At 65.7% G+C, this 112,494-nt stretch carries 106 protein-coding genes, 1 tRNA gene, 2 pseudogenes and 1 riboswitch (1 of these 110 running past the window's edge); of the genes and pseudogenes, 46 read left to right on the top strand and 63 right to left on the bottom strand.

Annotated elements, in window-relative coordinates:
- The 3 genes in view from QX128_RS22650 to QX128_RS22640 are tightly spaced (at most 50 nt apart) and all read right to left on the bottom strand, a layout consistent with a single transcriptional unit that may run on beyond the window.
- A protein-coding gene (locus tag QX128_RS22650) for a heme biosynthesis protein HemY (RefSeq protein ID WP_316238571.1) crosses the window boundary here: on the bottom strand, positions 1-1,057 show its 5' portion. It extends 842 nt beyond the left edge of the window; 1,057 of the gene's 1,899 nt are visible here — the first part of the coding sequence; it begins with the start codon at positions 1,055-1,057; its stop codon lies off the left edge, out of view.
- Between the two features lie 17 nt (positions 1,058-1,074).
- On the bottom strand, positions 1,075-2,385 hold the full coding sequence (locus QX128_RS22645; RefSeq protein WP_316238570.1) for a hypothetical protein: 1,311 nt from the start codon (positions 2,383-2,385) through the stop codon (positions 1,075-1,077).
- Between the two features lie 50 nt (positions 2,386-2,435).
- Positions 2,436-3,164 carry a uroporphyrinogen-III synthase gene (locus QX128_RS22640; RefSeq protein WP_315800788.1) on the bottom strand — a complete coding sequence of 243 codons (729 nt, stop codon included), beginning with the start codon at positions 3,162-3,164 and terminating at the stop codon, positions 2,436-2,438.
- A 140-nt stretch (positions 3,165-3,304) separates the two neighbouring features.
- Here QX128_RS22640 and tsaD point away from each other — a divergent pair, with 140 nt between their 5' ends.
- From tsaD to QX128_RS22620, 4 genes are all read left to right on the top strand, one after another.
- Positions 3,305-4,372 (top strand): tRNA (adenosine(37)-N6)-threonylcarbamoyltransferase complex transferase subunit TsaD, encoded by a 1,068-nt coding sequence (gene tsaD / locus QX128_RS22635; protein WP_316238569.1) that lies wholly within the window; start codon positions 3,305-3,307, stop codon positions 4,370-4,372.
- A gap of 241 nt (positions 4,373-4,613) precedes the next feature.
- Positions 4,614-5,594, top strand: coding sequence for an NAD(P)H-dependent glycerol-3-phosphate dehydrogenase (locus tag QX128_RS22630; RefSeq protein WP_315800786.1), 981 nt, complete (start codon positions 4,614-4,616; stop codon positions 5,592-5,594).
- 184 nt (positions 5,595-5,778) lie between these two features.
- On the top strand, positions 5,779-6,192 hold the full coding sequence (locus QX128_RS22625) for an EVE domain-containing protein (RefSeq protein WP_316238568.1): 414 nt from the start codon (positions 5,779-5,781) through the stop codon (positions 6,190-6,192).
- Between the two features lie 325 nt (positions 6,193-6,517).
- Positions 6,518-6,733 carry a dodecin family protein gene (locus QX128_RS22620; protein WP_315800784.1) on the top strand — a complete coding sequence of 72 codons (216 nt, stop codon included), beginning with the start codon at positions 6,518-6,520 and terminating at the stop codon, positions 6,731-6,733.
- Between the two features lie 857 nt (positions 6,734-7,590).
- Here the strand turns inward: QX128_RS22620 and QX128_RS22615 are convergent.
- From QX128_RS22615 to QX128_RS22600, 4 genes are all read right to left on the bottom strand, one after another.
- Entirely contained in the window at positions 7,591-9,093 is a 1,503-nt protein-coding gene (locus tag QX128_RS22615) for an ammonium transporter (protein WP_315800783.1), read from the bottom strand.
- A gap of 39 nt (positions 9,094-9,132) precedes the next feature.
- Complete coding sequence (locus QX128_RS22610; protein ID WP_006611147.1) at positions 9,133-9,471, bottom strand: P-II family nitrogen regulator; 339 nt, start codon at positions 9,469-9,471, stop codon at positions 9,133-9,135.
- 332 nt (positions 9,472-9,803) lie between these two features.
- Entirely contained in the window at positions 9,804-11,114 is a 1,311-nt protein-coding gene (locus QX128_RS22605) for an ammonium transporter (RefSeq protein WP_316238567.1), read from the bottom strand.
- Between the two features lie 93 nt (positions 11,115-11,207).
- On the bottom strand, positions 11,208-11,546 hold the full coding sequence (locus tag QX128_RS22600) for a P-II family nitrogen regulator (protein WP_315800781.1): 339 nt from the start codon (positions 11,544-11,546) through the stop codon (positions 11,208-11,210).
- A gap of 208 nt (positions 11,547-11,754) precedes the next feature.
- Here QX128_RS22600 and QX128_RS22595 point away from each other — a divergent pair, with 208 nt between their 5' ends.
- On the top strand, positions 11,755-12,630 hold the full coding sequence (locus QX128_RS22595; protein ID WP_316238566.1) for a DUF4339 domain-containing protein: 876 nt from the start codon (positions 11,755-11,757) through the stop codon (positions 12,628-12,630).
- A 5-nt stretch (positions 12,631-12,635) separates the two neighbouring features.
- Here the strand turns inward: QX128_RS22595 and tesB are convergent, their stop codons facing one another.
- Positions 12,636-13,511, bottom strand: a complete 876-nt coding sequence (gene tesB, locus QX128_RS22590) for an acyl-CoA thioesterase II (RefSeq protein WP_315800779.1) — start codon at positions 13,509-13,511, stop codon at positions 12,636-12,638.
- 152 nt (positions 13,512-13,663) lie between these two features.
- On the opposite strand from tesB, the pseudogene QX128_RS22585 reads away from it, so the two are divergent.
- Positions 13,664-14,887 (top strand): annotated as a pseudogene (locus QX128_RS22585) (ubiquinone biosynthesis hydroxylase); the annotation flags it as partial.
- Positions 14,888-14,945: 58 nt separating this feature from the next.
- Here QX128_RS22585 and QX128_RS22580 read toward each other — a convergent pair.
- The 3 genes from QX128_RS22580 to QX128_RS22570 are packed head-to-tail and all read right to left on the bottom strand — an operon-like array spanning position 14,946 to position 16,675.
- A complete protein-coding gene (locus QX128_RS22580) occupies positions 14,946-15,875 on the bottom strand; it encodes an alpha/beta hydrolase (protein WP_316238565.1) in 930 nt (309 codons plus the stop codon).
- A gap of 3 nt (positions 15,876-15,878) precedes the next feature.
- Entirely contained in the window at positions 15,879-16,076 is a 198-nt protein-coding gene (locus QX128_RS22575) for a Trm112 family protein (RefSeq protein ID WP_006613415.1), read from the bottom strand.
- A 56-nt stretch (positions 16,077-16,132) separates the two neighbouring features.
- Positions 16,133-16,675 carry a TetR/AcrR family transcriptional regulator gene (locus QX128_RS22570; protein WP_315800777.1) on the bottom strand — a complete coding sequence of 181 codons (543 nt, stop codon included), beginning with the start codon at positions 16,673-16,675 and terminating at the stop codon, positions 16,133-16,135.
- 90 nt (positions 16,676-16,765) lie between these two features.
- Here QX128_RS22570 and QX128_RS22565 point away from each other — a divergent pair, with 90 nt between their 5' ends.
- From QX128_RS22565 to QX128_RS22555, 3 genes are all read left to right on the top strand, one after another.
- Positions 16,766-17,116 carry a hypothetical protein gene (locus QX128_RS22565; protein ID WP_315800776.1) on the top strand — a complete coding sequence of 117 codons (351 nt, stop codon included), beginning with the start codon at positions 16,766-16,768 and terminating at the stop codon, positions 17,114-17,116.
- Positions 17,117-17,414: 298 nt separating this feature from the next.
- The gene (locus QX128_RS22560) at positions 17,415-17,762 is read left to right on the top strand and encodes a cupredoxin domain-containing protein (protein ID WP_316238564.1); all 348 of its coding nucleotides are present in this window, start codon (positions 17,415-17,417) and stop codon (positions 17,760-17,762) included.
- Between the two features lie 11 nt (positions 17,763-17,773).
- Complete coding sequence (locus QX128_RS22555; RefSeq protein ID WP_315800774.1) at positions 17,774-18,604, top strand: FTR1 family protein; 831 nt, start codon at positions 17,774-17,776, stop codon at positions 18,602-18,604.
- On the opposite strand, the gene QX128_RS22550 is transcribed toward QX128_RS22555, so the two are convergent.
- Positions 18,605-19,279, bottom strand: a complete 675-nt coding sequence (locus tag QX128_RS22550; protein WP_315715855.1) for an LON peptidase substrate-binding domain-containing protein — start codon at positions 19,277-19,279, stop codon at positions 18,605-18,607. It abuts the gene before it with no gap.
- A gap of 48 nt (positions 19,280-19,327) precedes the next feature.
- Positions 19,328-20,248 carry a thioredoxin gene (trxA, locus tag QX128_RS22545; RefSeq protein ID WP_315800773.1) on the bottom strand — a complete coding sequence of 307 codons (921 nt, stop codon included), beginning with the start codon at positions 20,246-20,248 and terminating at the stop codon, positions 19,328-19,330.
- A 289-nt stretch (positions 20,249-20,537) separates the two neighbouring features.
- Between trxA and QX128_RS22540 the strand changes: the two genes are divergently transcribed.
- From QX128_RS22540 to QX128_RS33240, 3 genes are all read left to right on the top strand, one after another.
- Positions 20,538-20,612, top strand: a tRNA-Gly gene (locus QX128_RS22540).
- A 178-nt stretch (positions 20,613-20,790) separates the two neighbouring features.
- Positions 20,791-21,855: a DNA cytosine methyltransferase gene (locus QX128_RS22535; protein WP_316238563.1), complete on the top strand. Its 1,065-nt coding sequence runs from the start codon at positions 20,791-20,793 to the stop codon at positions 21,853-21,855.
- A 46-nt stretch (positions 21,856-21,901) separates the two neighbouring features.
- Positions 21,902-22,282, top strand: a complete 381-nt coding sequence (locus QX128_RS33240) for a very short patch repair endonuclease (RefSeq protein ID WP_410053171.1) — start codon at positions 21,902-21,904, stop codon at positions 22,280-22,282.
- Between the two features lie 15 nt (positions 22,283-22,297).
- Here the strand turns inward: QX128_RS33240 and QX128_RS22525 are convergent, their stop codons facing one another.
- The 6 genes from QX128_RS22525 to QX128_RS22500 all read right to left on the bottom strand — a co-directional run bounded on the left by QX128_RS22525 (position 22,298) and on the right by QX128_RS22500 (position 30,844).
- Positions 22,298-24,853 (bottom strand): RAD55 family ATPase, encoded by a 2,556-nt coding sequence (locus tag QX128_RS22525; protein WP_316238561.1) that lies wholly within the window; start codon positions 24,851-24,853, stop codon positions 22,298-22,300.
- The gene (locus QX128_RS22520) at positions 24,853-25,596 is read right to left on the bottom strand and encodes a hypothetical protein (protein WP_316193737.1); all 744 of its coding nucleotides are present in this window, start codon (positions 25,594-25,596) and stop codon (positions 24,853-24,855) included. The genes QX128_RS22525 and QX128_RS22520 overlap by 1 nt, the downstream gene beginning before the upstream one ends.
- On the bottom strand, positions 25,596-26,351 hold the full coding sequence (locus QX128_RS22515; protein ID WP_316238560.1) for a hypothetical protein: 756 nt from the start codon (positions 26,349-26,351) through the stop codon (positions 25,596-25,598). The genes QX128_RS22520 and QX128_RS22515 overlap by 1 nt, the downstream gene beginning before the upstream one ends.
- Positions 26,352-26,531: 180 nt before the next feature.
- Entirely contained in the window at positions 26,532-27,980 is a 1,449-nt protein-coding gene (locus QX128_RS22510) for a caspase domain-containing protein (protein ID WP_316238559.1), read from the bottom strand.
- 116 nt (positions 27,981-28,096) lie between these two features.
- The gene (gene pncB / locus QX128_RS22505) at positions 28,097-29,401 is read right to left on the bottom strand and encodes a nicotinate phosphoribosyltransferase (RefSeq protein ID WP_316238558.1); all 1,305 of its coding nucleotides are present in this window, start codon (positions 29,399-29,401) and stop codon (positions 28,097-28,099) included.
- Positions 29,402-29,497: 96 nt separating this feature from the next.
- Positions 29,498-30,844 (bottom strand): amidase, encoded by a 1,347-nt coding sequence (locus QX128_RS22500; RefSeq protein ID WP_316238557.1) that lies wholly within the window; start codon positions 30,842-30,844, stop codon positions 29,498-29,500.
- A 401-nt stretch (positions 30,845-31,245) separates the two neighbouring features.
- On the opposite strand from QX128_RS22500, the gene QX128_RS22495 reads away from it, so the two are divergent.
- A complete protein-coding gene (locus QX128_RS22495) occupies positions 31,246-32,523 on the top strand; it encodes a PQQ-dependent sugar dehydrogenase (protein ID WP_315800769.1) in 1,278 nt (425 codons plus the stop codon).
- A gap of 131 nt (positions 32,524-32,654) precedes the next feature.
- Complete coding sequence (locus QX128_RS22490) at positions 32,655-33,242, top strand: c-type cytochrome (protein ID WP_315800768.1); 588 nt, start codon at positions 32,655-32,657, stop codon at positions 33,240-33,242.
- 250 nt (positions 33,243-33,492) lie between these two features.
- Here QX128_RS22490 and panE read toward each other — a convergent pair whose 3' ends face one another.
- The 5 genes from panE to QX128_RS22465 all read right to left on the bottom strand — a co-directional run bounded on the left by panE (position 33,493) and on the right by QX128_RS22465 (position 38,130).
- Positions 33,493-34,416 (bottom strand): 2-dehydropantoate 2-reductase, encoded by a 924-nt coding sequence (gene panE / locus QX128_RS22485; RefSeq protein ID WP_316238556.1) that lies wholly within the window; start codon positions 34,414-34,416, stop codon positions 33,493-33,495.
- 114 nt (positions 34,417-34,530) lie between these two features.
- Entirely contained in the window at positions 34,531-35,268 is a 738-nt protein-coding gene (locus QX128_RS22480; protein ID WP_316180249.1) for an SDR family oxidoreductase, read from the bottom strand.
- A gap of 112 nt (positions 35,269-35,380) precedes the next feature.
- Complete coding sequence (locus tag QX128_RS22475) at positions 35,381-35,989, bottom strand: 2-hydroxychromene-2-carboxylate isomerase (RefSeq protein WP_315800765.1); 609 nt, start codon at positions 35,987-35,989, stop codon at positions 35,381-35,383.
- Positions 35,990-36,092: 103 nt separating this feature from the next.
- On the bottom strand, positions 36,093-37,406 hold the full coding sequence (locus QX128_RS22470; RefSeq protein ID WP_316238617.1) for an MATE family efflux transporter: 1,314 nt from the start codon (positions 37,404-37,406) through the stop codon (positions 36,093-36,095).
- A gap of 151 nt (positions 37,407-37,557) precedes the next feature.
- Positions 37,558-38,130, bottom strand: coding sequence for a DUF2239 family protein (locus tag QX128_RS22465; protein WP_316238555.1), 573 nt, complete (start codon positions 38,128-38,130; stop codon positions 37,558-37,560).
- 163 nt (positions 38,131-38,293) lie between these two features.
- On the opposite strand from QX128_RS22465, the gene QX128_RS22460 reads away from it, so the two are divergent.
- Positions 38,294-38,959: a glutathione S-transferase gene (locus QX128_RS22460; RefSeq protein ID WP_315740652.1), complete on the top strand. Its 666-nt coding sequence runs from the start codon at positions 38,294-38,296 to the stop codon at positions 38,957-38,959.
- A 9-nt stretch (positions 38,960-38,968) separates the two neighbouring features.
- Here the strand turns inward: QX128_RS22460 and QX128_RS22455 are convergent, their stop codons facing one another.
- Both QX128_RS22455 and ggt read right to left on the bottom strand, forming a co-directional pair.
- Positions 38,969-40,375 (bottom strand): serine hydrolase, encoded by a 1,407-nt coding sequence (locus tag QX128_RS22455; protein ID WP_316238554.1) that lies wholly within the window; start codon positions 40,373-40,375, stop codon positions 38,969-38,971.
- A 168-nt stretch (positions 40,376-40,543) separates the two neighbouring features.
- Positions 40,544-42,250, bottom strand: coding sequence for a gamma-glutamyltransferase (gene ggt / locus QX128_RS22450; protein WP_316238553.1), 1,707 nt, complete (start codon positions 42,248-42,250; stop codon positions 40,544-40,546).
- 169 nt (positions 42,251-42,419) lie between these two features.
- Here ggt and QX128_RS22445 point away from each other — a divergent pair, with 169 nt between their 5' ends.
- On the top strand, positions 42,420-43,829 hold the full coding sequence (locus QX128_RS22445; RefSeq protein WP_316215488.1) for an MFS transporter: 1,410 nt from the start codon (positions 42,420-42,422) through the stop codon (positions 43,827-43,829).
- Between the two features lie 112 nt (positions 43,830-43,941).
- Here the strand turns inward: QX128_RS22445 and purH are convergent, their stop codons facing one another.
- The 3 genes from purH to QX128_RS22430 all read right to left on the bottom strand — a co-directional run bounded on the left by purH (position 43,942) and on the right by QX128_RS22430 (position 49,268).
- Positions 43,942-45,534: a bifunctional phosphoribosylaminoimidazolecarboxamide formyltransferase/IMP cyclohydrolase gene (gene purH / locus QX128_RS22440; protein ID WP_316215489.1), complete on the bottom strand. Its 1,593-nt coding sequence runs from the start codon at positions 45,532-45,534 to the stop codon at positions 43,942-43,944.
- 24 nt (positions 45,535-45,558) lie between these two features.
- A riboswitch (ZMP/ZTP riboswitch) is annotated at positions 45,559-45,639 on the bottom strand.
- A 315-nt stretch (positions 45,640-45,954) separates the two neighbouring features.
- Complete coding sequence (locus QX128_RS22435; protein ID WP_316215490.1) at positions 45,955-47,670, bottom strand: heparinase II/III family protein; 1,716 nt, start codon at positions 47,668-47,670, stop codon at positions 45,955-45,957.
- A 245-nt stretch (positions 47,671-47,915) separates the two neighbouring features.
- Positions 47,916-49,268, bottom strand: coding sequence for an RsmB/NOP family class I SAM-dependent RNA methyltransferase (locus QX128_RS22430; protein WP_316238552.1), 1,353 nt, complete (start codon positions 49,266-49,268; stop codon positions 47,916-47,918).
- 195 nt (positions 49,269-49,463) lie between these two features.
- On the opposite strand from QX128_RS22430, the gene QX128_RS22425 reads away from it, so the two are divergent.
- A complete protein-coding gene (locus tag QX128_RS22425; RefSeq protein ID WP_316180265.1) occupies positions 49,464-49,700 on the top strand; it encodes a DUF1674 domain-containing protein in 237 nt (78 codons plus the stop codon).
- A gap of 74 nt (positions 49,701-49,774) precedes the next feature.
- Here the strand turns inward: QX128_RS22425 and QX128_RS22420 are convergent, their stop codons facing one another.
- The 3 genes from QX128_RS22420 to acs form a co-directional block, all read right to left on the bottom strand.
- Entirely contained in the window at positions 49,775-50,269 is a 495-nt protein-coding gene (locus tag QX128_RS22420) for a L,D-transpeptidase (RefSeq protein ID WP_315800926.1), read from the bottom strand.
- A gap of 221 nt (positions 50,270-50,490) precedes the next feature.
- Entirely contained in the window at positions 50,491-51,210 is a 720-nt protein-coding gene (locus QX128_RS22415; protein WP_316238551.1) for a hypothetical protein, read from the bottom strand.
- Positions 51,211-51,315: 105 nt separating this feature from the next.
- Positions 51,316-53,268: an acetate--CoA ligase gene (gene acs / locus QX128_RS22410; protein WP_316238550.1), complete on the bottom strand. Its 1,953-nt coding sequence runs from the start codon at positions 53,266-53,268 to the stop codon at positions 51,316-51,318.
- A 377-nt stretch (positions 53,269-53,645) separates the two neighbouring features.
- On the opposite strand from acs, the gene QX128_RS22405 reads away from it, so the two are divergent.
- Positions 53,646-54,833, top strand: coding sequence for a DNA topoisomerase IB (locus QX128_RS22405; RefSeq protein WP_316238549.1), 1,188 nt, complete (start codon positions 53,646-53,648; stop codon positions 54,831-54,833).
- A gap of 12 nt (positions 54,834-54,845) precedes the next feature.
- On the opposite strand, the gene QX128_RS22400 is transcribed toward QX128_RS22405, so the two are convergent.
- Complete coding sequence (locus QX128_RS22400; RefSeq protein WP_316215494.1) at positions 54,846-55,211, bottom strand: hypothetical protein; 366 nt, start codon at positions 55,209-55,211, stop codon at positions 54,846-54,848.
- A 481-nt stretch (positions 55,212-55,692) separates the two neighbouring features.
- On the opposite strand from QX128_RS22400, the gene QX128_RS22395 reads away from it, so the two are divergent.
- From QX128_RS22395 to QX128_RS22385, 3 genes are all read left to right on the top strand, one after another.
- Positions 55,693-56,247: a fasciclin domain-containing protein gene (locus QX128_RS22395; protein WP_316238548.1), complete on the top strand. Its 555-nt coding sequence runs from the start codon at positions 55,693-55,695 to the stop codon at positions 56,245-56,247.
- Positions 56,248-56,447: 200 nt separating this feature from the next.
- Entirely contained in the window at positions 56,448-57,101 is a 654-nt protein-coding gene (locus QX128_RS22390; protein WP_316180275.1) for a cytochrome b/b6 domain-containing protein, read from the top strand.
- 14 nt (positions 57,102-57,115) lie between these two features.
- Positions 57,116-57,898 (top strand): molybdopterin-dependent oxidoreductase, encoded by a 783-nt coding sequence (locus QX128_RS22385; RefSeq protein WP_316215495.1) that lies wholly within the window; start codon positions 57,116-57,118, stop codon positions 57,896-57,898.
- A gap of 166 nt (positions 57,899-58,064) precedes the next feature.
- On the opposite strand, the gene QX128_RS22380 is transcribed toward QX128_RS22385, so the two are convergent.
- The gene (locus QX128_RS22380; protein ID WP_315800748.1) at positions 58,065-59,261 is read right to left on the bottom strand and encodes a YbfB/YjiJ family MFS transporter; all 1,197 of its coding nucleotides are present in this window, start codon (positions 59,259-59,261) and stop codon (positions 58,065-58,067) included.
- Between the two features lie 276 nt (positions 59,262-59,537).
- Here QX128_RS22380 and leuB point away from each other — a divergent pair, with 276 nt between their 5' ends.
- Positions 59,538-60,650 (top strand): 3-isopropylmalate dehydrogenase, encoded by a 1,113-nt coding sequence (gene leuB, locus QX128_RS22375; protein ID WP_316238547.1) that lies wholly within the window; start codon positions 59,538-59,540, stop codon positions 60,648-60,650.
- Positions 60,651-61,932: 1,282 nt separating this feature from the next.
- Here the strand turns inward: leuB and QX128_RS22370 are convergent.
- Positions 61,933-62,316 carry a hypothetical protein gene (locus tag QX128_RS22370; protein WP_316180278.1) on the bottom strand — a complete coding sequence of 128 codons (384 nt, stop codon included), beginning with the start codon at positions 62,314-62,316 and terminating at the stop codon, positions 61,933-61,935.
- 228 nt (positions 62,317-62,544) lie between these two features.
- Complete coding sequence (locus QX128_RS22365; RefSeq protein WP_316238546.1) at positions 62,545-63,345, bottom strand: hypothetical protein; 801 nt, start codon at positions 63,343-63,345, stop codon at positions 62,545-62,547.
- A 114-nt stretch (positions 63,346-63,459) separates the two neighbouring features.
- Between QX128_RS22365 and QX128_RS22360 the strand changes: the two genes are divergently transcribed.
- Complete coding sequence (locus tag QX128_RS22360) at positions 63,460-64,494, top strand: aspartate-semialdehyde dehydrogenase (protein WP_316238545.1); 1,035 nt, start codon at positions 63,460-63,462, stop codon at positions 64,492-64,494.
- A 246-nt stretch (positions 64,495-64,740) separates the two neighbouring features.
- Entirely contained in the window at positions 64,741-65,307 is a 567-nt protein-coding gene (locus QX128_RS22355) for a TIGR00645 family protein (RefSeq protein ID WP_316238544.1), read from the top strand.
- 66 nt (positions 65,308-65,373) lie between these two features.
- On the opposite strand, the gene QX128_RS22350 is transcribed toward QX128_RS22355, so the two are convergent.
- Positions 65,374-66,018, bottom strand: coding sequence for a carbonic anhydrase (locus tag QX128_RS22350; RefSeq protein ID WP_316238543.1), 645 nt, complete (start codon positions 66,016-66,018; stop codon positions 65,374-65,376).
- Positions 66,019-66,119: 101 nt separating this feature from the next.
- On the opposite strand from QX128_RS22350, the gene QX128_RS22345 reads away from it, so the two are divergent.
- A complete protein-coding gene (locus QX128_RS22345) occupies positions 66,120-66,998 on the top strand; it encodes a CoA ester lyase (protein ID WP_316238542.1) in 879 nt (292 codons plus the stop codon).
- Positions 66,999-67,002: 4 nt separating this feature from the next.
- Here QX128_RS22345 and QX128_RS22340 read toward each other — a convergent pair whose 3' ends face one another.
- The 5 genes from QX128_RS22340 to QX128_RS22320 all read right to left on the bottom strand — a co-directional run bounded on the left by QX128_RS22340 (position 67,003) and on the right by QX128_RS22320 (position 69,910).
- Positions 67,003-67,374: a cytochrome c gene (locus tag QX128_RS22340; protein ID WP_315800740.1), complete on the bottom strand. Its 372-nt coding sequence runs from the start codon at positions 67,372-67,374 to the stop codon at positions 67,003-67,005.
- Positions 67,375-67,408: 34 nt separating this feature from the next.
- Positions 67,409-67,825, bottom strand: a complete 417-nt coding sequence (locus tag QX128_RS22335; protein WP_316238541.1) for a DUF6455 family protein — start codon at positions 67,823-67,825, stop codon at positions 67,409-67,411.
- 111 nt (positions 67,826-67,936) lie between these two features.
- Positions 67,937-68,737, bottom strand: a complete 801-nt coding sequence (locus QX128_RS22330; RefSeq protein WP_316238540.1) for a hypothetical protein — start codon at positions 68,735-68,737, stop codon at positions 67,937-67,939.
- An 81-nt stretch (positions 68,738-68,818) separates the two neighbouring features.
- Positions 68,819-69,421, bottom strand: a complete 603-nt coding sequence (gene leuD / locus QX128_RS22325; protein WP_316238539.1) for a 3-isopropylmalate dehydratase small subunit — start codon at positions 69,419-69,421, stop codon at positions 68,819-68,821.
- Positions 69,422-69,511: 90 nt separating this feature from the next.
- Positions 69,512-69,910, bottom strand: coding sequence for a metallopeptidase family protein (locus QX128_RS22320; RefSeq protein ID WP_315800736.1), 399 nt, complete (start codon positions 69,908-69,910; stop codon positions 69,512-69,514).
- A gap of 142 nt (positions 69,911-70,052) precedes the next feature.
- Here QX128_RS22320 and QX128_RS22315 point away from each other — a divergent pair, with 142 nt between their 5' ends.
- The 4 genes from QX128_RS22315 (at position 70,053) to QX128_RS22300 (ending at position 72,288) form a co-directional block, all read left to right on the top strand.
- Positions 70,053-70,361: a hypothetical protein gene (locus tag QX128_RS22315; protein ID WP_316238616.1), complete on the top strand. Its 309-nt coding sequence runs from the start codon at positions 70,053-70,055 to the stop codon at positions 70,359-70,361.
- A gap of 291 nt (positions 70,362-70,652) precedes the next feature.
- Positions 70,653-70,922 carry a hypothetical protein gene (locus QX128_RS22310; RefSeq protein WP_316238538.1) on the top strand — a complete coding sequence of 90 codons (270 nt, stop codon included), beginning with the start codon at positions 70,653-70,655 and terminating at the stop codon, positions 70,920-70,922.
- A 94-nt stretch (positions 70,923-71,016) separates the two neighbouring features.
- Positions 71,017-71,292, top strand: a complete 276-nt coding sequence (locus tag QX128_RS22305; protein ID WP_316238537.1) for a hypothetical protein — start codon at positions 71,017-71,019, stop codon at positions 71,290-71,292.
- A 303-nt stretch (positions 71,293-71,595) separates the two neighbouring features.
- Positions 71,596-72,288, top strand: a complete 693-nt coding sequence (locus tag QX128_RS22300; protein ID WP_316238536.1) for a hypothetical protein — start codon at positions 71,596-71,598, stop codon at positions 72,286-72,288.
- Between the two features lie 83 nt (positions 72,289-72,371).
- Here the strand turns inward: QX128_RS22300 and QX128_RS22295 are convergent, their stop codons facing one another.
- From QX128_RS22295 to ffh, 9 genes are all read right to left on the bottom strand, one after another.
- On the bottom strand, positions 72,372-72,587 hold the full coding sequence (locus QX128_RS22295; protein ID WP_315800731.1) for a hypothetical protein: 216 nt from the start codon (positions 72,585-72,587) through the stop codon (positions 72,372-72,374).
- A gap of 180 nt (positions 72,588-72,767) precedes the next feature.
- Positions 72,768-72,980 carry a hypothetical protein gene (locus tag QX128_RS22290; RefSeq protein ID WP_316180291.1) on the bottom strand — a complete coding sequence of 71 codons (213 nt, stop codon included), beginning with the start codon at positions 72,978-72,980 and terminating at the stop codon, positions 72,768-72,770.
- Positions 72,973-73,299, bottom strand: coding sequence for a hypothetical protein (locus tag QX128_RS22285; RefSeq protein ID WP_315800729.1), 327 nt, complete (start codon positions 73,297-73,299; stop codon positions 72,973-72,975). Before QX128_RS22285 ends, QX128_RS22290 begins: the two co-directional genes overlap by 8 nt.
- Before the next feature lie 258 nt (positions 73,300-73,557).
- Positions 73,558-74,964: a 3-isopropylmalate dehydratase large subunit gene (leuC, locus tag QX128_RS22280; RefSeq protein WP_316238535.1), complete on the bottom strand. Its 1,407-nt coding sequence runs from the start codon at positions 74,962-74,964 to the stop codon at positions 73,558-73,560.
- 407 nt (positions 74,965-75,371) lie between these two features.
- Complete coding sequence (gene rplS, locus QX128_RS22275; protein ID WP_315800727.1) at positions 75,372-75,755, bottom strand: 50S ribosomal protein L19; 384 nt, start codon at positions 75,753-75,755, stop codon at positions 75,372-75,374.
- Positions 75,756-75,864: 109 nt separating this feature from the next.
- Complete coding sequence (trmD, locus tag QX128_RS22270) at positions 75,865-76,638, bottom strand: tRNA (guanosine(37)-N1)-methyltransferase TrmD (protein WP_316238534.1); 774 nt, start codon at positions 76,636-76,638, stop codon at positions 75,865-75,867.
- Between the two features lie 210 nt (positions 76,639-76,848).
- On the bottom strand, positions 76,849-77,445 hold the full coding sequence (gene rimM / locus QX128_RS22265) for a ribosome maturation factor RimM (RefSeq protein WP_316238533.1): 597 nt from the start codon (positions 77,443-77,445) through the stop codon (positions 76,849-76,851).
- A gap of 127 nt (positions 77,446-77,572) precedes the next feature.
- The gene (gene rpsP / locus QX128_RS22260; protein WP_008964221.1) at positions 77,573-77,905 is read right to left on the bottom strand and encodes a 30S ribosomal protein S16; all 333 of its coding nucleotides are present in this window, start codon (positions 77,903-77,905) and stop codon (positions 77,573-77,575) included.
- A 138-nt stretch (positions 77,906-78,043) separates the two neighbouring features.
- The gene (ffh, locus tag QX128_RS22255; RefSeq protein ID WP_315800724.1) at positions 78,044-79,591 is read right to left on the bottom strand and encodes a signal recognition particle protein; all 1,548 of its coding nucleotides are present in this window, start codon (positions 79,589-79,591) and stop codon (positions 78,044-78,046) included.
- 337 nt (positions 79,592-79,928) lie between these two features.
- Between ffh and QX128_RS22250 the strand changes: the two genes are divergently transcribed.
- Positions 79,929-80,921 (top strand): MBL fold metallo-hydrolase, encoded by a 993-nt coding sequence (locus tag QX128_RS22250; RefSeq protein WP_316238532.1) that lies wholly within the window; start codon positions 79,929-79,931, stop codon positions 80,919-80,921.
- Positions 80,922-81,118: 197 nt separating this feature from the next.
- Here QX128_RS22250 and QX128_RS22245 read toward each other — a convergent pair whose 3' ends face one another.
- Both QX128_RS22245 and QX128_RS22240 read right to left on the bottom strand, forming a co-directional pair.
- A complete protein-coding gene (locus QX128_RS22245) occupies positions 81,119-81,829 on the bottom strand; it encodes an SIMPL domain-containing protein (RefSeq protein ID WP_315800722.1) in 711 nt (236 codons plus the stop codon).
- 5 nt (positions 81,830-81,834) lie between these two features.
- Positions 81,835-82,605 carry a GyrI-like domain-containing protein gene (locus tag QX128_RS22240; protein ID WP_315800721.1) on the bottom strand — a complete coding sequence of 257 codons (771 nt, stop codon included), beginning with the start codon at positions 82,603-82,605 and terminating at the stop codon, positions 81,835-81,837.
- A gap of 170 nt (positions 82,606-82,775) precedes the next feature.
- On the opposite strand from QX128_RS22240, the gene dapF reads away from it, so the two are divergent.
- The gene (gene dapF / locus QX128_RS22235) at positions 82,776-83,642 is read left to right on the top strand and encodes a diaminopimelate epimerase (RefSeq protein WP_316238531.1); all 867 of its coding nucleotides are present in this window, start codon (positions 82,776-82,778) and stop codon (positions 83,640-83,642) included.
- Positions 83,639-84,928 (top strand): annotated as a pseudogene (gene mtaB / locus QX128_RS22230) (tRNA (N(6)-L-threonylcarbamoyladenosine(37)-C(2))-methylthiotransferase MtaB); the annotation flags it as partial. The gene dapF and the pseudogene mtaB, both read left to right, overlap by 4 nt.
- A 125-nt stretch (positions 84,929-85,053) precedes the next feature.
- Here mtaB and QX128_RS22225 read toward each other — a convergent pair.
- Positions 85,054-85,950, bottom strand: a complete 897-nt coding sequence (locus QX128_RS22225; RefSeq protein ID WP_316180306.1) for an RNA pseudouridine synthase — start codon at positions 85,948-85,950, stop codon at positions 85,054-85,056.
- A gap of 59 nt (positions 85,951-86,009) precedes the next feature.
- Here QX128_RS22225 and ftsY point away from each other — a divergent pair, with 59 nt between their 5' ends.
- Positions 86,010-86,957: a signal recognition particle-docking protein FtsY gene (gene ftsY / locus QX128_RS22220; RefSeq protein ID WP_316238530.1), complete on the top strand. Its 948-nt coding sequence runs from the start codon at positions 86,010-86,012 to the stop codon at positions 86,955-86,957.
- Positions 86,958-87,042: 85 nt separating this feature from the next.
- On the top strand, positions 87,043-87,645 hold the full coding sequence (locus QX128_RS22215) for a septation protein A (protein WP_315800716.1): 603 nt from the start codon (positions 87,043-87,045) through the stop codon (positions 87,643-87,645).
- Between the two features lie 215 nt (positions 87,646-87,860).
- Here the strand turns inward: QX128_RS22215 and QX128_RS22210 are convergent, their stop codons facing one another.
- The 5 genes from QX128_RS22210 to ccmA all read right to left on the bottom strand — a co-directional run bounded on the left by QX128_RS22210 (position 87,861) and on the right by ccmA (position 91,110).
- Positions 87,861-88,451, bottom strand: a complete 591-nt coding sequence (locus QX128_RS22210; protein WP_315800715.1) for a DsbE family thiol:disulfide interchange protein — start codon at positions 88,449-88,451, stop codon at positions 87,861-87,863.
- The gene (gene ccmD / locus QX128_RS22205) at positions 88,448-88,627 is read right to left on the bottom strand and encodes a heme exporter protein CcmD (protein WP_315715913.1); all 180 of its coding nucleotides are present in this window, start codon (positions 88,625-88,627) and stop codon (positions 88,448-88,450) included. The genes QX128_RS22210 and ccmD overlap by 4 nt, the downstream gene beginning before the upstream one ends.
- Position 88,628: 1 nt before the next feature.
- On the bottom strand, positions 88,629-89,405 hold the full coding sequence (locus tag QX128_RS22200) for a heme ABC transporter permease (protein WP_315800714.1): 777 nt from the start codon (positions 89,403-89,405) through the stop codon (positions 88,629-88,631).
- 93 nt (positions 89,406-89,498) lie between these two features.
- The gene (ccmB, locus tag QX128_RS22195; RefSeq protein WP_315740697.1) at positions 89,499-90,167 is read right to left on the bottom strand and encodes a heme exporter protein CcmB; all 669 of its coding nucleotides are present in this window, start codon (positions 90,165-90,167) and stop codon (positions 89,499-89,501) included.
- A 313-nt stretch (positions 90,168-90,480) separates the two neighbouring features.
- The gene (ccmA, locus tag QX128_RS22190) at positions 90,481-91,110 is read right to left on the bottom strand and encodes a heme ABC exporter ATP-binding protein CcmA (RefSeq protein WP_316180309.1); all 630 of its coding nucleotides are present in this window, start codon (positions 91,108-91,110) and stop codon (positions 90,481-90,483) included.
- A 223-nt stretch (positions 91,111-91,333) separates the two neighbouring features.
- On the opposite strand from ccmA, the gene acnA reads away from it, so the two are divergent.
- From acnA to QX128_RS22175, 3 genes are all read left to right on the top strand, one after another.
- Positions 91,334-94,054: an aconitate hydratase AcnA gene (acnA, locus tag QX128_RS22185; RefSeq protein WP_316238529.1), complete on the top strand. Its 2,721-nt coding sequence runs from the start codon at positions 91,334-91,336 to the stop codon at positions 94,052-94,054.
- A gap of 188 nt (positions 94,055-94,242) precedes the next feature.
- On the top strand, positions 94,243-95,025 hold the full coding sequence (locus tag QX128_RS22180) for a DUF1223 domain-containing protein (protein WP_315800925.1): 783 nt from the start codon (positions 94,243-94,245) through the stop codon (positions 95,023-95,025).
- A gap of 418 nt (positions 95,026-95,443) precedes the next feature.
- The gene (locus QX128_RS22175; RefSeq protein ID WP_315800711.1) at positions 95,444-95,809 is read left to right on the top strand and encodes a DUF2794 domain-containing protein; all 366 of its coding nucleotides are present in this window, start codon (positions 95,444-95,446) and stop codon (positions 95,807-95,809) included.
- Between the two features lie 43 nt (positions 95,810-95,852).
- Here QX128_RS22175 and QX128_RS22170 read toward each other — a convergent pair whose 3' ends face one another.
- The 4 genes from QX128_RS22170 to QX128_RS22155 form a co-directional block, all read right to left on the bottom strand.
- Positions 95,853-96,380 (bottom strand): GNAT family N-acetyltransferase, encoded by a 528-nt coding sequence (locus QX128_RS22170; protein WP_315800710.1) that lies wholly within the window; start codon positions 96,378-96,380, stop codon positions 95,853-95,855.
- Positions 96,381-96,535: 155 nt separating this feature from the next.
- Positions 96,536-97,327, bottom strand: coding sequence for a Bax inhibitor-1/YccA family protein (locus QX128_RS22165; protein WP_315800709.1), 792 nt, complete (start codon positions 97,325-97,327; stop codon positions 96,536-96,538).
- A gap of 276 nt (positions 97,328-97,603) precedes the next feature.
- On the bottom strand, positions 97,604-100,174 hold the full coding sequence (locus QX128_RS22160; protein WP_316238528.1) for an ABC transporter permease: 2,571 nt from the start codon (positions 100,172-100,174) through the stop codon (positions 97,604-97,606).
- Positions 100,171-100,908 carry an ABC transporter ATP-binding protein gene (locus QX128_RS22155; RefSeq protein ID WP_315800707.1) on the bottom strand — a complete coding sequence of 246 codons (738 nt, stop codon included), beginning with the start codon at positions 100,906-100,908 and terminating at the stop codon, positions 100,171-100,173. Before QX128_RS22155 ends, QX128_RS22160 begins: the two co-directional genes overlap by 4 nt.
- A gap of 55 nt (positions 100,909-100,963) precedes the next feature.
- Here QX128_RS22155 and QX128_RS22150 point away from each other — a divergent pair, with 55 nt between their 5' ends.
- From QX128_RS22150 to QX128_RS22110, 9 genes are all read left to right on the top strand, one after another.
- Positions 100,964-101,596, top strand: a complete 633-nt coding sequence (locus tag QX128_RS22150) for an arylesterase (protein ID WP_315800706.1) — start codon at positions 100,964-100,966, stop codon at positions 101,594-101,596.
- A 205-nt stretch (positions 101,597-101,801) separates the two neighbouring features.
- Positions 101,802-102,341, top strand: coding sequence for an RNA 2',3'-cyclic phosphodiesterase (gene thpR, locus QX128_RS22145; RefSeq protein WP_316238527.1), 540 nt, complete (start codon positions 101,802-101,804; stop codon positions 102,339-102,341).
- 191 nt (positions 102,342-102,532) lie between these two features.
- On the top strand, positions 102,533-103,714 hold the full coding sequence (zapE, locus tag QX128_RS22140) for a cell division protein ZapE (RefSeq protein WP_316215518.1): 1,182 nt from the start codon (positions 102,533-102,535) through the stop codon (positions 103,712-103,714).
- Positions 103,715-103,941: 227 nt separating this feature from the next.
- Positions 103,942-104,910, top strand: a complete 969-nt coding sequence (gene mdh / locus QX128_RS22135) for a malate dehydrogenase (RefSeq protein ID WP_315800703.1) — start codon at positions 103,942-103,944, stop codon at positions 104,908-104,910.
- Positions 104,911-105,037: 127 nt separating this feature from the next.
- Positions 105,038-106,234, top strand: a complete 1,197-nt coding sequence (gene sucC, locus QX128_RS22130; protein WP_315800702.1) for an ADP-forming succinate--CoA ligase subunit beta — start codon at positions 105,038-105,040, stop codon at positions 106,232-106,234.
- Positions 106,235-106,289: 55 nt separating this feature from the next.
- A complete protein-coding gene (sucD, locus tag QX128_RS22125; RefSeq protein ID WP_172112915.1) occupies positions 106,290-107,174 on the top strand; it encodes a succinate--CoA ligase subunit alpha in 885 nt (294 codons plus the stop codon).
- A gap of 139 nt (positions 107,175-107,313) precedes the next feature.
- Entirely contained in the window at positions 107,314-110,271 is a 2,958-nt protein-coding gene (locus QX128_RS22120) for a 2-oxoglutarate dehydrogenase E1 component (protein WP_316238526.1), read from the top strand.
- Positions 110,272-110,407: 136 nt separating this feature from the next.
- Positions 110,408-111,649, top strand: a complete 1,242-nt coding sequence (gene odhB / locus QX128_RS22115) for a 2-oxoglutarate dehydrogenase complex dihydrolipoyllysine-residue succinyltransferase (protein WP_315800700.1) — start codon at positions 110,408-110,410, stop codon at positions 111,647-111,649.
- A 66-nt stretch (positions 111,650-111,715) separates the two neighbouring features.
- Positions 111,716-112,462: an SDR family oxidoreductase gene (locus QX128_RS22110; protein WP_316238525.1), complete on the top strand. Its 747-nt coding sequence runs from the start codon at positions 111,716-111,718 to the stop codon at positions 112,460-112,462.
- Positions 112,463-112,494: the final 32 nt, after the last annotated feature.

Genomic DNA, 112,494 nt, shown 5'->3' with positions numbered 1-112,494 from the left:
ACGGAGCCAGCGCCGCGCGGGCGCGGCCGTACTCGGCGGCGTCGATCGCCGCGCGCGCCACGGCCAGCGCGCCCTCGACATGGCCGGGCGTGCGCGCGGCGAGGTTCTCCACCCGCGCCAGCCGCTGGGTTGCGGAATCGCCGAGCCGGACATGGGCGTAGGCGTCGGCGAGCTCCGGATGCGGGCCGGCCGCCCAGGCGGCCTCGATGATCTTCATCGCGCGCCGCACCTGATGCGCCTCGCTCTCGAACTTCGCCGCCAGCACCGCGGCCGGCACCAGGGTCGGCGCCACCTTCACCGCCTCCATCGCGCTGCTGCGCGACAGGTCGCGATCCGCGGTCTCCAGCGCCAGCGCACGCGCCGTCAGCAGCACGCCGCGCTGGCGGCGGTAGGTCGGCTTGTCGATCATGCCGGCGGTGTAGTTGCTGTCGAGGATCGCCAGCGCACCGTCCCAGTCGGCCTCGGCGCAACGGAAGCCGAGCACGGCATGCGAGGCCCAGGTGGCGTTGGGCGCCAGCTTGAGCGCCTCGTCGGCGATCATGACCGCGGCGTAGGCGTCGTCGGCGCGCTGCGCCTCGATGAACAGGCCGCGCAGGCCGAGCAGCCTGGTGTCGTGACGCTCGGCCATGGCGCGGAAGGCGCGCCGGGCGCCGTCGCGGTCGCCTTCGAGCTGCGCCGCCTGGGCGTGCAGGAGAAGCGTCAGCGGATCGTCGCCGGCGAGCCGCCTGGCGGTGTCGGCGTGCTGGCGCGCCGCGGTCGAATCGCCATGGCCGATCGCGAGCAGGCCGTGGGTGATGGCGTGCCGGCCGCGCTGATGCCGGCGGGCGCGATGCGCCTTGCGGATCCGGCCGGGCGCCCGCAGCAGCGCGCTGATCAGGTTCCAGACCAGCACGCAGGCGGCGATGGTCAGGCCGAGCGCAAGCACGAACACCGGCAAGGTCATGGCGATCCGCCACGGACCCCAATTCAAGACGACGTCGCCGGTCTGCTCGGCGACCCAGGCCGAGCCCGCCGCGGCGAGCCCGACCAGGATGAGGAAAATGACGATCCGGAACATGTGCGTCCTTGGGCGTCCTATTGCGCGGGTTTGGCGAGCGCGGTCATCGCGTCGTCGGCGAATTTGCGGGCGGTCGACAGCGCGGCGTCGCGGGCGTCGGCACGTGCGAGCCAGTCATTGGCGGGGGCGCGATCCTCCGGCGAGAGACCCTTCAGCTCGCGGCGCGCCTCGGCGAAGTCGTTGCGCAGCGCCGCCGCGGTGATCCGTGCCACCACCGCGCCGCGATCGGTGCCGGCGCCGTCGGTGCGCTCGACCTTGACCAGGCTCGAGGCGCCGGCCGAGAGCTTGCTGAGGATCGAGGTTCCCGTGGTGCTCTCCGGTGCCGGCGGCGAGAGCTTCGGCACGATGGTGAGCAACTCGCGGCTCAGCGCCGCGGGGCTCGGCACGCCGCTGGTGGCGAAGACCTCCAGCGGCTTCAGCGCGGCCGGATCGGCCGCCAGCGACTTCGCCGTCGACAGCGCCGGCCCGTAGGGATCGCCGTGACGCACGGCGACGTCGAGCAGGGTCGCGGCGACCACACGGCGCAGCGGCGCGTCGTCGGTGGGCTTGGCAGCCGCGGCCTCGGTGATCTTGCGGCTCTCCTGCGCCAGCGCCGCGCTCTGGCTCTTGCTCGCCTGCTCCAGCGCATCGATGCGGGCGGTCAGGCCGGAGAGATCGACCGGCTCGGGTGCGGGCGCCGGCGCGGCGCCGTCGCGCGGCTGCGCCCTGACATCGTTGAGCGCGGCCACCGTCTTGTCAGCCTGCGCGCGCAGGCCGGCGATATCGTTGCGCAGCGCTGCAATCGCCTTGTCGGCGGCATCGAGCCGCCCGGTCACGGCGCCATCCGGCTTGCCGATGCGCTGCTCCAGCCCGGCGACGCGGGTGGCGAGCGCGTCGACGGCGGACGCCTGCGGTGAGACGGCCGACGGCGGTACGACCTGCGGCCAGCCCAGCATCCAGCCGACGCCGATCACCAGCGCGGCCGCGGCCGCGCCGGAGAATGGCGCGATGATCCAGGGCGAGACCGGGCGGGGCGGCGGGAGCGGAGGAAGCTCGGCGCGCGGCGGCTCGGCCGCGGCGACGGTCTCCTCGGGCGTCTCGCTGGCAGCAGATTCCGGTTCGGTGTCACCGGCGGCATGCGGATGCGACTGGCTCGCCGCGCCCGACGACCCCTCGGCCAAGGCTTCGGCCGGCGCGGACCATGGCGAGGCAGTCGGCCGCTCGGCCGCGCTCTCGCTGGCCGACGGGCGCTCCTCGCGCGAGGTCGGCTCCAGGTCGATGGTCGGCGGTGGCCGTTTCGGCCGCCCGGTGTCGGAGGCCGGTGCAGCGGTGTCGGGTTCATCGACCATGGTGGAAGTTCCCTGGCTGAGGCAAGATTGAGCAGGCCCTCTTACGCCATTCACGACCGTAGCGCACGGGTCAGGCCCTCCAGCATGTCGTTTTCATCCGGATGCGCCGCGATTGTGACCTGGGTCGCGCCAGCCTCTCGAAGAACCTCGGCGACATTGGCCGACAGGCAGGCATGCGGCACCGCCAGCGCCGAGATTTCGACGCCGTCGGCCCGGATGGCCGCCACGAACGCCGCCGCGCTCCGCCGCGAATAATGCAGCACCGCGCGAATCGCGTTTGCCGCGAACGCGTCGCAGACCTCGCGTGGCAGGCTGGTCACCTGTGCCATCCGGTAGACGGTCTGCGTGACCACGTCGTAGCCGCGTGCGGCGAGCTCGGAGGCGAGATCGCGCGAGATGTCGGCGCCCGCAAGATAGAGCAGGGTGGCCCCGGCGTCGACGACGCCGCCATTGGCGATCAGGTCGCGCAACGCCGTCGCATCGCCCGCGGCCGAGATCACCTGCGTGAAGCCGGCGTCGCGTGCGGCCGCCGCGGTCTGGTCGCCGACCGCGAACAGCGGCAGGCGCAGCAAGGCGGACGCTCCGAGCTGCGGCGCGGCCGCGCGCAGCGCGTTCGATGACGTCACGATCAGTCCGGCGGCGTCGCGGCCGGCGTCAGGCGGCAGCGCGACCGGCTCGAAGCGCAGCATCGGCGCCAGCAGCACGTCGAAGCCGCGCGCGCGCAAAGCCGCGGCGGTGCGTTCATTGTCGGGGGCGGGACGGGTCACCAGCACGGCCATGTGCTATGCTCCCGTCGAATACGGATCGGCCGGGCTGCAACGGACGGGTGATTGCACCTGGCGACCTCGTGGTGTTAGGCGGTTCTGCGCACTCATAATGACCAAAAGGGTTGAGATTGGGTAACGAATCGCAAACGCTCGTGCTGGGCATCGAAACCACCTGCGACGAGACCGCCGCCGCCGTGGTGGCGCGTGATTCGGACGGCAAGGGGCAGATCCTGTCCAACGTCGTGCGCTCGCAGACCGACGAGCACGCCATCTATGGCGGCGTGGTTCCCGAGATCGCGGCGCGCGCCCATGTCGACATGCTCGACCATCTCATCGACGCAGCGATGCGCGAAGCCGGCATCGACTATGCCGCGCTCGGTGGCGTCGCCGCGGCGGCCGGCCCAGGACTGATCGGCGGCGTCATCGTCGGCCTCACCACCGCCAAGGCGATTGCTCTCGTCCACGATACCCCGCTGATCGCGGTCAACCATCTCGAGGCGCATGCGCTGACGCCGCGCCTCACCGATGCAATCGACTTCCCCTATTGCCTCTTCCTGGCCTCCGGCGGCCACACCCAGATCGTCGCGGTCGCCGGCGTCGGCGACTACATCAGGCTCGGCACCACCGTCGACGACGCCATGGGCGAGGCGTTCGACAAGGTCGCCAAGATGCTGGGCCTGCCCTATCCCGGCGGACCTGAAGTCGAGCAGGCCGCGCGCAACGGCGACGCCAAGCGCTTCGCGTTTCCGCGTCCGATGCTAGGCCGCAGCGATGCGAATTTCTCGCTGTCGGGATTGAAGACCGCGGTGCGCAACGAGATCGGCCGACTGGAGAGCATCACCGACCAGGATGTCGCCGACCTCTGCGCCAGCTTCCAGGCGGCGGTGCTGGAGTCGACCGCCGACCGTCTGCGCGTCGGCCTCGATCTGTTCAAGCAGCGCTTCGGTGCGCCAACCGCGCTGGTCGCCGCCGGCGGCGTCGCCGCCAACCAGGCGATCCGCGGCGCGCTCGACGATGTCGCGCAAGCCGGCGGCACCCGCCTGATCATGCCGCCGCCGGCGCTGTGTACCGACAACGGTGCGATGATTGCCTGGGCCGGACTGGAGCGGCTCGCGCTCGGCATGGTCGACGGCATGGACGCCGCCCCGCGCGCCCGCTGGCTGCTGGATGCCAATGCCAGCGTGCCGGGCAAGTTCGCGAATACGCGCGCGGGGTTTTGACCGTGGCAGAGTTGCTGGCTGCGCCGAGCACGCGCCATCCATTGGCTCGTTCTCTTGTACGCCATAGCGCAAGCTGGCGCGGCAAACTCGGTGCGCCCCCCTCCCCCCGCGCGAAGCGGAGCTTCGCTAGGCGGGGAGGGGTCGGGGGTGGGGGTAGCCCCACGAACGCTCTCGCCCGTGGCACTCCCCTCCCCAGCCCTCCCCCACAAGGGGAGAGGGAGCGCAGCGGCGGTTGCCGCGCATGATCAGTTTCCAAACCATCAGCATCATCGGCGCCGGGGCGTGGGGCACCGCGCTCGCCGCCGTCGCGGCACGCGCCGGCCGTGACGTCACGCTGTACGCCCGCGATGCCGACCACGCCGCGCGCATAGCCAGCGCGCGCGAGAATCCGCGCCTGCCCGGCATTCCGCTCGCCGACAGCATCTCCGTCACCGCCGATCTCGCCCGGGCCGCCCGCGCCGACGCCGTTCTCATCGTCGTTCCCGCGCAGCACCTGCGCGGCGCGGTCATGCACCTCGCGCCGCTGCTTCGGCCTGGCACACCGCTCATCGCCTGCGCCAAGGGCATCGAGCACGGCACCCACAAATTCATGACCGAGGTCATCGCCGAGGCGGCGCCGAATGCGATCCCCGCCATCCTGTCCGGCCCGAGCTTCGCCGACGATGTCGCGCGCGGCCTGCCCACGGCGGTGACGCTCGCCGCCCGCGACGAGCCGCTTGCGGCGGCGCTGGTGCAGGCACTGGGCTCGCCGACCTTCCGGCCCTATCACGCGACCGACGTGCGCGGCGTCGAGATCGGCGGCGCCGCCAAGAACGTGCTGGCGATCGCCGCCGGCATCGTCGCCGGACGGCAGCTCGGCGCCTCGGCCCTGGCGGCGCTGACCACGCGCGGTTTCGCCGAGCTGGTCCGGCTCGGCCGCGCCTATGGCGCGCGCAGCGAGACCTTGACCGGCCTGTCCGGCCTCGGCGACCTCATCCTCACCTGCGCCGGCCCGCAGTCGCGCAACTTCGCCGCCGGCCTCGCGCTCGGCCGCGGCGAGCCGCTGCCGGCGGGCAAGCTCGCCGAGGGACAATACACCGCGCCCGTGCTGGTCGAGCTCGCCACCTCGCGCGGCGTCGAGATGCCGGTCGCGCTGGCCGTGGCCGCCATTCTCGCCGGCAGCGTCACGATCGACGCTGCGATCGAGGCGCTGATGCTGCGCCCGTTCAAGGCGGAGGAGTGAGCGGTGTAGGCGCGGCGCTACCGGTCGCGCAGCCACCTCCGCCGTCATGCCCGCGCTTGTCGCGGGCATCCACGTCTAAGATAATAGAGCTGGCGGTGAGACGTGGATGGCCGGGGCCTTTGACAGACGTGCTTCGCACTTTTGCCCGGCCACGATGAATGGAAAGAGAAAAGAGAACTGCATCATGAACTACTGGCTGGTGAAATCCGAACCCTCGGTATGGTCGTGGGACCAGCAGGTGGAGAAGGGCGCGAAGGGGGAGGCCTGGACCGGCGTGCGCAACTACACGGCGCGGCAGAACCTGGTGGCGATGAAGAAGGGCGACCTCGCCTTCTACTATCATTCCAACGAGGGGAAGGAGATCGTCGGCATCGCCGAGATCATCAAGGAAGCCTATCCCGACCCGACCGACAAGACCGGCAAATTCGTCTGCGTCGACATCAAGGCGCACAAGGCGTTCAAGACCCCGGTGACGCTCGCCGCGATCAAGACCGACACGACGCTCAGTGAGATGGCCCTGGTCAAGCAGTCGCGCCTGTCGGTGCAGCCGGTGACGCCGGAGGAATGGAAGCACATCTGCAAGTTGGGCGGAGTATAACCGATCGAACGGCGTAAGATGCCGGCTCAGCAGCGCCCGGCCCTGGCGCGGCTCAGAGATCCAGACCTTTCTTGCGCGGCTCGTCGACCATCTGGTTGCGATCTCTTCGCCGAGCGCCTGCCCATGGCCCTCAGGTCGTCAGTCGAGAAGTTCCCGGCGTAGAGGGCCGCGATCGCATCTGAGAATAGGAAATCCTGCCCTGAAAGGCTGGGTGAACTTCGGGATCAATACTCTGCCGAGCGCTTCCCGTGTTGATGTCGTGATGCTACGCTCGGTTGTGGCAGGAAGCTCCTGCTTCCTGCTTCATACCGAACAGGAGAACGACATGTCTGACAGCGTCTACAAAGTCATCGAGCTGATCGGTACCAGCGGTGAATCCTGGGAAAAGGCGGCCGCGAATGCGGTCGAACAGGCGGCGAAAACACTCCGAGACCTCCGCGTCGCGGAAGTCGTCAAGCTGGACATGCAGCTCGACGCGAAGGGGAAAGTGGAAGCCTATCGGGCCAAGCTCAACGTGTCGTTCAAGTTCGAAGGTGCATGAGCCGTCCATCGGCTTGCATTGCTCGCAGCGCCCATCGGCCAGAGCAACGGCGGACGTGCTATTCGGCGTCACGCCCGTCATCAGGGCGCGGTGATCGCGAACTAACTACTCCGTCATGCCCGGGCTTGTCCCGGGCATCCACGTCTTCCTTTTGAGCAAACAAGGACGGGGATGGCCGGGCTCACCGTAAAGCCGAGCGGGATGGACGTGACCGCAAGCCTGCCATGGGCAAACTGCCCGTCGTTTTAGTTTGCCGCAGCATTTCCCCTTGCAACGTCGGGCAAATAACATTTCCGCGCGCCCTGCTGCCGCATGAGGGGCGTTTCGCGACCGTCACGGATCGTTGGCAGTGGGATGCGACGGGCGTGGGTCAACGCAGCGTGACTTAGTTGCGCGGACGAACGATCGATGCACGCACGGTCAAGTCGCGCGGTCCTGATATCCCGACGCTGATATCAAGCGGGTGGCGATGCCCTGGCGTGTCGCGCTCGTGATGGTGGCCAGACGGCCCGGCGCACCAGGGAGAACGCGAAGCAGCCGTTAAAATCGTTGCGCAGGGAGGGCCGGGTGTGTTCGGCCAGACCTGTGGTACCTGCCGCCTGCCCCTTACAAAGTTCACGCGGTATGGGTCCGCGTTCGCGGGGACGACACCGGCGGTGTGGCACGCGATCGGCCTCTACGACCTGTCCGCAGCGTTGCGGCTGCCCATCTCGGACAAAAGACAAGCCCAGTCGAAAGGCCAAAAAAGAAAGGGGCCCCAGCTTGCGCTGGAGCCCCTCAACGGTCAGGGCATTGCCGGGTATTTGCCCGAACCGAAGTTGCGGACCTGGTCGCTTACGACCAAGTCCCGGGAGAACTCAGTAGTTGTAGGCGCGCTCGCCGTGGTCGGTGATGTCCAGACCCTCGCGCTCCTGCTCGACGGTCGGGCGCAGGCCGATGATCACGTCGACGACCTTGTAGAGGATCGCCGAGCCGACACCCGACCACACCAGCGTGGCGACGACAGCCTTGATCTGCGCCAGCATCTGCGTGGCGAAGTCGTAGGTGCCGGCGTTGTTGCCGGTGATGTTGGTGTAGTCGGTGATGCCGACGCCGCCCAGCGCCGGGTTGACCAGGATGCCGGTGGCGAGAGCGCCGACGATGCCGCCGATGCAGTGCACGCCGAACACGTCGAGGGCGTCGTCATAACCCAGCGCGTTCTTCACGGTGGAGACGAAGAACAGGCAGATCGGGGAGACGATCAGGCCGAGCACCAGCGCGCCGATCGGGCCGGCGAAGCCGGAGGCCGGCGTGACGGCGACGAGGCCGGCGACCGCGCCCGAGCAGATGCCGAGCAGCGAGGGCTTGCCCTTGACGGCCCATTCGCACAGCAGCCAGGACAGCGCCGCACCGGCGGTGGCGACCATGGTGTTGACGAAGGCCAGCGCGGTGACGCCGTTCGACTCCAGGTTCGAGCCGGCATTGAAGCCGAACCAGCCGACCCACAGCAGCGCGGCGCCGATCATGGTCATGGTCAGCGAGTGCGGAGCCATCAGCTCCTTGCCGTAGCCGGTGCGCTTGCCGATCAGGACCGCGCCCACCAGGCCGGCGATGCCGGCGTTGATGTGAACGACCGTGCCGCCTGCGAAGTCGAGAGCGCCGGCGCCGGCGAGCCAGCCGACCGCGCCGGTGACTTCGTCGAGCTTGGCCTGGGCGGCCGTCTTGGCAGCAGCGTCGCCAGCGGCAGCGAGAGCCTTGGCAGCGGCAGCGACGTCATCGGGAGCGGCGATGTACCAGACCCAGTGCGCGATCGGGAAGTAGATGAAGGTCACCCAGAGCAGGATGAACAGCATCACGGCCGAGAACTTGATGCGTTCGGCGAAGGCGCCGACGATCAGGGCCGGGGTGATCATCGCGAAGGTCATCTGGAACACGAAGTAGGCGAGCTCCGGGATCACCACGCCGTTCGAGAAGGTCGGAACGGTCGAGTTGGCGTCGACGCCGTGCAGGAAGGCCTTGGAGAAGCCGCCGACCCACGAGGTCATGCTGCCGCCGTCGGTGAAGGCCATCGAGTAGCCGTAGAGCGTCCAGATCACGCCGACCATGGCGACGATCGCGAACACCTGGGTGAGGACCGACGCCATGTTCTTGGTGCGGACGAGACCGCCATAGAACAGCGCGAGGCCGGGGATGGACATCATCAGCACGAGGGCGCTGGACACGAGCATCCAGGCGACGTCGCCCTTGTTGGGAACGGGGGCGGCTGCGGCAGCGGCGGCCGGCGCGTCCTCGGCGAACGCCACGTCGGCGAGGCCTGCGACGCAGAGCCCGGCGATGGCGAGCGTGATCCATCCCGCGCTGGTTGGACGTTTGAACGTCATTTTATTCTACTCCGTAAGTGTTCTGGTTTGAGCGCGAAATCAAAGGGCCGCAGCGTCCGCTTCGCCGGTGCGGATGCGCACGGCGTGGTCGAGGCTGATGACGAAGATCTTGCCGTCGCCGATCTGGCCGGTCTTGGCGGCCGAGCTGATCGCATCGATGGTCTTGTCGACCTGGTCGGAGGGGATCGCGACCTCGATCTTGATCTTGGGCAGGAAGCTCACCGCGTATTCGGCGCCGCGGTAGATTTCCGTATGACCTTTCTGACGGCCGTACCCCTTCACTTCCGTCACCGTGAGACCATGAACGCCGATGGCGGTCAGGGCGTCCCGGACTTCTTCGAGCTTGAATGGCTTAATGATCGCCATAACAATTTTCATGGGTCCAATCCCCGCTTGGGCCCGGTACGGACGTTACCGAGCGCTTCCTGTCGACTGAGGTTCACCACGCGGAGAAATCTTCACGACGCGGGCACAGCCGGGGGCCATAGAATCAAATGCCGTGCCAGACGGCTGGTCAGGGCTAACGAGCGGTGAATCCTGACCTTTTCAGCCCTCAGGGGGGGCATCAGGGGCTGCGCCATTCCGCCGCGCTCAAGGAATGGGCAGGCATGCGCAAAAGTTGCGCATGTCAGGCTCAAGACACAATGCTGCCCACGGCGCGGGCAGAATCCCGCGACGCCGAACAGGTCAATTGGCGCCGTTTGCTGCAGCTATTGCAGCGCCTCGCCATGCTGGGAGATGTCGAGCCCTTCCAGCTCGTGCTCGCGCGACACCCGCAGCGGCACGAAGGCGCTGACCAGCTTCAGGAGACCCCAGGTCACGCCGCCCGACCACACCAGTGTGACGGCGACGCCGTAGAGCTGGGCCGCAAGCTGCTTTGGGTTGCCCTCGATCAGCCCGGTGGTGCCGCCGATCGCGGCCGTCGCGAACACGCCGGCCAGCAGGGTCCCGGTCAGGCCGCCGATGCCGTGGACGCCGAACACGTCGAGCGAATCGTCATAGTTGAAGCGGTGCTTCAGCGAGGTGCAGGCCCAGTAGCAGATGATACCGGCGAGCGCGCCGATCACCAGGCCGTGCCACGGCGCGACGAAGCCGGACGCGGGCGTGATGGTGCCGAGGCCGGCGACCGCGCCGGAGATCATGCCGAGCACCGAGGGCTTGCGCCGGGTCGACCATTCCAGCGCGCCCCAGGTGACGGCGCCGGCGCAGGCGGCGAGATGCGTGGTCAGGATCGCCATCACCGCATGCGCATTGGCCCCGAGCGCAGAGCCGCCATTGAAGCCGAACCAGCCGACCCAGAGCAGGCCGGTGCCGACCACCGCGAGCGACAGGTCGAACGGCGAGAGGTTCTCGCTGCCATAGCCCTGGCGCCGTCCCATCACCAGCGCGGCGACCAGCCCGGCGGTGCCGGCGGAGAGATGCACGACGAGGCCGCCGGCGAAATCGACCACGCCGGCCTGCGCAAGGAAGCCGCCGCCCCAGATCCAATGCGCCAGCGGGACATAGACGAAGATGAACCAGGCGATGCCGAACAGCAGATAGGCCGAGAACCGCATGCGGTCGGCGACCGAGCCCGCCACCAGCGCCACCGTGATGATCGCAAACGTCATCTGGTACAGCATGAACAGCGACTCGGGGATGGTCTTGGCGCCAGGATGGACGCTGTCCATGCCCATGCCGGCGAGGAACGCGCGGTCGAGCGAGCCGATCCAGGTGCCGTCGCCGACGAACGCCAGCGAATAGCCGAACGCGACCCACAGGATCGAGATCAGCATCACCGCCGCGAGGCTCTGCGCCATGGTCGCCAGCACGTTCTTCTTGCGCACCATGCCCGAGTAGAACAGCGCCAGCCCTGGGATCGTCATCATCAGCACCAGCGCGGTGGCGACGATCATCCAGGCGGTGTCGGCCGGATCGATCGTGGACGGCGCTGCCGCCCGTGCGGGTGTAACGAAGATGATCGCGGCCGCCGCAGCCAAAGCAGCAGGCGCGCGCAGGCAACGAGACGCGCAGGTCCCCATGACAGTCCCCCCGGCATGTCGGATCAGGTTGAGAATGTTCGCTCCGCCGCGCCGTTGCGGCGGGCGTGCAGCCGTCGCGGCTGCTTGAACGGTTTACAGAGCGTCGGTGTCGGTCTCGCCGGTGCGGATGCGGCGGGCATGATCGATCGGCGTCACGAAGATCTTGCCGTCGCCGATCTGGCCGGTGCGCGCATGCGTGGTGATCACCTCGACCGCCTTGTCGGCCATCTCGGAGTTGACCGCGATCTCGATGCGCAGCTTGGGCAGGAAGTTCACGATATATTCGGCGCCCCGGTAGATCTCCGTGTGGCCCTTCTGGCGGCCGTAGCCCTTGACCTCGGTCACGGTCATGCCGTGGACGCCGATCGCGGTGAGGGCCTGGCGCACCTCGTCGAGCTTGAAGGGTTTGATGATCGCGACGACGAGCTTCATGGGCGGGCCTTGGTTTCCTCGGAGCGAAGCAGCCTGTTTCGGAGGCAGGCTTGGGACGGCCGTTTTGGCCTGTTCCTAGGCAAATGGCACAAAATCAGCGCAGCGTTAAGCGAAAACGTCAAGGAGTGACGGATATCACTGAACGGAACGCGACATCGCCCGACAGACTGAAGACGTGTTCCTGCCATCCTCTATTCAAGGACATCCCATGTCGAATCGTTCCTGGTATTACGCGGCGCAAGGCCAGCAACAGGGTCCCATTTCGGAAGACGAACTGCGCGACCTGATCGCCCGGGGCGTCGTGACCGCCGAGACGCTGCTGTGGAGCGACGGCATGGCCGGCTGGGAGAAGGCCGGGCGCATTCCCGGCCTGATGTCGGGCGTGCCGAGCATGTCGCCGGCCACGCCGCCCGCGTTCGACGCCGGCACCGCCGCGTCGGGCGGCGCGCTCTCGGTCAAGCTCGACATCTGGTCCTATCTCGGCTGGACGCTGCTGTATGTCGTCGGCCAGTTCCTGATCGTCATCACGCCCTGGACCGCTGTCTATCTCTACCGCTACGTGATCGAGCGGATGAGGGTGCCCGGCCGGCCGAACCTCACCTTCACCGGCCAGCCGCTCGACATCTGGTACGTCTTCGTCGCGATGGGCGTGCTGGCCTATGTCGGCCTCAGCGACCGGCCGATCCTCAACCTCATCTCGCTGGTTGCCCCGGCGTTCCTGGGCTGGATGGTGCTGCGCTGGCTGCTGAGCAACCTCGCCTCGAATGGCGAGCGGTTGCCGATCCATTTCGAAGGCAGCCCCGTCGTCTATGCCGGCTGGTACCTGCTGATGATCGTGTCGGGCATCACCGTCATCGGCTGGGCCTGGGTGCTGACCGCCTGGATGCGCTGGGTGTGCCGCAACATCCAGGGGACGCGGCGCGAGGTCGTGTTCACCGGCTCGGGCCTGCAGGTGCTGTGGCGCACCTTCGCGTTCGTGCTCGGCAGCTCGGTGATCATTCCGATCCCGTGGCTGCTGCGCTGGTACAGCGCCTGGTACGTGTCGCAATTCGCGGTCGTGCCGCGCACCGCGCAGCCGATGTGATGCGGCTAGGCCCGGCGCTCGCGGATCGATCCCTCCTGCGCGACGGAGGCGACCAGCGTGCCGTCGGGCTTGAAGATCGAGCCGCGGGTGAGCCCGCGGCCGCCCTGCGCGCTCGGCGAATCCTGCGCATAGAGCAGCCATTCGTCGGCGCGGAACGGGCGGTGAAACCACATCGCATGATCCAGCGAGGCCGGCATCATGCGCTTGTCGAACAAGGTGCGGCCGTAGCGCGCCATCACGGCGTCAAGCAGCGAGAAGTCCGACGCATAGGCCAGCGCGCACATGTGCAGCGCCGGATCATCGGGCAGCTTCGCCGCCGTCCTGATCCAGACATGGATGCGCCCGTCGTCGATCTTCTGGCCGAAATAGCGGCTGAGCTCGACCGGGCGCAATTCGATCGGACGATCGGATTCGTAATAGCGGCGGATGAAGTCCGGCATCCGCTGGAAGACCTCCTGGAACATCGGCTGCTTGGAGATCTCCTCGGCCGTCAGCTTCTCCGGCGGCGGCACGTCCGGCATCCTGTCCTGATGGTTGAACGCGCTCTCCTCGTCGCTGTGGAACGAGACCATGATGGAGAAGATAGCGTTGCCGTGCTGGATCGCGGTGACGCGGCGCGTCGCGTAGCTCTTGCCGTCGCGGAGGCGCTCCACCTGGTAGATGATCGGCACCTGCGGGTCGCCCGGCAGGATGAAATAGCAGTGCAGCGAATGCGGCAGCCGGCCCTCGACGGTGCGGCACGCCGCCATCATCGCCTGGCCGATCACCTGGCCGCCGAACACGCGCTGCCAGCTGGTCTTCGGGCTGTTGCCGCGGAACAGGTTCACCTCGATCGGCTCGAGATCGAGGATCGAGATCAGGTCGATCAGTCCCTTGGACATGGCGTGTTGCTTTCGCTGGCTCGGCCGTCCGCTCCGGCCCCGTTCGGGCGGGATCAGGCATCCGGAAATGACGGCCTGGGGTGGCAGCCCTTGGTTCACGCCCCTGTTTCGCCCAGCTATAATCGCCCCGCAAGAGTAACCGTGAGCAGGGTGCCATGACGACACAGCGAAGCATTGTCATTTGTGGCGGCGCCTTTGCCGGCCTGGCGCTTGCGCTGGCGCTCCGGCAGGGGCTCGGCCCCGAGGTGCCCGTCATCGTGGCCGATCCGGCGCTCGCCAACCGGCCAAGCCGCGATCCACGCGCCAGCGCCATCGTCGCGGCCTGCCGCAAGCTGTTCGACGCGATCGGCGTCTGGGCGGACGTGGCGCCGCAGGCGCAGCCGATCCTCGACATGGTCATCACCGATTCCAAGCTCGAGGATGCGACGCGGCCGTCGTTCCTGACCTTTGCGGGCCAGGTCGAGGCCGGCGAGCCGTTCGCGCACATGGTCGAGAACCGGCACCTGATCGACGCGCTGGTCAAGCATGCGGAGGCGGCGGGCGTCGAGCTCAAGGCGATGCCGGTGACCGGTTTTGAGACGCGCGGCGACAGCGTTGCAGTGACCCTGGGCGATGGCAGCCGCTGCGAAGCCAGCCTGCTGGTGGCCGCCGACGGCGCGCGTTCGAAGCTGCGCGAGCGTGCGGGCATCCAAACCCATGGCTGGGACTATGATCAGTCCGGCATCGTCGTCACCATCGGTCATGAGCGCGACCATGGCGGCCGCGCCGAAGAGCATTTCCTGCCGCCCGGCCCATTCGCGATCCTGCCGCTGACCGGCAAGCGCTCCTCGCTGGTGTGGACCGAGCGGCGCAAGGAAGCGAAGCGCCTTGTGGAGCTGGGCGCGGAGGAATTCCACGCCGAGCTGGAGAAGCGCGCCGGCCTGCATCTCGGCGAGCTCAAGGTGCTCGACCAGCCCCGGGCGTTTCCGCTGTCCTATTTCGTTGCCCGCTCCTTCATCGCGCCGCGGCTGGCGCTGGTCGGCGACGCCGCCCATGTGATCCATCCGATCGCGGGGCAGGGCCTCAACATGGGGCTGAAGGACGTCGCCGCGCTGGCCGAGGTCGTGGTCGATGCTGCGCGCATGGGGATCGATCCGGGGCAGGTCGATGTGCTCGAGCGCTACCAGCGCTGGCGCCGCTTCGACACGATGGCGATGGGCGTCGCCACCAACTCGCTGAACTTCCTGTTCTCGAACAAGTCGACCTTGCTGCGCGCCGTGCGCGACATCGGCCTTGGGATCGTCGATCGCGCGCCGCCGCTGAAGGAGTTGTTCATCAAGCAGGCCGCGGGCCTCACCGGGGAGATGCCGCGGCTGTTGAAGGGGGAAGCGTTATAAAGCATGATCCGGAAAAGTGGGGACCGGTTTTCCGAAAAGATCATGCTCAAACAAAGAGCTAGCGCGGGCCTGCGGCCGTGATGAAACCGGCGACGGCCTCGACCATGTCGGGGTCGAGCGGACGCTCCGTGTCGTTGTAGGAGGCGAGGTTCTCGTCCTCGTTGGCGACGTCGACCAGGACGTGGTTCATCTCCGGCAGCCACAGCGACTTGGCGGCCGGTGCGGCGGCGGCGAGCGCGACCATGTCGAGGCGTGCGATCTGGTGATCGCGGGCGCCGCCGACGATCAGGATCGGGATCGTGAGCTGCTTCAGCGGATCGATCGGGTCCTCGGCGAAGGCGGAGCCGATGCTGGGCTGCATGCTCGGCGCGACCGGCAGCTCGGGCGGTGGCGGGTCCACGACCTGCCCGGCCATGATGGCGTCGATCGCCTTGGCGACCGGCTCCATCTTCGCCGCCGGCAGCTTCTTCTCGAGCTGCGCCTTGAGCAGATCGCCCTGCCGCCGCGCCGCCGTCGTGAGCAGCACGAGGCGGTCGACCGGGGTGCGGCGGGCGGTGAGGATGGCGACCAGGCCGCCCTCGCTGTGGCCGACGAGAACGATGCGGGCGAACTTGCCGCGCAGGAAGTCGACCAGCGAAGCGGCGTCGTCGACATAGTCCTTGAAGCGGAAGTCCTCAGGCTTGCCGAATTCCGCCTTCCAGCCGCGCGCGCCGCGCTTGTCGTAGCGCAGGCTGGCAATGCCCTGGAGGGCGAGCTGCTCGGCGAGCTTCTTCAAGGTCGCCGGCTTGAGCTGCGGCCCGTTGCCGTCCCGGTCCGTCGACCCCGAGCCGGCGATCAACAGCGCCACCGGCGGGCGCGCGACACCCGCTGGCGTCGTCAAGACGGCGTCGAGTGGGCCAATGCGGACGGCGCTCTCCTCGGCCGAGACCGCCGAAGCGAGGGCCATCAGCGCCAAAGCGAGCGCGCAGCGGATCACGACGGACCGCATCGGTCAGTCGATCTTCCGCGCTTCCTCGGGCAGCATGATCGGGATGCCGTCGCGGATCGGGTAGGCGAGCTTCGCCGACCGGGAGACCAGCTCCTGCTTCGCCGCGTCGTATTCCAGCGGGCCCTTGGTCATCGGACAGACCAGGATCTCGAGCAGCTTGGGATCGACGGAATTGGCGGGGCGTTCGAGCGGGGCGTTCATGGCAAGGGTCTCCGGCGGGCGCCTCTGTAGCATATCGCGCGCCTGCTTGTCGTCCATCAAGGCCTGTGCAGGGCGATCCGGATCAGTTCGTCGATGACCGTGTCCAGTTGCTGGGCCGGCAACGGCCGATCCGACAGCGCATGGCCGAGAAAAGCCCAGTACAGCACCTGGGCGCGTGCGTGTGCGATCGCCGGCGTCAGTCCCTCGGCTGCAAGCAGGCTCTCGACATAGCCCAGCCGGCGCCTGTCGATGGCCTGCACCGCCTGGCGCGCGGCGGGGTCGGATCCGGCCCAGTTGCGCACGGCGCGCTCCAGGACGAGCTTGACCGTGAATGTGCGCCGGAGGAGCACGGCAATCGCCGGCTGGTCGCCGGCGCTCGCCTCCACCCCGGTGATGATCTGCTCGGCCGCAATCTCCCGCCACCTCTTGAGGAGGGCGGCGTGAAACGCAGCCACGTCGGCGAAATGCCAGTAGAAGCTGCCGCGTGACACGCCCAGGGCTTTCGCCAGCGGTTCCGCCTTCAGCGCGGTGAAGCCTTGGCTGGCCAGCACCTTCAATCCCTGGTCCAGCCAATCGTCGGCCGAGAGCTGATCGGTCATGTCGTCTCCATGAGACGACCATACACAACTGTATTGACGGCCGCCAGGACGTCGTGCATCCTCCATACAGAACTGTATGGAGGATGTGCCATGCGTGATGTGCTGCTGGTATGCGCGGGGCTGCTGGCGATCACCGTCGCCGTGATCCATGGCGTGCTCGGCGAGACGATGGTCTTCGCGCGTGCCGCCATCTCGCCGGAGCGGCTGCGAACCCTGCTGCGGCTGGTCTGGCAGACTGGCACGGTGGCGTGGATCGGCTGTGGCGTGCTGCTCGCCGTCGCCCCGCAAATGGCGTCGGAGCCGGCGCGGCATTGGACGGTGGCCACGGTCATCGTCGTGTTCGCTTTCGCTGCAGGCGCCAATGCGCTGGCGACGCGCGGGCGGCATTTCGGCTGGGTCATGCTCGCCGGCGTGGTCGGTCTCGCCATCGCCGGCTACTGATGCGGGGAATTCCGGTCGACCGCAGCGCCGCCACGTACCCGGCGAGAGGAAGGCACCGTGACGCTCCGTCACCGCCGCGTCGCCTCAACTGCCGTTCGGCCGCACTCCGCTCACCGCGAGGCCACTGCCGCGACACATTCGCCAAGAATGGTTCCAACTTAGAAGGAGTCTCTTTGCAGACACGGCGACGAGCCGCTTAGTTGTTCGTCGTCGCGAACGGGTGCCCGGTGTCGACATCGATCCGGGGCGCGCAACCGTTCTCCGATTTGCTTGTCTGGATAGGAGAGGGGACGGATCGATGTTGGTCGACGTGGTGCGGAAGTTGGTCGTCGTGGGTGGAAGCGTCGGCATGCTCGTGATGGCAGCGCAGGCGCACGCCGGGGGATCGAACGAGATCTGCCTCACCTATGCCAATGGTCAATTCGAGCCCAAGGAGCCGACCGTTCCTGCGGACGCGCCGCTGACCATCCGCGTCAGGAACATGGAGGGCAAGGCGATCGAGTTCGAGAGCGAGACCCTGAAGGTCGAGAAGGTGATCGCGGCCAACAGCGAGGCGGTTCTCAACGTCCGCGCGATGAAGTCCGGGCGCTACGAGTTCTATAACGACTTCAACGAAAAGGCCCGCGGCTTCGTCAACGTCCAATAGGTCCAGATCCCATGCTCGCCGCCCTGATCATCGTCTTCCGCGAAGTGTTCGAAGCCGGCCTGATCGTCGGCATCGTACTTGCCGTCACCAGCGCGGTCCCGCATCGCCTGCGCTGGATCGGCGCGGGGCTGTTTGCCGGCCTGGTCGGCGCATGCATCGTCGCGGCGTTCGCGGGAACGCTGACTCAGCTCTTTGAAGGCATGGGACAGGAATTGTTCAATGCGGGGATCCTGTCGGCTGCCGTGATCATGCTGACCTGGCACAATGTCTGGATGGCCCGGCACGGCCGCGAGATGAGCAACGAGCTGCGGACGATGGGCCAGGCGGTGGCCGAAGGCGCCAAGCCGCTGGTCGCGCTGGCGACCGTGATCGCCATCGCCGTGTTGCGCGAGGGCAGTGAGGTCGCGCTGTTTCTCTATGGCGTGGCGGCCTCCGGCGACGGCGGCGGGCGGGCGCTGCTCGGTGGCGGCGTTCTTGGCCTGCTGCTCGGCGTCGCCGTCTGTCTCGCGACCTATCTCGGTCTGATGCGCATCCCGCCGCGCGCGCTGTTCAAGACCACCACCGTGCTGATCACCCTGTTGTCGGCGGGAATGGCCGCGCAGGCGGTGTTCTTTCTCGCCCGCGCCAACTGGCTGACGTCATTCGACCAGGTGGTGTGGGATTCGAGCGCGGTTCTGCCCGAGCGTGGCGTCGCCGGGCGGACGCTCAAGGCTCTGATCGGCTATACTGATCAGCCTACCGCGATGCAGCTCGCAGTCTACATCGGGGTGATCGTCGCCACCATCGCGCTGATGCGTCTGACGGCGGCTCCGCCAGCGCCGCGTGCGGCTCCCGCCGAATGATCATTGCAGCGGCGGATCGCCCGAGGTCCGCTTCTTGGCGAGATCCATCTCGGTCACGGCGATGAGGATTTCGGCGCGGGTCTTCAGGTCCGGCGCCTCGAGCATCGCCTGCTTCTCCGCCGGTCCGTAGGGCGACATCATCGCCAGCGCGTTCACGAGCGCCTCGTTCGGCGCCGCTTCGATGCCGGCCCAATCGACCTTCAGATTATTGGCCTTGAGGAAGTCGGTGAGCACCGCGAGCAGCGCCTCGCGGTCGACCGCGTCCTCACCCTTGCGCGCCGTGAAATCATCGACGAACGGGAAATAATCGACCTTGCACTGCCGATAGGGCGTCAGCACCGTCATTTCCTCGACCACCTTGAAGCGGGACACGCCGGTGAGCTCGAGGATGTAGCGGCCATCGCCGGACTCGGCGAGCTGCGTGATCCGGCCGACGCAGCCGACCTTGAACAGCACCGGGCGCTCCTCGCTGGAGGAATGGGTGACGTCGGGCTGGATCATGCCGATGAGCCGATGGCCGTCGCGAAGCGCATCGTCGACCATCGCGAGATAACGCGGCTCGAAGATGTTGAGCGGCATTTGGCCGCGCGGCAGCAGCAAGGCTCCCGCCAACGGAAACACCGGAACGATCTCCGGCAGCTCGGCGGGACCGCGATATTCGGCATTGATCGGCATGCGATACCTCGTGTCCGCTGGAACGAGCGCGCGTCCCGCCCAGCCGGGTTACGAAAACAGGATCGTCGACAGCCGCTTGCGGCCCTCGATGGTGGCCTCGTCGGCGCCGCCCCAGGCTTCGAAGAACTGCACGAGCTGCTTGCGCGCGCCGTCCTCGTTCCATTTGCGGTCACGCTTCACGATCTCGAGCAACTGGTCGGTGGCTTCCTTCCGCTTGCCCGCGGCGTTCAGCGCGGTCGCCAGGTCGAAACGCGCCTGGTGGTCGAGCGGATTGGCGGCGACCTTCTGTTCGAGCTCGCCGACCGGCCCGAGCGACTGGGCCTGCTCGGCCAGATCGATCGCGGCCTGCACGGCGGAGACCGCCGAATCGCTGCGCTTGGAGTCCGGGACCATCGCCAGCGTCTGCTTGGCCTCGTCGATCGCGCCGAGCTCGACCTGGCACTTTGCAAGCCCGGCGATCGCCGGGATGTTGGCGGCGTCGACCGCGAGCACCTCGGCATAGATCTCGGCCGCGCCGGCCGCATCGCCCTCGGCCAGCACGGCTTCGGCTTCCTTGAGGATCTCGGCGATGTCGGGCTCGCCGGCGCCGGGAACGCCCTTGGTGATCTTTTCGATGAAGGCGGCGACCTGGCTCTCGGGCACGGCACCCATGAAGCCATCGGCGGGCCGTCCGCCGACGAACGCGATCACGGCCGGAATCGACTGGATGCCCATCTGGCCCGGGATGGCCGGATGCTCGTCGATGTTCATCTTGACCAGCTTGACCTTGCCCTTGGCGGCCTTGACGGCCTTTTCCAGGATGGGCGTCAGCTGCTTGCACGGTCCGCACCACGGCGCCCAGAAGTCGATGAGGACCGGCTGCCGCTTCGATTCCTCGATGACGTCCTTCACGAAGCTCTGCGTCGTGGTGTCCTTGATCAGATCCGGCACCTGCGGCGCCGCTCCGCCGCCCTGTTCAACAATGGTCACGGGGTCCCTCGTCCGAAAAAATTCCGATGGACGGCGACCGGGAACCGGCCGCCGCCGCGCCTCAATACACGTTTTCTTTCACTTTAAGTGGCGGTCCAGCCGGAAATTTCAATCAGCGCCCTTCGGGGTCCGGTGATGGGCAGGTTTTGGCCCGGTTCGGCCGGTCCCGACCGCTAAAATTTGAACGTCGCCGGCGTACGAAACCTGTCGCAGACCTGTTGCATTCGTCCGCGGCATTTGGCATAGGTCTGCCCGTCGCTGGCGGCCACGCCGCCAAGGCGTCACGGATGCGGGTGTAGCTCAGTGGTAGAGCACGACCTTGCCAAGGTCGGGGTCGAGGGTTCGAACCCCTTCGCCCGCTCCAAAACGTCGCATGAACCGTGTCCGACAGATGTCGGTTATGGGCAGGGCAAAATTTCCGCCGCTAGTTCGAGCGCCATCGTTCCACAGATTTGCAACCAGCGGGTCTAAGTGTAAGATCCGTTCCCTGGTTAATTTCAATGGTCCTACTTTAGGACGACGTCGTCCGGATCTCGCTGCCGATGGTTCTTTCTTCGAGGAGGAGGACGGAAGGGCTGTCGAAAAAGCCAAAGGCGATTGATCTATTCAGTGGCTGCGGCGGCCTTACGCTTGGGCTACGACAAGCTGGCTTCTCGGTTATCGGGGCTATAGAGGCCGATGCGGTTGCTGCTCATACCTATAGGCAAAATCACCGTAACTCGCGCCTGTGGCAAGCCGACATTGTAAGCGTCTCGCCAGCCCAAATGCGCAAAATCCTAAAGTTAAAGGTAGGAGAATTGGATCTCCTGGCCGGGTGCCCGCCCTGCCAAGGCTTCTCGTCCCTTCGAACACGGAACGGAGCACAACGAAACCGAGATCTGCGAAATGGACTCGTAAGCCAAATGGTGCGTTTTGCCCGGGTCTTACGACCAAAATTCATAATGATGGAAAATGTTCCGAATCTCGCCTCGCGTGAGCCGTTCAGACAACTATGCCGAGATCTGAAACGAATCGGATATCGCGTGGAGTACGCAGTGAAGGATGCTTCGCGCTACGGCGTTCCTCAGCGCCGTAAGAGATTGATCTTGCTGGCTAGCATAGACTCCGCAATTGTTTTTGCGCCCGAGGAGGCTGAGTTTCTCACAGTGCGGGACGCGATAGGAACAATTCCATCAGCGGGGAGCGGCGCAGATCCACTGCACGATATGCCGGAATTTCCTCGGTCTGCCCGAATCAACGAGTTGATTCGAGATATTCCCAAGGATGGTGGAAGTCGACGTGATCTACCGGCCAAGAGACAACTAGATTGTCACCGTAAGACCACCGGCTTCAGCGATATCTATGGTCGTATGGCGTGGGATCAGGTCGCGCCGACCATTACGACCGGTTGCTTCAATCCCTCGAAGGGCCGGTTTCTTCATCCGGAAGAAGATCGTGCGATCACCATGAGAGAAGCCGCTCTTCTGCAGGGTTTTCCTGCTACTTACAGGTTTGATCCCCGGCTGGGGAAAATTGCCATCGCTAAGATGATAGGAAATGCATTGCCTCCCGAATTCATCAGGAGACATGCGATCCTGATTCGATCTGCGCTACAGCTGGCAGACTGAGGGCGAGAAAGTGGATATATTCGCACCGGCCCGACGCTCGGAGATAATGTCAAGAATCAAAAGTAAAGGAAACTTGGCGACCGAGGTTAAGCTGATCGAGCTGTTTCGTGAGAGCCACATAGTAGGTTGGAGGAGGAATTCCCGCCTCTTCGGCAAACCAGATTTCGTTTTTGCGAGTTGCAGAATAGCCGTATTTGTTGATGGATGCTTCTGGCATGGGTGCGCCCTTCACTCCCGTCTTCCTAAAACGAATCGTAGTTTTTGGGCCAAAAAACTTGAACGAAATCTTGCGCGGGATCTCGCTGTAAACAGTCATCTGCGGCTGAGAGGCTGGCGGGTCCTGCGCATCTGGCAACACGAGCTAAAAGACCGTGCGTCACTCGTCAGAAAAATCAAACGAAGTTTATCGATGAGGCAAACTTGTTAACGAGGGGCGTCAATTCTAGATTTTGGTACTAATTGTTAGAGATGATCTATCCCAAACCATGTGGGGCGGAATAGTCTGCTCCGAAGCGTTTACTGTTTCGATCCGGAACTCATTTCGATCATCCCCGCTGGCCGATACATCAAAATAGAAGTCTGCCGCATTCACCAGTGCCTGTAGGACCGGGCCTGCTCGCTCTCTTGCAACTGTTAGATCCAACGCCATGTGCTCACTATAGGAGCTGCCTGGCATATCGATGTGGGTATGAGTAGTAATAACGGTCATGGTATACCGTCTAAGCATCTCATAAAGAATCGGCCAAAGAACGGTACTTTCTTGAAGTCGTGGAAATTGCATAAATACATTGTGTAATCCATCGACGATAATCGCGTCGTATACAAGTCCATCGAGATAGCTCGCTTCAATGCGGCTGATAATCCTCCGAAGAAAGTCTTCTGGCCTCAGGTGTCCGGGATAGAAGAACTCTACGTCAACCATCAAATCGGGCGACGAACTGGGTGCAACTTTTCGCCGGCGGAGGTTTCTTAGGAGTCCCTGATAATATGCATCTTGATACAAGAAAGAAACCACGAGTATCCGTCGTTTAGAGTCGGGCATATTTAGTGCGTTAAGCAGAGATTGAGTGCTGTCGGACTCTGAAGGAGGTTCTGTGCCCGCCTCGAATAGGTCACCGGTCTTTTGCTGTCGCTGACTCGAATCGTCGACAATGCCGCCTGCAACGAGCCGCAGTGCGAGGGAGGCCTTCCCGCTGCTTCCTTTTCCCGTGATCAAGATTTGGGAATGATCGTACAGCTTGAGCGCGAAAGTTTCTCGTTTGCTTGAACTTCGGAAAACATCGAGCCATCGGCCTGTGTTTCGATTGTTCCAGGCATAGTCGCGGTGCATATCACGTTGCGCGGCGATCTGTGGAGTAAGGCCTACGCCGACGCGTGGCGAAAGATTCAGGAGATGTGCTCCCATTCGTGCAAATTGCCGCCGAGTCTTCCTTAGAATGAACTTTCGAACAAGAGGTTGCGAGACATCGTCGTTCTTCTCCAATGAGAGATCGACGACCAGGTCGACTACGTAGTCTAGATCCTGCACTGCCGGATCGTCGTAGTCTGCTGACATGATGATTACGAGCGCGCCAGCTCGACGCAAATTTTCGACAAGCCCACGAAGACGTCTAGTTTCCTGTCCTTTGGAGACTGTGCGTCTGTCGGTTTCTAACAATTCATGTATTCCATCCAAAACAATAAGGAGGGGAATAATTCCAGGTGGTCGAGATGAGACGTCAATGCTGCCGTTTGGACGCAGATCAACGAGATCGTCAATCAGTTGATTTATGGAGTTCAAATCGGTATCAGCATCTTCTTTGAGGTGCTTGGCCTCGAACCAAAGGTTGTCCTTGTTGAACGTACGTGTTCTACGGATAAATTCCGGAACGATAGTGCTAATGCGACGTTGCAAATCGTCCGGGTTTTCCTCGCAGGAAAGATATATTGTGTCGATACCAAGAGGGGCCAGAGCGGTAGCGAAGCCGAGGGCGAGCGACGTCTTTCCGCTTCCCGAAGGCCCGGTGATTCGCATGATGGTCCCTTCCGAAGCCGTAAATCGTAATCCTCGGGCAAAGACGATGTCGGCATTGGGAATGGCTATCGGAAGTCCGTCAATTTCATTGACTAGTTCAGAGGCTGGAGGAAGTGCCTCAACGTTATTGGCTATTACGAACTCGTATATTCCGTCTTCACCTAATAGAGAGCCGCGACCAAGAAATGAGCTTCGTAGCTCTTGTTTTTCGGTGCGCCGCTTTCGAGGGGTCATTTCGCTTTGAAAGGTTGGGAACGATAGATGCATCATGCCGCGGGACGCGAGCATGTGCATCACAATGAAGTCGGTCGGGTTCGTCGGATAGTTGATGTCTCTAATCTTCCAGTGCCGATCTATAGATCTAACTGAATCGACGATTCCCTCGAAGCCAATGAAATGACGAACGATCTCGATCGGGTCATCTCGTTGCGGGAAACCGTGAGGGGCAGACTTAAGCAGTTGCCCTCGTAGAGACTTGTCGGAGTTCAGCTTTCGATAATATCTAACGGCGCCAGCGAAGATAATGGCGCGAACTACTGCGTGAGCATAAGCGTCGCTCGCGGGGAATTCCGGTGACGTCAAGTACATTCGTAGGAAATAAAGTGGAGAAGGTAGTAAGTGCCTTGGTTGTTGTGATGGATTGCGAATGTTCAGGGTGCGTCGAGCTTGCTCGGTTAGGACGCTTTTGAATATGTGTTTTAATATTAAAAAGACGCGAGTTGGATCGGAGTTCGGCTGGTCTGAATACTTTCGAAGGTTCGCTGTTATTCCCTCGCTTAGATGCGGATCCCAGCGGTTCCACATTCCGATGAAGCTGTCATTGTATAGTTTGTTCACTGGTTCCGCCAGATGATCCCACCGAGCGGGATCACTGTTTAAGAAAAGTCCTGCGACCTCATAAAACTTTTCGTAGAAGAGGCGCCCCGCTGTTCCGAAGGGGAGGTCATAGAGAAACGCCTCAGCATCTTCATAGTCGACGGCCATTATCTTTGTCCAAGCCGTTGCTTCATTCCATCGTTCAGCGTCGGGAAAATAGCGACCACTTTGAACGACGGATCAGCGGCTCGCGTCGTCACATTCGTCGGCCGCAGTGCCGAGTGCGCTGATAGCACGAGAGAGTGAAGGTCACACCGATAATCTTCGTCGATCATCTTGGCTAATTCGTCGGCCTCTTTGAATGGCATAATCAAGCACAGAGCCGTTAGATTATCCAGGAAGCTCCCTGCGTACTTAGCCCTTAGTTTATCAAGCGAGAAAGAAAAGTCTTTCGCCTTGAGGCCGCTGGCTGCCTGCATGTAGTAAGAATGAAGACTTGGTCCTGTAGCTTCGTCATACGCCAACGATAGCCAGTCGGCAGGGCGTGTTGTACGTAGCTCATTATCTTCGAGAAGCTCAGCCATTGGGGGCGGCGCGCCCAGATCTTTCCTAGAGAGATAGGCGTAAAATCGCGCCCGTGCATCCTTCGGCAAACCGTTCTCGGTTAGAACTGCTAATTCGTTGGAAATAGAAGGCTCGGCTATCTTGAGTCTGCGTACGATTTGGCGAAATGCTCGCCACTGCTTCCATTCGTCTCCGTCGAGCTGACGGACTGCCGCAAGAAGTTGAGGCGCAACACTGGGCCCATCTGCCAAGTGTGACTCTATCCATGTATCGAGCTCAGTCTTCCCCGACTTGTCGGCCAAATCGGCCGCGTCTTGCTTGATTAGATCGATCAGGAGTTCGGCCATTATGTTACACTCGCGGAGACGCATCGACCGAGCGAAAATGTTCGCTGTTCATAGGTGACGCTGGTGGCGACGACTTCCTTCAGACCGGATAGCGCGCCGCAACTTTTGGGATAAACCTTCGGGGGGAGTGTCTTTCCGCCGTGGTTCCAGATGTCAAGTTGGTCGAATCCGGTATCGTTACAGTTCGGCGTACGACAGATGTCCTGGACAGACGTTCGAGGGAACGCAAAATGAATGAATTCTCCTTCTGGACGGGGAAGGGCGAGACTCCATGGAAGGCAAGCGTCGATGCTATCGAGTATTGCTGTTGGGTCTTTCACAAGGCTCGGATTTCGGTAAAGCCAGATTGGTGATTTCGCCCTTATAGGATGTCCATGCATCGCGCGTTCAAGCTTTCGAAGTGCTTTTTTGCGCTCTCGTCGCGGGAGCGCCTCGTTCTTTATCACGTTGAAAGTCTCTTCGACATCGCCTTCATCTCCAGAACCGACTAACTCAGCAACCCGCTTGTAAAAACCTCCGGAAAAATACAGATGACCCAGCATCGCGTCGCCCCGGAGATTTTGAGGCTTAGGCGCCAGTGTAACTTTTGCGAAATACGCCAAAAAAGCCGCTTTGCCGTCCGAGGCACTCGTACAAGCGCTCAACGCCTTTAATACCCCCAGACGGTATCTCTTGGGGGTCGCTTTGTCGTTGAGTATGTTGGAATATGCGACTTCAGAAAGCCAATCGGGACGCGGGGGGGGCGAAGCAGACATTTTTTATCAATCTGAGGCTGAATATCCATTGGAGTCATCTAGAGGTCGATAAAACGCTTGTCTATTACCTTTTTCTCACAGGCCGCTGCTTCAATATGAGAAAGGCCCGCTTCCGGGCGCTTAGTCGGGACAGCCAGGGTATTCGATCCTATTGTCGTCCCAGGCTGCCACCCTGTCCATTCACCTTCGTAAGCTACCGCTTCCCACTGCGGTCTTCTCCCAATTCGCTATCGTGTCGGCGAAGACGCGATCTCCACTGGGACCTTTGCCGATCGCGAGGATGCCCCGGCGCTGGTTCGCATAGACGACCGGGATGTCGAACCATTCGCGCCGCGCGAGAAGCTCCTCATTGCGTGCGCGATCGGCCTCGACGTTGGACAAGCCGACCAGGAACGAGCCTTCGGTGATCTTGACGGAGAGCCCGGCGAGCGGCGTCCCGCGCGACTTCTCATCCGTCTTCATCAGCATTCCCGGCACGTTGCTGACGCCGCCACCGACGAAATCGGCGGCGGGCCTGAAGGTGAGCTCGGCGACATGGCTGGCCGGCAGGCTGGGATCGTCGTTGCGGCGCAACTGAAGGCTGACCTTCAGCTTGCGCTCGGGAATGTCGATCTCGCCACGGATCACCGGCGTCGGCCGTCCTGATTGTGCATTCTTGACCGTCTCGGTCCGCCAGGTCACCGAGCCGGAATACCGCTTGCCGTTGGGGTTGGAGAGATCCTCGTCATACAGCACCGCGAGTCCGGGCGTCCGCGCATCCGGCGCGTCGGAGGATGCGGCCGGGCTGGGAAGGGGAGCGCTGCTACGTCCGGCGCCCAGGCCAGCGGGCTGCGCCGGCTTCGCCGCAGCGGCGCTCAGTTGGGCGCTGCCGTCGATCGACGTGAACATCACGAGCGGGCGCTGCGCTCCGCCGGTGGCGCGCTCCACCGCCGCGTTGGTCTGGTTGAAGGTCTCGATCAGGCGTTGGCCAGGCTGCTGGAGCGCTTCTGCAAGGGCGGCGGCGAACACGCCGTGACCGTCCGGACCGCGCTGTCCCGCCGTCCCGGCCTGTGCGGCAAAGGAGATCACGGTCTGTGCGGAAACGTCGACCGGGACGAGGCCGGCGGCAAGACCGGCGATGCCGCGCCCGGCGAACGGATTGGAGCGGAAGGCGTCGAGAATGATCACGTTTTGCCGGGAGCTCGATCCGCTCAGCTCGCGCAGAATGCCAGTCAGGTCGCGCAGCTCGGTGGTCAGGTCCGCGGGCGTCGCCGGCGCCGCGTCGACCGGGACGAGATAATCGGCGCCGCCCAGGTTGAGTCCGTAGCCGGCGTAATAGACCAGCGCGACGTCGGCGTCGGCGATCCGGCCCTTGAACTCGGCCAGCGCGCGATCGAAGCCGCGTCGGTCGAGGTCGATCTGCGCAGCACCACCGCTCAGGGTGAAGCCGAGCCGCGACAGGCTGTCGGCGATCAGCCGGGCGTCCGCCGCCGGCTCGTCCAGCAGCGGCGCGCGCTCGTGGATGGAGTTGCCGATCACCAACGCCACCCGCTTGTCAGCGGCAGCCGGCCCCGTGGTGATCAGGATCGCGCCGACCCAAAGGATGATTGCAGACAGCAGCTGCCCAACTCGGCCGATCACCCGACGCATGCCAACGATCTCCTGCCATCCGATCCGAACGCTCGCGGTGGTAATACCGCAAGTCGAACAAAACCGGAACAAGAATCGTGGCAGAAAAGAGAAAATTGTCGCCGGGTGTTGGCCGCCTAGACGACCACCGGCGTGCGCACCCGCCCGGCGTCGCCGAACACCCGCAGGTAACGCGCGATCTCGGTGGGGTCGCCGGTCGCCTTCTCCGGGTTGTCGGACAGCTTCACGGCGGGATGGCCGTCCGCCGACGTCACCTTGCAGACCAGCGAGATCGGATCGAGGTCGACCGAGCCGTCCGGCGAGCAGCCGACGAAATCGTTGGTCAGGTTGGTGCCCCAGCCGAACGACAGCCGCACCTGGTCGGAGAAGCGATGATGGATCTGCTCGATGGATTCGACGTCCATCGCGTCGGAGAACACCAGGAGCTTCTGCTTGGGATCGCGTCCCTTCGATTTCCACCAGGCGATGATCTCCTCGCCGGCCTGGATCGGCGGCGCGCTGTCGGGCCGGAAGCCGGTCCAGTCGGCGACCCAATCGGGTGCGTCGCGCAGGAAGGCCTTGGTGCCGAATGCGTCGGGCAGCGCGATCAGGAGGTTGCCGGCATAGGTCTGCCGCCACTGGTCGAGAATGCGATAGGGCGCGAAGCGAAGCTCGTCATCGTCCTTGGCAAGCGCCGCCGCGACCATCGGCAGCTCATGCGCGTTGGTGCCGATGGCTTCGAGATCATTGTCCATCGCCAGCAGCACGTTGGAAGTGCCGGTGAACGACGAGCCGAGACCTTCCTTCACGGCCTCGACGCACCAGCGCTGCCACAGGAAGCCGTGACGGCGGCGGGTGCCGAAATCCGACAGCCGCAGGCCGTCCAGCTTGCGCAGCCGCTCCACCTTGGCCCACAGCTTGGCCTTGGCGCGAGCGAACAGTACGTCGAGCGCGAACCGGCCCTGGCCCTTCATCGCCTGGCGCGAGCGCAGCTCGTTGACGATGGCGAGCGCCGGGATCTCCCACATCGTGGTGTGCGTCCATGGCCCGTGGAAATGCAGCTCGTACTGGCCCTCGGACTTGCGCAGCTCGTATTCGGGCAGGCGGAAATTGGCGAGCCAGGCGATGAACTCCGGCGAGAACATGTGGGTCTTGCCGTAGAACGTGTTGCCGGCAAGCCAGATCAGCTCCTTCTTGGAGAAGCGGATGGTGCGGGCGTGATCGAGCTGGGCGCGCAACTCGCCTTCGTCGATGACGTCTGCCAGGCGTACACGCTTCGTCCGGTTGATGACCGAGAACGTCACCTGCTGATTCGGGTAGAATTCCCGAATCATCTGCAGCATCAACAGCTTGTAAAAATCGGTATCGAGCAGGCTGCGCACGATCGGATCGAGGCGCCAACCGTGATTATAGGTTCTGCTCGCGATGTCTGTGACTGTCATATGATCGTTCTACAGCGCCGGCCGCAAACCCGCCACTGGGCTTGTCGCAGGTGAACCTTGTGGCGCGGCGGCATCCTCGCTCGCACTTTTTGAGGGCTATTCGCGCGCCAGCAGCGGTACGCCGGGATCGAACGCCAGCACAGCTTCGGCCCATTTCGCGACGCGGAGCACGTGGAGGTCGTTGCGATAGGGGCCGGTGATCTGCACGCCGAGTGGAAGGCCGTCATGGCCGAACCCCGCCGGCAGGGAGATTGCAGGCGCTCCGACGAAGGTCCAGGGCGCGCAATATTCGGCATCGCCGGTCCAATCCAGGCCGCGCGGCGCTTCGCCGAAGGCCGGCAAGGTGAGCACCGCATCGAACCCGTCGAGCTCGGTTGCGAGCGCCCTCTGCCGGTGGGCCTGGGCCGCCTTGGCGGCGAGATATTCCATGGCGGTCTTGCTGCGGCCGCTCTCGACATGGTCCTTCATGACCGCGCTGACGCGATCCGGATAGCGCGCGATCAGGTCGGAGAAGATCGTGGTCGCCTCGCTGAGCATGATGGTGGTGACCGCCTTCCCGTTCACCGTATCGAGCTCTCTCAGTTCGATCTCGGTGATCGCTGCGCCGGCGCTGCGCAACGTGTCGACGACCGACTCGAACACCGCCTTCTGGTCCGCCTCCGCGCGCTCCCATTTGGCGAAGCGTACCACCGCGAGCCGCGGCCTGGAGAGCGGCGCGACGCCCTGCGCAACATCCACCGTGAAGCCCGGCAGCGGCCGGCCGTGGCGATCGTCGGCGCTGCTGCCGGCCAGCAGCGAGAGGGCGAAGGCGACGTCGTCGACGCGGCGGGCGAAAAAGCCGACATGGTCGAGCGACGGGCTGAGCGGATGCACGCCGACGCGGGGAATGGCGCCGAAGCTCGGCTTGAAGCCGACGACGCCGTTGAACGCCGCCGGCCGGATCACCGAGCCGAGCGTCTGCGTGCCCAGCGCCAGCGGCACCAGGCCGGCCGCAACCGCCGCGGCTGATCCGGACGATGAGCCGCCCGGCGTGTGCTCGGGGTTCCATGGGTTGACGGTCGGGCCTGGATGACGCCACGCGAACTCGGTCGAGACCGTCTTGCCGAAGATCGTCGCGCCAAGATTGCGCAGCCGCTCGACCACCCAGGCGTCCGCCTCCGGGACGTGATCGCGATAGATCTGCGAGCCGTTGGTGGTCGGCATGTCCGAGGTGGCGATGATGTCCTTGATGGCGACGGGAATTCCGCCCAGCGGTCCGGCCTTCGCCGTGACGTCGCGCGGCAGATATTCGAACGCCTTCAACTGCGGCTCGATCGCCCGTGTCCTCGTCAGACATTCTTCACCATAGCCCGCCGCCGCGGCCGGGTCGGCGGCGAACCGGCGCAGCAGCTCGAGAACACCTGCACCGGCCTTCGGCGTCTGAAGTTCGGACTGTCGCGACATCGGGCATCCTGTTTGGCACGAGTTTTGTTCGGCACGAGTCTTGGAGGTTCTCGCACGGCCCGCGCCCGCTCGTGCTGCCGCAGAGTAGCGACTGGCGATGCGGCCGCCAGTCGCGCCTGCGATCAGTGCGTATGAATACAGCGCATGGCCGTTCTTGCCGTCAGCGCAAAAGCGATCGATGGGTTGCAAGAGCGCGCACATCAAGCGCGCATTTGGCATGCTTTGAGTGCAGAGGCGGCTCGTGAGTGCCGCGCAAACTTCGCCGCAATCCGCTTCTCACCCGCTCAGGATGTGCTACCATTTTCGCGCAGGACCACTCGACGTGGCCGGCCAAAGGACGTCCTCAGATACGTTCCGAAAAGTAGACGCAGCCAGACGAGCTGCCTCATGGGAGTGAAGCGATGACATCGGCTTTCCACCGAAGCATTCTTGCGCTTGCAACAATCGGTCTTCTCGCCGGCACCAGCATTGCCGGCGCGCAGCAGAAATCCGACGCGGGTAAGCCGCTCAAGAAGTACGAATCGGGCACCAAGGAATTCTGGACGCATCCGCCGGACGACTGGTTCCTCGGCGACGAGACCGAGGCGCAGAAGGGGTTGGCGCCGCCATCGGGCCCGCCGACCGGCGCCTCCGATGCCGAGCTCGCCAAGATCGTCAAGCAGGTGAAGCTGCCCGACGGCTTCAAGATGGAAGTCTGGGCCTCGGGCGTGCTTGCCGCGCGGCAGATGGCCTGGGGCGACAAGGGCACGCTGTTCGTCGGCTCGTTCGGGCTCGGCAACGTCTATGCGATCAGCGACAAGGGCGGCAAGCGCGAGGTCAAGACGGTCCTCAAGGGCCTGAACATGCCGACCGGCCTCGCCTTCCAGGACGGCAATCTGTACGTCATCGCCGTCGACAAGCTGATCAAATATGAGAATGCCGAGGCCAATCTCGACAATCTCGGCCAGGGCAAGGTCGTCTATGACGACATGCCGTCCTATGCGGCGCATGGCTGGAAATACATCGCGGTCGACAAGGACGGCTGGTTCTATATTCCCTTCGGACCGCCCTTCAACATCGGCATTCCGCCGACGTCCGTGTCGCAGATCCGCCGCGTCGATCCGCGCACCGGCAATGCCGAGATCTATGCGCTCGGCGTGCGCAACAGCGTCGGCGGCGACGTCGATCCGCGCACCGGCAAATACTGGTTCACGGAGAATGCGCGCGACTGGGTCAGCGACGATCTGCCGAGCGACAAACTCAACATGATCTCGAAGCTCGGCGAGCATTTCGGCTATCCCTATTGCCACCAGGGCGACCTGCCGGATCCGAAGTTCGCGATGGGCCACAAATGCTCGGAGTTCACGCCTCCGGTGCTGAACCTCGGGGCTCACGTCGCGCCCCTGGGCATGAAGTTCTATACCGGCGACCAGTTCCCGGCGGAGTACAAGAACAACATCCTGATCGCCGAGCACGGCTCCTGGAACCGGCACAAGTACCAGGGCGCCCGGATCATGCGCGTCATCGTCGGTCCCGACGGCAAGGACGCCAAGCAAGAGGTGTTCGCTTCCGGCTTCATCGAGGGCGACCAGGGCTACCTCGGCCGTCCCGACGACATCATCCTCGCCAAGGACGGTTCGATCTTGGTGGCGGACGACTGGGCCGGCGCGATCTATCGCATCAGCTACGAGAAGAAGTGATCTCGTCGTGAAAGCGGGGCTGCGCGCTGCCTTATGGCGGCCGCAGCCCCAACTATTTTCGGGGCTGCGCGTTGATCTGAGCGTGGCGATCCCGGCCGCGCAGGCGAAGCCGGGCATTCGGAGGATTTGACATGCGTCATGGAGTTGCCGCTGCGGCATGCGTGCTGGCGCTGGTGTTGATGAGCCCCTCCGCGCAGGCGGCTGATGTCGAAGCCGGCAAGGCAAAGGCCGAGCTCTGCGTCGGCTGCCATGGCGAGAACGGCATCTCGCAGACCGAGAACATTCCTTCGCTGGCCGGCCAGCAGGACCAGTTCATCCAGTGGCAGCTGGTGTTCTTCCGGGCCGGCACCCGCAAGAACGAGGCGATGAAGCCGATCATCGATCAGCTGAACAACGAGGACATCCGCAACCTCGGCGCCTATTTCGCTTCGCTGCAGCCGGCGAAGTCACCGCCCGACGATAATCCGGAGCTGTCGAAGAAGGGCGCCGAAGCCGCCGCCGGTCGCCGCTGTGCCTCATGCCATCTCGACAGCTATGCCGGCACCAAGGGCGTGGCGCGGCTCGCCGGCCAGCGCGAGGAATATCTCGTCAAGGCGCTGCACGACTACAAGAGCGGACAGCGCGTCGGCGGCAGCCAGGCCGCGATGACGGATGTTGCCTATCCGCTGAGCGCGGAGGAGATCACGGCGCTCGCGCATTATCTCGCGCATGTGCAGTGACGGGTGATCGACTGGAGGCCTCGCGCCACCCACAGCCGTCGTCCCGGACAAGCCCGCCGACGCGAAGCGTCGGTGGGTGCCGATCCGGGACCCATACCGCGGAGTCTATCGAGGAAGTTCGCTGGCAGTCGCCTGCCTCACCACGGCCGCGGCGTATGGGTCCCGGCTCAAGGCCGGGACGACGGCGGAGTGTGTGGTGGCGCCGGAGCTGACTTACGCGTCCGCCCTTGAGGCCACGCAACGTCAGGGACTACTTGCCCCGCTGCGCCTCGTACACCTTCAGCTGAGTATATGAAATCCGCAGCCGCGGCACCGGGACCTTGGCGGCATCGGCGCGGGCGACGAGATCGCCGATGACGTGATCGGCCTCGACCGGCAGGCCGGCGCGCAGATCGCGGAACATCGAGGCGGTCATGGGGGAACCCTCCGCCGTGAGCATGCCGGAAACGCGCTGGAAGAAGGCGCCGGCCGGCGCGTAGCCTGCAGCCGCAGCGGTGGCGCTGCATTCGTCGAGCATGCCGAGCAGGAAATCCTTGCCGCCCGGCGCGGTCAGGATCACGCCGACCGGCCCGCGCATCAAGGTGGTCGACGCCGCGAGCGAGGACAGGAAAACCCACTTCTCCCACATGTCCTGCATGATGTTCTCGCTGGCCGACGCATTGAAATTGCCGCGCTGGAAAATCTCGAAGATCGCGCGGACGCGCTCCGACGATCCGCCGTCGCGTTCGCCGAAGCTCAGCGACTGCATCGGCTGCAGCTGCACCACCTCGCGGCTCTCGTTCAAGGTCGCGGCGATGGCGCAGAGCCCGCCGAGCACGCGCGCGCGACCGAACCTGGCGTCGAGCACGTCGAGGTGCCTCATGCCGTTCAGCATCGGAATGATCGCGGTGTCAGGTCCCACCGCGGGTGCAAACGAGTCGATCGCGTCGTCGAGATCAAACGCCTTGCAGCTCAGCAGTACGACGTCGAAGTGCTGCTTCAAACCGTCCGCCTGCACCGTCTTCGGATTGGGCAAGGTGACGTCACCGGTCGGACTGCGGATCACGAGGCCGGCACTGGCGAGCTCAGCCGCGCGGCGCGGGCGGACCAGGAAGGTGACATCGGCACCGGACTGCCGCAGCCGGCCGCCGAAATAGCCGCCGATGGCACCGGCGCCGACGACGAGAATACGCATGGGTGGATCCCTCTGTGAGCGGGCCGCATCATGCAGAAGCGAGTGACGAATGGCGAGCAGCGAATGGGAATAGGCTCCATTCCCTATTCGCTACTCCCTATTCGCCATTCGCCTCTACCATTTCTCGCCGAACGGCCGGATCTCCATTTCGAAGGTCCAGGCGCTCTTCGGCTGCTGGTAGAGCTGCCAATAGGCACCGGCGACCGACGCCGGCGGCATCAGCAGGTCCGGATTGTCCAGCGCCTCCTGACCCCAGAGCTGGGCGCGGCGCTCGCGGACCCAGGCGGTATCGACGCCGGAATCGATGATGAGATGGGCGACATGGATGTTCTGCGGCATCAGTTCGCGCGCCATCGCCTGCGCCACGGCGCGCAGTCCGAACTTGGCCGAAGCGAAGGCGGCATAGCCGGAGCCGCCGCGCAGCGACGCGGTCGCGCCGGTGAAGAAGATCTTGCCGCCGCCGCGGGGCAGCATCAGCCGGGCGGCCTCGCGCCCGGTGACGAAGCCGGCCCAGCACGCCATCTCCCAGACCTTGCGGAACACCCGGTCCGTCGTCTCTAGGATCGGGAAGTTCACGTTGGCGCCGACGTTGAAGATCACGACCTCGAGCGGCGCATGCCTGTCGGCGTCGTTGAGGAAGGCGGTGGTCTCGTCCTCCTTGCGGGCATCGAGCGAGCGCGCCACGATCCGCCCGCCGGCGGCCTCGACCTCCGCGACCAGCGGCGCGAGCTTGTCGCCATTGCGGCGGCCGGCGAACACCGTGAAGCCTTCCGACGCGAACTTCTTGACGATCTCGGCGCCGATGTAGTCGCCGGCCCCGACGACCGCGACGGTGGCGTTGCGCTGTTGCATGCTTTGTCTCCCGATCTCACTTCAGCGTCATTGCGAGGAGCCCCGGGTCTCGCCTATGGCGAGCCCGTCGGGCCGTGCTTCGCGCGGACCCGTCGGCTCGCGATGATGGCGATCACTTGCCCAGGATATATTCCTCGACGTCGCGCAACTGCTCCTTGCCGAAGAACATCTCGTTGCCGACGAAGAAGGTGGGCGAACCGAATGCGCCGCGCTCGACGGCGGCTTGCGTGTTCTCCACGAGCTTCGCCTTGACCTCGGGCTCCTGGGCGCGCGCGAACAGCTTGGCCCCGTCGAGCCCGGAGGATGTGATCGCAGCGATCGCGATCTCGGGATCGTCCATCTTCTTCGGCTCGCGCCACATGTGGTGGAACGCCGCGTCGACATAGGCCTCGAACACGCCTTCGAGCTGGGCGGCGATGGCCGCGCGCATCAGGTTCAGCGTATTCACCGGGAAGTATGGATTCCAGACCCAGGGCTGCACGTGGTAGCGCTTGAGGAAACGCTGCGTCTCGACCTCGTGGAACTCACGCTTGTTCCTGACGCCGGCGAGCGACTCGGCGGGCGACTTGTTGTTGGTCGCCTTGAAGATGCCGCCGAGCAGCACCGGGACATAGTAGAACTGGACGCCGATCCGCTGCACGATCGCCGGGATCGCCTCGTGGCTCAGATAGGCGTTGGGACTGCCGAAGTCGAACATGAATTCTGGCGCTGGACGGCTCATGGGCGGTCTCCTCGGTTTTTCACATTGTGGTCCAGCGCAGCAGCCCCGTCCAGGGTTTTATGACGGTCATCATATTCCAGCGGCCGGGAGGCATCGGAGTGCATCAGATCATCCTGTGCACCGTCCGCTTGCGCCAGACCACGAGATAATAGCTCATCTGCAGCAGCATCATCGCGGCGAATGTGATGGGATAGGCGAGCCAGACGCCGTCGAGTCCGATGCTGTGGCTAAGCCAGGTGGCAGCCGGCACCTCGATCGCGGCGATCGCAAACGCCGAGATCGCCAGCGGCATCCACACCGTTCCGGACGCGCGCATCGCCGACGAGAACGTGATGGACATGCCGAACAGCACCGAGCTCCACAGCACGATGTGCAGCGAATGCTGCGCCACCTCGATGACGGCTGGGTCGGTGATGAAGAAGCCCATCAGCACCCGTGAGAACAGATAGCCGATCGCGACGAGGCCGCCGGTCAGCACGACATTCATCTCGATGCCGGTCCGCACGATGTCGCCGATCTGCCCGGCCTGGCCGCGGCCGATCGCCTGGGCGCCGAAGATCGAGACCGAGATCGCGATGGACAGCGCCGGAAACTGCACATAGCCGAGCACCTGGTTGACCGCGCCATAGGCCGCCGTCGCGTCCGAGCCGAAGCCGTTGACGAGGCCGATCAGCACCATCTCTGCCAAGGACATCACGATCATGCCGATCGCGGCGGGGATGCCGAGCCGCAGCACCGCCCGCAGCAGCTTCGCATCCGGCAGCATGCCGCGCAGGAAAGCCGCGTCGATCGCCAGCGGGTGCTTGCGCCGGCGCAGATGGAGATGGAGCCAGGCCAGCGTCGTCAGGGTCGAGATCGCCGAGGCCCAGGCCGCGCTGGCGACGCCGAGCACGGGCGCACCGAGCCATCCGCGGATGAACACCGGCGTCAGCACCAGGCCGAGCGTGGTCGATGCGGCGAGCGAGGCCAGCGGCGTCACGGTGTCGCCGACGCCGCGCATCTGCGAGGACAGCAGGATGTAGGCGAAGGTCAGCGGCATTGTGATCATCATGATGCGGGCATAGCCCGCGGCCGCATCCAGGATGTTGGCGGGCGTGGCGAGGGCGGTGAGCAGTTCGCGGCTGAAGACGCCACCCAGCACCGCGATCAGGCCGCCGAGCAGCAGCGCGATGCTCAGCGTCGTGCCGGCGATCTGCTTCACCTTGGCCGGCTCGCCGGCGCCCCAGGCCTGTCCGATCAGGACGCCGGCGCCCGAGCCGAGGCCCATGACGAAGGAGACGAAGAAGAACATCGCCGGGAAGAACACCGAGACGGCGGCGAGCGCGTCGACGCCGATCATCTGGCCGAGATAGACATTGTTGATGGTGCCGAACAGCGATTGCAGGATATTGCTCAGCATCATCGGGACGACGAACATCAGGAACGGCTTGCGCAGCGAGGCGGTTGGCGGCGACACGGCATGGTTCTCCGTCGACCGCCCTTCGTTCGAGGCACGGCCGTGTTGCGAGGAATGGAAGCGAGAGCCGTCGCGAGCGGCCGCTCTCGTTGACTGTCGAAATCAGCCGATCTCACTCGGCCCTGTGGCGATGCGCGAGCGCCACTGCATGGTCGCGGATGTCGGCCGGCCAGTCCGCAATCAGCGCGGCGAAGCGGCCGAGATCGCCGGCGAACAGCGCCCGGGAGGCCTCCTCGAACTGCGGCAGGTTGCTGCCGATCCCCGACATGAAGTGATAGGCCGCGTCGCGCGCCTCGCGGGCGCGGTCGCTGTCGCCGTTGGCGCGGCGGGCTTCGTGGACCAGCTTGCGCAGGGCGACCGAGGCGCCGCCCGGCTGCGCATTGAGCCATTCCCAGTGCTGCGGCAGCAACGTGACCTCGCGGGCCACGACCCCGAGCTTTGGCCGGCCGCGGCCGCGCGGCCCGGTCGGCGGCTGGTCTGCGACCACGCCGGCGTCGACCGGCAGGCGCGCCAGGATCTCCCGGTCGCTGCCGCGCAGATCGATGTCGATCGGCTGCCCGGTGCGGTCGTTGAAGATCACGATCGGCTCGGTGTTCGGCGCGGCGTGTTTCAGCACCAGCGCCACCTTGGGCAGGGGCCCGGCGGCGATCCGGGTCTGGCCGGCAAATGCGGTGAAAGTGTCCATGGCTTGGTCCCTTTGATGCGCTTAATAAGACCCGGGCGAAATTAAAGTCAATATTACCCGGATAATTATTGTGGCCCTCCTCCAGTGCCGAGGACGCCTCGCCGAACCCGTCCTGTCCTGCTACGGAACGCCGCCCGCCACTCGATCCGTCCCTGGGAACCCCATGCTCACCGTTCACCACCTCAACAATTCCCGCTCGCAACGCGTGCTCTGGCTGCTCGAGGAGCTCGGCGTCCCCTACGAGATCATCCGCTACGAGCGCCAGCCCGACATGCGCGCGCCCAAGGAGCTGCGCGCCATTCATCCGCTCGGCAAGTCGCCCGTGATCACCGACAACGGCAACACGGTCGCGGAGTCCGGCGCGATCGTCGAATATCTGATCGAGACCTATGGCAATGGCCGCCTGATCCCGCCGCCGAAGACGCCGGAGCGGCTGCGCTATTCGTACTGGCTGCACTATGCAGAGGGCTCGGCGATGCCGCTGCTGCTGCTGAAGCTGCTGTTCAACATCATGCCGAAGCGCGCGCCGGCGCTGCTGCGTCCGATCGTGCGCAAGGTGTCGAACCAGGCGTTGAGCACGCTGGTCAATCCGCAATTGAAGCAGCACATGGCGTTCTGGGAAAGCGAGCTGCAGAAGAGCGAGTGGTTTGCGGGCGATTCGTTCACCGCGGCCGACATCCAGATGAGCTTCCCGCTGCAGGCGGCGGCATCGCGCGGCGGTCTGGAGCAGGGCCATCCGCGGGCGATGGATTTCCTCGCCCGCATCGAGGCACGGCCGGCCTACAAGATCGCGCTGGAGAAGGGCGGGCCCTACGAGGTCGGCCGCTGAAGCCGGCGTCTATTTCGATTGCGCGGCGGTGGCTTCCGTCGCCGCGATCACCTCGCGCACCAGGCGCGCGACGCCCTTGATGTCGCCGTCGGGGTCGATGGAATCACCGAGCCTGGCCACCACCATGCGCTGGCTCGGCATGATCACGAGCCGCTGGCCGAGCAGGCCAAAGGCGAAGAATGCATCCGCCGGAATGCCGGCGCCCGCCCGTCCCTGCGCGTGAACGTGCTGGCTGCGGTTGGTCCACAATCCCGCGCCATAGTCGGTGTCCGGCGTCGCGGTCGCCGACATCGCCACCCAGCCCTCGGGCAGGATGCGCTTGTCCCCGGCGACGCCGTCGCCGAGATAGAGCAGCCCCAGCTTCGCCCAGTCCCGCGCGCTCGCCAGCATGTTGCCGTAACCTTGCAGCGTGCCGGTGCCGTCGAACTGCAGCGTCGCGCTGCGCATGCCGAGCGGATGGAACAGCTCGCGCCACGCGAATTCGATCGCCTGCTCGGGACCGCCGGCGGCGTCGCGGATGATGCGCGCCAGGATCTGGGTGCTCGCGCTCGAATAGGCCCAGCGCTGTCCCGGCGGCGCAATCAGCGGCGCATGCACCGCGAACGCCGCCATGTCGCGGTGGATGTCCATCTGGCTCGACGGATCGAAGCCGGAATTGGTTTCGTCCAGCGCCAGGCCTGACGTCATGCGCATCAACTGCTCGATGGTGATGTCGTGGCGCGGATCCCTCGGCTCGCGCCATTCCGCGACCGGCGCCGGGATCGACGGGCTCAGTCTGCCCTGCCGGGTGAGGATGCCCAGCAGCGCATTGGTGACCGTCTTGGTCATCGAGAACCCCATGAGCGGGGTATCGACGCCGATGTTCGGCGCATAGCGTTCCGCGATCAGGCGACCGTCCTTGACGACGACGATCGCCTTGGTGCGGCGGAATGGCGGGCTGGCCGGCTCCTCGAAGGCGTGATCGAGCGCCGCCTTCAGCGCGGGATCGCTGGGCTCCACCGCAGCGTCTTCGGCGAAGTCGGGCAAGGCGGGAGCAGGCGCGGCGGCGCGCAGCGCAGCGACGTCGGTGTGGGGCACGTAAGGCGGCTTCTGACCCTGAAGCGTCACGCAACCGAGACCGTCGTGATACGAGGCCCGGGTGGCGTGCAGGCCGAGCAGCGACACCTCCACCATGCGCATGTCGGGCTCCACCCGGTAGCGCATCACGGCCCGCAACCGGCGCAGACCGGGCCGTTCCATGGTCTCCGCAAACACCGTCTGCGGATCGAGGCCGGAGACGTAGGTCTTGGCGCAGATCATCTCGGCGACCACGGTGGTCGCGACGCGCAGCGCCCGGTCAGGCCGATAGGTGAGCCATCCCGCCACCAGCAGGGCCGCAAACACCAACAGACCGACCACGAATCTTCGCAAATGCACCAGAACGTCCGACGCCGTCTCGCGGGCGAGCCTCGCTGCGCCCTGGTATGCTTCTAACGCGCCTCGGTCACCACGCCAACGGAGGGAAGCTGGTGCAGGGCCCCGCCGGGCGGCGGCAAATCGTCATCCGGGCCACGATCTCCTCCTATCGGCCAGGAACCGGGCGCCTCAGCGCCCGGCTGCGGTGGCGCCCTTGCTGCGCGGATCCGGCGCTCCGACGAATCCATCCGGCGTCACCAGGATGGAGTTGGCCGAGGTCCGTCCCATCGGCTCCTCGATCTTGTGGCCGCGGGCGCGCAGACCGGCGAGCACGTCATCGGCAAAGCCTTTCTCGATTCTAACCTCGTCGGGCATCCATTGGTGATGCAGGCGAGGCGCGGTGACGGCCTGGCGGACGTCCATCCGATAGTCGAGCACGTTGACGATCACCTGCAGCACGGTCGAGATGATGCGGCTGCCGCCGGGCGAGCCGGTGACGAGCACGGGCTTGCCGTCCTTCAGCACGATGGTCGGCGACATCGACGACAGCGGCCGCTTGCCGGGGCCCGGCAGATTGGCCTCGAAGCCGACCAGTCCGAAGGCGTTGGAGGCGCCGGGCGCGGCGGTGAAATCGTCGAGCTCGTTGTTGAGCAGCACGCCGGTGCCGTCGGCGACGAGGCCGACGCCATAGGGGAAGTTCAGCGTGTAGGTGTTGCTGACGGCGTTTCCGTCATTGTCGACCACCGAAAAATGCGTGGTGTTGCTGCCCTCGCGCAGCGGCTTGGTGTTGAGCACGTCGCCGGCGCTGGTGGCGTGCGCGGGATCGATGCCAGCGCGCTGGCGCGCGGCATAGTCCTTCGACAGCATCGCGCGCACCGGCGCGTCGACGAAGGCGGGGTCGCCGAGATAGCGCGCACGGTCGGCATAGGCGCGCTTCATCGCCTCGATCAGCAGATGCAGCGATTCGGGCGAGCCCTGCTTCAGCTCAGCGAGCGGAAAGCCCTCGAGGATGTTCAGCATCTCGACCAGCACGGTGCCGCCCGAGGACGGCAGCGGCATCGACACGATGTCATAGCCGCGATAGGTGCCGCGCACCGGCGTGCGCAGCACCGGCTGGTAGGATTTGAGATCGTCCGCCGTCATGATGCCGCCGGCATCCTGGATCGCCTTGGCGAGCTGGTCGGCGACCGGCCCTTCATAAAATCCGCGCGGTCCCTGCTCGGCGATGGCGGTGAGCGTCGCCGCCAGATCGCTCTGGATCAGCCGGTCTCCATCCTTCAGCACGGTGCCATCGGGCCGCATGAAGATCGCGGCCGATGATTTCCATTTCGCCAGCCGCGGCGCCATCATCGGCAGCGTCACGGCGACGTCGTCGGCGACGGGGATGCCGTCGCGTGCCAGCACGATCGCCGGCTGCAGCACCTGCGCCAGCGTGAATTTGCCCGAGCCGTATTTCTCCAGCGCCAGCGCGAGACCCGCCACCGATCCGGGGACGCCGATCGACAGCGCCGAATCGCGCGACTTGGCGTTGTCGGGCTTGCCGTCGGCGCCGAGGAAGATGTCGCGCGTGATCGCGGCGGGACCGGTCTCTCGATAGTCGATCGCGATATCCTCGTTGGACTTGGCGATGTGGATGACCATGAAGCCGCCGCCGCCGATGTTGCCGGCAACCGGATAGGTGACGGCCATCGCAAAGCCGGTGGCAACGGCGGCATCGACCGCGTTGCCGCCGAGCGCGAGAATGCGCTGGCCGACTTCGGCTGCGATCCTCTCCTGTGCCACCACCATGCCATGGGCGGGCGGCTGCGCCGGCGCGCTGATACCGGGTGGCTGCGGGATATCGAAGGTTTGCGAATCCAGCGCCCGCGCGGGCAGGCAGCCGGCCAGCAACAGCATGAAACCCGCAAGGAGCCGTCGTCGATCAATCGTGAACGTGGTCATCGCAATTCTGCCGTTGCTGACATCCGCCTGGGATCGTCAGATGTTATAGGGCCGGGTCGCCGGCGTAAAACGCGACGCTGGGATCGTCGCGAGACGCGACGCTGGGATTGCAGAGGATTTTCGAATGGCCGTCATCACGATCGAGACCTCTGGCACTGCCGACGGCCGAATCTATCCCGGGCGCGCGGCCGTCGTCAGCTGGATCTTGTTCGATTGGGCGGCGCAGCCCTATTTCACGCTGATCACGACCTTCGTCTTCGCGCCCTATTTCGCGGCGCATGTCGCGCCGGACGCGGCGAGCGGCCAGGCGCTGTGGGGCTTTGCGACCGCCGCGGCCGGCATCGTCATCGCGCTGCTGTCACCGGTGTTCGGCGCCATCGCCGATGCCACCGGGCGCCGCAAGCCGTGGATCGCGGCGTTCGGCGCGCTGCTCGCGATCGGCGCCTCGCTGATGTGGATCGGGCGCCCCGGCGCGCCCGAGCTGATCCCGCCGCTGCTCGCGGCCTATGTGATCGCCACCATCGGCGTCGAGTTCGCCACCGTGTTCAACAACGCGATGATGCCGACCCTGGTGCCGCCGGAACGCATCGGCCGGCTATCCGGCACCGGATGGGCCACCGGTTATGTCGGCGGCATCCTCTCGCTCATCATCGTGCTCGGCTTTCTCGCCGCCAATCCCGACAGCGGCCGCACGCTGTTTGGATTCAAGCCGCTGTTCGGGCTCGATCCCGTGAGCCATGAAGGCGACCGCATCTCCGGTCCGCTCACGGGGCTCTGGTTCATCGTGTTCGTGCTGCCGATGTTCCTGTTCACACCGGACTTTCCGGCACGGCACCGGCTGGGCGCGGCCGTGCGCGAGGGGCTCGGTCAACTGAAGCAGACGCTGCGCAGCCTGCCGCAGCAGCGTGACGTTGCACTCTTTCTCCTCGCCAACATGATCTACACCGATGGGCTGGTGTCGCTGTTCGCTTTCGGCGGCATCTATGCCGCCGGCACATTCGGCTGGAACACGATCCAGATCGGCACCTTCGGCATCATCCTCGCCGCCGCCGGCACGTTCGGTGGCTGGCTCGGCGGCAAGCTGGATGATTTTCTCGGGCCGAAGCGTGTGATCGCCGGCAGCATGACGCTGCTGCTGCTCGCGATCGTCGCGATTCTCATGGTGAGCCGTGATTCGGTTCTGTTCATTCCGGTGACGCCGGCCGTGCCGGGCGGCCCGCTATTCGCCTCGCTGCCGGAGCGCGCCTATCTCCTGCTCGGCTGCGTCATCGGCGCCTGCGGCGCGCCGCTGCAGGCGGCCTCGCGCTCGCTGCTGATCCGCATGGTGCCGAAGGAGCGCGTCGCGCAGTATTTCGGCCTGTTCGCGCTCACCGGCAAGGTGACGTCGTTCATCGGGCCATTGCTGATCGGCACCATCACCGCGGTCACTGCGAGTCAGAAGGCCGGCATGGCGGTGCTGGTGCTGTTCTTCGCGACCGGATTGCTGTTGCTGGCGCGCGTGAGTTCAGATCGTCCTGCGGAGCGGGCTGCCTGAACTCTCTCCGGGGACATTCCGGGGCGTCGCGCAGCACGAACCCGGAATCTCGCGCCTCAGCTCCGGATTCCGGGGTCGCGCTGCGCGCGCCCCGGAACGACGGTGAAGGCGCTCAGTGCCGGAAGTGCCGGACGCCGGTGAGCACCATGGCGATGCCGTGCTCGTCGGCGGCCTTGATGACCTCTTCGTCGCGCACCGATCCGCCCGGCTGGATCACGGCGGTGGCACCGGCCTCGATGCAGGCGAGCATGCCGTCGGCGAACGGGAAGAACGCGTCGGAGGCGACCACCGAGCCCTTGGTCAGCGGCTCGGCGAGCTTGAGCGCGCTGGCCGCATCCAGCGCCTTGCGTGCGGCGATGCGCGCCGAATCCACCCGGCTCATCTGTCCGGCGCCGATGCCGACGGTCGCGGAATCCTTGGCGTAGACGATCGTGTTCGACTTGACATGCTTGGCGACGCGGAAGGCGAAGCGCAGGTCGCGCAGCTCGGCGTCGGTGGGGGCGCGCTTGGTCACCACCTTCAGCTCCATGTCATCGACGACGGCATTGTCGCGGCTCTGCACCAGCAGGCCGCCGGCCACGGTCTTGGCGGTGAGGCCGGCTTCGCGCGGATCGGGCAGGGCGCCGGCGAGCAGCAGCCGCAGGTTCTTGCGCGCTGCGATGATCGAGATCGCCTCGTCGGTGGCGTCGGGCGCGATGATCACCTCGGTGAAGATGCCGGTGATGGCGCGCGCGGTGGCGGCGTCGAGCTTGCGGTTCATCGCGATGATGCCGCCGAACGCCGAGGTCGAGTCGCAGGCCAGCGCCTTCTGATAGGCGGTGACGAGATCGGGGCCTTCGGCGACGCCGCAGGGATTGGCGTGCTTGACGATGACGCAGGCCGCGGTGCGCGCCGGGTCGAACTCGGCGATGCACTCATAGGCCGCATCGGTGTCGTTGATGTTGTTGTAGGACAGCTCCTTACCCTGCAGTTGGCGCGCGGTGGCGACGCCGGGACGGCGGCCGGGCAGCGCGTAGAACGCCGCATGCTGGTGCGGGTTCTCGCCATAGCGCAGCGACTGGATCAGCTTGCCGCCGAAGGCCCGGTAGTCGGGCGCGTCGTTCTGGATGGTGGCGGCGAACCAGTTGGAGATCGCAGCATCATAGGCGGCGGTGCGCGCATAGGCCTTGGCGGCAAGCCGGCGGCGCAGCAGCAAGGTGGTCGAGCCCTCGTGGCGCGCGAGGTCCTCGAGCACGGCCTCGTAGTCGTTGACGTCGACGACGACCGCGACATCCTCGTGGTTCTTCGAGGCCGCGCGGATCATCGCCGGGCCGCCGATATCGATGTTCTCGATGCAGTCGCTGAACGACGCGCCGCGCTCGGCGGTGGCCTCGAACGGATAGAGATTGACGACGAGGAGATCGATCGGCGCGATGTTGTGCGCCTTCATCGCCTCGGTGTGCTCGTCATTGCCGCGGATGGCGAGCAGGCCGCCATGCACCTTGGGATGCAGCGTCTTGACGCGACCGTCCATCATCTCGGGAAAGCCGGTGAGGTCGGAGACGTCCTTCACCTTCAGGCCGGCCTCGGCAATGGCCTTGGCGGTGCCGCCGGTGGAGATCAGTTCGACGCCGCGCGCAGCGAGCGCCAGCGCGAAGTCGGCGAGGCGGGTCTTGTCGGAAACGGAGAGCAGAGCACGGCGAACGCGACGAAGCTGGTTTGTCATGGCAAAGAGTCCTGTTGCAGGAGTTCAATTTGCCCAGGCGCACGGCGGTCGATCCCGCGCTCCCCGATGGTGCTCCATCCAAAGTCGCCAGTCGCGCGAGAGCCGGCCTCATATCAGCTTTTGCCGATGGCGACAACGGGGAGGTGTGTGTGCTCGGGATCGATTGAGCGCTCATGTTGGCTCGAACGCGCGTCGCAGGCGGTGCCCTTACCTCGCCCCGCTTGCGGGGAGAGGTCGGATTGCATCGCCAGATGCAATCCGGGTGAAGGGGTACAGGTCTCGCCACGTGCACTTCCCGTGCGTCTGCCCCTCACCCGACCCTCTCCCCGTAAGTAAGGGGAGAGGGAGCCTACTGTCCGTGCAGATATAGCGTGCATCTCGCAGCACGATTCGTCGGCTCATTCCTTGGCGCCGTACCGCTCACAGCGGCAGCTCAGGCTCTCTCCGCCCGTTGCGGCGTCCGTTGGTCTCGGTCGGCGACGCCGACGAGCGGACGAAGCTCCAGCGGATCGACGGGGCCTGCTGCGCGTCCTGCCGGATCACCAGTTGCGTCGTGCGGCGCGGACCGTCATTGCCGGCGAGGAACACGCTGTCCTCGAGGTCGACGCGATCGTCGAACGTCTCGAACGTCCAGACCTCGCGATTGGGCAGCACCAGCATGGCGCCGCGGCCGTCGCTGAGCCGGCTGGCCTTGACGGCCGGATGCAGGTGGAAGCGCAGCGCGTAGTCCGAGCCGCCGCCGCGAAGACGTGCGCCCTGCGCCGGCGTCACGGTGTCCTCGCCGTCGAGCCGCGAGCCGTCCTCGGCGGCCACCAGCACGCGGCGATGGATCAGCCCGAATTTCGCCGCGTAGCCATTGTGCGAGGTCGACAGTACGGTGCCGTCGGGCACGATCTCGCGAAAATTCTCGACCCGCGTCGGACCCGATACGATCGGCGCGCCGTGCAGCAGGCGCTTCATCGCCGACATCTCGACGAAGGTGCAGGACGAGGTGTTGTGATAGGTCAGCGTCGAATGCGCCACCGTGCTGCGCGCAAAGGCGCGCCAATTGTCGCGGCCGGTCGACGGCATGCCGCAATTGATCACGATGCGGCACGGTCCGGAGGACATCTCGAAGGCGAGGCAGCCGGCATGGGCCTCGTGGCTCAGATGCGGTGGCGGCGGCGCACCGGTGTCGACGATCACCGTCATCGGTCCGGCGTCGAGCCGCTGGAAACCGGAATGCGGCATGCTCGCCATCGGCGTGCCGTGGGTATCGTCATAGGCGAGCAGGGTCGCCAGCAGATCGGACGGGGTGCCGCCCATGCCGTTGAACAGCGCCATGTTGCCGTCGCCGTGGCGGAAGAAGCGCAGCATCGGCATCATGCGGTCGATGGCGTTGAGCAGCGCCGGCGGCGGGGCGATGTTGCGGGCCGCAAACGTCTGACGCAGCGGCAGCAGGTCGATCAGCAATTCGATCAGCGCGCCCGGATTGCGCGAGACGTGGCCGCCATCGGGCAGGATCTGCCGCTGCAATTCGTCGGAGAGTTTCCGGGTCGCGCTGCGGATGTGCTTGGCCTGGTTGGCGAGGCACAGCGCGGCGTAACACAGTGCGATCAGCACCTGCAGCCGCGGCGCGCCATCCGGGATGTCGATCGTCGAATAGCGCAGATAGCGGATCTCGCGGGTCAGCCCGCGCAGATAGCGGCGGTAGAACTTGCCGTCGGAATCGGCCAGCACCAGTGGCGCCTGCGACAACAGCGAAATTACCCGTCGCGCCAGCACGTCGGCGCGCCGGCTCAGCGGATGGCGGCCGATCTGGTTGGTGATCCAGTCGTCGACCAAAGCGCGGGCGTTGGCGCGGGTCAGCGCGGTATCGGCTGCGCGCAGATGTCGCAGCCAGCCGAAGCCGAGCAGGGCCACCTCCCAGTCCTCGGACGGCGGCTCCAGGTCGAAGATCGAACGGCCGTGGCAGGTCACGATCTTGCCGGCGAAGACGAAGCGTCCGGCATAGATCTCGGCCGCCCGCGTCGCGTCCGACGTGCGCAGGTCATGCGGCGCAATGATGAGCCGGTCCGCGCGTCCTGGCCACAGCCCGGACACGGATACCGATACACCGCTGACGTTGGACATCAGGCTGCGCGCAAAGCGGCCCATCACCAGCGTCGATATGCGTCTGCGTTGAGCGGCGGACACGCCAAGCCTTGGATTCAGAGGGGGATTCGGTTGCGCATCCTTCATAGATCGCAACTGCCGCCGATACACCATTTTTGGCCCCGGTGCAGCACCATCGCGGGACCAGAATCTGGTGCAAAATCAGGATATAAACGGACTAACGCAACGCCGACGCCCTCAAAGCGCGGCCGACGCAGGGCCGGCGCAGAGCGCACACGATGACACGCTCACGGCCGCCGCTCCAGTCTCGCCGCATAAAAACCGTCGAGACCGCCAAGCCGGGGGTCCTGGTGCGGCAAATGACAGGGCAGGGTGCGCAGGTCGCCGGCCGGCGTGACCAGCTCGGCCAGTCCCGCCACCTCGCCGGAGGTCACGGGGATGCGGCGCAGCTCGGTGGTTTCGGCGAGCACGCGCTCGACCACCTGCTCGCCCTCCTCGGGCTCCAGCGAACAGGTGCAGTAGACCAGGGTTCCGCCCGGCTTGAGCAGGCTGGCCGCCCTGGTCAGCAGCCGCGTCTGCAGGCCCGACAATGCGGTGATGTCGGCCTCGCTGCGCAACCAGCCGACGTCGGGATGGCGCCGGATCGTGCCGGTCGAGGTGCAGGGCGCATCGAGCAGCAGGCCGTCGAAGCCGCCGCTCTCGGCCGGCTGCCATTCGACGGCGTCGGCCACGACCGTCTCGGCCGTGAGCTGCAGCCGGGTCATGTTGTCCTTCAGCCGGTTCATCCGGGCCGGCGACCGGTCGACCGCGGTGACGCGGGCGCCGGCATGGGCGAGCTGGGCGGTCTTGCCGCCCGGCGCCGCGCAGAGGTCGGCGACGGCCTTGCCGCTGACATCGCCGAGCAGGCGCGCCGGCAGGGCGGCAGCGGCGTCCTGGACCCACCATTGTCCCTCGGCAAAGCCCGGCAGCACCGTCACCGAGCCATGCAGCACGGTGCGCACGGTGCCGGTCGGCAGCACCTCGCCGTGCAGCCGCGACGCCCATTGCGCCGGGTCCGACTTCACCGTGAGGTCGAGCGACGGCTCCTGGCCGAGCGCCGCGGCGATGTCCCTGGCGGTCGCTTCGCCGTAATGATCGATCCAGCGCTTGAGCAGCCAGGGCGCGATATCAAGCGGCTGACCGGTGGCATCGTCGAGCAGGCTGGCGCCCTCGCGGGCGCAGCGCCGCAGCACCGCGTTGACGAGTCCGGCATATTTCGCCGCGCGGCGGTCGGCCTGCACCAGGCGGACGGAAAGGTCGACGGCGGCGTGGTCGGGAACGTCCATCCAGAGGATCTGGGCGGCGCCGATCAGCAGCGCGCTCTGTGCCCGCGGCGCGTCGGTCGGCACGCCACGATCCAGCAGCCGCGACAGCACGTGGCCGAGCGTTCCGAGCCGCCGCAAGGTCGTGGCGACCAGCCGGCGCATCAGCGCGCGGTCGCGGTCGGCGAGATGCTTCAGTCCGGGATGCGCGCCGGTTCCGTCGAGCTGATCGTCGAGGGTGCGATGCTTGTGCAGCACGCCGTCGACCACGTCGGCGGCGATGCGTCGTGCCGCCAGGCCTGGGACTTCGGAAGGGGTCGCAAAACGCGGCGGAGGCATGCCTGGGAATTACTCGCGAAAGAAGAAAGGCAGTTCCGCGACCATCGGGTGCATGCCATCAGCTTGCGGGTCCTCTGTCACCGGAATATGCCAAATGTAAGAATCGGCTCCGCTTTTTTTAGACCTGTTTTCCCCGGCGTGCTCACACGATCTGATGATGTCGGGAAGGATCCGGTGCAACGGTGGAATGGTACGATGAGCAACGAACCCAACAACGAGCGCAAGCCCGCATTGTCGGTGGTCGCCAGCAACGACAATCCGCGCAAGCCGCTCACTCCGGCCGCGCAGCGTGCGCTGGCCGAGGCGGAGGAGCGGCGTCGTCTCGCGGCCGAGCAGGCGACGCCGATGCCGAGGGAGCTGCAGGGTCCGAAGGGACCGGAGCCGACCCGCTACGGCGACTGGGAGAAAAAGGGAATCATCTCGGACTTCTGATACATCCGCCGGGCGCGCGCCGTCAGGCATGGTGATGGCGCGGGGGACGGAGAATCAGTTCGGCCGCTTCGGCTTCAGCGGGTCACGACCACCGTGGTGCCGATCGACACGCGCTCGTAGAGGTCGGTGATGTCGCTGTTCAGCATGCGGATGCAGCCGTAGGAGACGTAGCCGCCGACCGAGTTCGGCACATTGGTGCCGTGGATGGCATATTCGCCGCCCGCGAGCGTCATGGCGGCGACGCCCATCGGATTCTGCGGCGAGCCGCCGGGGATCACGTCGGGGATGTTGGGCTTGTCGCGCTTGACGTCGGCCGGCGGCGCCCAGGCCGGATTCCTGTACTTGCCGTCGATCTTGGTGGTGCCGGCCCATTGCCGGCCGGCCTTGCCGACGCCGACCGTGTAGCGCATGGCGTGGCTGCCATCGAGCACGAGGTAGAGCTTGCGCTCGCCGGTCTTCACCACGATCGTGCCGGGCGAATAGTCGCCGGCGATGCTGACCAGCTCGGGACGGGCGGACGCAGAGTCGGCCGTCGTGACCATGGCTCCGACCACCGACGCGGCCATCATCGCCGCCTTCACGGCCGGCCCGATCGCTCCAATCGGCCTCGCCATTCCTCTTCGCCCCATCGCTGCGACCTCCGCTCTTGCGGGAGCACTCGGATGGCTGGAGGAAATGAAAACTTCCTCTGCAAGTAAATGACCTGAAAACAACACTCGGCCGGAATCCGGCCCGCAACACGGATTCGCCGGCGGGGCCAGCGGAGCGAACCCGGCCGGGCACGTGCAATCTATTTGAGGCGGGTGATCGCCGACAGCGCCCGGACGGCGAATGTGCGCGGATGATCGTGGATGTAGTCGGACGTCGCCTGGCGGACGTAGTCGTGCTGGCGCACGTTCGATCCGATGGCCCACAGGGCTGCGGCCGCAACCACCATCCGGCCGCGCTGGGCCGCGTCGTAGCGCTGCTCCAGCGTGTCGTAGATGTCCTTCGGACCGCCGACCATGGCCACCGTGAGACGGGCGGTGTCGAGCGCGATGAGCTCGGACTGATTGGTGATGGAGGCGAAGAAGTCGAGGATCATGCGCACATAGCGGCCGTCGCCTTCAGCGAACGAGGCGCCCCACAGCAGGTCCAGGTCGGTCGGGGTCCTGATCGTGATGTCCTCGAGCCGGGCGGGAGCGCTGCCGAACTGATCCTCCAGCGTGGCGTCGAGGGCGCTGGCGCCGAAACGGCCGCGAAACCTGCCAGCCTCAGCGGCATGTCCCGAGAGCCGGACCGCGGCCAGGAAGGCCGAAGCCGCCTTGCCGTCTACCTCGGGCGGCGCCAGCCGATCGATCCAGTCGGGATGCAGCGCGAAGGACCGCGCCAACAGCCCGGTCACCGGCGGGTAGGCGGTCCAATCCCGCCCTTCCGACTTCAGGGTCGCGAACACGTGGACCAGGCCCTCGATGCGCGGATCCCGGTAGAAGAACGCGACCGAGGTCTTCAGTTCCGGCGACTGCGGCATGAGCTGCGCCGTCGAAGGACCGATCCCGCCCGCCAAAGCGAGGAGAACGCAGCCCAGCCGGGCCGCGTTCTCCAACCGTCTCCTGAGAGGTCCAGCGGACATGCGCTAGGCCTGCTTCTCCTTGCGGTTCTGCCGGTGCTGGACGAGATCATCGACCACGCCGGGATCGGCAAGGGTCGAGGTGTCGCCGAGCGCGCCCGGCTCGTCCTCGGCGATCTTGCGCAGGATGCGGCGCATGATCTTGCCGGAGCGGGTCTTGGGCAGGCCGGGGGCGAACTGGATCTGGTCGGGCGAGGCGATCGGGCCGATCTCCTTGCGCACCCAGGCGACGAGCTCCTTGCGCAGCTCCTCGCTCGGCTGCTCACCGGCCATCAGGGTGACATAGGCGTAGATGCCCTGGCCCTTGATGTCGTGCGGATAGCCGACCACGGCCGCTTCCGAGACCTTGGCGTGCGCGACCAGCGCGCTCTCCACCTCGGCGGTGCCCATGCGGTGGCCGGAGACGTTGATGACGTCATCGACGCGGCCGGTGATCCAGTAATAGCCGTCGGCGTCGCGGCGGCAGCCGTCGCCGGTGAAGTACTTGCCCTTGTAGGTCGAGAAGTAGGTCATCTCGAATCGGGCATGGTCGCCGTAGACCGTGCGCATCTGGCCGGGCCAGGAGCGGGTGAGGCAGAGATTGCCCTCGGTCGCGCCTTCCAGCGTCTTGCCGTCGGCATCGACGATCTCGGGCACGACGCCGAAGAACGGCCGCGTCGCCGAGCCCGGCTTGAGCTTGGTCGCGCCCGGCAGCGGCGTGATCAGGATGCCGCCGGTCTCGGTCTGCCACCAGGTGTCGACGATCGGGCAGCGGTCGTCGCCGACGACGCGGTGATACCACTCCCAGGCTTCCGGATTGATCGGCTCGCCGACCGAGCCGAGCAGGCGCAGAGACGCGCGCGAGGTCTTCTTCACCGGCCCGTCGCCACCCTGCATCAGCGCGCGGATCGCGGTCGGCGCGGTGTAGAAGATGTTGACCTTGTGCTTGTCGATGACGTTCCAGAACCGCGAATTGTCCGGATAGTTCGGCACGCCTTCGAACATCAGCGAGATGGCGCCGTTGGCCAGCGGTCCATAGAGAATGTAGCTGTGGCCGGTGACCCAGCCGACGTCGGCGGTGCACCAGTAGACGTCGCCCTCGTGATAGTCGAACACGTATTGGTGCGTCATCGCGGCGTAGACGAGATAGCCGCCGGTGGTGTGCAGCACGCCCTTGGGCTGGCCGGTCGAGCCCGAGGTGTAGAGGATGAACAGCGGATCCTCCGCATGCATCGGCTCGCACGGGCATTCGGTCGTCACCATCTCCGCGGCCTCGTGGTACCAGAGGTCGCGGCTCGGATTCATCTCGATCTTGCCGCCGGTGCGCTTGACCACGACGACCCAGTCGACATTGTCGACCTTGTTCAGCGCCGCGTCGACATTGGCCTTGAGCGGCACCTTGCGGCCGCCGCGCAGGCCCTCGTCGGCGGTGATGATGATCTTGGAATCGCAGTCCTTGATGCGCTGGGCGAGCGAGTCCGGCGAGAAGCCGGCGAACACCACCGAATGGATGGCGCCGATGCGGGCGCAGGCCAGCATCGCGTAAGCCGCCTCCGGGATCATCGGCAGATAGATGGTGACGCGGTCGCCCTTCTTGACGTTGCGGTTGCGCAGGATGTTGGCCATCCGGCACACCTCGTCGTGCAGCTCGCGATAGGTGATGTGCTTGGACTGCGAGGGGTCGTCGCCCTCCCAGATGATCGCGGTCTGGTCGCCGCGGGTTGCGAGATGGCGGTCGACGCAGTTGTAGGCGGCGTTGAGGACGCCGTCCTCGAACCATTTGATCGAGATGTTGCCGGGGGCGTAGGAGGCGTTCTCGATCTTCGTCGGTGCCTTGACCCAGTCGACGCGCCTGGCCTGCTCGGCCCAGAAGCCGTTGGGGTCCTTGATCGAGCGCGCGTACATCTCCTGGTACTTCGCGTCGTCGACAAAGGCGCGTTTCGCCCATTCGGCCGGAACGTCGTAGATCTTCTCGGACATTTCACACCCTCCACATGCGGCCCGCCGTGGTCCGGCGCAGGCCATCGTTGTTCCCACTATGCGTCCGCGTAACCGGCGGCGACAAGGCAAGACAAGTAGGACCTTCGGCGGGGAGGCGGTCTGCGCAGGATCAAAGAATTGTGCGCGGAGGTTGAGCGCGCCGGTCACACTTCGGAGGTCGCTACAGTCTGCAGCATCAAGGTTACCCGGAATCCGGGCGCGCACCGGTATTTTGCAACCGTTCTGCTCAAAATTAGGGACTCGCTATCCGGCCCGTCACGCCCTAAATCGCCTTGAAGCTGTGGATAACCCGGCCGGAACCAAACCGGACTCCGGGGCATTGAGCGGATGAAAACGACGGCAGGGCGTCTAAAGCAATGATGGACCAGCAGAATTTCGAGAGCCCGCGGGTCGGCCCGGCCGATGCCGATGTCGCGCTCGCGAAGGCGCTGGGCCAGTGGCCGCCCAAGCCGCCGCGCCGCAAGCTGACCTTGAAGGATCTCGCCCACGCCAAGACCGCCGACGCGCAAGGCAACGCCAAGACCTCGGTCGAGGAACTCGCCAGGCGCATCGGGCTGAAGCTCGGCGACCAGACCGCGCTGACCATCCGCCGCATCAGGCGGGGCAAGAGCTATACCTTCATCCGCGCCAACGGCACCCCGATCCGCCACGCCGGCACCATTCGCCGCCTGCATGCGATGGCGGTGCCGCCGGCCTATCGCGAGGTGCGCTACGCCCCCGATCCGAACCTCCATCTGCAGGCGGTGGGTGTCGACGCCGCCGGCCGGCTGCAATATCGCTATCACGCCGATTGGGAGAAGGTGCGCGAGCATCGCAAGGCGCATCGTCTCGCCAAGCTGGTCGGCGCGCTGCCGCGCATCCGCCGCGCGGTGTCGAAACATCTCGCCGGCGACGAGCCGACGCGCGAGTTCGCGCTGGCGGCCGTGATCGAGCTGATCGCGCGCACCGCGATCCGTCCCGGCAACGAATCCTATGCGCGGCTCAACGGCACGCGCGGCGCCACCACATTGTTGAAGTCGAACGTCACGCTCGAGGATGACTCCCTGGTGCTGACCTTCAAGGCCAAGGGCGGCAAGGCGGTGCGCAAGGAATGCGACGCCGCCAAGCTGGTGCGGGCCGTCGGCATCCTGCGCGGCGTCCCCGGCCGCCGCATGTTCCAATACCGCGACGCCCAGGGCGTGGTGCGCGCGGTCTCGACCACGCAGGTCAACGCGTTCCTGCGCGAGATCGCCGGCATCAAGATCTCGCTGAAGGATTTCCGCACGCTGATGGCCTCGGCCGTCGCCCTGGAGACCTTGTCGCGAATCACGCCCGCGGCGAGCGCGCGCGGCCGCAAGAAGCAGATCCTGGAAGCGATCCGCGCCGCCGCCGACGAGCTCACCAACACGCCGGCGATCTGCCGCAAGAGCTACGTGCACGACACCATCGTCACGGCGTTCGAGGACGGCATCCTCGAACGCTTCGCCGCCACCATGAAGGGCCAGCGCTCGCAGACGCGGCGCGAGCAGTTGCTGGCGCAAGTGGTGACGGCGGTCTCCGCCTGACGCCTCAAACGATCAAGCCTGGCACCGCGGCCCGATCTTCGCCGAGGCGAGGAAGCGCGCGATCGGGTCGAGTTGCTTGCACGACGCCGCCGACGTCTTCACGGGCTGCGGATTGCGCTTGGCCGGCCGCAGCACAGCGGCTTTGCCGGACGCCTTCGCCCGGCGCGCCGGCGACCCGCTACGCCCTTCCGCCCGCACGGCCCGCGAGACCAGTGGCAGATAGACGTCCTCGTTGTACTCGATCGGCTGTGTCGCGAAGCTGCGATCCGTCTCGCTCAGCGTATCAACGCCCGGAATGGGCTCGCGGATCAGCGACGAGGTCGTGTCGCTCATGTCGCCGGGCGTCGCCGCGGCGAGCACCATCTTCGTTGCAAGCAAGCAGCAGATTATCACGAGGCAGAACCCCGCAATCCAGATCGTTCTGTTCACTGTAGGAAACCCCCGCCGATCGCGCCGGACAGTGCGGGACATCCCCTTCCCGCAGCCGGCGCCGTGCCGACCAATCAACCTTAAGAAAGTCTTACTCGCAATATTTTCGGCAGGTTCGGCCGGGCTCGGCTCGCATTGTAGTTAATGGCGGCGATGATCGGTCATCGGCCTCGGCCAATGACCGACAGAGAGCTGATCAGTTCGCAGCAGGCTGCGACATTGCGGCGCAGATCTCGTTCAATGAGTCGGCGAGACGATCTCGATCGCCGCAGGTTTCACGGATCACGTTAAATTATGCGCCGAAACTCGCTTCCGGACGCGGCGTAGCTCGGCCCGACACGACGCGAGAGCAACAGCGCTCTCCAACGCATCGATGTCGCAGTCGAACTCATCGTGCGGCGCTGCCGCCGTCTTCATTAGGGAGCTACCCATGTCCAAGCGCATTGCCTTCCTCGCTGCCGCCGCCTTCAGCGCGCTGTCGCTGACCTCGATCGTCGTCGCACCCGCGCACGCCGAGGAGAAGACCGTGATGGTCGGGGGCGCGGCGATGTATCCGTCGAAGAACATCATGCAGAACGCGGTCAACTCGAAGGATCATACGACGCTGGTCGCCGCGGTGAAGGCCGCCGGCCTCGTGCAGACGCTGGAAGGCAAGGGACCGTTCACGGTGTTCGCGCCGACCAACACCGCGTTCGGCAAGCTGCCGGCCGGCACCGTCGACAGCCTCGTCAAGCCGGAGAACAAGGCGACGCTGACCAAGATCCTCACCTATCACGTCGTGCCCGGCAAGCTCGAGGCGTCCGACCTGAAGGACGGCCAGATGCTGAAGACGGTCGAGGGCGAGCAGCTCACCGTCAAGCGCGAGGGCAAGAACGTCATGATCGTCGACGCCAAGGGCGGCACCTCGATGGTGACGATCCCGAACGTCAACCAGTCGAACGGCGTCATCCACGTGGTCGACACCGTGCTGATGCCGGCGTCCTGAGGCCCGGCGTGACACCGGACACATCCGTTTCTTCCTCCTCCTCGCGGATGTGACCAGGAGCGAGCCGGGCCCACCCCGGCTCGCTTTTTTGTGAACGCCATAGTTTTCACGTATCGATTTGATCGGTGCCGGAGCGTAACGGGGCCCGCCGAGCCGGCGTATAATGACCGTGACGAATGCAAGCGACGGAGCCGACCGCCATGACGAGCGCCACCACCAGCGCCCCCTCGACCCTCGCGGCGACCGGGGGACCTGCAACTGGAGTCGCGACCAAGGTCATTCAGCCGGCCTGGGTGCGCGTCATGCATTGGATCAACGCCGTCGCGATGATCATGATGATCATGTCGGGCTGGCAGATCTACAACGCCTCTCCGCTGTTCGACTTCCGCTTCGACCGCAGCTTCACGCTCGGCGGCTGGCTCGGCGGCGCGCTGCTGTGGCACTTCGCGGCGATGTGGCTGCTGATGCTGAACGGGCTCGCTTATCTCGTCACCGGTCTCGCCACCGGCCGGTTCCGCCGCAAGCTGCTGCCGGTCTCGCCGGCGTCCGTCATCGCCGACCTCAAGGCCGCGCTGACCTTCAAGCTCGCCCATGACGACCTCACCGCCTACAACGCGGTGCAGAAGCTGCTCTATCTCGGCATCATCGGCGTCGGCATCGTCGTCGTGCTCACCGGCCTGTCGATGTGGAAGCCGGTCCAGCTGCACTGGCTGGTCAGCCTGTTCGGCGACTATCCGGCCGCGCGCTACGTCCATTTCGTCTGCATGGCGCTGATCTGCGCCTTCCTGGTGATCCACATCCTGCTCGCGCTGCTGGTGCCGAAGAGCCTGCGCGCGATGATCATCGGTCGCTGAGAGGAGAGAGTATCATGGCCAAGCGTCCGTTCCTCATTCCCGGCGTCGACAAGCGGCTCCTGATCAAGGACTCGTTGAAGGTGATGCCCGACCTCACCCGGCGCCGCTTCCTCACCGGCGGCGCCAGCCTGGGCGCGCTGACCCTGCTCACCGGCTGCGACGTCGTCGACGGCGACACGGCGGAGGAGCTGCTCAAGAAGGTGTCGAAGTTCAACGACGCCGTGCAGGCCTGGATGTTCAATCCGGACGCGCTGGCGCCGACCTTTCCGGAGAGCGCGATCACCAAGCCGTTCCCGTTCAATGCCTACTACACGCTCGACGAGGCGCCGGAGATCGATGCCGCTGACTGGAAGCTCGAGGTGCGCGGCCTCGTCGACAACAAGAAGTCGTGGACGCTGGACGAGCTGCATGCGCTGCCGCAGGTGACGCAGATCACGCGTCATATCTGCGTCGAGGGCTGGAGCGCGATCGGCTCCTGGACCGGCACGCCCTTGCGCGACTTCCTCAAGCTGATCGGCGCGGATATCAGCGCGAAATATGTCTGGTTCAACTGCGCCGACAAGGACGGCTACAATTCGCCCTTGGACATGCGCACCGCGCTGCATCCGCAGACCCAGATGACCTTCAAGTTCGCCGACCAGATCCTGCCGCGCGCCTACGGCTACCCGATGAAGATCCGCGTCCCCACCAAGCTCGGCTTCAAGAACCCGAAATACGTCGTCGCGATGGAAATCACCAACGACTACAAGGGCGGCTATTGGGAGGATCAGGGGTACAATTCGTTCAGCGGGAGCTGATCGTCGGTCCGCTTGAGGCCGAGCTGCGCGCGACACACTCCGCTGTCGTCCCGGCGAACGCCGGGACCCATAACCACAGGGGGGTATGAGGCAGGCAACTGGCAGCCGCATCCCTCGATAGCTTCCGCGGTATGGGTCCCGGCGTTCGCCGGGACGACACCGTGAGCTAGGTGCGGTCGGAGCGCTTCAACTTGCCTTGCATCGCCGCCATCACCGCTCCCAGCAGCAACAAGGCCGCCGATACGTTCAGCGCATAGGTCAAACTCCCCATCGCATCGGTGATCGCGCCGACGGCGAAGGGTCCGAGCGTCTGGCCGACGCCGAACGAGATGGTCAGCGCGGCGATCGCGCCCGGCCAGGCGCTCTGCGGCAGGTTGAAGCGCACGAAGGCGGTGGTGGCCGTGGTCACGGTCGAAAAGGCGATGCCGAACACAGCGGCCGACAGCGTCAGCATGACAGGCGAATGGCTGAGCGAGGGCAGGGCGGCGCCGATCGCGTTGATGGTGAGGATGAGGGCGGTGGGCCAGCCGCCGCGGTCGAGCGCCAGCACGCGCCGCCACACCCAGGGCGTGGTGAAGCCGGCGAGGCCAATGAGACACCAGAAGCCTGATTGCGCCGCGGCGCCGCCGCCGAGATCGCGCACATACGCGATCATGAAGGTGAGATAGGCGATATAGCCGGCGCCGTAGAGGAAGTAGCCGAACAGATAGATCGCCATCGGCCGCAGCGAGACGCGGTCGGTGCGGGTCTCCGCCGTGGCGGCGTTCGCCGGGAGCCGCATCGCGAGCAGCGGCCCGATCAGCACCGCGCCGACCGCGGCGAGCACGGCCCATACGATCCACCATGAGCCGGGCCCGAAGGCCTGCAGCACGAAGGGGGCGATCAGGCCGGAGATGACGATGCCGAGCGGCGGCCCGGCATAGAACAGGCTCAGCACGAAGCTCGCCTGCGCCGGCCGCGCCAGGGCGACCCGCGCCGCCAGCGCGCCGCCGGCCACCAGCGCGACGCCGGCGCCGATGCCGGTCACGAGCCGCGCCAGGCTGAGCGCGATGAAGTCACCGGTCATGGCGCACACCACGAGCGAGGCCAGCGCCGCCAGCGTTCCGCCGCGCACTGCGGCCAGGCCGCCGTAGCGCCGGGCCAGCTGCGCGGCGATCAGCGCGCCGATGAGATAGCCGGCGGCGTTGACCGTGTTCATGAAGCCGGCCGCCGAGTATGACCAATGCAGGCTGTCCCGCATGTCCGGCAGCACCAGCGCGTAGGCGAAGCGGCCGATGCCGAGACCGATGATCGGACCCAGCGACAGCGTGAGGTTGGTCAACGCCGGGTGGGCCGGTGTCGGGTCGGATGGGGAGGCTGGCAAGACATGCTCCGGCGCGGCGATCGGCCGGCAATTCATGCTATTCGGCCGCGATTTTCGCGCACATTACCGCCCGCCTCGCCGCGACAGAAGTGGTGCGCCGGCAATGGTGGCTTGCCAACGGCGCAGGAGGGCTTTAGCACTCCGCCGTTTTGAGAGATCCCGTCATTGCCGGGCGCCTGCTTTCGATCCGCTCGAGGCAGACCGGCAATCCAGCCATCCCAAGGATGGATGCCCGCGCAATGCCCCGGCATGACAAGCCCCGTGAGGACAACGACCATGGCGACCCAGAAGCTCCTTTTGCTGCCCGGCGACGGCATCGGCCCCGAAGTGATGGCCGAGGTGAAGCGCCTGATCGGCTGGCTCAACGCCAAGGGACTGGCCTCGTTCGAGACCGAGGACGGCCTGGTCGGCGGCGCCGCCTATGACGCTCATGGCGCCTCGATCTCGGAAGCCGACATGGACAAGGCCAAGGCGGCCGACGCCATCATCTTCGGCGCCGTCGGCGGTCCGAAATGGGATGGCGTTCCCTACGAGGTGCGTCCCGAGGCGGGCCTGCTCCGCCTGCGCAAGGATCTCGGCCTGTTCGCCAATCTGCGTCCCGCCGTGTGCTATCCGGCGCTCGCCGATGCCTCCAGCCTGAAGCGCGAGATCGTCGAGGGCCTCGACATCATGATCGTGCGCGAGCTCACCGGCGGCGTGTATTTCGGCGAGCCAAAGACCATCACCGATCTCGGCAACGGTCAGAAGCGCGCGATCGATACCCAGGTCTACGACACCTATGAGATCGAGCGCATCGCCCGCGTCGCCTTCGACCTCGCGCGTAAGCGCAAGAACAAGGTGACGTCGATGGAGAAGCGCAACGTCATGAAGTCGGGCGTGCTCTGGAACGAGGTCGTCACCGCGGTCCACAATCGCGAGTACAAGGACGTCACGCTCGAGCACCAGCTCGCCGATTCCGGCGGCATGAACCTGGTGAAATACCCGAAGATGTTCGACGTCATCGTCACCGACAATCTGTTCGGCGACATGCTGTCGGACATCGCGGCGATGCTGACCGGATCGCTCGGCATGCTGCCGTCCGCCTCGCTCGGCGAGGTCGACGCCAAGACCCACAAGCGCCGCGCGCTGTACGAGCCGGTGCACGGCTCGGCGCCGGATATCGCCGGCAAGGGTCTCGCCAACCCGATCGCGATGCTGACCTCGTTCGGCATGGCGCTGCGCTACTCCTTCGACATGGGCGCGCTCGCCGACAAGCTCGACGCCGCCATCGCCGCCGTGCTGGCCTCGGGTCTGCGCACCGCCGACATCAAGGCCGAGGGCTCGACGCCCGCTTCGACTACGCAGATGGGCGAGGCGATCATCAAGGAGCTGGAGAAGCTGACGGCGTAGTCGGGAGCGGATGCTCCTTCGAGCCGAGCTCTCACCCCGCTGACAGTCTGCTCCCCTCCCCCTTGCGGGGAGGGGTCGGGGGTGGGGGTCCCCACCCAGTGAGCCCGCTCGGGGCATCGTCATTCTTCCAACTCGCAACCGTTCGTCGTCACCTCGATGCGCTTCTCCCGAAGCGCATGCCGTGCGCCTTCACGCGGACTCATCAGGCAGCGTCGCCCGGAGACCCCCACCCCCGACCCCTCCCCGCAAGGGGGAGGGGAGGACACTGTCGCCGGGGTGAGCTCGATCAACTCATTAGTTCGGTCTCGAATCGACTGCTCGCGAGGCGCATGCCGGCCCGCCCGTCGGGCAAATCAGTTCGTCATTTTGCGCGATCCATCTCGATCGGCAGCCGCGAACAAGCATCGTTCATCCCGGAATCCCTCGCGCCGAAAAACTCATTTCCCCCGCGCGATCAACCTGATGCGTTGATCCAGCCTGCTGACGCCAAAAATTTCGCTTTCGTCTTTCCAGAATCCGTGTTCCTCTCCCCTCGTCCCGTCTCGCTTGCAAGGGGCGTTTCGCGATCGTCACGAGGCGTGAGGCGGGGATGCGGTGGCCGCGAGGGCTCGCAGCATGTCCTTGGGCATGCGGACGAACGAGGCTCTTGCGGACGTGAAGCTGCGTGGTCCTGGCGCCCCGATGCTGGCGCCAAGTCGGAAGGGCGATGATCCCGACGACGACGGTGGCTAACAGGCCGGACACCGGGGAGAGCGCAGAGTAAGCGTGAAAACCATCGCGCAGGGAAGGCCGGGTCGGTCCGGCTGTACCTGTGGTTCCTGCCCCGTGCATTCTTTCCGCACGGGGGCCACGGGCCTCAGCCGAGGCTCGGCCTTCCCTGCGCCCTTGCTTCCGATGAGGGCGGAATCGATCGCAATACTCGGACGCGAAAGCGGGCGCGAGGATGAACAATCGTGCCAAATATTCCGTTGTCTTCCCCGCAAACGCGGGGAGCCATCCTCGCCGACGCCGATGCGAGGCACGCTGGAGCGACGCAATGAGGCGCCAACGGCCGCCGGTGGCTATGGATCCCGGCGTTCGCCGGGATGACACTGAACGGAAGGTGGCAGATGCGGGCTCGCGGATGGCGTTCAATGTGTCAGCCATGTCCCCGAACGCCCGTAAGCCATCTGTCCGAACGGTCGCCCGCGGCGCATGACGGAGAGAGGTTCATGGCGACCACCCCAGAAACCAGAAAGGCCGGGCGGGGCCCGGCCTTGATGATCAGATGACGCGGTCGTCCTCAGTAGGGAATCGGAATCCGGGTCGGGTAGCCACCGAGATCGGACGGCGCCATCAGCGGCTGGCGGTCGATCGGGCGGTTCAGGTTTTCGCGGGCGAACGACGGATAGCCGACGGCCGGCGGGAAGGCGTAATCCGAGAACTTGCGGTCGCCCGGGAGAACCTCGGTGCCGCCGTCGAGGAAGGAGCGGCGGGTGATGTAGATGCGGGTCCGCGGGCCGGACTGGTAGGAATAGTTCGGATTGCCGCTGCTATAGGTGGTCGTGACGCGACGCTTCGCGGGGGCGGCATCGGCCGAGGTGACGGCAAGAGACGTGACGGCAAGACCGGTCGCGGCGATCACCGCCAAGGCCATGACCCGGGTCGCAGCAGAAAATTCAATCATCACGTCCTCTTCCTCGCGCCAAAAGGGGCGGGCGCTCGCCATGCGCATGATTTGGCTCGCACAATATCTGGGTCGGCTGTGGCATCACAAGGTCATTCCCGCGGCCGCACCGAAGATAAATTCCCGCTGTGGCGGGAAAGTTGCATCAAAATCCGTCACTTGGCTGCCGATGCGGACGCCCGAATGGGGCGCGGTCACGCCCAGCAACATCCGGACGCAGGCGGAGATTCACAGCGCGCCGCGCAGCCTCGGATTGGCGGTCGACGTCACCCAATCGGGGCTGCCGGTGGCGACGGCGGGTTCGTCGCAGCCGCCGCGCCGCTGATCGGACCCCGTGAACAGCTGGCTCAGGGCCCGGTGCCGGTCGGGCGCCAGCAGGGTCAGCCGGTTGAGCATGCAGCCGACCATGGCGCGGCGCGCCGGCATCGTCACGCCCTGGCACGACCAGCCGGAGATCCGCAAGCTCGGCTCGGCGATGGTCTTGAGAAAGCCGAGGCAGGCCCCGGCGCCCTCGGGCGCCCCGGCCCGGCGCACCAGGCCGACTGGGCCGAACCGGCTGTCGATCACGCCCGCGGTCTCGAGTTCGGAGGCGGTGCTGCGCCCCATCCGGACCGCGAGATCGGCCCGCGGATCACGCCTGGCATCGCGCTCCGATCCGAACCGGTAGACCTCGAGCTCGGCAGTCGGCCGATCGGCGGGCTCGCCCCAGCGCAGCACGTCCTTGCGGCCGCCTTCGGGGTGGGTGAGCACGGTATAGGTGGCGGTCCTGTCGGGCTGGTCGGTGAGGCGGAGCGAGAACGCCGGCACTGCGGCGTCGGCCAAGGTCCAGCCGGCGCGGCCGGGCGTGTCATCGCCGCGGTCGAGATGGTTCCAGCCGGCCACGCCGAGCATGGCGATCAGCGCCAGAGCCCCCACATAGGCGAACAGGCGCGCAAAGGTGCTGCAGACCTCGTCCGCGAAGCTCTTGAGCCCTTGCAGGACGGACCCGGATCGGGGCGCTGCGGCTGTTCTGGCCGAATTGGACTGCATCGAATGCGAGACGTCGTGGTAACGTTGTGTCAGGGACGTTTCTCGCATAGAAGCGCTGCCGCTTCGGTTTCCGCTGAGATGCGCGGCCGGCCTTATTTCTTCGGAGAGTGAACGATGGGTTACAAAGTCGCAGTGGTCGGCGCGACCGGCAATGTCGGACGGGAAATGCTCAATATTCTCGACGAGCGCCAATTCCCCGCCGACGAGGTCGTGGCGCTGGCCTCACGCCGCAGCGTCGGCGTCGAGGTGTCCTATGGCGACCGCACGCTGAAGGTCAAAGCGCTCGAGCACTACGATTTTGCCGATGTCGACATCTGCCTGATGTCGGCCGGTGGCTCGGTGTCGAAGGAGTGGTCGCCCAAGATCGGCGCCGCCGGCGCGGTCGTCATCGACAACTCGTCGGCCTGGCGCATGGATCCCGACGTGCCGCTGATTGTGCCGGAGGTGAATGCCGACGCCGCCGCCGGCTTCAACAAGAAGAACATCATCGCCAATCCGAACTGCTCGACCGCCCAGCTCGTGGTCGCGTTGAAGCCGCTGCATGACAAGGCGAAGATCACGCGCGTCGTGGTGTCGACCTATCAGTCGGTGTCCGGCGCCGGCAAGGATGCGATGGACGAATTGTTCTCGCAGACCAAGGCCGTCTACACCAACGACGAGCTGATCAACAACAAGTTCCCCAAGCGCATCGCCTTCAACGTCATTCCGCAGATCGACGTCTTCATGGAAGACGGCTTCACCAAGGAAGAGTGGAAGATGATGGCGGAGACCAAGAAGATCCTGGATCCGAAGATCAAGCTGACCGCGACCTGCGTGCGCGTGCCGGTGTTCGTCGGCCACTCCGAAGCCGTCAACGTCGAGTTCGAGAATCCGATCACGGCGGACGAGGCCCGCAACATCCTGCGCAACGCGCCGGGCTGTCTCGTGATCGACAAGCACGAGCCGGGCGGCTACGTGACGCCTTATGAGGCGGCCGGCGAGGACGCGACCTATATCAGCCGCATCCGCGAGGACGGCACGGTCGAGAACGGCCTCGCCTTCTGGTGCGTGTCCGACAATCTGCGCAAGGGCGCGGCGCTGAACGCGATCCAGATCGCGGAAGTGCTGATCAACCGCAAGCTGATCACCGCCAAGAAGAAGGCGGCCTAATAGACGCACGGTGCGCCGTCGCCCCGGTAAGCGTCATGGCCGTCGCATATGACAATGGAAGTCTGGGGATCGTCTGTCTCTAAGTCGTCATGGCCGGGCTTGTCCCGGCCATCCACGTCGTTCGGCATGTTGAGGACCACGTGGATGCCCGGGACAAGCCCGGGCATGACGGAGTCACTAATCAGAAGGGTCGTTCGCGGGCGAGACCTGGTGGGATGACCGAGCCGATTCGGGGTGGGGTCGAAATTGGCTGAGAGCAGCAAGACCGAGCCGGCAGCGGCGCAAGCCCCGGTGTCGGCGAAGCACGCGCCGGGTCCGCTCGAGCGCGGGCTTGAAGGCTTCCTGTTCAAGAGCCGCTGGCTGATGGCGCCGTTCTATGTCGGCCTCGTCGTCAGCCTCGTCGTGCTGCTGTTCAAGTTCGTGCTGCTGCTGTGGGAGAATATCGTTCATCTGCCGTCCGCCAGGGAGAGCGACATCATCCTCGGCGTGCTCAGCCTGATCGACGTCTGCCTGACCGGCAATCTGGTGCTGATCGTGGTGTTCTCCGGCTATGAGAACTTCGTCTCGCGCATCGATCCCGGCGGCCATCCCGACTGGCCGGAATGGATGACCAAGGTCGACTTCGCCGGCCTGAAGCAGAAGCTGCTCGCCTCGATCGTCGCGATCTCGGCGATCCAGCTGTTGAAGGCGTTCATGAATCTCGACGCCGGCTACGACTCGACCAAGCTCGCCTGGCTGGTCGGCGTGCATATGACCTTCGTGGTGTCGACCCTGATGCTGGCGCTGTCGGACCGCTGGTCGGGCGACCATTGATGGGCGGCGAATAGCGAGGCGCGCATGGCGAATAGGGCAGGTGAACTACTCGCTGTTCCCCATTCGCTATTCGCCAGCGCGCGCGCTCTTGAATTCCTTGGTGGACTTGTCGAGCACGAACAGCGAGCCCTCGGCGACGCCGAAATAGGCGCCATGGAGCTGAAGGTCTCCCGCCTCGACGCGGCTGCGCACGAACGGGAAGGTCATCAGGTTCTCGAGGCTGCGGAACACCGCGGCCTTCTCGATCCGGGTGACGAAGTCCTGGAAACTCTCATGCGTGCGCTGCTCGACGACCTCGCCGGGCTTGATGAACATCGACATCCAGCGGCCGATGAAGTCGCCGGGCGACAGCGGCGCGGCCTTGTCGACGAAGGCGCGGATGCCGCCGCACTGGGCATGGCCCAGGATGACGATGTGCTTCACCTTCAGCACGGTGACGGCATATTCCAGCGCCGCCGACACGCCGTGCGCGTTGGCGTCCGGCTGATAGATCGGCACCAGGTTGGCGATGTTGCGCAGCACGAACAATTCGCCGGGACCGACGTCGAAGATGACCTCGGGCGAGACGCGCGAGTCGCAGCAGCCGATCACCATCACCTCGGGCGACTGGCCGCGCTCCGAGAGCTCGAGGTAACGGCTCTGTTCGGTCGGCAGGCGTTGGGTGGTGAAGGCGCGGTAGCCTTCGAGCAGGCGTTGCGGAAACGAGATCATGGACCCTGCCTAAACACATGCGGCTTCCGGGAACAAGCCTTTCGGGCCGGCTCCCGAAATGGTATCGCGGGCCGCGCCGATAAACCAAGGGAAACGCCGCAATGATCCGCCCGCGCCGCAGTCTTCTGTTCATGCCCGGCTCCAATGCGCGCGCGCTGGAGAAGGGGCGGAACCTGCCGGCCGACGGGCTGATCCTCGATCTCGAGGATTCGGTGGCGCCGGACGCCAAGGCGGCCGCCCGCGACCAGATCGCCAAGGCGGTTGCGGCCGACGGCTACGGCAAGCGGGAGCTGCTGATCCGGATCAACAGCCTGGATACGGCGTGGTGGAGCGACGACGTCGCCATGGCCGGGCAAGCGGCGACCGACGGCATCCTGGTTCCCAAGGTCTCGACCGTCGAGGACCTCCGCCTGGTCACGGATCGGCTGGCCGAGGTCGGGGCCGATCCGGCGCTGAAGGTATGGGCGATGATCGAGACGGCGCGTGCCGTGCTCGATGCCGATCTGCTCGCGGCCACCGTGCACGAGGACGGCTCGCGACTCGCCGGCTTCGTATTCGGGCCCAACGACATCTCGCGTGAGACCCGCATCCGCATGCTGCCGGGCCGCTCCACGATGCTGCCGATGATCAGCCATTGCATCCTGGCGACGCGCGCCCATGGGCTGGAGATCCTGGACGGGCCTTACAGCGATTTCGCCAACACCGACGGCTTCGCGCAGGAATGCATCCAGGCTCGCGATCTCGGCTTCGACGGCAAGACACTGATCCATCCCGGCCAGATCGACGCCTGCAACGCGATCTTCACCCCGCCGGCCGACGAGGTCGCTGCGGCACGCAAGATCATCGCCGCGTTCGAGTTGCCGGAGAATGCCTCGCGCGGCGCGATCCAGATCGAGGGCCGCATGGTCGAGCGGCTGCATGCCGAGATGGCGCGGCGCACGATCGCGATCGCCGACGCGATCGCGGCGGCGGCGAAGTGAGGCGTCAGATGCGGCGGAGGCTGAGGATGTAGTTGACGAGGTCGCCGCGCTGCTCGGCTGTCAGGATGACGTTCGGCATCGTCGGGTGGCTGCTCTGCAGGAACACCTTGAGCGACAGCTCGGTCGTCGACGGCATGTTGGCGACCGCCACGAAATCGGGGGCGGTCGTGGTCTGGGCTCTCGCCCCGCTGGCGTCGATGGCGTGGCAGGTGCTGCACCAGGCCTCCGCCAGCTTGCGTCCCGCCTGCACGCTGTCGGCGGCCGGCGTCACCCCGCCGGCATTGTGCAGCCGGATCAGCAGCATCGCGCCGAGCGCGAGCAGGATCGCGGCGCCGACATGGAGCCAGGTGTTGCGGTGCAGATTCGGCAGGCTCATCGCATTGCTCCGCTGGATGGGAGGGAGACGGCGATCAGTGCTTGACCGCGGCGCTGCCCAGGCGGTCGATGGTCGGGGCGTTGAGGCAGTACTCCTCGTAGTGCTCGGCGCTCGTGCCGGCGGCAAGATCGCGATGGCAGCGCGGCTTGTCCTTGCACATGGCGCAGACGCGCTCCATGTCGCGCAGCACCAGCGGCTCGGCGCGCCCCAGCGCGGCCTCGTCGATGCCGAGCGCCTTCAGCATCTGCGGCAGCTCGTCGGCGGCATGCTCGCCATGTCGGACGAGCTCGTCGAGATCGGCCGGCGTGACCTGCAGGTCCATCGCTATGCGCTCGAAATCGTCGCGGTCGAGCTGCCGGAGCTCGCTCAGCTCTCGCCGGTGCCGGAGCCATTGCGCGAACGTATCGATCAGGAACTGAACCCGCGGATAGGGCTTGGCGTCTACGGTCATGACACGTCTCCGATGATTGACCGCAATCAATCACCGGGTTGCCGCGTGGACGTTGCGGTAGATCAAGCAGCAAATCGGCTCTGCGCCGGCCGCAAAGCTGCCCGGCGACGGTCAGCGCGAGGCAAATCGTTCGGCCGCCCACGCATACAGGCTGCCGGGGATCGGCGCCTCGCCGCCGCGACCCTTCGGCGAGATGTGCAGGCCGATGATCTGGGGATCAGCGATCAACCCGGAGAAGTCGGACGGATCGAAGAACGCCTTCGGCTCGGCATGCACCGTGTAGAAGCTGCGCTTCGGCAGCGCATGGCGCAGCGAGCCATGGCGGCGGCCGAGCGCCGTCAGCGCGGCCGGGCCGAAGATGGCGACGCGGATGTCCGACAGGCGGTCGGAGCCGCCGCGCAGGCGGCGCAGCGCAAAGGTGAGGCGGTGACGCAGCGACAGCCAGTTCGGCGTCAGCTCGTCCTGCGCCATCAGCGCGGTGAATTCGGCGACGATCGGATCCTCCGGCGGCAGGTAGAGCACGGAATTGCCGAGCTGCCGCGGCCGCTCCCAGGCGAAGTAGGGCAGAGCCGGATCAATCTCGACCGGCCTGAGCAGCAGCACGTCGGCATCGAGCCAGAGGCCGGCGCGTTGTGCCATCAGCCGCATCCGGAAGAAGTCGCTGAACTGCAAGGTGGTCCAATCGCGCCAGCTGCCGTCAGGCTGCGGCGGCCTGAGACGTTCGGAGAATGCGTAAGGAAGGATCGCCTCGGCCTCGGCATTGCCGACCCCGTCGGGCAGGCCGGGCAGCGGATCGAAGCTGTAGACCGTGACCTTGTGGCCGGCCGCGAGCTGCGACCGCAGGCAGGTCTGGCGCAGCCGGTCGAGCGGCCCCCGCCAGAAGGTCACGACCTCGGGCACTACACGCGTCAACGGCGGACCTGCTGGGCTGCTCTCGAAACAAGGCCCCGGACGAGGTCCGGGGCCCGCGAACTCACCATCCCTCAGCGGGCCTCAGGCCCAGGCGCGCTCGGCCAGCTTGGCCTCATAGCTGTCGATCGAGGCCTTCTTTTCCAGCGTCAGGCCGATGTCGTCGAGCCCGTTGAGCAGGCAATGCTTGCGGAACGGGTCGATGTCAAACTTGACGGTGCCGCCGTCGGGGCCGCGGATCTCCTGCTTGGCGAGGTCGACCGTCAGGGTCGCGTTGGCACCACGCTCGGCGTCGTCGAACAGCTTGTCGAGATCGGCCTGCGATACGCGGATCGGCAGAATGCCGTTCTTGAAGCAGTTGTTGTAGAAGATGTCGCCGAACGAGGTCGAGATCACGCAGCGGATGCCGTAATCGAGCAGCGCCCAGGGGGCGTGCTCACGGCTCGAGCCGCAGCCGAAATTGTCGCCGGCGACCAGGATCTTGGCGTTGCGGTACGCCGGCTGGTTGAGCACGAAATCCGGGTTCTCGCTGCCGTCGTCCTTGTAGCGCTGCTCCGAGAACAGGCCCTTGCCGAGGCCGGTGCGCTTGATGGTCTTCAGGTACTGCTTGGGGATGATCATGTCGGTGTCGACATTGATGATCTTCAGCGGCGCGGCGACGCCTTCCAGCGTGGTGAACTTGTCCATCGGGGCACCTTCGAGAATACGGGCAGGCCGCTGTTTAGCCCGAACGGCAGGACGGATAAAGTCAAAATCCCGGTGCTATCGGCGGGATCGTCAGTCGACGGACGCCTCGATCGCCTCCATGTCGTCGTCGGACATTCCGAAATGATGGCCGATCTCGTGGATCAGGACATGGCGGACGATGTGGCCGAGGCTCTCGTCGTGCTCGGCCCAGTAGTCGAGGATCGGTCGGCGATAGAGCCAGATCATGTTGGGCAGGCGCGGCAGGTCGTCATTGCTGCGAAACGGCAGTCCCGTGCCCTGAAACAGGCCGAGCAGGTCGAACTCGCTTTCGGCCTGCATCTCGTCGAGCACCTCCTCGGTCGGAAAGTCGTCGACCCGGATGACGACGCCCTCGCACATCCTGCGAAAATGCTCGGGCAGACGCTCGAACATCTCGTGCGCCATGACTTCCATGTCGGCGAGCGAGGGGGCTTTCAGATCTGTCCACATTGCCGCCTTCTAGCCCGGCTTTGATCATCTTGCATCTTGGTTCTATGACATGTGTGGCGGAGCTGGTTGACGCAGGGGATGAAACCGGCGACCGTGACGCGCGAACTGGGGGGTTGAGGGACAGATGAGGCAGATGTCGATGGTGCTGGCCGGAGCGGTGCTGGCTGCGGCGGTCGTGGTCTCGATCTCGGCGGCGGCGCGAGCGGAGGAGGCCGCCGGCGCGCGCGGCGCCGTGCAGAGTGAGGCGAGCACGGATCTTTCCGCGCAGCGCCGGCAACGACGAATCCAGATCTATCCGCGCTACGAGGGTCATTGGCAGCCCGACGTGGTGCCGCGCTTCAATCCGGGTCCGAACGCAGTTCGTGTATGCGATGCCACCTATGTTCCGGAGCATCGGCCGAGCGGCACCGTGATCGTGCCGCATATGAGTTGCGTCTGGCGACGCGGCTGACTCCTGAATCCCGCGCACGGATCGGCTCGGCAAGCGCGCGCATGATTCGGTCGCGATCGATCGCGACGTTGCCCTGATGTTACCGTCCGGACACGGTGCCGATATGTCGCGCACCGCGGCGGAACCACGCGCGACATTTCGGCATTCTGCTCCTGCGCAGGTCTTCATGTCCCATTCACGTCGCTCGTTCGAGACTGATCTGCGTCGCGCTGCTGCGGCCGCCATTCAGGCAACTGACAAGGCGGAATGTACGGAGCCGGACGTGATGTCAGGCGATCGAGGGAGAAGTTCATGACTGTGATGAAGCTGTTGGGCATCGCGGCGGTTGGCGCCGTCCTGGCGATGGCCGCTCCGGCCGAACGCGCGCAGGCGCTGTCGCTGATCAATCCGGGCGCCGCGACGGCGGTGCAGGAGGGCACGGCGCAGGAGACCACCCAGGCGCATTGGCACGGCCGCCGCCACTGGCATCCGCGGCGCCACTATTATCCGCGGCATTACTATCATCCGCGGCATCACTGGCGGCCGCATCACTACGGATATCGCCATCACGGCCGCTGGTAACCCGCGCTTTCCAGTCCCTGGAGACAATGACCGAAATCAAACAGGCCCGCTTTGCGGGCCTGTACGTTGATGGGGGCTGGCAACGAGGTTCGCCATGAAACCATCAGTCAACAGAACCTGGTTCGGGATCAGCATTGTCACGGTGGCGATGCTGCTCGCAAGTTCCGCCGCCACCTCTCCTGTCGCCGCAGCTCCCGCCGTTACGCAGGCGCGTCAGACCGTCACGGATGCTGGCCCGCGCCGGCAGGGTCGCCGATCGAAGCCCGTGGTGGCGACGGCAGAGGTGCCGCATTATCTCGACCGTCCCACGGACTACACGCCAGCCTATCCGCCGGGACCCTTGGTTCTGTTCACGCCGTTCTACGATTGAGGCCGTGTCCGCAAGGCGCGTTGCGTTTCCTGCGTGTGGTTAGTTGCGAAGTCCCCGCACGAGCAGCACGTGAGCCGTTGTGCCGTCATCCGTGATCCTGAGTTGCAGGACGACGTAGAGGCTCCCGTGCATCTCCTTCGCCGCGACGCCACGCCGCAGATGCGCGTGCAACGTGCATCATTCATGCCGCATTCACGTCGCTATCTCTACGTTCATGATGGGGGTGCGCGAATCCACCGATCGGACGACCAGCATCGGCGCTGCATGGGTCCATCGTTGCACAGCATTCAGGGAGAAGGGACCATGATGAGGATGAAGGACCAGCGTGCTGGTCTTGCTCGTCGCCTCAGTCTTGCGGCGGCCACACTGTTTGTCTTGGCGGGCGCGTCCGGACGGCCTGCGCTTGCGATGTCGCCGGTGAGTCCCGGTGCCGGCTCCGCCACGCAGACACCTTCGGACGTGTTGGCCGTTCAGGTCCGAGGCCCCGGTGGCGGCGGGCATCCCGGCGGTGGTGGATTCCACGGTGGGGGCGGTGGCGGCTTCCACGGCGGTCCGGCGTTCCACGGCGGAGGCGGTGGCCCGGCGTTCCATGGCGGCGGCGCCATGTTCAGGGGTGGCGGCGGCAGTCCCGCGTTTCATGGGGGAGGACATGCCTTCGGCGGTGGTGGCCCGCGTCCGGCCTTCCACGGTGGTGGCCCGGCATTCCATGGCGGATTCGGTCCGCGGCCGGTGTTCCATGGCGGTGGCTATCATTATCGTCCGCACTACGCCTACCGGCCGTACTTCCACCATCACCGCCGTCATTTCTACGGCTACCGCAGCTACTACACGCCGATTTATACGACGGGCTACTACTATCCCTACCGTCGCTGCCGCGTCGTCTGGACCCATTACGGGCCACGCCGCATCTGCCACTACCGGCATTGGCGGGGTCATCACTGGCGCCATCATCACCGATGGCATCATCGCCACCGCCACCACTGGCGCTACTACTGATCGTGCTTGAAGTTCGACAAAACAGGAAGGGCGCCCAACGGCGCCCTTCTCTCATTTCAGGGGGATGGAGTGAGGCGCGACAGTCAGAGCCAGTCCTTGAACTGCCAGTTCTTCACGCTCAGCTTCCACGGCACCAGCGTCTCGATGCGCCATTTGGCAAAGCGGCCGGGCGGCCAGTTCGACAACCGCCGCTCCTCCTTCGGAGCCTCCGGCTGGGCGATGATCTTGGCGGGCGGTGTCTTGCGGCGCTGGCGTGTCGCATCGCGGATGAGGTCGACGTATTCCGGCTTGTCGGCCATGTCAGGCTCCTCGGCACGTTCCTCTGCAGACGCGGCGCGTCCGGTGGTAGGATTTTGCGCCCGCGGTCCTAAGAAAGTATTGCCGAACTGCCAAGACTTCACTGAAGATTCGTACCGATCATCACGTCGTGCGCCAGAGCGGATCGTCAGAAGCAACCGACCTCACGATCACTGCGAATGTCAGGACTTTGCTTTCTTCGAGGCCAGTTGCATCCGGCTGGTCAGATCGGCTTTCTCCATCAGCTGCTTCTTGGCTTCCAATTGAGTCTTGCTCGCGAGCGCTGCCTTCTCGCTGAGTTGGCGCTTGGCTTCCAACTGATGTTTCGCAACGGCTTCGGCTTTGCTCGCAAGCTGCTTCTTGGCCTCAAGTTGCATTGATGCAGGATCAGACATTGTCGTGCTCCTTCGCAAGTCCGGGGATATGAATTTTTACGAAGTCGACTTGTTCATCCGTAAGCCCATCGAAAAGACGTTCGGCGGTCAGGTCTTCGGCTGTGAGTTGGCAATCCTTGGTAAGGCTGGGGTCCTTGCCTTGTGCAGCAAGGTCGACTTGATGTTCAAAGCCAGCCTGGCAGAGCTTGGAAAGCGCGCAGGTGATGCAATCGCTGCGATCCCGTCGCGCGCTCAAATAGCTCTTCTCTGCGATGCAGAACTCGTCGAAGTCAGGGCCGTCGTAAGGATTTTGAGGATCGACATTGAATGGATGAATCATACGATTCTCCCGCCCGACGGCGCCTGACCGATCAAATCATAAGAGACCTGTCTTCGAATTGCAACCTTGAAGAGTGCAGTCAGTAAACCGCTCGCACCGCAGCAGGTCGACGATCAGTTCGAAATAAATGGCCGGACATCCCGACGTTTCCGGCGCAAAGTTGAAGGCGTCGGCAGGCATAACAAAGGCGACGTTCGTTGACACGAACGTCGCCTTTTGAAGTCGAGCAACGCAGAAAGCGATGACCGGGCGGCTTGATCAGCGCCAGTCGCGCACGTCGACGAAGTGTCCGGCGATCGCAGCCGCCGCGGCCATCGCGGGTGACACCAGGTGGGTGCGGCCCTTGAAGCCCTGGCGGCCTTCGAAGTTGCGGTTCGAGGTCGAGGCGCAGCGCTCTTCCGGCGCCAGCTTGTCCGGGTTCATGGCAAGGCACATCGAGCAGCCCGGCTCGCGCCATTCGAAGCCGGCCTTGATGAAGATCTTGTCGAGGCCCTCGGCCTCGGCCTGCTCCTTGACGATGCCCGAGCCCGGGACGACCATCGCGTTGACGTGGCCGCTGACGGTCTTGCCTTCGGCGATCTTGGCTGCGGCGCGGAGATCCTCGATGCGGCCGTTGGTGCAGGAGCCGATGAAAACGCGGTCGAGCTTGATGTCGGTGATCTTCGTGCCCGCGGTCAGGCCCATGTACTTCAGCGCGCGATGCTTGGAGATGCGCTTGGCCTCGTCTGCGATCTTGTCCGGATCGGGCACCACGCCGGTCACCGAGATCACGTCCTCGGGCGAGGTGCCCCAGGTCACGATCGGCGGCAGCTTGGCGGCGTCGAGCCGGAGCTCATGGTCGAAATGCGCGCCGTCGTCGGAGCGCAGCGTCTCCCAGTAGCGCATCGCTGCGTCCCAGGCGGCGCCCTGCGGCGCCTTGGGACGGCCGCGCAGGAAGTCGAACGCCTTCTGGTCGGGCGCGACCAGACCGGCGCGCGCGCCGCCCTCGATCGACATGTTGCAGACGGTCATGCGGCCTTCCATCGACAGCGCGCGGATCGCCTCGCCAGCGTATTCCAGCACGTAGCCGGTACCTCCCGCGGTGCCGATCTCGCCGATGATGGCGAGGATGATGTCCTTGCCCGTCACGCCGTCCGGCAGCTTGCCGTCGACGGTGACGCGCATGTTCTTCGCCTTCTTCTGGATCAGCGTCTGTGTCGCCAGCACGTGCTCGACCTCGGAGGTGCCGATGCCGTGCGCCAGGGCGCCGAACGCGCCATGCGTCGAGGTGTGGCTGTCACCGCAGACGATCGTGGTGCCGGGCAGCGTAAAACCCTGCTCGGGGCCGATGACGTGGACGATGCCCTGGCGGCGGTCGAATTCGTTGTAATATTCGATGCCGAATTCCTTGGCGTTCTCCGCCAGCGCCTTGATCTGCTCGATGCTCTCCGGATCCGGATTCGGCTTGGAACGGTCGGTGGTCGGCACGTTGTGGTCGACGACCGCGAGCGTCTTCTCCGGCGCATGCACCTTGCGCCCGGTGGCGCGCAGGCCTTCGAACGCTTGCGGCGACGTCACCTCGTGCACCAGGTGGCGGTCGATGTAGAGCAGGCAGGTGCCGTCCTCGGCTTCGTGCACCAGATGGTCGTTCCAGATCTTGTCGTACAGGGTGGTCGGCTTCGACATGAGCGAATGCTCCCGGGAATTTAAGGTTTGAGACACGACGCGTGACGGGCACGCGCGAACAATCAGGAAGAGGCGCTGCGGCTTACAGCGCGCGCCTAAGCTCGGACGTCGCAGACGTCGCGAACCTTCCGAAGAACCGCCCGGGCAGCCGGCTATGATCGTCGATGACGACGCGGCGGCAGGCCATGCTGGTGCGATCTAGAACCATTTCAGGGCGATATATAGCACGCGGGCAAGGGAGTGCGAGATGCGTTTGCGCCCGCCGTCATTGCGAGCGAAGCGAAGCAATCCAGGGCTGAGCGAGGACTCTGGATTGCTTCGTCGCTCCGCTCCTCGCAATGACGGTGCCCAAAACAAAAAAGCGCGGGACCAGCCCGCGCTCTTCGTCAATCCATGGGAAGCAACGATTACTCGTTCACCGCGGCCTGCTGGCGGTCCTGCTTCTCGACGATGCGGGCCGACTTGCCGCGCAGCTGGCGCAGGTAATACAGCTTGGCGCGACGCACCTTGCCGCGGCGCACGACCTTGATCGAGTCGATCATCGGGGAGAGGATCGGGAACACGCGCTCCACGCCCTCGCCGTAGGAGATCTTGCGGACGGTGAAGCTCTCGTTGATGCCGCCGCCGGACCGGCCGATGCAGACGCCTTCATAGGCCTGCACGCGCGTGCGCTCGCCTTCGACCACCTTCACGTTGACGATCACGGTGTCGCCCGGGCCGAACTCCGGAATGGTCTTGTTGGCGGACAGCTTGTCGAACTGCTCTTTTTCGAGCTGCTGAATCAGGTTCACGGGTAAATCTCCATCGGCGGCGCGCCCAGCCGGGTCACGCGGGGGCTGCGCTTGTTCCTGCCGTCACTTGCGGAATTGGGCGCTCCTATAAGCCAAAGCGCGAGGCTTGTCACCCGTCTGTCGTGCTTTTTGGCGCTTTTTGGCTGGTCCTGCTTTGTTCCAGGGTCTGGCGCACCTGCCATTCGGCCCACAGATCCGGCCGCCGCGCTTGCGTGAGCGCCTCGGCCTGCGCGCGCCGCCACGCCGCGACCTTGGCGTGATCGCCCGAGGTGAGCACATCCGGAATGGGACGGCCCTCGAACAGCTGCGGGCGAGTGTATTGCGGGTACTCCAGTAGGCCGTCGGAGAAGCTCTCGTCAGTGGCGGATTCGAGCTTGCCCATCACACCGGGCAGCAGTCGCACGCAGGCGTCGATCAGCACCAGCGCGGCGATCTCGCCGCCCGACAGCACATAATCTCCGATCGAGACCTCGATCAGCTCGCGCGCGTCGATGACGCGCTGGTCGATGCCTTCGAAACGGCCGCAAACGATCAGCGGGCCGGGACCGTCGGCAAGCTCGCGGACGAAGGCCTGGGTCAAGGGCCGACCGCGCGGGCTCATCAGCAGCTTCGGCCGTTCGGGTGCAACGGCGGCGGCATCGATCGCGGCGGCCAGCACGTCCGCGCGCAGCACCATTCCCGGGCCGCCTCCAGCCGGCGTATCATCGACACTCCGGTGCTTGTCGGTCGCCGAGGCCCGGATGTCGCGCGCCTCCAGCGTCCAAATGCCGCCAGCCAAGGCTCGGCCGGCCAGGCTCACGCCCAGCGGCCCGGGAAACATCTCCGGAAACAGCGTCAGCACAGTCGCGCGCCAGGGCGCGGTCGGAGAGGGCGAAGTGGTCATGGCGCTCTGTTACGGCAGCGGCGAAGCAAGATCGAGCCCCGATCGCTCAATGCGGCGCCGTCATCTCGCGGCTGATGCTCCACCACCGGTGTCGTCCCGGACAAGCCGTGACGCGCATCAGCGCGTCGCGGCGCCGATCCGGGACCCATACCGCGTGATGTTGGAAAGTGGCACGCGGCCAGTTCCGCGCAAGCCAATCGGCTGCGGTGGCTATGGATCCCCGCTTTCGCGGGGATGACGAGCTGAGTTTTGGGCGGCAGCATCGTCCTCAGCCGACGCCGTTTCATCGGCCGAAGCTCGATCCTCGCCGTCAATCTCGGCCGGCAACTCGATGATCACCCGGCCGCCTGCCAGATCGACCGTCGGCACCACCGCATTGGTGAACGGCAGCATCAGCGTGCTCCCGGAGGGCGGAGCGATCTCGATGATGTCGCCGGCGCCGAAATTATGGACGGCGAGCACGCGGCCGAGCGGGGCGCCTGAGGTGGTCTCGGCGGCCAAGCCGATCAGGTCGGCGTGGTAGTATTCGTCGTCATCGGTCTCGGGCAGGCGCTCACGCGGCACATAGAGCTCGAGCCCGTTGAGCCGTTCGGCCGCATTGCGGTCCGTGACGCCCTTGATCGCGGCGACCAGATGATCCTTGGCCTCGCGCGCCTTCGCGACCTCGAACGATCGGCTGCCGTCCTTGGTCGTGAGCGGACCGAAATGCAGCACGGCCAGCGGATCCTCGGTGAAGGTCCATAAGCGGACCTCGCCGCGCACGCCGTGCGCGGCGCCGATCCTGGCGACGCAGATGAGCTTGGACATCAGCGGGCCTCGTCCTTCGAGACGCGCGCAACGGCGCGCTCCTCAGGACGAGGAGCGATCACCTCATGCTGAAGAGCACGGCGAAAGCCGTGCGTCTCGAAGCATGAGGCCTCGCGCAGCAAGAGGCTTAGCCCTTTGCGGCGGCTTCGGCCTGGGCCTTGCGCTCCTTGCGCGGCACGGCCTTGATCGGGTTCTGGCGGGCTTCGCGCTTCTTGACGCCGGCGGCATCGAGGAAGCGGGCGACGCGGTCGGACGGCTGCGCGCCCTTGGCGAGCCAGCCCTTCACCTTCTCCATGTCGAGCTTGAGGCGCGCCTCGTTGTCCTTCGGCATCAGCGGATTGAAGTAGCCGAGGCGCTCGATGAAACGGCCGTCACGCGGGAAGCGCGAGTCGGCGACGACGACGTGATAGACCGGGCGCTTCTTGGTGCCGGCACGGGCGAGACGAATGACGACGGACATGAAAGTTCTCCTTAGGTGTCGATGTCTTGATACGAAGTTGGATGGGTCGTCATTGCGAGCGAAGCGAAGCAATCCAGAGCGGCGTGCGCGACTCTGGATTGCTTCGTCGCTTCGCTCCTCGCAATGACGGGAGTGAGGTCATTTCTTCTTCCCCGGAGGCAGGCCGAGACCCGGCAGGGTCGGCTTGCCGCTGAGACCGGTGAGGCCCGGAAGATTGGGCAAGCCGCCGCGCAGGCCAGCGGGAAGATCCTTCGGCAAATTCGGCAGGCCGCCGGGCATGCCGCCCGGCATCTTCTCGGCCATCGCCTTGAGCTGCTCCGGCGAGGGCATGCCGCCACCGCCGCCAAAACCCATCGCCTGGGCGATGCCGGCGAGCGGGCCGCGCTTGCCGGAGCCCATGGCCTTCATCACGTCGGCCATGTTCCGGTGCATCTTCAAGAGCTTGTTGACGTGCTCGACGCTCTGGCCGGAGCCCGCGGCGATGCGCTTCTTGCGGCTCGCCTTCAGCAGGTCGGGATGCTTGCGTTCCTCGCGGGTCATCGAATCGATGATCGCGACCTGCCGCTTGAGGATCTTGTCGTCGATCCCGGCGGCCGCGATCTGGTTCTTCATCTTGGAGATGCCGGGCATCATGCCCATGAGCCCGCTGATGCCGCCCATCTGCGACATCTGCAAGAGCTGCTCGCGCATGTCGTTGAGGTCGAACTGACCCTTGCGCATCTTCTCGGCGGCGCGCGCGGCCTTCTCGGCGTCGATGTTCGCCGCGGCTTTCTCGACCAGCGAGACGATGTCGCCCATGCCGAGGATGCGGCCGGCGATGCGCGAGGGATAGAAGTCCTCCAGCGCGTCGGTCTTTTCGCCGGTGCCGAGCAGCTTGATCGGCTTGCCGGTGACCGCGCGCATCGACAGCGCGGCGCCGCCGCGGCCGTCGCCGTCGATACGGGTCAGCGCGATGCCGGTGAGGCCGACGCGCTGGTCGAACGAGCGGGCGAGATTGACGGCGTCCTGGCCGGTCAGCGAATCCGCGACCAGCAGGATCTCGTGCGGGTTGGCGACCGCCTTGATCTCGGCGGCCTCCTTCATCATGTCCTCGTCCAGCGTGGTGCGGCCGGCGGTGTCGAGCAGCACCACGTCATAGCCGCCGAGCTTGGCGGCCTCGATGGCGCGGCGTGCGATCTGCGGCGGCATCTGGCCGGCGACGATCGGCAGGGTCGGAATGTCCAGGTCGCGGCCGAGCACCGCGAGCTGCTCCATGGCGGCCGGACGGTAGACGTCGAGCGAGGCCATCAGCACCTTGCGCTTGTCGCGCTGAACCATGCGCCGGGCGAGCTTGGCAGTGGTGGTGGTCTTGCCCGAGCCCTGCAGGCCGACCATCATGATCGGCACTGGCGGCACGGCATTGAGGTCGATGGTCTGGCCGTCGTCGCCGAGCGTCTTGACCAGCTCGTCATGGACGATCTTCACGACCATCTGGCCGGGGGTGACCGACTTGACCACGGTGGCGCCGATCGCCTGCTCGCGCACGCGCTCGGTGAAGCTGCGGACAACCTCCAGTGCGACGTCGGCCTCGAGCAGCGCCCGGCGGACCTCGCGCATCGCGGCGTCGACATCGGCTTCCGAGAGCGAACCACGCCCCGTCAGCCGATCGAGAATGCCGCCAAGCCTTTCCGACAGATTGTCGAACAATGCCGTATCCTTTGCCCTTGCCGGGCGCTCGCTTCATTGCCGCCCGTCATCGCCGCGTGCTGCGGCCTATGACGACCATATAGGCCTCGGCAGATCGGCCGAAACCGTCAGTCCAAACACGTTTGCGCCCGAGGGCGCACAGCGCTGTCGGGCGGTGACCTCCGGCCTCCAGGGCCGGGCGGTGGCTCGAAAAGACGAAACTTTCCGAAATTCGGCCGGGTTAAACCCTCCGCAGCCGCAAAAGTCAAGGAAACTTGCTTCGCGCCGTCCCGTTGCCGGACCCTGTGCGGCCGCTTACTTCTTCAGCCAGTTCAGCTTTGCCTTCGCGAGGACGACCTTGTTGCGCCGTTCCAGGACCTATTCCGGCCCCGTCACCGACCATTTCGACGGCAAGCGCTTCTACGATCCCGACGGCGTTCCGCCCAAATCCCTCTCCCAGGTGCTGCGCTGGCAGTTCGACCGCAACGGCAAGCGTTCCCGCTGGCCGGCCTGGGCGCCGAGCCCGCATGCCGACGCGCCGCCGCACCGGATCGACGGCGAGGCGGTGCGGCTGTCCTTCATCGGCCATGCCAGCTGGCTGGTCCAGACGGGCGGGCTCAACATCCTGGTCGATCCTGTCTGGTCGGAGCGGGTCTCGCCGTTGTCCTTCGCCGGCCCGCGACGCCACAATGATCCCGGCATCGCCTTCGAGGCGTTGCCGCACATCGATGTCGTGCTGGTCTCGCACGGGCACTACGACCATCTCGATATCCGGACCTTGTCGAAGCTGACCGCGCGATTTTCGCCGCGGGTGGTCACACCGCTCGGCAACGACCTCACGATGATCGACGCCGACTCCAAGATCCGCGCAGAGGCCTATGACTGGCACGATCGCGTGACCTTGAACGAGGAGGTCGCGGTGACGCTAGTGCCGACGCGGCACTGGACGGCGCGCGGCCTGTTCGACCGCAACAAGGCATTGTGGGCAAGCTTCGTGCTGGAGACGCCGCGCGGCCGGCTCTACATCGTCTGCGATTCCGGTTACGGCACGGGCAAGCATTTCCGCCGCGTTGCGGAGCAGCACGCGCCGATCAGGCTGGCGATCCTGCCGATCGGCGCCTACGAGCCGCGCTGGTTCATGCGCGACCAGCACATGAACCCGGAGGATGCCGTGCAGGCGCTGCAGGATTGCGGCGCGGAAGCCGCGCTGGCGCATCACCACGGCACGTTCCAGCTGACCGACGAGGCGATCGACGCGCCCGTCCACGCCCTGCACGCTGCGCTCGATTCGGCCGGCATCCCACGCGAGCGTTTTGGCGTGCTGAAGCCGGGGCAAGTGGTGGAGATTTAGTCCGCTGCCGCAACAACAATGGTGTCGTCCCGGCCTTGAGCCGGGACCCATAACCACCGAATCAAGTCTTGCGAAGGCCGGCAGCTCCATCTCGCGCGATAACATCCGCCGCGGCGTATGGGTCCCGGCTCAAGGCCGGGACGACACTGAGTTTGTCGTGGCCGCGTCGCGTCTCACAGTATGAGACAGACTTATACCTACTGCGCCGGCTTGATCGCCCAGGTCACGTTGACCGTGATCGACAGCGTCTCCTCGCCCTGTGCCACCGGTGTCGGCGTCGCGGCCATCGGCGCGGCGAAGGTCTTGGCGCGGAACACCGGCGCCGGAGCGCCGTCCTCGGCGATGTTGAGCGGCTGGCCGAGCGTCACGCCAGCGGCCTTGGCGTAGATCTCGGCCTTGCGGCGCGCGTCGGCGACGGCTTTCTCGCGCGCCTGGTCGAGCAGCTTGGACGGCTCGGCGACGCTGAAATAGATGTTGCCGACGTCGTTGGCGCCGGCGCCGACCAGCGTGTCGATGACGCTGGCGACCTTGGCGACATCGTGCACCTTGATGGTGACGCGGTTCGAGGCGCGATAGCCGGTCACGGCCGGCTGGCCCGGCCGGTTCTGCGCATATTGCGGCTGAATCGACAGCCGCGACGTCTGATAGTCCTTGTCGGCGATCCCCGCGCTCTTCAGCGCCTGGAGCACCTTGGCCATCGCGGCATTGTTGGCCTCGGCGGCCTCGCGCGCCGTCTTCGCATCCGACGCCACCCCGGCGTCGATCTGCGCCAGATCCGGCGGCGCCGTCACGCTGGCCTCGCCGCTGACGGTGATTGCCGGGGTGTCCTGGCGCGCGATGTCGTCCGCCAGCGCCGGCAGTGTCGTAGCGGCCGCCAGTGCGGCAACAAACATCGATCTGATCATCATGGTGCTCACTTCAGCGGCACGTAGACGTTGATGACGAGCTTGTCCTCGGCCGTCTTCAAGGGGTCGGTCAAATACTCCTCGATGAAGGTGTCCTTGGCCTCCAGCCGGCGCTCATCAAGGTGGTTGGTGATCGCCTCGTAGGTGTTGTCCATGTTGTCGTAGGAGCCGCGATGGACGAACTTCAGCGCTTTGCCCTCGGGCGACTGGCCGATGCTCATGCCCTTGCCGAGCGTCTTCGGCTCCTGCTCGATCGGCATCTCGGCCAGGAAGGTGAAGCCGGTGTCGTCGGTCGAGGTGTAGACGATCATGCCGTTGCCGGCGGGCTTGATGCCCTGCTTGTCCAGCGTGGCCGACAGCGACTTGAAGGAGTCGATCAGCGTATCGAATGCGTTGTCCCAATTGGCGGTGCCCTTGACGAGGACAACCTTCTTCGCCTCGAGCTTGATCTCGTCACCGAAGGCGTCGCCCGCCTGGGCCGGCGCCGCGGCCGGCGGCGGCGTGGCGGGGGACTGGGCCGCGGTCGGAGATGACGACGGCGCGGGGCTCGCGCTGGCGGCCGGCGTCGGGCTGGTCGCGGGCGCGGGACTGGCCGACGCGGCAGGTGCAGGAGAGGCCGGTGCCGAGGGAGCCGGTAGCACGCTCGGGGCTGGCGCAGGCGTGGCCGATGCCGCCGGAGCCGGCGAGGCCGACGGCGCCTGGGCCCGGGCGGGCGTGCCGCCGAGCAGGAGCGCGACCGAGCTCACGGCCAGAACGAGGCGGAAAGTGCTGAGATTCATTCGACTATTCTCCAGTGGCCGTGCTGCTTTGCCCGGTTCGTGCCGGCGAATGAACCGGTCCTAACATGCTCGGCGGCGCGGCGTCCCATGACAGATGCGTCATGTCGCTCTGCAGGCTGGTCAATGCCGCGCCATTCGCCATATAAGGCGGACACAATTTGGATATTTTCATGAGCGCGCTGGCCAACCACAGCTTCGTCAAGATGAACGGGATCGGCAACGAGATCGTCGTGGTCGATCTTCGCGACGTGAAGCATGTCGTCACGCCGGACGAGGCGCGGGCGGTGGCATCCCGCGTGCCCTACGACCAGCTGATGGTGCTGCAGCCGCCGCGGCTCGACGGCACCGAAGCGTTCATCCGCATCTACAACAATGACGGCTCGGAGTCTGGCGCCTGCGGCAACGGCATGCGCTGCGTGGTGCGCCATGTGTTCGGCAAGACCGGCCAGACCAGCGCGACGTTCGAGACCCGCGCCGGACTGCTGAACTGCTGGCAGGGCCCGGCGCCCGACCTCTACACCGTCGACATGGGCGTGCCGAAGTTCGGCTGGCAGGAGATTCCTCTCGCCGAGGAATTCCGCGACACCCGCTACATCGAGCTGCAGATCGGCCCGATCGACGCCCCGATCCTGCATTCGCCGTCGGTCGTCAACATGGGCAACCCGCACGCGGTGTTCTGGGTCGAGGACATCAACGCCTATGATCTGGAGCGCTTCGGGCCGCTGCTGGAAAACCACCCGATCTTCCCAGAGCGTGCCAACATCACGCTGGCCCACATCGTCGACCGCGACCACATCACGATGCGGACCTGGGAGCGCGGCGCCGGGCTGACCAGGGCCTGCGGCTCGGCGGCGTGCGCGACCGCGGTCGCGGCGGCCCGTCTGAAGCGCGCCAACCGGATCGTGCAGATGACGCTGCCCGGCGGCGAGCTGACGATCGAGTGGCGCGAGCGCGACGATCACGTGCTGATGACCGGGACCGCGACCTTCGAATATGAGGGTCGGTTCGAGCCAGAGCTGTTCGCCAGCGTCGCATGAGCGTCGATGTCGTCACCTTCGGCTGCCGGCTCAACGCGTTCGAATCCGAGCTGATCGCGAAGCATGCCGAAGCGGCCGGCGCCGACGACACCATCGTCGTCAACAGCTGCGCCGTCACCAACGAAGCCGTGGCGCAGGCGCGACAATCGATCCGCAAGCTGAAGCGCGAGCGCCCCGCGGCGCGCATCGTCGTGACCGGCTGTGCGGCGCAGACGCAGGCTGGCATGTTCGCTGCCATGCCCGAGGTCGACCGCGTCATCGGCAATGACGACAAGCTGCGGCCCGATGCGTGGCGCGCGACGGCGCAGGCGCTGGCCTCGCCACGATTCGGCATCGAGGCTTTCGAGAAGGTCGCTGTCTCCGACATCATGGCGGTGACGGAGATGGCGCCGCATCTCGTCGACGGCTTCCAGCGCGGCCTGCCGCGGGTGTTCGTCCAGGTCCAGAACGGCTGCGACCATCGCTGCACCTTCTGCATCATCCCGTTCGGCCGTGGCAATTCGCGCTCGGTGCCGATGGGCGCCGTGGTCGACCAAGTGCGGACGCTCGTCGAGCGCGGCCATGCCGAGATCGTGTTGACCGGCGTCGACCTGACGAGCTACGGCGCGGATCTGCCGGCGACGCCGAAGCTCGGCAGATTGGTCAAGCAGATCTTGCGCCACGTGCCCGAGCTGCAGCGTCTACGCATCTCCTCGATCGATTCGATCGAGGCCGATGCCGACCTGCTCGATGCGCTCGCGGATGACGCCAGGCTGATGCCGCATCTGCATCTGTCGCTGCAGGCCGGCGACGATCTGCTCCTGAAGCGCATGAAGCGGCGACATTCGCGCGCCGACGCGATCGCGTTCTGTGACCAAGTGCGGCGGCTGCGTCCGGATATCTCGCTCGGCGCCGATCTGATTGCGGGATTTCCGACCGAGACCGAGGAGATGTTCTCGCGCTCGATCGACCTGGTCGAGGAATGCGGCCTGACGTTTCTGCACGTGTTTCCGTATTCGCTGCGCCCGGGCACGCCGGCGGCGCGCATGCCGCAGGTGGATGGCGCCGTCATCCGCGATCGCGCCAAGAGGCTGCGGGCCGCGGGAGAGGCGGCGTTGCTGCGGCGTCTGGATGCCGAGATCGGCAGCGAGCGCGAGGTGCTGATCGAGAGCGAGACGCTGGGGCGGACGGAGCACTATCTGCCGGCGGCCGTCCGCGGCGCTGTGCCGGGGACGGTGCAGCGGTTGATGATCGTCGGGCATGATGGCGCGAGGCTGTTAGTCCAGGACTCCGTCATGCCCGGGCTTGACCCGCCTGCGCGCGGCCGTAGCCGCTTCGGGGCGGCGAAGGCCCGGACATCCACGCCGCCTTGGGCAACTGAGACGTGGATGGCCGGGACAAGCCCGGCCATGACGAGTGGAGAGAGACGGGCTCACTCCCCGTTCCACCCGCACAGTCGCAGCCGCTCATGCATGTGCAGCGGCGCTGGTGCGACGACCTGCACCGGGGGCTTGTTCTTCGACAGCGGGATCGAAATCTCCCGCGCATGCAGATGCAGCCGCGGCTCGCCGAAGCGCGGCCCGTTGCCGTAGATGTTGTCGCCGACGATCGGCCAGCCGGATGCGGCGGAGTGCACGCGCAGTTGATGCGTGCGGCCGGTGACCGGTTCCATGGCGAGCCAAGTGAGCTTGGGTGTCTTGGTGGATTGAGGTTCGCTCTCTCCCCCGGCACCCTGCGCTCCCTCCCCCCTTGTGGGGGAGGGTTGGGGAGGGGGGTGGCTCCGGGCGACACTGCCCGTGGGGACCCCCGCCCCCGACCCCTCCCCGCGAGGGGGAGGGGAGTCGGTGTCGCAAGTCGAGATCGAGATCTGAGGTGGGGGAGTGAGAGAATATGACCTCCCCAACACCCGCCATTTCGTCACTGCCGGCTGGCCCTGCGGGTCCGGTTTCTGCCACCAGCCGCGTTCGGCGTTTAGCTTGCCGAGCGGGAGCTCGATCACGCCCTCGTCAGCGTCGGGCCCGCCTTCGACGACAGCCCAATAGGTTTTCGAAATCTTGCCATGCTTGAACAAAAGCCCGAGCGACGCCGTTGCCTTGCGATGACGGCCGAGCACGAGACATCCGGAGGTTTCCTTGTCGAGCCGATGCGCGAGCACCGGCGGGCGCGGCAGGCCGAAGCGCAGCGCGTCGAACGAGGCTTCGAGGTTCGGCCCGCCCTTCGGTCCCTTGTGTACGGGAATGCCGGCCGGCTTGTCGATCACCAGCATCAGCCCGTCGCGGTGGAGCACGCGGGCGAGCATCTCCTCGTCGGTGGGTTGGTTAATGTCCATGGAAACCGTAACGCGGGTGTGAGCTTTCGTTTGCGAATGGAAAGGGCTAACACCACGCCATGAACGATACCACCTCCGAAACACCCAAGCTGTCGTGGTGGCGGCGACTGTCGGCCGGACTGAAGCGCACCTCCGGCGCGCTCGGTACGGCCGTGGCCGATCTCGTCACCAAGCGCAAGCTCGACCGCGCGATGCTCGACGACATCGAGGAGGTGCTGCTGCGCGCCGATCTCGGCACCCAGGTGGCGGCGCGGATCGCGGAAGCCGTAGGCCACGGCCGCTACGACAAGGCGATCAGTGCCGACGAGGTCAAGGCGGTGGTCGCGACCGAGGTCGAGAAGGTGCTGTCGCCGGTGGCGAAGCCGCTCACGATCGACGCTGGCCACAAGCCGTTCGTCATTCTCGTCGTCGGCGTCAACGGCTCCGGCAAGACGACCACGATCGGCAAGCTGGCGCAGAAATTTGCCTCCGAAGGCAAGCAGGTGATGCTGGCCGCGGGCGATACCTTCCGCGCCGCCGCGATCGAGCAGCTCAAGGTGTGGGGCGAGCGCACCAGGGCGCCGGTCGTCGCCGGCGCGCAAGGCTCTGATTCCGCGAGCCTGGCGTTCAACGCCATCACCGCGGCCAAGGAGCAGGGCCGCGACATCCTGCTGATCGACACCGCCGGCCGGCTGCAGAACAAGGCCGAGCTGATGAACGAGCTCGAGAAGGTGGTGCGTGTCATTCGCAAGGTCGACACCTCGGCGCCGCATGCGGTGCTGCTCGTGCTCGACGCGACGGTGGGACAAAATGCGCTGTCGCAGGTCGAGGCGTTTCATCGTACGGCAGGCGTCACCGGCCTCGTGATGACCAAGCTCGACGGCACGGCGCGCGGCGGCATCCTCGTGGCGCTGTCGGAGAAGTTCAAGCTGCCGGTGCACTTCATCGGCGTCGGCGAGGGGGTCGAGGATCTCTCACCGTTCGCCGCGAGAGATTTTGCGCGGGCGATCGCCGGCATCGAGGATTGACGTCGCCACGCCCGGGCTCCGGCCCACCGCCAGATCGAGACGACCGGATCAACCGCTGCCGTGGCTGCAGCCAACAGGATATGGAATGGACAAGACCCAGCCGCACCCGCTGTTCAAGCTCGCGACCGAGCTCGGTCCGCTGATCATCTTCTTCGTGGTCAATGCCAAGTTCAACCTGTTCGCGGCGACCGGCGCGTTCATGGTCGCGATCATTGCGGCGCTGATCGCGTCCTACGTGGTGACGCGGCACGTCCCGCTGATGGCGCTGGTGACCGCCGTCGTCGTCATCGTGTTCGGCACGCTGACCCTGGTGCTGCACGACGAGACCTTCATCAAGGTCAAGCCCACCATCATCTACGGGCTGTTCGCGGCCGTGCTCGGTGGCGGGCTCTTGTTCAATCGCTCCTTCATCGCGATCATGTTCGATCAGATGTTCAATCTGACGCCCGCGGGCTGGCGCATCCTGACGTTTCGCTGGGCGCTGTTCTTCGCCGCGATGGCGGTGCTGAACGAGATCGTCTGGCGCACGCAGAGCACCGATTTCTGGGTCGGCTTCAAGGCGTTCGGTGTCGTGCCGCTGACCATGATCTTCGCCATCGCCCAGATGCCGCTGATCAAGCGCTACCACCTCGACCCGGCCTCGTTGGAAGCCAGCGACGCCGCGGAAGGGGATGTGAGCAAGGGGTAGTTGCGGCAAACTCTGCTGTCGTCCCGGCCTTGAGCCGGGACCCAGAACCACAGGCTTGAGTTTGGGGCAGGCGCGTCGTTAACATCTTGCCCACCACGACGGCCGCGGAGTATGGGTCCCGGCTCAAGGCCGGGACGACACCGTGGGTCGTTGCGCGAGCTCGGCAGTCACGTCCACTTGCAACGACGAGAAACTAACGACTTGCCGACCGCGAACTAACTCCCTGCCTTCAGCGCCTTCTCGATTTCCGGCTTCAGCACGGCGTCGATGTTCTGCGCCGTGATCGGGCCGACCAGCTTGTAGACGATGGTGCCTTCGCGGCCGACGACAAAGGTCTCGGGCACGCCGTAGACGCCCCATTCGATGCCGGCGCGGCCGTTGCCGTCGACGCCGACGACGTCGTAAGGGTTGCCGTAGCGGCCGAGGAAGCGGCGGGCGTTGTCGGCGCCGTCCTTGTAGTTGATGCCGATGATCTGGAAGCGCTTGTCGCGGCCGAGTTCGACCAGCAGCGGCGCCTCGTCGTGGCAGGGCACGCACCACGATGCCCAGACGTTGACGATGCTGACCTTGCCCTTGAGCGCAGCCGGGTCGAGGCCGGGCACCGGCGTGCCGTCCTTCGCCAGCTCTGGCAGCGCCGGCAGCGGTGTGGCCGGCGCAGGGCGGCCGATCAGCGCGGAGGGAATCTGCGACGGATCGCCGTTGCCGAGGCGCGACCAGAACAGCGCCGCCAGCCCGAGGAACACCGCCAGCGGTAGCAGCATGAGGAATGAGCGGCGCCGCGGCGCCGGCTCTGTCGGTTCGGTCATTGGATGTCCGTCGCGGCGCGGCCGGAACGGCGGCTGATGCCGCTGTCCTCGAGCGCGCGCAGGCGCGCCTTCTGGGTGCGGTAGTCGATGGCGATCCAGCCGATCAGCAGCATCACGACCAGCGCCGCCGCAAGATAGGAGGTGGCGATGAAGGAGGTATAGGGGCCAAGGTCCATGTCAAGCCGCTCCCGCGATCCGGCCTGCCGCATCGTCGGCTGGTGCGGTCGTTGTGTAGGTGCGGGCCTGCATCATCTGCAGGCTGCGGACACGCCGGCGCAGGATCTCGTTGCGCATCGCGGCGACGTGCAGCGTCACGAACAGGAAGGTGAAGCCGACGGCCATCACCAGCAGCGGGATCAGGAAGGCCTTGTCGAGCGCCGGACCGCCCATCCGCATCACCGACGCCGGTTGATGCAGCGTGTTCCACCAGTCGACTGAGAACTTGATGATCGGCAGGTTGATCGCGCCAACCAGCGTCAGCACCGCGGCGGCGCGTGCCGCGCGCGTGGGATCCTCGACCGCGCGCCACAGCGCCATCAGGCCGAGATACATCAAGAACAGGATCAGCACCGAGGTCAGCCGCGCGTCCCACTCCCAATAGGTGCCCCACATCGGCCGGCCCCACAGCGAGCCGGTGAGGAGCGCGAGGAACGTGAAGCTGGCGCCGATCGGGGCGGCGGCCTTGGCGGCGACGTCAGCGAGCGGATGCCGCCACACCAGGGTGCCGAGCGAGGCGATGCTCATGATGCTCCAGACGAACATCGACAGCCAGGCATTGGGCACGTGGATGAACATGATCTTGACGGTCGCGCCCTGCTGATAGTCGTCGGGCGCCACTGCGGAGAGGTACAGGCCGGCAGCCAGCAGCGCGGCCGTGACCAGCGCCAGCCACGGCAGCAGCCGCGCCGCCAGCGCAAGGAACCGAGTGGGATTGGCGAGGTCGATCAGCGACATGAGACCCTTGTTAACGGCGGACGCGGTTGCAGGCAATCAGCACGGCGTCGCTAGGTAAGAGTTGATCATGGTCAAACCCCGGCGGGCGGTGGGTCAATCCAGCCCGTTCCGCAAGCTTGTCGCAGCGGCGAACGGGCCGATCACGAAACTCACCAGCGACAATGCGCACAGGATCGAGAACGGCGCCCCGAACGGCAGCGGGCCGACGATGGCCGCCTGCGACGCCGCGACGCCGAAGATCAGCACGGGGATCGAAAGTGGCAGCACCAAGACCGCCAGCAGCAGCCCGCCGCGGTGCATGGTCACCGCCAGCGCGGCACCGATCATGCCGATGAAGGTCAGGGCAGGCGTGCCCGCCAATAACGTCAGCGCGACGGCGCCAGTCGCCGTGGCGTCGAGGTTGAGCAGCAGGCCGAGCACGGGCGTCGCGATCACCAGCGGCAGGCCGGCGGCGAGCCAGTGCGCCAGCGCCTTGGCGGCGCAGGCCAGCTCCAGCGGTGTCCGGCTCATCACGACCAGGTCGAGCGAGCCGTCCTCGTGGTCGGCGGTGAACAGCCGGTCCAGGGTGAGCAGGCTGGAGAGCAGGGCGCCGAGCCAGAGGATGGCGGGGCCGAGCCGGGTCAGCAGCGCCAGGTCGGGCCCTACCGCGAACGGCATCAGCACCACGACGGTGAGAAAGAACAGCACGCCGATCAACGCGCCGCCGCCGATGCGCAGCGCAATCCGGATGTCGCGGCGGATGAGGGCACCGAGGGCGGTCATGCGGGGAGGGCCTGGGCTGATGGCGCATTGCGCGGGAGTGAGCCGCGCTCCGACCGCCGGCACACTTCGTTCCCTCCCCCCTTGTGGGGGAGGGCTGGGGAGGGGGGTGGCTCCGGGCGAGACCGCCGGTGGGGACTCCTACCCCCGACCCCTGCCCGCAAGGGGGAGGGGGGCGCGCATCGATAGGATGGGTGGAGCGATGGGGTTGCGCTCAGTTCGATAGGCCACGTCGTATGGCACCCCCCTCCCTGACCCTCCCCCACAAGGAGGGAGGGAATGGAGGGGCCGGCGGGCGTCGTGAAGAAGGGGGGCATCATCCGATCGTTCCGATCCGCAACTCGCGCGTGTCGATGCCGAGCGGGCCGTGCGTCGCCGCGACGATCAGCCCACCCCCGGCGAGATGCTCCCGCATCAGCCCCGCGAACATCGCCTGTCCAGCGACGTCGAGCGCCGCGGTGGGTTCATCGAGCAGCCACAGCAGGCGGGGCACCGCGAGCAGGCGGGCCAGCGACAGACGGCGGCGCTGGCCGGCGGACAGATAGGCGGCGGGCAGGTCAATGGCGTGGGCGATGCCGACGGCCGCGAGGCAGTCGGAGATCGGCCGCGTGACGCCGCCGCCGAGAAAGTCGGCCCAGAAGGTCAGGTTTTCGCGCACGCTGAGCGACGGCTTCAGCGCGTCGCGGTGGCCGAGATAATGCGCCTGCTCGGGCACCGTCAGCTCGCTCTCACCGCCCTCGATGGCGATGGAGCCGCCCGCCGGGAGCAGCAGGCCGGCAATCAGCCGCAGCAGCGATGTCTTGCCCGCACCATTGTGTCCGGTCACTGCCAGCGCCTCGCCCGCGACTGCTTCGAAGGCCAGTCCTGCGAACACCTCGCGGCCGCCGCGCACGCATCTGACGTCGCGGCCGAACAGCTTCGGAGACAGTGTTGAAGTCGCCTGCATGGCCTGTCGTGAGCGCCCTTACGAAATTGATGGCTAGCGCGTGAGAATTTGTGGGTGATGCCACGTCGGGACTTGCTTGTCTCTGTGGCGGCGCAGTTAGAAAGCTTCTATAAGCCCGACCTTGATGCAGCACACAATCGTCCGCTGCAAGCCATCCGGCGCCTCGCGCTGACGGTTCTTAAATACCCCCTCCGGGTATGCAGATCAATTGGGATTTCCACGCATGACCTCGCTCGACAGCTTCAAGTGTCGCAAGACCCTCAAGGTCGGAACGAAGAGCTACATCTATTACAGCTTGCCCACAGCCGAGAAGAACGGTCTCAAGGACATCTCGAAGCTGCCGTACTCGATGAAGGTGCTGCTCGAGAATCTGCTGCGCAACGAGGATGGCCGTACCGTCACCAAGGACGACATCGTCGCGGTGTCGAAATGGCTGCGCAAGAAGTCGCTGGAGCACGAGATCGCTTTCCGCCCGGCACGCGTGCTGATGCAGGATTTCACCGGCGTCCCGGCTGTCGTCGACCTCGCGGCGATGCGCAACGCGATGCAGGCGCTCGGCGGCGATGCCGAGAAGATCAACCCGCTGGTGCCGGTCGATCTCGTCATCGATCACTCGGTGATCGTGAACTACTTCGGTGACAACAAGGCGTTCGGCAAGAACGTCGCCGAGGAGTACAAGCAGAACCAGGAGCGCTACGAATTCCTGAAGTGGGGCCAAAAGGCGTTCTCGAACTTCTCCGTCGTGCCGCCCGGCACCGGCATCTGCCACCAGGTCAATCTCGAGTATCTGGCGCAGACGGTCTGGACCAAGAAGGAGAAGATGACGATCGGCCGCACCAAGGGCACCTTCGAGGTCGCCTATCCGGATTCGCTGGTCGGCACCGATTCGCACACCACCATGGTCAACGGTCTGGCCGTGCTCGGCTGGGGCGTCGGCGGCATCGAGGCCGAGGCCTGCATGCTCGGCCAGCCGCTGTCGATGCTGCTGCCCGACGTCGTCGGCTTCAAGCTGACCGGCGCGCTGAAGGAAGGCGTCACCGCGACCGACCTCGTGCTGACCGTCACCCAGATGCTGCGCAAGCTCGGCGTGGTCGGCAAGTTCGTCGAGTTCTTCGGCCCCGGCCTCGACCATCTCTCGGTCGCCGACAAGTCGACCATCGCCAACATGGCTCCAGAATACGGCGCGACCTGCGGCTTCTTCCCGGTCGACACCGCGACGATCGATTATCTCAAGACCTCCGGCCGCAAGGCGCCGCGCGTCGCGCTGGTCGAGGCCTATGCCAAGGCGCAGGGCCTGTTCCGCACCGCCAAGTCGGCCGACCCGGTGTTCACACAGACGCTGACCCTCGATCTCGCCGACGTCGTGCCGTCGATGGCCGGTCCGAAGCGTCCCGAGGGCCGCATCGCGCTCCCCGCAGTCGCCGAAGGCTTCGCGACCGCGCTGGCCGGCGAGTACAAGAAGCCCGATGCGGCCGAGCAGCGCTTCCCGGTCGAGGGCAAAGACTTCGATATCGGCCATGGCGACGTCGTCATCGCCGCCATCACCTCCTGCACCAACACCTCGAACCCGAGCGTGCTGATCGGCGCCGGCCTCTTGGCCCGCAACGCCGCCGCCAAGGGCCTCAAGGCCAAGCCGTGGGTGAAGACCTCGCTCGCCCCGGGCAGTCAGGTGGTTGCTGAATACCTCGCGAACTCCGGCCTGCAGAAGGATCTCGACAAGGTCGGCTTCAATCTGGTCGGCTTCGGCTGCACCACCTGCATCGGCAATTCCGGCCCGCTGCCGGAGGAGATCTCGAAGTCGATCAACGACAATGGCGTCGTCGCGGCGGCCGTGCTGTCGGGCAACCGCAACTTCGAAGGCCGCGTCTCGCCGGACGTGCAGGCCAACTACCTGGCCTCGCCGCCGCTGGTCGTCGCCTATGCGCTGGCCGGCACCGTGACCAAGGACCTTGCGGTCGAGCCGATCGGCATCGGCAAGGACAAGAAGCCGGTCTACCTGAAGGACATCTGGCCGACGACCAAGGAGGTCAACGACTTCGTCAAGAAGTTCGTCAAGGCGTCGATCTTCAAGAAGCGCTACGCCGACGTGTTCAAGGGCGACACCAACTGGCGCAAGATCAAGACCGTCGAGAGCGAAACCTATCGCTGGAACATGTCGTCGACCTACGTGCAGAACCCGCCGTATTTCGAAGGCATGAAGAAGGAGCCGGAGCCGATCAAGGACATCGTCGAGGCCCGCGTGCTGGCGCTGTTCGGCGACAAGATCACGACCGATCACATCTCGCCGGCCGGTTCGATCAAGCTGACCTCGCCCGCCGGCAAGTTCCTCAGCGAGCACCAGGTTCGCCCGGCCGACTTCAACCAGTACGGCACCCGCCGCGGCAATCACGAGATCATGATGCGCGGCACCTTCGCCAACATCCGCATCAAGAACTTCATGCTCAAGGGCGCCGACGGCAACATCCCAGAGGGCGGTCTGACCAAGCACTGGCCCGACGGCGAGCAGATGTCGATCTACGACGCCGCGATGAAGTATCAGGAAGAGGGTGTGCCGCTGGTGGTGTTCGCCGGCGCCGAATACGGCAACGGCTCATCGCGCGACTGGGCCGCCAAAGGTACCCGGCTGCTCGGCGTCCGCGCCGTGATCTGCCAGAGCTTCGAGCGCATCCATCGCTCCAACCTGGTCGGTATGGGCGTGCTGCCGCTCACCTTCCAGGAAGGCACGTCCTGGTCCTCGCTCGGCCTCAAGGGCGACGAGAAGGTTACCATCAAGGGCCTGCAGGGCGACCTGAAGCCGCGCCAAACCCTGACCGCCGAGATCGTCTCGGCCGACGGTGCGGCGCGGCAGGTGCCGCTGCTCTGCCGGATCGATACGCTCGACGAGCTCGACTACTACCGCAACGGCGGCATCCTGCACTACGTGCTGCGCAAGCTCGCCGCTTAACCAAAGCGCGATGCGACAGTTTGGCTCACTCTGAAGTGAGTAGCGGGTGATGAAGGAGGCGGCCTATGACAAAGGCCGCCTCCTTTGCATTTTCGGTTTGTTAACTACGAGGACGGCATCGCGGATGCAGTGATGCGCAGGGCGCAGCGGACGGTGGTCCAGACGGGACAGTGGCGATGAGTGGACAGATGTCGTGGTGGTCGCGCGCAGCGCTGAGTGTCTGTGCGGTCATCGCTTTCGTCCGGCCAGCCGCATCCGATCCCCGTGCGGTGATCGAACTCTTCACCTCTCAAGGCTGTTCGTCCTGCCCGCCGGCTGACAAGATCCTCGGCGAGCTCGCCAGAGATCCTTCGGTCATCGCGTTGTCGCTGCCGATCGACTACTGGGACTATCTCGGCTGGAAGGACACGCTGGCCGACTCCCGCTTCACGGCCCGGCAGCGGGCCTATTCTCGTGCGCGCGGGGACCGCGAGGTCTATACGCCGCAGGCGGTGATCAACGGCTCTGTGCATGTGATCGGCAGCGACCGCGAGGCGATCGAAGGCGCGATCGAGGAAACCGTCCAGGGCGGCGCGGTGATGTCGGTGCCGGTGAGGCTGTCGGTTGACGGCCAGGAGCTCTCCGTCTCGGTCGCCGCGGCCAGCGAGCATGCGCCGCGCCGGCACGGCGAGGTCTGGGTCTGCTCGATCTCGCGGGTGGTCCCGATCTCGGTCGGGCGCGGCGAGAACAGCGGCCGCGACCTGACCTATTACAACGTCGTTCGCGGTCTCCAGAAGCTGGGTGACTGGACCGGGTCGCCGGTCAGCTGGAGCGTGCCGCTGGAGAAGATCGCCCGCGAGGGCGTCGATGGCACCGTCGTCTATGTGCAGGACGGCAGTCGCGACCGCCCTGGGCCGATGCTCGGCGCCGCCTTTTCCGAGTTGCCGTTGGGCGGACGGGCTTCAGCAACGGCGCGTGGTCCCGAGCGCTGATCTTCCGTCGTCCCGATCTTCGTTTTCGCTGACCTGCGTGAGGCGCGTCACGTCCGTGCGACGGCGCGCCGCGACATCTTCCGGCAGCTCACGCCAGAAAAGCAAAAGGACCAACTTGCGTTGGCCCTTTGCCTTACTTGTGAATAGACCCGATCCTGACGACCCCGGGGGGCTGGGGGCTGAGGAATCCGGAACCGAAAGGACCGGGCCAACGCACACGAATCTTATGCCGAAGGTCGGGGGCGGTCGGTGGGCGGAAAGACGGCGCGATTATGATTCCGCTAACGATCCCGTGACGCTTGCGTGTTCGCGGAACTGATGACCTTGCAGGCTCGGTCGAACTTCAACAACGAAAACGGCCCCTTGCGGCTTCTGCCGGATGGCGCGATCATGTCACACAGATGACAGGAGGACGCCAATGAACCTCACGCCGGAGGACGCCGACCCCAGCGAGAACCGCGCGGCGGCGCGCAGTGCGGCCGCAGCGCCGAACCGGGTGACGTTCGACCGCCTGGAGCTGAACCGCATCCTGAACCTCTACGGTCGCATGGTCGCCGACGGTGAGTGGCGCGACTATTCGATCGACTTCCTGCGTGACCGGGCCGTCTTCTCCGTGTTTCGCCGGGCGTCCGAGGTGCCGATCTACCGCATCGAGAAGGATCCGCGTCTCGCACGCAAGCAGGGCATGTACAGCGTGATCTCGGCCACCGGGCTGATCCTGCGCCGCGGCCACGAGCTTGAGCGCGTGTTGCTGGCGATCGCGCCGAAGCCGGCGCTGGTCTGATCCGACCCGCCGGGTGATCACGACATTTCGACCGGCGTCGCTTTTACGCCGGGACGTCGCTGCTCCCGGCCCCGAGCGGGCGCTGCATCATCACAGTATCGAGCCAGCGGCCGAATTTCAGGCCGACGCTCGGGTGGGTGCCGATCATCTGGAAGCCGCAGGCGGTATGCAGCCCGACCGAGCCGGCATTGGCGGAGTCGCCGATGACGGCGATCATCTGGCGAAAGCCTCCCTCCTCACAGGCGTCGATCAGCTGCCGCATCAGTCGCATCCCGATGCCGCGACGCTGGCTGGCGGGAGCGAGATAGACCGAGTTCTCCACCGTGAAGCGATAGGCAGGGCGGGGCCGGTAGGGCCCGGCATAGGCATAGCCTACCACCTCTCCGTCCAGCAGGGCGGCGAAATAGGGGAAGCCGCCGTCGCGGAGCGCCCGGAAGCGGCGCGTCATCTCCGCCAGATCCGGAGGGTCGAGCTCGAAGGTGGCCGTGCCCTCGCGGACGGCCTGGCCGTAGATGGCGGTGATGGCGGGGAGGTCGGCCTCCTGGGTGGGCCGGATTTCAATGTTCGACATGGGGTGCAAGCATACCCACGCGGACGCGGCGATCAATCCGGCCTCGCGGCATGGCTGTCGCTGCCGCTTTGCGCCGGTCGCAATCGGGTTTGTGCAAACGAAAAGCCCCGGCGGTGAGGCCGGGGCTTCGAAGGTCGCTCGTTCGAGCGGTTGGATCAGTCGCGCTGCCCGAGCAGCTGCAGCAGCAGCGTGAACAGGTTGATGAAGTTCAGGTACAGCGACAGCGCGCCGGTGATCGCTGCGCGCTCGGCGATGTCGCCGCCCGCGGAGGCGTAGCCGTAGATGTACTCGTTCTTCAGGCGCTGCGTATCCCAGGCGGTCAGGCCGGCGAACACGAACACGCCGATCACCGAGACGATGAACTGCAGCATCGAGCTCGCCAGGAACAGGTTCACCAGGCTCGCCAGCACGATGCCGATCAGGCCCATGAACAGGAACGAGCCCATGCCCGTCATGTCACGCTTGGTCGTGTAGCCGTACAGGCTGAGCGCGCCGAACGTCGCCGCGGTGATGAAGAACACCCGCACGATCGAGGTGTGGGTGTACACCAGAAAGATCGACGACAGCGAGATGCCCATCAAGGCCGAAAACACCCAGAACAGGAGTTGAGCGGTCGACGGCGCGAGGCGGTTGATGCCGGCCGAGATCGCGAACACCATGACCAGAGGGGCCAGGATGAACAGCCACTTCAGCGGGCTCACGAACATCGCGTAGCCGAACTGCGTCAGATAGGCGTTGCCGAACTTGAACACGCCGGCCGCCGGATCGCCGGTCACCGACGCCATGTAGACGCCGAGCGCCGCGAGGCCGGTGATGGCCAGGCCGATGCTCATGTAATTGTAGATGCGCAGCATGTAGGCGCGCAGACCGGCGTCGACGGTCGCGGCATCGGCGCGCCCGGCCACCCGGCCAAAGGGTGAAGCATAGTTGCGGTTGAGGTCCGACATGGTCGAATTCCCGTTGGTTGCCCGGCAGCCCGATCCTGGCAGGACCTTCAGCCGGTTCTCGAAAAACCCTATCTCATACCCGCTGCCATCGATATTAAATTTGCGTCATCGGCAAATTCGCCATCTTTGGCAGGTCTCTGAGCCCATTCCCTAGATGGGAAACTAGCATATCCGCCGCAAGCTTCCACGCGCGGCTGAATGTCGCTCCGAACGCGTCCCAGCCGTATAAATCGCGTTAACCGTGCGGCATGAGCGCGCAAGCGCTCGATCAAGCCGCTAGAGATTCCGAAGAACCGTCGCCGGCTTCTGGTTCAGCGCGAGCAGGGTGCCGGCCAGTCCGAGGCCGACGGTCACGATCAGCGCCGCCAAGACGACCAGCGCGGCGCTGCCCGCCTGCCAGGCGAAGCTCAAGGTCATCAGCCGGGTCACGATCAGCCAAGCGGAGACCGAGCCGGCGATGACGCCGAACGCGGCGGTGGCAAACCCGATCATCAGATATTCGAGCGCGTAGGCGCCGAGCAGCCGCAGCCGCGTCGCGCCCAGGGTCTTCAGGATGACCGCGTCGTAGACCCGGTGGCGGTGGCCAGCGGCCAGCGCGCCGCCGAGCACCAGGATGGCCGAGATCAAGGTCACCGCGCTGGCGCCGCGGATGGCGAGCGCGAGGTTGGAGACCACCGAGCCCACGGTCTCCATCACCTCTCGGACCCGCACGCTGGTCACCATCGGGAAGGCGTCGGCCACCTTGCGGATGACACGGGCATCCTCGGCGGCATCGGAGCGCGCTTCGGTCAGGGTCGCGACATGGGTGTGCGGCGCGCCCTTGAAGGCATTCGGGGAGAACACCAGCACGAAGTTGATGCCGAGCCCCTGCCAGTCGATGGTGCGCATGTTGCCGATCCGCGCCGTGATATCGCGTCCGAGCACGTTGACGACGATGTCGTCACCGAGCTTGAGGCCGAGGCCGTCGGCGATGCGCTTCTCGATCGAGACCAGCGGCGGTCCGCTGTAGGTCTCGCTCCACCACTCGCCCTCGACCACCTTCGAGCCCTTGGGAATCTCGGCGGTATAGGTCAGGCCGCGATCGCTCTGCAGCACCCATTCGGTGTCCGTCGTCGCCTTGAGGTCCTCGGCGCGGACGCCGCGGGCGGAGACGATGCGCCCGCGCAGCATCGGCACGTCTTCGACAGCGGATTGAGGGGCGAGGTCCTTGAGGAAGCCGCGGAAGCGGTCGGCCTCGCCGGAGGGGACGTCGATGAAGAAAAACGACGGCGCCTGCTCCGGCAGTTGCGCCAGGAATTGGCGCCGCAGATTGCCGTCGATCTGGGTGATTGTGACCAGCACCGCGAGACCCAGTCCGAGCGACAGCACCACGGACGGTGTCAGCGCGCCCGGGCGGTAGATGTTGCTGACCGCCAGCCGCAGCATCGGGAAGCGGCTGCGCGGCAGGGCGCGCGCAATTGCCATCACCGCGGCGGCAATGCCGCGCAACAGCACGAACACCAGCGCGGCGGCGACGACGAACACCGCGGCGATGCGCTTGTCGTAGGACAAGCCGATCACGACCGCGATCAGCAGCGCGACGGTGCCCGCGATCAGCACCAGATAGCTCCAGCGCGGCCGGTGCCATTCGGCGATGACCGCCTCGCGGAACAACGCCGCCACCGGCACGTCGCGCACGCGCCCGAGCGGCCACAGACCGAACGCCAGTGCGGTGAGCAGGCCATAGACGAAGGACAGCGCCAGCTCGTCGGAATGAATAGCCGGGATCACGGGCAGCGGCAGGATGTTGCCGAACAGCCCGACGATGGCGAAGGGCAGGGCCGCGCCGGCGCAGAGGCCGATGATCGAACCGATCGTGGCGAGCACCATCACCTGCACGAGGTAGATGCCGAACACGTCGCGGCTGGTGGCGCCGAGGGCCTTGAACGCCGCGATCACCTCGGTGCGGCGGTCGACATGGCTCTTGACCGCGTTGGCGACGCCGACGCCGCCGACCAGCAGCGCGGCGAGACCGACCAGGGTGAGGAACTGGGTGAAGCGGCCGATCGTCCGCTCGAGCTGCGGCGAGGCATTGCTGCGGCTGCGGATCTCCCACCCGGCCGACGGCAAGGTCAGGCGGGTGTCGGCGATGAAGGACGCTGCGGCGTGGTCGTCCTTGGCATTGTCGGGCAGCCGGACCCGGTAGGTCCAGCGCACCAGGCTGCCCGGCTGCAGCAGCGACGTGGCGCGCAAGCCGGCCTCGCTGATCAGGAAGCGCGGCCCAAGGCCGATGCCGCCGGACAATTTGTCCGGCTCGGCCTGGAGCGCGCTGCGGATCTGGAAGCGGACCGTGTCGATGCTGACGGTGTCGCCGACCTTGAGGTCGAGCCGCGCCAGCAGTGCCGGATCGGCCGCCGCGCCGAACACGCCGTCGCGTTCGGCGAGAATGTCCGGTAGCGGCAGGTCGGGCTGCAGCTCGGCCTTGCCCAGCAGCGGATAGGTGCCGTCGACCGCCTTGAGCTCGACCAAGGCCAGCTTGGCGTCACCGGCGCGCACCATCGCCCGCAAGGTTGCCGCCAGCGAGACCTGGCCGCGCGTCCGCAGGAAGGCGATCTCCTCGGGCTTGGCCTCGCGCTGAAACAGCGAGAAAGCGACGTCGCCGCCGAGCAAGGTCCGGCCCTCGCGGACCAGCCCGTCATTGAGGCTGGCCGCCACCGAGCCGACACCGGCGATGGCGAGCACGCCGAGCGCGATGCAGGCGATGAAGACGTAGAAGCCGCGCAAGCCGCCGCGCAGCTCGCGCAGCGCGTAGCGCACCGGCAACGCGGCCATGCGGCCGCCCGCGATCGGTTCGGACACCGTGCTCATGCGTCGGCTTGCTCGTGTGCGTCGCTCTCGGCTTCGATCCGTCCCGAGCGCAGCCGCACCACCCGGTCGCACCGATGCGCGAGGCCGCTGTCATGGGTCACCAGCACCAGCGTCATGCCGCGCTCGGCATGCTTGGTGAACAGCAGGTCGACGATCTGCTGGCCGGTGGTCTCGTCGAGATTGCCGGTCGGCTCGTCGGCCACGAGAATTGCGGGGTCGGGAGCGAGAGCGCGGGCCAATGCCACGCGCTGCTGCTCACCGCCGGAGAGCTGCGTCGGATAGTGATGCAGACGGTGGCCGAGCCCGACCTGCTCGAGCTCGCGGGCGGCACGCTCCGCGGCGCCGGCATGGCCGGCCAGCTCGAGCGGCACTGCCACATTCTCCAGCGCGGTCATGGTCGGGATCAGGTGGAAGGACTGGAAGACGATGCCGACCTGGCGACCCCGGAACCGGGCCAGGGCGTCCTCGTCCAGGGCATTGAAAGCGGTGCCGCCGACCACCACCTCACCACTGTCAGGACGTTCCAACCCCGCCATCACCATCAGCAGCGTGGACTTCCCCGATCCCGAGGGGCCGATCAGGCCGATCGTCTCGCCCTGTCCCACCCGCAGGCTGATGTCCTTGAGGATATGAACACGTGCCGCTCCGGTGCCGAGCGAGAGGTTGACGTTGGAGATGGTAATGGTGTCCGGCGCAAGGCCGGCCAAACGCGAGGTTTCGATGAGACTGTCCATGGCTCGGTCATATGGCAACTCCGCAAGCCGGGTCGAGAGGCGCGGACATATCTTCGTGCACATACTCGTGTTGATGCTCGCCTTGATGACAGTCGGGCCCGCGTTTGCGGGCGCTGACGACGTCAAGCCGATCAAGCTGGTCGTGCTCGGCGATTCCTTGAGCGCGGGTCTTGGCCTGTCCGCCTCGGATGCGTTTCCAGCCAAGCTGCAGAAGGCGTTGCAGGCCCAGGGCCTGCCGATCGACCTCACCAATGCCGGCGTATCCGGGGATACTTCGTCCGGCGGCCGCGATCGGCTCGACTGGTCGGTGCCTGACGGGACCGAGGCCGTCATCGTCGAGCTCGGCGCCAACGATGCGCTGCGCGGCATCGATCCCGCGGTGACGCGCAAGGCCTTGACCGAGATCGTGACCCGGCTGAAGGCGCGAGGCATCGCCGTCATGCTGTGCGGCATGCTGGCGCCGCCGAACTACGGCAGCGACTATGCCGCGAAATTCAACGCGATCTATCCCGATCTGGCCAAGGAATTCGGCGTCCCGCTGTATCCGTTCTTTCTCGACGGTGTCGCCGCCGACCCCAAGCTGAACCAGGCCGACGGCATCCACCCCACCGCAGCCGGCGTCGACATCATCGTGTCCCGGATGTTGCCTACGGCGGAAGCATTCCTGCGTCCACTTCGTGGGCAATGACGGAACGAAGCGCCGCGTCGATCATTTGCGATAACCTTAAGGGCCGGGTTTTCCGCAGCTTTTACCGGCGTTAACCCGCCTTCCGTCGCGGAGTCATATAAGTTCGGTAGGAATGATGCATTGGCGATTCGTCGTCGATCATTTCTCGAAGGCATGATCTCGTCAATTTTCGAGATCAGCCTCCAGCATCGGGAGTCCTGAAACGATGCCGCGTCTGTTTACTGGACTGGAAATCCCGGCCGAGGTTGGCCACACGCTTTCCGGTTTGCGGGGTGGCCTCCCCGGCGCCCGCTGGATCGATCCAGAAAATTACCATGTGACGTTGCGCTTCATCGGTGACATCGACGGCACCTCCGCCAACGAGATCGCCTCGATGCTGTGGCGGGTGAACCGCAAGCCGTTCGAAGTGACGGTGCAGGGTCTCTCCAGCTTCGGCGGCCGCAAGCCGCGCGCCGTCGTTGCCAACGTCGCGCCGAGCCGCCCCCTGATCGAGCTGCAGGCCGAGCTCGAGCGGCTCATGCAGCGGATCGGGCTCGATCCGGAAGGTCGTAAATTCGTGCCCCACGTCACGCTGGCGCGGCTGCACGATGCGTCGAGCCAGGACGTCGCCGACTATCTCTCCGTCCGCGGCTATTTCCCGAGCCGCGTGTTCACGGCCGAGCGCTTCGTGCTGTTCTCGTCGCGCGCCTCGACCGGCGGTGGCCCCTACGTGGTCGAGGACGCCTACGACCTTTCCCCGGGGTGAGGTCTGGAGCGCGGTCGTTCAAGCCAGCTGCTCGCTGAGGCCCGGAGCGAAGACCAACGTCGTTAGCCCCGGACTAACGGTCACGGCGGCGTTTGCGTGCCATATACCACGACCTCACGGCTCCGACGCATGGCGGCTTCCACCATTTGCGGATTGCATTTTCCGTAAGTCTCGTGACCTAGAGTGGGCTCATGCTGTCCACTCCGTCAGACGCGTTCCGCGCGCAATATCAGTCTTTGGTCGATACCGGTGCGATCGAGGCCGACCTCGCCCAGGCCGAGGTCGCCGACGCCCTGGCGGCGCTGGAGCGCCGCCTCTCGACCTACAAGCCGACGCGCAAGCAAGGCTTGTTCGGCCGCCTTTTTGCCGACAAGAGCGAGCCGCCGAACGGCCTCTATGTCCACGGCGAGGTCGGGCGCGGCAAGACCATGCTGATGGACCTGTTCTTCCAGAACTGTCCCGTCGAGCACAAGCGCCGCGCGCATTTTCACGAATTCATGGCCGAGGTGCACGAGCGCATCTACGGCTACCGCCAGAACATCGCGCGCGGCGAGCTCGCCGATGCCGACGTGATCGGGCTCACGGCACAGGCGATCTTCGATCAGGCCTGGCTGCTCTGCTTCGACGAATTCCATGTCACAGACATCGCCGACGCGATGATCCTCGGGCGTCTGTTCGCCAGGCTGTTCGAGCTCGGCACCGTGGTGGTGGCGACCTCGAACGTCGCGCCCGAAGACCTGTACAAAGGCGGCCTCAACCGCGCGCTGTTCCTGCCCTTCATCAAGCAGATCGCCGACCATATGGACGTGATGCGGCTGGATGCGCGCACCGATTTCCGGCTGGAGAAGCTGGCCGGCGTGAAGATGTGGCTGGTGCCGGCCGATGTCGACGCGCGAGCGGCGCTCGACAAGGCCTGGGCGCGGCTCACGGGGCATGCCAAGTGCAAGCCGCGCGACATGACGATCAAGGGGCGTATCCTGCATGTCCCGTGCTCCGCCAACGGCGTCGCCCGCTTCGGTTTTACCGATCTCTGCGAGAAGCCGCTGGCAGCCTCGGACTATCTGCGGCTCGCGCACGACTATCATACGATCCTGATCGATCACGTTCCGGTCATGGATCTGGCCGAGCGCAATGCCGCCAAGCGGTTCATCACCCTGATCGATACGCTCTACGACAACGCCGTGAAGCTGATCGCGTCCGCCGAAGCCGACCCGATTTCGCTCTACGTCGCGACCGAGGGCATCGAGGCCATGGAGTTCAAGCGGACCACCTCGCGCCTGATCGAGATGGGCTCGGACTCCTACCTGGCCCTGCCGCACGGGCGGAAGGACTCGGCGGCATCCGGGACGTCCACGGGGTTGGTCGAAACCTGACAAATACCGGAGTTTTGGCGAGCGCCTGCCGCCGGGCACACAGCCGCGAAAAGGCCACGCCAATCATGCTGAAAGGATCATCAGCAGCCGTCGCCCGGTCCTGATCGAAATCAAGGCACGCCCGCCAATTGGCCATAGCGTGACTTGAACGGCCCGGGCGAAAGGGATAACCACCCACTCGACTTTTCAACCTCCCTCACCCCTTCGGGTTCAAAGGAAAATTTGCCATGGCGCGCGACAAGATTGCTTTGATTGGCTCCGGTCAGATCGGCGGAACGCTGGCTCACCTCGTCGGCCTCAAGGAGCTCGGCGACGTCGTGATGTTCGACATTGCCGAAGGTGTTCCGCAGGGCAAGGCGCTCGACATCGCGCAGTCCTCGCCGGTCGACGGCTTCGATGCGCACTTCACCGGCGCCAACTCCTACGAGGCGCTCGACAACGCCAAGGTGTGCATCGTCACCGCCGGCGTGCCGCGCAAGCCGGGCATGAGCCGCGATGATCTGCTGTCGATCAACCTGAAGGTGATGGAGCAGGTCGGCGCCGGCATCAAGAAGTACGCCCCCGATGCGTTCGTCATCTGCATCACCAACCCGCTCGACGCGATGGTCTGGGCGCTGCAGAAGGCCTCGAACCTTCCGGCGAAGAAGGTCGTCGGCATGGCCGGCGTGCTCGACTCCGCGCGCTTCCGCTACTTCCTGGCTGATGAGTTCAACGTCTCGGTCGAGGACGTCACTGCCTTCGTGCTCGGCGGCCATGGCGACACCATGGTGCCGCTGACCAAGTACTCGACCGTCGCCGGCATTCCGCTGCCGGATCTCGTCAAGATGGGCTGGACCTCGCAGGCGCGCATCGACGAGATCGTCGACCGCACCCGCAATGGCGGCGCCGAGATCGTCAACCTGCTCAAGACGGGCTCCGCCTACTACGCCCCGGCGGCGTCGGCGATCGCGATGGCCGAGAGCTATCTGCGCGACAAGAAGCGCGTGCTGCCCTGCGCGGCGCATCTCAACGGCGAGTTCGGCGTCAAGGACATGTATGTCGGCGTGCCCGTCGTGATCGGCTCCAAGGGTGTCGAGCGCATCGTCGAGATCGAGCTGGCCGGGAAGGACCGCGAGGCGTTCGACAAGTCGGTCGCCGCCGTCCAGGGCCTGGTCGACGCCTGCAAGAAGATCGCGCCCGACCTGCTCGGCCGCTGATCAGGGGTCATTCACGGGGCGTAGTCTCGCCCACATCGAGTTGCAGGATGTTTGGTATATGGTATACCAGACATCCTAACAACAATTCTGGTCGTCACCCCATCGCGGGTTCGGGGAGCAAGCGCTTATGAACATTCACGAATATCAGGCCAAGGCACTGCTGCACGAGTTCGGCGTGCCGATTTCCAAGGGCGTGCCGGTTCTCCGTCCGGAGGACGCGGATGCGGCGGCGAAGACGCTCGGTGGCCCGGTCTGGGTCGTGAAGAGCCAGATCCACGCCGGTGGCCGCGGCAAGGGCAAGTTCAAGGAGGCCTCGGCCGGCGACAAGGGCGGCGTCCGCCTCGCCAAGTCGATCCAGGAGGTCAACGAGTTCGCCAAGCAGATGCTGGGCGCCACGCTGGTGACCGTGCAGACCGGTCCGGACGGCAAGCAGGTCAACCGCCTCTACATCGAGGACGGCTCGGACATCGACAAGGAATTCTATCTGTCGCTGCTGGTCGACCGCGAGACCTCGAAGGTCGCCTTCGTGGTGTCGACCGAAGGTGGCGTCAACATCGAGGACGTCGCCCACAGCACGCCTGAGAAGATCATCACCTTCTCGGTCGATCCGGCCACCGGCGTCATGGGCCATCACGGCCGCGCCGTCGCCAAGGCGCTGAAGCTCTCCGGCGACCTCGCCAAGCAGGCCGAGAAGCTGACCACCCAGCTCTACAACGCCTTCGTCGCCAAGGACATGGCGATGCTCGAGATCAACCCGCTGGTCGTCACCAAGCAGGGCCAGCTGCGCGTGCTCGACGCCAAGGTCTCGTTCGACTCCAACGCGCTGTTCAAGCACCCGGAAGTCGTCGCGCTGCGCGACGAGACCGAGGAGGACGCCAAGGAGATCGAGGCATCGAAGTACGACCTCAACTACGTCGCGCTCGACGGCACCATCGGCTGCATGGTCAACGGCGCCGGCCTCGCCATGGCGACGATGGACATCATCAAGCTGTACGGCATGGAGCCCGCCAACTTCCTCGACGTCGGCGGCGGCGCCAGCAAGGAGAAGGTCGCGGCGGCGTTCAAGATCATCACCGCCGACCCGAACGTGAAGGGCATCCTGGTCAACATCTTCGGCGGCATCATGAAGTGCGATGTCATCGCCGAGGGCGTCGTGGCCGCGGTCAAGGAAGTGGGCCTGAAGGTGCCGCTGGTGGTGCGCCTCGAGGGCACCAATGTCGATCTCGGCAAGAAGATCATCAGCGAGTCCGGTCTGAACGTGCTGCCCGCCGACAATCTCGACGACGCCGCGCAGAAGATCGTCAAGGCCGTCAAGGGAGGCTGAGCGCCGTTTCAGGCGCTCGCTCATTCCTCACCGCAACGCTTTTAGAGAAAGCACGATGTCCATCCTCATCGACAAGAACACCAAGGTCATCTGCCAGGGCTTCACCGGCAAGAACGGCACCTTTCACTCCGAGGCGGCGATCGCCTATGGCACCAAGATGGTCGGCGGCACCTCGCCGGGCAAAGGCGGCTCGACCCATCTCGGCCTGCCGGTCTTCGACACCGTCAAGGAGGCCCGCGAGGCCACCGGCGCCGACGCATCCGTGATCTACGTGCCGCCGCCGGGCGCGGCCGACGCGATCTGCGAGGCGATCGACGCCGAGGTCCCGCTGATCGTCTGCATCACCGAGGGCATCCCGGTGCTCGACATGGTCCGGGTGAAACGCTCGCTTGTGGGATCCAAGTCGCGCCTGATCGGGCCGAACTGCCCGGGCGTCATGACCGCCGGCGAGTGCAAGATCGGCATCATGCCGGCCAACATCTTCAAGCCCGGCTCGGTCGGCATCGTGTCGCGCTCGGGCACGCTGACCTATGAAGCGGTGTTCCAGACGACGTCCGAGGGCCTGGGCCAGACCACGGCGGTCGGCATCGGCGGCGACCCGGTCAAGGGCACCGAGTTCATCGACATGCTCGAGATGTTCCTGGCCGACCCCAAGACGACCTCGATCATCATGATCGGTGAGATCGGCGGCTCGGCCGAGGAGGACGCGGCACAGTTCATCAAGGACGAGGCGAAGCGCGGCCGCAAGAAACCGATGGTCGGATTCATCGCCGGCGTCACCGCCCCTCCCGGCCGCCGTATGGGCCATGCCGGCGCGATCATCTCGGGCGGCAAGGGCGATGCCGGCTCGAAGACCGCTGCGATGGAAGCTGCTGGTATTACAGTCTCTCCGTCTCCGGCGCGGCTTGGCAAGACGCTTGTCGAAAAGTTGAAATCCTGATTCAGGACTTAGTGCTTTTCGGCGCGAATATTTACAATAAATAAGGTAAACGGTCCTAACCCGAGCCTGATCCGCGTCCCCCGCGGGTCAGGCATTGCGCCGTTTTGATTGGGCGCATCGAAATTACCAGGACGCCACCATGTCTCGCCAAGATGCGAACGCCGCCTTCGCCCTGTCGTCTTTTCTGCAGGGCACCAATGCCACCTACATCGATGAGATCTACGCCCGCTACGAGAAGGACCCCGCTTCGGTCGACCCGGAGTGGCAGGAGTTCTTCAAGAGCCTGAAGGACGCGCCGGCCGACGTGCAGAAGAATGCGTCGGGCCCCTCCTGGGCGCGCAGCAACTGGCCGGTCTCCCCCCGCGACGACTTGACCTCGGCGCTGGACGGCAACTGGGCCGTCGTCGAAAAGAAGGTCGGCGAGAAGCTCGCCGCCAAGGCCCAGACGAAGGGCGTCGAACTGTCGGTGGCCGACGTCAATCAGGCCACCCGCGACTCTGTCCGCGCGTTGATGCTGATCCGCGCCTACCGCATGCGCGGCCACTTCCACGCCAAGCTCGATCCCCTCGGCATCGAGGCGCCGCGCAACCGTGAGGAACTCGATCCGCGCTCCTACGGCTTCACCGAGGCCGACTACGACCGCAAGATCTTCCTCGATCACGTGCTCGGCCTCGAATACGGCAGCCTGCGTGAGATCGTCGCGATCTGCGAGCGCACCTACTGCCAGACGCTCGGCGTCGAGTTCATGCACATCACGAACGCCGCGCAGAAGGCCTGGATCCAGGAGCGCATCGAGGGACCGGACAAGGAAATCTCGTTCACCCGCGAGGGCCGCCGCGCCATCCTGACCAAGCTGATCGAGGCCGAGGGCTTCGAGAAGTTCTGCGACGTCAAGTTCACCGGTACCAAGCGCTTCGGCCTCGACGGCGGCGAGTCGCTGATTCCGGCGCTGGAGCAGATCATCAAGCGCGGCGGCAATCTCGGCGTGAAGGAGATCGTGCTGGGCATGCCGCATCGCGGCCGCCTCAACGTGCTGACCCAGGTGATGGGCAAGCCGCACCGCGCGCTATTTCACGAGTTCAAGGGCGGCTCGGCCAATCCCGACGCGGTCGAAGGCTCCGGCGACGTCAAGTACCACCTCGGCGCCTCCTCGGACCGCGAGTTCGACGGCAACCGCATCCATCTGTCGCTGACTGCCAATCCGTCGCATCTGGAGATCGTCGATCCCGTGGTGCTCGGCAAGGTCCGCGCCAAGCAGGACCAGCACGGCGATCCGCCGGACATGCGCATCTCGGTGCTGCCGCTCTTGATGCATGGCGACGCGGCGTTCGCCGGCCAGGGCGTCGTGGCGGAGTGCTTCGCGCTATCAGACCTGAAGGGCTACCGGACGGGTGGCTCGATTCATTTCATCGTCAACAACCAGATCGGCTTCACGACCTATCCGCGCTATTCGCGGTCGTCGCCGTATCCGTCCGACGTTGCCAAGATGATCGACGCGCCGATCTTCCACGTGAACGGCGACGATCCGGAAGCCGTGGTGTTCGCAGCCAAGGTCGCGATCGAGTTCCGGCAGAAATTCCACAAGCCGGTCGTGATCGACATGTTCTGCTACCGCAGGCATGGCCACAACGAAGGCGACGAGCCGGCCTTCACCCAGCCGGTGATGTACAAGAAGATCGGCGCCCATGCGTCGACCCTGGAGATCTACTCCAAGCGCCTGGTCGCCGAAGGCGTGATGACCGAGGGCGAGGTCGAGAAGGCCAAGGCCGACTGGCGCGCCCGTCTCGACGCCGAGTTCGAGGCCGGTACGTCCTATCGTCCGAACAAGGCCGACTGGCTCGACGGCAAGTGGGCAGGCTTCAAATCCGCCGACCAGGAGGAGGAGGCGCGCCGCGGCGTTACCGGCGTCGAGATCGACCGCCTCAAGGAGATCGGCCGCAAGATCACCAAGGTGCCGGACGGCTTCCGCGTGCACCGGACGATCCAGCGCTTCCTCGAGAACCGCGCCAAGGCGATCGACAGCGGCATCGGGCTCGACTGGGCGACCGGCGAAGCGCTGGCGTACTGCTCGCTGCTGCTCGAAGGCCACAAGGTTCGTCTCTCCGGTCAGGATAGCGAGCGCGGCACCTTCTCGCAGCGCCATTCGGTGCTGATCGACCAGGAGGACGAGAGCCGCTACACGCCGTTCAACCATCTGGCGCCGGAGCAGGGCCACTTCGAGGTCATCAACTCGCTGCTCTCGGAAGAAGCCGTGCTCGGCTTCGAATACGGCTACTCGCTCGCAGAGCCGACCGCGCTGACCCTCTGGGAGGCACAGTTCGGCGACTTCGCCAACGGCGCCCAGGTGTTGTTCGACCAGTTCATCTCGTCGGGTGAGCGTAAATGGTTGCGCATGTCCGGCTTGGTCTGCCTGCTGCCGCACGGCTACGAGGGCCAGGGCCCCGAGCATTCGTCGGCACGCCTCGAGCGCTATCTGCAGATGTGCGCCGAGGACAACATGCAGGTGGTCTATCCGACTACGCCGGCGAACTACTTCCACGTGCTGCGGCGACAGTTGCATCGCGAGATCCGCAAGCCGCTGATCGTAATGACGCCGAAATCGCTGCTGCGCCACAAGCGCGCGGTGTCGCGGCTCGAGGAGCTCGCCAAGGGCACGACGTTCCACCGCATCCTGTACGATGACGCGCAGATGCAGGTGGACGACAAGACCAGGCTGGTGCCGGACGAGCAGATCCGCCGCATCGTGCTGTGCTCGGGCAAGGTCTATTACGACCTCTATGACGAGCGCGAGAAGCGCGGGCTGAACGACGTCTACCTGATGCGCGTCGAGCAGCTCTATCCGGTGCCGCTCAAGGCGCTGGTCGCCGAGCTCGGCCGCTTCAAGAACGCCGAAGTGGTGTGGTGCCAGGAAGAGCCGCGCAACATGGGCGCCTGGCACTTCATCGAGCCCTATCTGGAATGGGTGATGAACCAGACCGGCGGCAAGAGCAAGCGTCCGCGCTATGCCGGCCGTGCCGCCTCTGCAGCGACCGCGACGGGCCTGATGTCGAAGCATCTCGCCCAGCTGAAGGCGCTGCTCGACGAAGCCTTGAACTGAACCTGCCTTTTTGACGCGCCCCGCAACCTGCGGGGCGCAAGTACATCGCGTTGATCGTCCGTCCCGCATCGCTTGCCCGCCGCAAGGCGATGGCGGACCGGCTTTATGACCGCACGGGTTATTGAGGACAAAGACCATGACTGAAATTCGCGTTCCGACGCTGGGTGAATCCGTCACCGAAGCCACCATCGGCCGCTGGTTCAAGAAGGCCGGCGACGCCGTGGCGGTCGACGAGCCCCTCGTCGAGCTCGAGACCGACAAGGTGACGATCGAGGTGCCCGCGCCGTCGGCCGGCACCTTGGGTGAGATCATCGCCAAGGATGGCGAGACCGTCGCCGTCGGCGCGCTGCTCGGCCAGATCACCGATGGCGCGGCCGCTGCGAAGTCGGCCGCTGCTGCTCCCGCCGCGGCTCCGGCGAAGCCCGCCGCGGCTGCCCCTGCTGCCGCTCCAGCGCCGGCCAAGGCGCTGCCCGCCGATACGCCGCAGGCCCCGTCGGTGCGCAAGCTCTCCGCCGAGAGCGGCGTCGATGCCACCACCGTGCCGGGCTCTGGCAAGGATGGCCGCGTCACCAAGGGCGACATGCTGGCGGCGATCGAGCGCGCCGCCTCCGCCCCGACCCCGGTCAATCAGCCGGCGGCTTCCGTGCAAGTGCGTGCGCCGTCGCCGGCGGATGACGCCGCGCGCGAGGAGCGCGTGAAGATGACCCGGCTGCGCCAGACCATCGCGCGCCGCCTCAAGGACGTGCAGAACACCGCGGCGATGCTGACGACCTTCAACGAGGTCGACATGACCAACGTCATGGCGCTACGCAGCCAGTACAAGGATGTGTTCGAGAAGAAGCACGGCTCGAAGCTCGGCTTCATGGGCTTCTTCACCAAGGCCGTCGTGCAGGCGCTGAAGGACATCCCGGCCGTGAACGCCGAGATCGACGGCAGCGATCTCATCTACAAGAACTACTACCACATCGGCGTCGCCGTCGGCACCGACAAGGGACTGGTCGTCCCGGTCGTGCGCGACTGCGACCACAAGTCGATCGCCGACATCGAGAAGGGCATCGCCGATTTCGGCCGCCGCGCCCGTGACGGCCAGCTCAAGATCGACGAGATGCAGGGCGGCACCTTCACGATCACCAATGGCGGCATCTACGGCTCGCTGATGTCGACCCCGATCCTGAACGCGCCGCAGTCCGGCATTCTCGGCATGCACAAGATCCAGGAACGGCCGGTGGTGGTCGGCGGCAAGATCGAGGTCCGGCCGATGATGTATCTGGCGCTGTCCTACGACCATCGTGTCATTGACGGCAAGGAAGCCGTGACCTTCCTGGTGCGCGTCAAGGAGAGCCTGGAAGATCCGGCGCGGCTGGTGCTGGATCTCTGAGGCGAACGACGACTTGACGAATTGAGGCGCGCCTGGCAGCGCGCCTCACACCTAACGGGGGCCAGCATGACCGACAGGGTTGCAGTGATCACCGGCGGCAGCCGCGGCATCGGCCGCGCCACTGCCCTTGCCGCGGCGGCGCGCGGCTTCAAGATCGTGGTCGGCTACGCCTCGAACGAGGCGGCAGCGCAGAGCACGGTCGCCGCGATCGAGGCCAAGAACGGCAAGGCGATCGCGGTGAAATGCGACGTCGGCCGCGAGCGCGACATCCTCGCTCTGTTCAAGGCGGCGGACAAGTTCGGCACCCTCGGCGCGCTGATCAACAATGCCGGCATCGTCGGGCCGACCACGCGCGTCGACGAGATGAGCGCCGAGCGCATCGAGCGCTTGATGGCGGTCAATGTCACCGGCAGCATCCTGTGCGCACGTGAGGCCGTGAAGCGGATGTCGACGCGGCACGGCGGTCAGGGCGGGGTGATCATCAACCTGTCGTCGGTCGCGGCCAAGCTCGGCTCGCCCAATACCTATGTCGACTACGCCGCGTCGAAGGGCGCGATCGATTCCTTCACCGTCGGCCTTGGCCACGAGGTCGCCAATGAAGGCATCCGCGTCGCCGCCATTCGTCCCGGCCTGATCGACACCGACATTCACGCTTCGGGCGGTGAACCCGATCGGGCGCACCGTCTTGCCCCCATGGTGCCGATGAAGCGCGTCGGCACCGCGGAGGAAATCGCCAATGCCATCGTCTGGCTGCTGTCGGACGAGGCCTCCTATGTCACTTCGGCCATTCTCGACGTGTCGGGCGGACGCTGACGACCGTCATTTTTCTTTGACTTGCTAGCTTA

Origin of the sequence: Bradyrhizobium sp. SZCCHNR1015, assembly GCF_032489875.1 — a bacterium.
GTDB lineage: Bacteria > Pseudomonadota > Alphaproteobacteria > Rhizobiales > Xanthobacteraceae > Bradyrhizobium.
Note: the sequence above shows the minus strand (reverse complement) of the source record. Positions and strands in the feature narration are given on the sequence as shown.

Coding starts and splice junctions, on each gene's coding strand:
- QX128_RS22645 (WP_316238570.1), bottom strand. CDS start 2,385: ATGGTCGATGAACCCGACACCGCTGCACCGGCCTCCGACACCGGGCGG.
- QX128_RS22640 (WP_315800788.1), bottom strand. CDS start 3,164: ATGGCCGTGCTGGTGACCCGTCCCGCCCCCGACAATGAACGCACCGCC.
- QX128_RS22630 (WP_315800786.1), top strand. CDS start 4,614: ATGATCAGTTTCCAAACCATCAGCATCATCGGCGCCGGGGCGTGGGGC.
- QX128_RS22625 (WP_316238568.1), top strand. CDS start 5,779: ATGAACTACTGGCTGGTGAAATCCGAACCCTCGGTATGGTCGTGGGAC.
- QX128_RS22620 (WP_315800784.1), top strand. CDS start 6,518: ATGTCTGACAGCGTCTACAAAGTCATCGAGCTGATCGGTACCAGCGGT.
- QX128_RS22615 (WP_315800783.1), bottom strand. CDS start 9,093: ATGACGTTCAAACGTCCAACCAGCGCGGGATGGATCACGCTCGCCATC.
- QX128_RS22610 (WP_006611147.1), bottom strand. CDS start 9,471: ATGAAAATTGTTATGGCGATCATTAAGCCATTCAAGCTCGAAGAAGTC.
- QX128_RS22605 (WP_316238567.1), bottom strand. CDS start 11,114: ATGGGGACCTGCGCGTCTCGTTGCCTGCGCGCGCCTGCTGCTTTGGCT.
- QX128_RS22600 (WP_315800781.1), bottom strand. CDS start 11,546: ATGAAGCTCGTCGTCGCGATCATCAAACCCTTCAAGCTCGACGAGGTG.
- QX128_RS22595 (WP_316238566.1), top strand. CDS start 11,755: ATGTCGAATCGTTCCTGGTATTACGCGGCGCAAGGCCAGCAACAGGGT.
- tesB (WP_315800779.1), bottom strand. CDS start 13,511: ATGTCCAAGGGACTGATCGACCTGATCTCGATCCTCGATCTCGAGCCG.
- QX128_RS22580 (WP_316238565.1), bottom strand. CDS start 15,875: ATGCGGTCCGTCGTGATCCGCTGCGCGCTCGCTTTGGCGCTGATGGCC.
- QX128_RS22575 (WP_006613415.1), bottom strand. CDS start 16,076: ATGAACGCCCCGCTCGAACGCCCCGCCAATTCCGTCGATCCCAAGCTG.
- QX128_RS22570 (WP_315800777.1), bottom strand. CDS start 16,675: ATGACCGATCAGCTCTCGGCCGACGATTGGCTGGACCAGGGATTGAAG.
- QX128_RS22565 (WP_315800776.1), top strand. CDS start 16,766: ATGCGTGATGTGCTGCTGGTATGCGCGGGGCTGCTGGCGATCACCGTC.
- QX128_RS22560 (WP_316238564.1), top strand. CDS start 17,415: ATGTTGGTCGACGTGGTGCGGAAGTTGGTCGTCGTGGGTGGAAGCGTC.
- QX128_RS22555 (WP_315800774.1), top strand. CDS start 17,774: ATGCTCGCCGCCCTGATCATCGTCTTCCGCGAAGTGTTCGAAGCCGGC.
- QX128_RS22550 (WP_315715855.1), bottom strand. CDS start 19,279: ATGCCGATCAATGCCGAATATCGCGGTCCCGCCGAGCTGCCGGAGATC.
- QX128_RS22535 (WP_316238563.1), top strand. CDS start 20,791: ATGGTTCTTTCTTCGAGGAGGAGGACGGAAGGGCTGTCGAAAAAGCCA.
- QX128_RS33240 (WP_410053171.1), top strand. CDS start 21,902: ATGTCAAGAATCAAAAGTAAAGGAAACTTGGCGACCGAGGTTAAGCTG.
- QX128_RS22525 (WP_316238561.1), bottom strand. CDS start 24,853: ATGGCCGTCGACTATGAAGATGCTGAGGCGTTTCTCTATGACCTCCCC.
- QX128_RS22520 (WP_316193737.1), bottom strand. CDS start 25,596: ATGGCCGAACTCCTGATCGATCTAATCAAGCAAGACGCGGCCGATTTG.
- QX128_RS22515 (WP_316238560.1), bottom strand. CDS start 26,351: ATGTCTGCTTCGCCCCCCCCGCGTCCCGATTGGCTTTCTGAAGTCGCA.
- QX128_RS22510 (WP_316238559.1), bottom strand. CDS start 27,980: ATGCGTCGGGTGATCGGCCGAGTTGGGCAGCTGCTGTCTGCAATCATC.
- pncB (WP_316238558.1), bottom strand. CDS start 29,401: ATGACAGTCACAGACATCGCGAGCAGAACCTATAATCACGGTTGGCGC.
- QX128_RS22500 (WP_316238557.1), bottom strand. CDS start 30,844: ATGTCGCGACAGTCCGAACTTCAGACGCCGAAGGCCGGTGCAGGTGTT.
- QX128_RS22495 (WP_315800769.1), top strand. CDS start 31,246: ATGACATCGGCTTTCCACCGAAGCATTCTTGCGCTTGCAACAATCGGT.
- QX128_RS22490 (WP_315800768.1), top strand. CDS start 32,655: ATGCGTCATGGAGTTGCCGCTGCGGCATGCGTGCTGGCGCTGGTGTTG.
- panE (WP_316238556.1), bottom strand. CDS start 34,416: ATGCGTATTCTCGTCGTCGGCGCCGGTGCCATCGGCGGCTATTTCGGC.
- QX128_RS22480 (WP_316180249.1), bottom strand. CDS start 35,268: ATGCAACAGCGCAACGCCACCGTCGCGGTCGTCGGGGCCGGCGACTAC.
- QX128_RS22475 (WP_315800765.1), bottom strand. CDS start 35,989: ATGAGCCGTCCAGCGCCAGAATTCATGTTCGACTTCGGCAGTCCCAAC.
- QX128_RS22470 (WP_316238617.1), bottom strand. CDS start 37,406: ATGTTCGTCGTCCCGATGATGCTGAGCAATATCCTGCAATCGCTGTTC.
- QX128_RS22465 (WP_316238555.1), bottom strand. CDS start 38,130: ATGGACACTTTCACCGCATTTGCCGGCCAGACCCGGATCGCCGCCGGG.
- QX128_RS22460 (WP_315740652.1), top strand. CDS start 38,294: ATGCTCACCGTTCACCACCTCAACAATTCCCGCTCGCAACGCGTGCTC.
- ggt (WP_316238553.1), bottom strand. CDS start 42,250: ATGCTGTTGCTGGCCGGCTGCCTGCCCGCGCGGGCGCTGGATTCGCAA.
- QX128_RS22445 (WP_316215488.1), top strand. CDS start 42,420: ATGGCCGTCATCACGATCGAGACCTCTGGCACTGCCGACGGCCGAATC.
- purH (WP_316215489.1), bottom strand. CDS start 45,534: ATGACAAACCAGCTTCGTCGCGTTCGCCGTGCTCTGCTCTCCGTTTCC.
- QX128_RS22435 (WP_316215490.1), bottom strand. CDS start 47,670: ATGGGCCGCTTTGCGCGCAGCCTGATGTCCAACGTCAGCGGTGTATCG.
- QX128_RS22430 (WP_316238552.1), bottom strand. CDS start 49,268: ATGCCTCCGCCGCGTTTTGCGACCCCTTCCGAAGTCCCAGGCCTGGCG.
- QX128_RS22425 (WP_316180265.1), top strand. CDS start 49,464: ATGAGCAACGAACCCAACAACGAGCGCAAGCCCGCATTGTCGGTGGTC.
- QX128_RS22420 (WP_315800926.1), bottom strand. CDS start 50,269: ATGATGGCCGCGTCGGTGGTCGGAGCCATGGTCACGACGGCCGACTCT.
- QX128_RS22415 (WP_316238551.1), bottom strand. CDS start 51,210: ATGCCGCAGTCGCCGGAACTGAAGACCTCGGTCGCGTTCTTCTACCGG.
- acs (WP_316238550.1), bottom strand. CDS start 53,268: ATGTCCGAGAAGATCTACGACGTTCCGGCCGAATGGGCGAAACGCGCC.
- QX128_RS22405 (WP_316238549.1), top strand. CDS start 53,646: ATGATGGACCAGCAGAATTTCGAGAGCCCGCGGGTCGGCCCGGCCGAT.
- QX128_RS22395 (WP_316238548.1), top strand. CDS start 55,693: ATGTCCAAGCGCATTGCCTTCCTCGCTGCCGCCGCCTTCAGCGCGCTG.
- QX128_RS22390 (WP_316180275.1), top strand. CDS start 56,448: ATGACGAGCGCCACCACCAGCGCCCCCTCGACCCTCGCGGCGACCGGG.
- QX128_RS22385 (WP_316215495.1), top strand. CDS start 57,116: ATGGCCAAGCGTCCGTTCCTCATTCCCGGCGTCGACAAGCGGCTCCTG.
- leuB (WP_316238547.1), top strand. CDS start 59,538: ATGGCGACCCAGAAGCTCCTTTTGCTGCCCGGCGACGGCATCGGCCCC.
- QX128_RS22370 (WP_316180278.1), bottom strand. CDS start 62,316: ATGATTGAATTTTCTGCTGCGACCCGGGTCATGGCCTTGGCGGTGATC.
- QX128_RS22365 (WP_316238546.1), bottom strand. CDS start 63,345: ATGCAGTCCAATTCGGCCAGAACAGCCGCAGCGCCCCGATCCGGGTCC.
- QX128_RS22360 (WP_316238545.1), top strand. CDS start 63,460: ATGGGTTACAAAGTCGCAGTGGTCGGCGCGACCGGCAATGTCGGACGG.
- QX128_RS22350 (WP_316238543.1), bottom strand. CDS start 66,018: ATGATCTCGTTTCCGCAACGCCTGCTCGAAGGCTACCGCGCCTTCACC.
- QX128_RS22345 (WP_316238542.1), top strand. CDS start 66,120: ATGATCCGCCCGCGCCGCAGTCTTCTGTTCATGCCCGGCTCCAATGCG.
- QX128_RS22340 (WP_315800740.1), bottom strand. CDS start 67,374: ATGAGCCTGCCGAATCTGCACCGCAACACCTGGCTCCATGTCGGCGCC.
- QX128_RS22335 (WP_316238541.1), bottom strand. CDS start 67,825: ATGACCGTAGACGCCAAGCCCTATCCGCGGGTTCAGTTCCTGATCGAT.
- leuD (WP_316238539.1), bottom strand. CDS start 69,421: ATGGACAAGTTCACCACGCTGGAAGGCGTCGCCGCGCCGCTGAAGATC.
- QX128_RS22320 (WP_315800736.1), bottom strand. CDS start 69,910: ATGTGGACAGATCTGAAAGCCCCCTCGCTCGCCGACATGGAAGTCATG.
- QX128_RS22310 (WP_316238538.1), top strand. CDS start 70,653: ATGACTGTGATGAAGCTGTTGGGCATCGCGGCGGTTGGCGCCGTCCTG.
- QX128_RS22305 (WP_316238537.1), top strand. CDS start 71,017: ATGAAACCATCAGTCAACAGAACCTGGTTCGGGATCAGCATTGTCACG.
- QX128_RS22300 (WP_316238536.1), top strand. CDS start 71,596: ATGATGAGGATGAAGGACCAGCGTGCTGGTCTTGCTCGTCGCCTCAGT.
- QX128_RS22295 (WP_315800731.1), bottom strand. CDS start 72,587: ATGGCCGACAAGCCGGAATACGTCGACCTCATCCGCGATGCGACACGC.
- QX128_RS22290 (WP_316180291.1), bottom strand. CDS start 72,980: ATGTCTGATCCTGCATCAATGCAACTTGAGGCCAAGAAGCAGCTTGCG.
- QX128_RS22285 (WP_315800729.1), bottom strand. CDS start 73,299: ATGATTCATCCATTCAATGTCGATCCTCAAAATCCTTACGACGGCCCT.
- leuC (WP_316238535.1), bottom strand. CDS start 74,964: ATGTCGAAGCCGACCACCCTGTACGACAAGATCTGGAACGACCATCTG.
- trmD (WP_316238534.1), bottom strand. CDS start 76,638: ATGACCACTTCGCCCTCTCCGACCGCGCCCTGGCGCGCGACTGTGCTG.
- rimM (WP_316238533.1), bottom strand. CDS start 77,445: ATGTCCAAGCTCATCTGCGTCGCCAGGATCGGCGCCGCGCACGGCGTG.
- rpsP (WP_008964221.1), bottom strand. CDS start 77,905: ATGTCCGTCGTCATTCGTCTCGCCCGTGCCGGCACCAAGAAGCGCCCG.
- QX128_RS22245 (WP_315800722.1), bottom strand. CDS start 81,829: ATGATGATCAGATCGATGTTTGTTGCCGCACTGGCGGCCGCTACGACA.
- QX128_RS22240 (WP_315800721.1), bottom strand. CDS start 82,605: ATGAATCTCAGCACTTTCCGCCTCGTTCTGGCCGTGAGCTCGGTCGCG.
- dapF (WP_316238531.1), top strand. CDS start 82,776: ATGAGCGCGCTGGCCAACCACAGCTTCGTCAAGATGAACGGGATCGGC.
- QX128_RS22225 (WP_316180306.1), bottom strand. CDS start 85,950: ATGGACATTAACCAACCCACCGACGAGGAGATGCTCGCCCGCGTGCTC.
- ftsY (WP_316238530.1), top strand. CDS start 86,010: ATGAACGATACCACCTCCGAAACACCCAAGCTGTCGTGGTGGCGGCGA.
- QX128_RS22215 (WP_315800716.1), top strand. CDS start 87,043: ATGGACAAGACCCAGCCGCACCCGCTGTTCAAGCTCGCGACCGAGCTC.
- QX128_RS22210 (WP_315800715.1), bottom strand. CDS start 88,451: ATGACCGAACCGACAGAGCCGGCGCCGCGGCGCCGCTCATTCCTCATG.
- ccmD (WP_315715913.1), bottom strand. CDS start 88,627: ATGGACCTTGGCCCCTATACCTCCTTCATCGCCACCTCCTATCTTGCG.
- QX128_RS22200 (WP_315800714.1), bottom strand. CDS start 89,405: ATGTCGCTGATCGACCTCGCCAATCCCACTCGGTTCCTTGCGCTGGCG.
- ccmB (WP_315740697.1), bottom strand. CDS start 90,167: ATGACCGCCCTCGGTGCCCTCATCCGCCGCGACATCCGGATTGCGCTG.
- ccmA (WP_316180309.1), bottom strand. CDS start 91,110: ATGCAGGCGACTTCAACACTGTCTCCGAAGCTGTTCGGCCGCGACGTC.
- acnA (WP_316238529.1), top strand. CDS start 91,334: ATGACCTCGCTCGACAGCTTCAAGTGTCGCAAGACCCTCAAGGTCGGA.
- QX128_RS22180 (WP_315800925.1), top strand. CDS start 94,243: ATGTCGTGGTGGTCGCGCGCAGCGCTGAGTGTCTGTGCGGTCATCGCT.
- QX128_RS22175 (WP_315800711.1), top strand. CDS start 95,444: ATGAACCTCACGCCGGAGGACGCCGACCCCAGCGAGAACCGCGCGGCG.
- QX128_RS22170 (WP_315800710.1), bottom strand. CDS start 96,380: ATGTCGAACATTGAAATCCGGCCCACCCAGGAGGCCGACCTCCCCGCC.
- QX128_RS22165 (WP_315800709.1), bottom strand. CDS start 97,327: ATGTCGGACCTCAACCGCAACTATGCTTCACCCTTTGGCCGGGTGGCC.
- QX128_RS22160 (WP_316238528.1), bottom strand. CDS start 100,174: ATGAGCACGGTGTCCGAACCGATCGCGGGCGGCCGCATGGCCGCGTTG.
- QX128_RS22155 (WP_315800707.1), bottom strand. CDS start 100,908: ATGGACAGTCTCATCGAAACCTCGCGTTTGGCCGGCCTTGCGCCGGAC.
- thpR (WP_316238527.1), top strand. CDS start 101,802: ATGCCGCGTCTGTTTACTGGACTGGAAATCCCGGCCGAGGTTGGCCAC.
- zapE (WP_316215518.1), top strand. CDS start 102,533: ATGCTGTCCACTCCGTCAGACGCGTTCCGCGCGCAATATCAGTCTTTG.
- mdh (WP_315800703.1), top strand. CDS start 103,942: ATGGCGCGCGACAAGATTGCTTTGATTGGCTCCGGTCAGATCGGCGGA.
- sucC (WP_315800702.1), top strand. CDS start 105,038: ATGAACATTCACGAATATCAGGCCAAGGCACTGCTGCACGAGTTCGGC.
- sucD (WP_172112915.1), top strand. CDS start 106,290: ATGTCCATCCTCATCGACAAGAACACCAAGGTCATCTGCCAGGGCTTC.
- QX128_RS22120 (WP_316238526.1), top strand. CDS start 107,314: ATGTCTCGCCAAGATGCGAACGCCGCCTTCGCCCTGTCGTCTTTTCTG.
- odhB (WP_315800700.1), top strand. CDS start 110,408: ATGACTGAAATTCGCGTTCCGACGCTGGGTGAATCCGTCACCGAAGCC.
- QX128_RS22110 (WP_316238525.1), top strand. CDS start 111,716: ATGACCGACAGGGTTGCAGTGATCACCGGCGGCAGCCGCGGCATCGGC.